111 protein-coding genes and 1 pseudogene (2 of these 112 cut by a window edge) are annotated in these 114175 nt (G+C 60.2%); 54 read left to right on the plus strand and 58 right to left on the minus strand.

What is annotated here, in order from left to right:
* Nucleotides 1–565, plus strand: partial view of a hypothetical protein gene (locus tag FHT92_RS13485; RefSeq protein WP_183741175.1) — the 3' portion only. It extends 146 nt beyond the left edge of the window; the window shows 565 of its 711 coding nt (coding positions 147–711); its start codon lies off the left edge, out of view; it ends in the stop codon at nt 563–565.
* Between the two features lie 113 nt (nt 566–678).
* Nucleotides 679–1431, plus strand: a complete 753-nt coding sequence (locus FHT92_RS13490) for a DUF2076 domain-containing protein (RefSeq protein WP_183741177.1) — start codon at nt 679–681, stop codon at nt 1429–1431.
* A 133-nt stretch (nt 1432–1564) separates the two neighbouring features.
* Here FHT92_RS13490 and queF read toward each other — a convergent pair whose 3' ends face one another.
* From queF to lepB, 3 genes are all read right to left on the minus strand, one after another.
* Nucleotides 1565–2029: a preQ(1) synthase gene (gene queF, locus FHT92_RS13495; protein ID WP_183825809.1), complete on the minus strand. Its 465-nt coding sequence runs from the start codon at nt 2027–2029 to the stop codon at nt 1565–1567.
* Complete coding sequence (gene emfA, locus FHT92_RS13500) at nt 2029–2943, minus strand: CDF family cation efflux transporter EmfA (protein ID WP_183741180.1); 915 nt, start codon at nt 2941–2943, stop codon at nt 2029–2031. The genes queF and emfA overlap by 1 nt, the downstream gene beginning before the upstream one ends.
* Before the next feature lie 145 nt (nt 2944–3088).
* Complete coding sequence (gene lepB, locus FHT92_RS13505) at nt 3089–3910, minus strand: signal peptidase I (RefSeq protein ID WP_183741181.1); 822 nt, start codon at nt 3908–3910, stop codon at nt 3089–3091.
* Between the two features lie 162 nt (nt 3911–4072).
* Between lepB and FHT92_RS13510 the strand changes: the two genes are divergently transcribed.
* The 4 genes from FHT92_RS13510 to FHT92_RS13525 all read left to right on the plus strand — a co-directional run bounded on the left by FHT92_RS13510 (nt 4073) and on the right by FHT92_RS13525 (nt 6135).
* On the plus strand, nt 4073–4567 hold the full coding sequence (locus FHT92_RS13510; protein WP_183741182.1) for a MarR family winged helix-turn-helix transcriptional regulator: 495 nt from the start codon (nt 4073–4075) through the stop codon (nt 4565–4567).
* The gene (locus FHT92_RS13515; protein WP_183825812.1) at nt 4564–5244 is read left to right on the plus strand and encodes a GNAT family N-acetyltransferase; all 681 of its coding nucleotides are present in this window, start codon (nt 4564–4566) and stop codon (nt 5242–5244) included. The genes FHT92_RS13510 and FHT92_RS13515 overlap by 4 nt, the downstream gene beginning before the upstream one ends.
* A 104-nt stretch (nt 5245–5348) precedes the next feature.
* On the plus strand, nt 5349–5870 hold the full coding sequence (locus FHT92_RS13520) for a hypothetical protein (RefSeq protein ID WP_183825815.1): 522 nt from the start codon (nt 5349–5351) through the stop codon (nt 5868–5870).
* 100 nt (nt 5871–5970) lie between these two features.
* On the plus strand, nt 5971–6135 hold the full coding sequence (locus FHT92_RS13525) for a DUF1328 domain-containing protein (RefSeq protein WP_007824505.1): 165 nt from the start codon (nt 5971–5973) through the stop codon (nt 6133–6135).
* 75 nt (nt 6136–6210) lie between these two features.
* On the opposite strand, the gene FHT92_RS13530 is transcribed toward FHT92_RS13525, so the two are convergent.
* Together FHT92_RS13530 and FHT92_RS13535 are read right to left on the minus strand one after the other, a co-directional pair.
* A complete protein-coding gene (locus FHT92_RS13530; RefSeq protein WP_183825818.1) occupies nt 6211–8400 on the minus strand; it encodes an anthranilate synthase in 2190 nt (729 codons plus the stop codon).
* A gap of 267 nt (nt 8401–8667) precedes the next feature.
* Complete coding sequence (locus FHT92_RS13535; protein WP_183825821.1) at nt 8668–10902, minus strand: TonB-dependent hemoglobin/transferrin/lactoferrin family receptor; 2235 nt, start codon at nt 10900–10902, stop codon at nt 8668–8670.
* 203 nt (nt 10903–11105) lie between these two features.
* Here FHT92_RS13535 and FHT92_RS13540 point away from each other — a divergent pair, with 203 nt between their 5' ends.
* Nucleotides 11106–12095 (plus strand): extensin family protein, encoded by a 990-nt coding sequence (locus FHT92_RS13540; RefSeq protein ID WP_409527154.1) that lies wholly within the window; start codon nt 11106–11108, stop codon nt 12093–12095.
* An 84-nt stretch (nt 12096–12179) separates the two neighbouring features.
* On the opposite strand, the gene FHT92_RS13545 is transcribed toward FHT92_RS13540, so the two are convergent.
* Nucleotides 12180–13859 (minus strand): formate--tetrahydrofolate ligase, encoded by a 1680-nt coding sequence (locus FHT92_RS13545; RefSeq protein WP_183741188.1) that lies wholly within the window; start codon nt 13857–13859, stop codon nt 12180–12182.
* Nucleotides 13860–14033: 174 nt separating this feature from the next.
* Between FHT92_RS13545 and FHT92_RS13550 the strand changes: the two genes are divergently transcribed.
* Complete coding sequence (locus tag FHT92_RS13550; protein ID WP_183741189.1) at nt 14034–14561, plus strand: TIGR00645 family protein; 528 nt, start codon at nt 14034–14036, stop codon at nt 14559–14561.
* 75 nt (nt 14562–14636) lie between these two features.
* On the opposite strand, the pseudogene FHT92_RS13555 reads toward FHT92_RS13550, so the two are convergent.
* Together FHT92_RS13555 and putA are read right to left on the minus strand one after the other, a co-directional pair.
* Nucleotides 14637–16319, minus strand: a pseudogene (locus FHT92_RS13555) (hypothetical protein).
* 96 nt (nt 16320–16415) lie between these two features.
* Nucleotides 16416–19532, minus strand: a complete 3117-nt coding sequence (gene putA, locus FHT92_RS13560; protein ID WP_183825824.1) for a bifunctional proline dehydrogenase/L-glutamate gamma-semialdehyde dehydrogenase PutA — start codon at nt 19530–19532, stop codon at nt 16416–16418.
* 112 nt (nt 19533–19644) lie between these two features.
* Here putA and FHT92_RS13565 point away from each other — a divergent pair, with 112 nt between their 5' ends.
* The 3 genes from FHT92_RS13565 to FHT92_RS13575 all read left to right on the plus strand — a co-directional run bounded on the left by FHT92_RS13565 (nt 19645) and on the right by FHT92_RS13575 (nt 21485).
* The gene (locus FHT92_RS13565; protein ID WP_113428410.1) at nt 19645–20106 is read left to right on the plus strand and encodes an Lrp/AsnC ligand binding domain-containing protein; all 462 of its coding nucleotides are present in this window, start codon (nt 19645–19647) and stop codon (nt 20104–20106) included.
* 145 nt (nt 20107–20251) lie between these two features.
* Complete coding sequence (locus FHT92_RS13570; protein ID WP_183741195.1) at nt 20252–20977, plus strand: helix-turn-helix transcriptional regulator; 726 nt, start codon at nt 20252–20254, stop codon at nt 20975–20977.
* Between the two features lie 46 nt (nt 20978–21023).
* Nucleotides 21024–21485: a PAS domain-containing protein gene (locus tag FHT92_RS13575; protein WP_183825827.1), complete on the plus strand. Its 462-nt coding sequence runs from the start codon at nt 21024–21026 to the stop codon at nt 21483–21485.
* A gap of 62 nt (nt 21486–21547) precedes the next feature.
* Here FHT92_RS13575 and FHT92_RS13580 read toward each other — a convergent pair whose 3' ends face one another.
* From FHT92_RS13580 to FHT92_RS13590, 3 genes are all read right to left on the minus strand, one after another.
* A complete protein-coding gene (locus FHT92_RS13580; RefSeq protein ID WP_183825830.1) occupies nt 21548–22669 on the minus strand; it encodes a DUF2333 family protein in 1122 nt (373 codons plus the stop codon).
* A gap of 152 nt (nt 22670–22821) precedes the next feature.
* Nucleotides 22822–23895, minus strand: a complete 1074-nt coding sequence (locus tag FHT92_RS13585) for a hypothetical protein (RefSeq protein WP_183825832.1) — start codon at nt 23893–23895, stop codon at nt 22822–22824.
* 67 nt (nt 23896–23962) lie between these two features.
* Nucleotides 23963–24565, minus strand: coding sequence for a thymidine kinase (locus FHT92_RS13590; protein WP_183741199.1), 603 nt, complete (start codon nt 24563–24565; stop codon nt 23963–23965).
* Between the two features lie 232 nt (nt 24566–24797).
* Between FHT92_RS13590 and FHT92_RS13595 the strand changes: the two genes are divergently transcribed.
* From FHT92_RS13595 to FHT92_RS13615, 5 genes are all read left to right on the plus strand, one after another.
* Nucleotides 24798–25754, plus strand: a complete 957-nt coding sequence (locus FHT92_RS13595) for a choline ABC transporter substrate-binding protein (protein WP_183741200.1) — start codon at nt 24798–24800, stop codon at nt 25752–25754.
* A gap of 78 nt (nt 25755–25832) precedes the next feature.
* On the plus strand, nt 25833–26678 hold the full coding sequence (choW, locus tag FHT92_RS13600; RefSeq protein WP_183825835.1) for a choline ABC transporter permease subunit: 846 nt from the start codon (nt 25833–25835) through the stop codon (nt 26676–26678).
* Nucleotides 26675–27721 (plus strand): choline ABC transporter ATP-binding protein, encoded by a 1047-nt coding sequence (gene choV, locus FHT92_RS13605; protein WP_183825838.1) that lies wholly within the window; start codon nt 26675–26677, stop codon nt 27719–27721. The genes choW and choV overlap by 4 nt, the downstream gene beginning before the upstream one ends.
* A gap of 138 nt (nt 27722–27859) precedes the next feature.
* On the plus strand, nt 27860–28609 hold the full coding sequence (locus FHT92_RS13610; protein ID WP_183825841.1) for a HugZ family protein: 750 nt from the start codon (nt 27860–27862) through the stop codon (nt 28607–28609).
* Between the two features lie 115 nt (nt 28610–28724).
* Nucleotides 28725–29042: an ArsR/SmtB family transcription factor gene (locus tag FHT92_RS13615; protein WP_183741204.1), complete on the plus strand. Its 318-nt coding sequence runs from the start codon at nt 28725–28727 to the stop codon at nt 29040–29042.
* Nucleotides 29043–29110: 68 nt separating this feature from the next.
* On the opposite strand, the gene FHT92_RS13620 is transcribed toward FHT92_RS13615, so the two are convergent.
* A complete protein-coding gene (locus tag FHT92_RS13620) occupies nt 29111–29473 on the minus strand; it encodes an alkaline phosphatase PhoX (protein WP_246735253.1) in 363 nt (120 codons plus the stop codon).
* A gap of 368 nt (nt 29474–29841) precedes the next feature.
* On the opposite strand from FHT92_RS13620, the gene FHT92_RS13625 reads away from it, so the two are divergent.
* Both FHT92_RS13625 and FHT92_RS13630 read left to right on the plus strand, forming a co-directional pair.
* Nucleotides 29842–31170, plus strand: coding sequence for an aspartate aminotransferase family protein (locus tag FHT92_RS13625; protein ID WP_183741206.1), 1329 nt, complete (start codon nt 29842–29844; stop codon nt 31168–31170).
* Nucleotides 31171–31306: 136 nt separating this feature from the next.
* Nucleotides 31307–32365, plus strand: coding sequence for an alpha/beta hydrolase family protein (locus FHT92_RS13630; protein ID WP_183825845.1), 1059 nt, complete (start codon nt 31307–31309; stop codon nt 32363–32365).
* 70 nt (nt 32366–32435) lie between these two features.
* On the opposite strand, the gene FHT92_RS13635 is transcribed toward FHT92_RS13630, so the two are convergent.
* On the minus strand, nt 32436–33347 hold the full coding sequence (locus FHT92_RS13635) for an HD-GYP domain-containing protein (protein ID WP_183741210.1): 912 nt from the start codon (nt 33345–33347) through the stop codon (nt 32436–32438).
* A gap of 470 nt (nt 33348–33817) precedes the next feature.
* Between FHT92_RS13635 and FHT92_RS13640 the strand changes: the two genes are divergently transcribed.
* Together FHT92_RS13640 and ade are read left to right on the plus strand one after the other, a co-directional pair.
* Nucleotides 33818–34921, plus strand: coding sequence for a branched-chain amino acid ABC transporter substrate-binding protein (locus FHT92_RS13640; protein WP_183825848.1), 1104 nt, complete (start codon nt 33818–33820; stop codon nt 34919–34921).
* 115 nt (nt 34922–35036) lie between these two features.
* The gene (gene ade, locus FHT92_RS13645) at nt 35037–36734 is read left to right on the plus strand and encodes an adenine deaminase (protein WP_183825851.1); all 1698 of its coding nucleotides are present in this window, start codon (nt 35037–35039) and stop codon (nt 36732–36734) included.
* Here ade and FHT92_RS13650 read toward each other — a convergent pair.
* The gene (locus FHT92_RS13650; RefSeq protein WP_183825854.1) at nt 36724–38376 is read right to left on the minus strand and encodes an alpha-glucosidase family protein; all 1653 of its coding nucleotides are present in this window, start codon (nt 38374–38376) and stop codon (nt 36724–36726) included. The genes ade and FHT92_RS13650 overlap by 11 nt on opposite strands.
* Nucleotides 38377–38652: 276 nt before the next feature.
* On the opposite strand from FHT92_RS13650, the gene FHT92_RS13655 reads away from it, so the two are divergent.
* From FHT92_RS13655 to FHT92_RS13680, 6 genes are all read left to right on the plus strand, one after another.
* Nucleotides 38653–40233 carry a peptide ABC transporter substrate-binding protein gene (locus FHT92_RS13655; RefSeq protein ID WP_183825857.1) on the plus strand — a complete coding sequence of 527 codons (1581 nt, stop codon included), beginning with the start codon at nt 38653–38655 and terminating at the stop codon, nt 40231–40233.
* Nucleotides 40234–40281: 48 nt separating this feature from the next.
* On the plus strand, nt 40282–41205 hold the full coding sequence (locus FHT92_RS13660) for an ABC transporter permease subunit (RefSeq protein ID WP_183741220.1): 924 nt from the start codon (nt 40282–40284) through the stop codon (nt 41203–41205).
* Nucleotides 41202–42119: an ABC transporter permease gene (locus FHT92_RS13665; protein WP_183825860.1), complete on the plus strand. Its 918-nt coding sequence runs from the start codon at nt 41202–41204 to the stop codon at nt 42117–42119. The genes FHT92_RS13660 and FHT92_RS13665 overlap by 4 nt, the downstream gene beginning before the upstream one ends.
* Nucleotide 42120: 1 nt before the next feature.
* Nucleotides 42121–43128, plus strand: a complete 1008-nt coding sequence (locus FHT92_RS13670) for an ABC transporter ATP-binding protein (RefSeq protein ID WP_183741224.1) — start codon at nt 42121–42123, stop codon at nt 43126–43128.
* The gene (locus tag FHT92_RS13675; RefSeq protein WP_183741226.1) at nt 43121–44107 is read left to right on the plus strand and encodes an ABC transporter ATP-binding protein; all 987 of its coding nucleotides are present in this window, start codon (nt 43121–43123) and stop codon (nt 44105–44107) included. The genes FHT92_RS13670 and FHT92_RS13675 overlap by 8 nt, the downstream gene beginning before the upstream one ends.
* A 112-nt stretch (nt 44108–44219) precedes the next feature.
* Complete coding sequence (locus FHT92_RS13680) at nt 44220–45131, plus strand: sugar kinase (RefSeq protein ID WP_183741228.1); 912 nt, start codon at nt 44220–44222, stop codon at nt 45129–45131.
* Nucleotides 45132–45223: 92 nt separating this feature from the next.
* On the opposite strand, the gene FHT92_RS13685 is transcribed toward FHT92_RS13680, so the two are convergent.
* Nucleotides 45224–45415 carry a DUF2735 domain-containing protein gene (locus FHT92_RS13685; RefSeq protein WP_183741230.1) on the minus strand — a complete coding sequence of 64 codons (192 nt, stop codon included), beginning with the start codon at nt 45413–45415 and terminating at the stop codon, nt 45224–45226.
* 427 nt (nt 45416–45842) lie between these two features.
* Here FHT92_RS13685 and FHT92_RS13690 point away from each other — a divergent pair, with 427 nt between their 5' ends.
* Both FHT92_RS13690 and FHT92_RS13695 read left to right on the plus strand, forming a co-directional pair.
* The gene (locus FHT92_RS13690; protein ID WP_183741232.1) at nt 45843–46883 is read left to right on the plus strand and encodes a glutamine synthetase beta-grasp domain-containing protein; all 1041 of its coding nucleotides are present in this window, start codon (nt 45843–45845) and stop codon (nt 46881–46883) included.
* A 244-nt stretch (nt 46884–47127) separates the two neighbouring features.
* Nucleotides 47128–48306, plus strand: coding sequence for a glycosyltransferase family 1 protein (locus FHT92_RS13695; protein ID WP_183825863.1), 1179 nt, complete (start codon nt 47128–47130; stop codon nt 48304–48306).
* A 3-nt stretch (nt 48307–48309) separates the two neighbouring features.
* Here the strand turns inward: FHT92_RS13695 and FHT92_RS13700 are convergent, their stop codons facing one another.
* On the minus strand, nt 48310–49323 hold the full coding sequence (locus FHT92_RS13700; protein ID WP_183825866.1) for an alpha/beta hydrolase: 1014 nt from the start codon (nt 49321–49323) through the stop codon (nt 48310–48312).
* Between the two features lie 164 nt (nt 49324–49487).
* Between FHT92_RS13700 and FHT92_RS13705 the strand changes: the two genes are divergently transcribed.
* Entirely contained in the window at nt 49488–49925 is a 438-nt protein-coding gene (locus tag FHT92_RS13705; RefSeq protein ID WP_183741238.1) for a MarR family winged helix-turn-helix transcriptional regulator, read from the plus strand.
* Nucleotides 49926–49989: 64 nt separating this feature from the next.
* On the opposite strand, the gene der is transcribed toward FHT92_RS13705, so the two are convergent.
* The 3 genes from der to FHT92_RS13720 form a co-directional block, all read right to left on the minus strand.
* Complete coding sequence (gene der, locus FHT92_RS13710; protein ID WP_183741240.1) at nt 49990–51414, minus strand: ribosome biogenesis GTPase Der; 1425 nt, start codon at nt 51412–51414, stop codon at nt 49990–49992.
* Nucleotides 51415–51429: 15 nt separating this feature from the next.
* On the minus strand, nt 51430–52113 hold the full coding sequence (locus tag FHT92_RS13715) for a tetratricopeptide repeat protein (RefSeq protein WP_183741242.1): 684 nt from the start codon (nt 52111–52113) through the stop codon (nt 51430–51432).
* A gap of 101 nt (nt 52114–52214) precedes the next feature.
* Nucleotides 52215–52811 (minus strand): NnrU family protein, encoded by a 597-nt coding sequence (locus FHT92_RS13720; RefSeq protein ID WP_183825869.1) that lies wholly within the window; start codon nt 52809–52811, stop codon nt 52215–52217.
* A 129-nt stretch (nt 52812–52940) separates the two neighbouring features.
* On the opposite strand from FHT92_RS13720, the gene FHT92_RS13725 reads away from it, so the two are divergent.
* Nucleotides 52941–53930, plus strand: a complete 990-nt coding sequence (locus FHT92_RS13725) for a polysaccharide deacetylase (protein WP_183826279.1) — start codon at nt 52941–52943, stop codon at nt 53928–53930.
* 66 nt (nt 53931–53996) lie between these two features.
* On the opposite strand, the gene sbmA is transcribed toward FHT92_RS13725, so the two are convergent.
* Entirely contained in the window at nt 53997–55262 is a 1266-nt protein-coding gene (sbmA, locus tag FHT92_RS13730) for a peptide antibiotic transporter SbmA (RefSeq protein ID WP_183825872.1), read from the minus strand.
* A gap of 123 nt (nt 55263–55385) precedes the next feature.
* Nucleotides 55386–56567: an MFS transporter gene (locus FHT92_RS13735; protein ID WP_183825874.1), complete on the minus strand. Its 1182-nt coding sequence runs from the start codon at nt 56565–56567 to the stop codon at nt 55386–55388.
* Nucleotides 56568–56729: 162 nt separating this feature from the next.
* Between FHT92_RS13735 and FHT92_RS13740 the strand changes: the two genes are divergently transcribed.
* Nucleotides 56730–57353 carry a PadR family transcriptional regulator gene (locus tag FHT92_RS13740; protein ID WP_183741250.1) on the plus strand — a complete coding sequence of 208 codons (624 nt, stop codon included), beginning with the start codon at nt 56730–56732 and terminating at the stop codon, nt 57351–57353.
* 35 nt (nt 57354–57388) lie between these two features.
* Here FHT92_RS13740 and FHT92_RS13745 read toward each other — a convergent pair whose 3' ends face one another.
* Nucleotides 57389–57985, minus strand: a complete 597-nt coding sequence (locus tag FHT92_RS13745) for a TetR/AcrR family transcriptional regulator (RefSeq protein ID WP_183741851.1) — start codon at nt 57983–57985, stop codon at nt 57389–57391.
* A 194-nt stretch (nt 57986–58179) separates the two neighbouring features.
* Between FHT92_RS13745 and FHT92_RS13750 the strand changes: the two genes are divergently transcribed.
* The gene (locus FHT92_RS13750) at nt 58180–58578 is read left to right on the plus strand and encodes a RidA family protein (RefSeq protein WP_183825877.1); all 399 of its coding nucleotides are present in this window, start codon (nt 58180–58182) and stop codon (nt 58576–58578) included.
* Between the two features lie 38 nt (nt 58579–58616).
* On the opposite strand, the gene greA is transcribed toward FHT92_RS13750, so the two are convergent.
* The 6 genes from greA to glpK form a co-directional block, all read right to left on the minus strand.
* Entirely contained in the window at nt 58617–59099 is a 483-nt protein-coding gene (gene greA / locus FHT92_RS13755) for a transcription elongation factor GreA (RefSeq protein WP_183741254.1), read from the minus strand.
* A gap of 31 nt (nt 59100–59130) precedes the next feature.
* Nucleotides 59131–59880, minus strand: a complete 750-nt coding sequence (gene map, locus FHT92_RS13760; protein WP_183825880.1) for a type I methionyl aminopeptidase — start codon at nt 59878–59880, stop codon at nt 59131–59133.
* Nucleotides 59881–59919: 39 nt separating this feature from the next.
* Nucleotides 59920–60981: an LLM class flavin-dependent oxidoreductase gene (locus tag FHT92_RS13765; RefSeq protein ID WP_183825882.1), complete on the minus strand. Its 1062-nt coding sequence runs from the start codon at nt 60979–60981 to the stop codon at nt 59920–59922.
* A gap of 184 nt (nt 60982–61165) precedes the next feature.
* Entirely contained in the window at nt 61166–62425 is a 1260-nt protein-coding gene (locus FHT92_RS13770; RefSeq protein WP_183825885.1) for an RNA polymerase sigma factor, read from the minus strand.
* The gene (locus FHT92_RS13775; RefSeq protein WP_183825888.1) at nt 62422–62796 is read right to left on the minus strand and encodes a YciI family protein; all 375 of its coding nucleotides are present in this window, start codon (nt 62794–62796) and stop codon (nt 62422–62424) included. The genes FHT92_RS13770 and FHT92_RS13775 overlap by 4 nt, the downstream gene beginning before the upstream one ends.
* Before the next feature lie 245 nt (nt 62797–63041).
* On the minus strand, nt 63042–64535 hold the full coding sequence (glpK, locus tag FHT92_RS13780; protein ID WP_183825891.1) for a glycerol kinase GlpK: 1494 nt from the start codon (nt 64533–64535) through the stop codon (nt 63042–63044).
* Nucleotides 64536–64709: 174 nt separating this feature from the next.
* Here glpK and FHT92_RS13785 point away from each other — a divergent pair, with 174 nt between their 5' ends.
* The 4 genes from FHT92_RS13785 (at nt 64710) to xdhC (ending at nt 70352) form a co-directional block, all read left to right on the plus strand.
* Nucleotides 64710–65486: a 3-hydroxybutyrate dehydrogenase gene (locus FHT92_RS13785; RefSeq protein ID WP_183825894.1), complete on the plus strand. Its 777-nt coding sequence runs from the start codon at nt 64710–64712 to the stop codon at nt 65484–65486.
* 27 nt (nt 65487–65513) lie between these two features.
* The gene (xdhA, locus tag FHT92_RS13790) at nt 65514–66980 is read left to right on the plus strand and encodes a xanthine dehydrogenase small subunit (RefSeq protein ID WP_183825897.1); all 1467 of its coding nucleotides are present in this window, start codon (nt 65514–65516) and stop codon (nt 66978–66980) included.
* A 181-nt stretch (nt 66981–67161) separates the two neighbouring features.
* On the plus strand, nt 67162–69498 hold the full coding sequence (xdhB, locus tag FHT92_RS13795; protein ID WP_183825899.1) for a xanthine dehydrogenase molybdopterin binding subunit: 2337 nt from the start codon (nt 67162–67164) through the stop codon (nt 69496–69498).
* 2 nt (nt 69499–69500) lie between these two features.
* Nucleotides 69501–70352, plus strand: coding sequence for a xanthine dehydrogenase accessory protein XdhC (gene xdhC, locus FHT92_RS13800; protein ID WP_183741272.1), 852 nt, complete (start codon nt 69501–69503; stop codon nt 70350–70352).
* Here xdhC and FHT92_RS13805 read toward each other — a convergent pair.
* Nucleotides 70328–70525: a hypothetical protein gene (locus FHT92_RS13805; protein ID WP_183741852.1), complete on the minus strand. Its 198-nt coding sequence runs from the start codon at nt 70523–70525 to the stop codon at nt 70328–70330. The genes xdhC and FHT92_RS13805 overlap by 25 nt on opposite strands.
* Before the next feature lie 100 nt (nt 70526–70625).
* On the opposite strand from FHT92_RS13805, the gene FHT92_RS13810 reads away from it, so the two are divergent.
* Complete coding sequence (locus tag FHT92_RS13810; protein WP_183741274.1) at nt 70626–71522, plus strand: LysR substrate-binding domain-containing protein; 897 nt, start codon at nt 70626–70628, stop codon at nt 71520–71522.
* Nucleotides 71523–71556: 34 nt separating this feature from the next.
* Here the strand turns inward: FHT92_RS13810 and FHT92_RS13815 are convergent, their stop codons facing one another.
* Together FHT92_RS13815 and FHT92_RS13820 are read right to left on the minus strand one after the other, a co-directional pair.
* Nucleotides 71557–71889, minus strand: a complete 333-nt coding sequence (locus FHT92_RS13815) for a hypothetical protein (RefSeq protein WP_183741276.1) — start codon at nt 71887–71889, stop codon at nt 71557–71559.
* Nucleotides 71890–72216: 327 nt separating this feature from the next.
* The gene (locus FHT92_RS13820; protein WP_183741278.1) at nt 72217–72408 is read right to left on the minus strand and encodes a hypothetical protein; all 192 of its coding nucleotides are present in this window, start codon (nt 72406–72408) and stop codon (nt 72217–72219) included.
* A gap of 167 nt (nt 72409–72575) precedes the next feature.
* On the opposite strand from FHT92_RS13820, the gene FHT92_RS13825 reads away from it, so the two are divergent.
* From FHT92_RS13825 to FHT92_RS13835, 3 genes are all read left to right on the plus strand, one after another.
* Nucleotides 72576–73814: a urate hydroxylase PuuD gene (locus FHT92_RS13825; protein ID WP_183825902.1), complete on the plus strand. Its 1239-nt coding sequence runs from the start codon at nt 72576–72578 to the stop codon at nt 73812–73814.
* Nucleotides 73811–75118, plus strand: a complete 1308-nt coding sequence (guaD, locus tag FHT92_RS13830) for a guanine deaminase (RefSeq protein WP_183825905.1) — start codon at nt 73811–73813, stop codon at nt 75116–75118. The genes FHT92_RS13825 and guaD overlap by 4 nt, the downstream gene beginning before the upstream one ends.
* A gap of 97 nt (nt 75119–75215) precedes the next feature.
* Nucleotides 75216–76358: an alpha-hydroxy acid oxidase gene (locus tag FHT92_RS13835; RefSeq protein ID WP_183741284.1), complete on the plus strand. Its 1143-nt coding sequence runs from the start codon at nt 75216–75218 to the stop codon at nt 76356–76358.
* 137 nt (nt 76359–76495) lie between these two features.
* Here FHT92_RS13835 and FHT92_RS13840 read toward each other — a convergent pair whose 3' ends face one another.
* From FHT92_RS13840 to FHT92_RS13850, 3 genes are all read right to left on the minus strand, one after another.
* The gene (locus FHT92_RS13840) at nt 76496–77050 is read right to left on the minus strand and encodes a cytochrome c (RefSeq protein ID WP_183825908.1); all 555 of its coding nucleotides are present in this window, start codon (nt 77048–77050) and stop codon (nt 76496–76498) included.
* Between the two features lie 87 nt (nt 77051–77137).
* Complete coding sequence (locus FHT92_RS13845; protein WP_183741288.1) at nt 77138–77470, minus strand: four-helix bundle copper-binding protein; 333 nt, start codon at nt 77468–77470, stop codon at nt 77138–77140.
* Between the two features lie 11 nt (nt 77471–77481).
* Nucleotides 77482–77916, minus strand: a complete 435-nt coding sequence (locus FHT92_RS13850) for a DUF305 domain-containing protein (protein ID WP_183741290.1) — start codon at nt 77914–77916, stop codon at nt 77482–77484.
* A 506-nt stretch (nt 77917–78422) separates the two neighbouring features.
* Here FHT92_RS13850 and FHT92_RS13855 point away from each other — a divergent pair.
* Nucleotides 78423–78941 (plus strand): cytochrome b, encoded by a 519-nt coding sequence (locus FHT92_RS13855; RefSeq protein WP_183741292.1) that lies wholly within the window; start codon nt 78423–78425, stop codon nt 78939–78941.
* Here the strand turns inward: FHT92_RS13855 and FHT92_RS13860 are convergent.
* On the minus strand, nt 78909–79349 hold the full coding sequence (locus FHT92_RS13860; protein WP_183741854.1) for a YqaA family protein: 441 nt from the start codon (nt 79347–79349) through the stop codon (nt 78909–78911). The two genes, FHT92_RS13855 and FHT92_RS13860, sit on opposite strands and share 33 nt — an antisense overlap.
* A 159-nt stretch (nt 79350–79508) precedes the next feature.
* On the opposite strand from FHT92_RS13860, the gene FHT92_RS13865 reads away from it, so the two are divergent.
* The 7 genes from FHT92_RS13865 (at nt 79509) to FHT92_RS13895 (ending at nt 85334) form a co-directional block, all read left to right on the plus strand.
* Nucleotides 79509–79907, plus strand: coding sequence for a hypothetical protein (locus FHT92_RS13865; RefSeq protein ID WP_246715086.1), 399 nt, complete (start codon nt 79509–79511; stop codon nt 79905–79907).
* 93 nt (nt 79908–80000) lie between these two features.
* The gene (locus FHT92_RS13870) at nt 80001–80228 is read left to right on the plus strand and encodes a hypothetical protein (protein ID WP_183741296.1); all 228 of its coding nucleotides are present in this window, start codon (nt 80001–80003) and stop codon (nt 80226–80228) included.
* Nucleotides 80225–81691 carry a TolC family protein gene (locus tag FHT92_RS13875; protein ID WP_183825910.1) on the plus strand — a complete coding sequence of 489 codons (1467 nt, stop codon included), beginning with the start codon at nt 80225–80227 and terminating at the stop codon, nt 81689–81691. The genes FHT92_RS13870 and FHT92_RS13875 overlap by 4 nt, the downstream gene beginning before the upstream one ends.
* Before the next feature lie 14 nt (nt 81692–81705).
* A complete protein-coding gene (locus tag FHT92_RS13880) occupies nt 81706–83052 on the plus strand; it encodes a multicopper oxidase family protein (RefSeq protein WP_183825913.1) in 1347 nt (448 codons plus the stop codon).
* Between the two features lie 33 nt (nt 83053–83085).
* A complete protein-coding gene (locus FHT92_RS13885) occupies nt 83086–83565 on the plus strand; it encodes a plastocyanin/azurin family copper-binding protein (protein ID WP_183825916.1) in 480 nt (159 codons plus the stop codon).
* A 22-nt stretch (nt 83566–83587) separates the two neighbouring features.
* Nucleotides 83588–83872: a copper-binding protein gene (locus FHT92_RS13890; RefSeq protein WP_183825919.1), complete on the plus strand. Its 285-nt coding sequence runs from the start codon at nt 83588–83590 to the stop codon at nt 83870–83872.
* 73 nt (nt 83873–83945) lie between these two features.
* Entirely contained in the window at nt 83946–85334 is a 1389-nt protein-coding gene (locus tag FHT92_RS13895; RefSeq protein WP_183825922.1) for an adenylate/guanylate cyclase domain-containing protein, read from the plus strand.
* A 37-nt stretch (nt 85335–85371) separates the two neighbouring features.
* Here FHT92_RS13895 and FHT92_RS13900 read toward each other — a convergent pair whose 3' ends face one another.
* The 21 genes from FHT92_RS13900 to FHT92_RS14000 form a co-directional block, all read right to left on the minus strand.
* Nucleotides 85372–85740, minus strand: a complete 369-nt coding sequence (locus FHT92_RS13900; RefSeq protein ID WP_183825925.1) for a hypothetical protein — start codon at nt 85738–85740, stop codon at nt 85372–85374.
* Between the two features lie 472 nt (nt 85741–86212).
* Nucleotides 86213–87322 carry a DUF882 domain-containing protein gene (locus FHT92_RS13905; RefSeq protein ID WP_246735254.1) on the minus strand — a complete coding sequence of 370 codons (1110 nt, stop codon included), beginning with the start codon at nt 87320–87322 and terminating at the stop codon, nt 86213–86215.
* Between the two features lie 96 nt (nt 87323–87418).
* Nucleotides 87419–89140: an ABC transporter ATP-binding protein/permease gene (locus FHT92_RS13910; RefSeq protein ID WP_183825928.1), complete on the minus strand. Its 1722-nt coding sequence runs from the start codon at nt 89138–89140 to the stop codon at nt 87419–87421.
* Nucleotides 89141–89246: 106 nt separating this feature from the next.
* The gene (locus FHT92_RS13915; protein WP_246735259.1) at nt 89247–90554 is read right to left on the minus strand and encodes an MFS transporter; all 1308 of its coding nucleotides are present in this window, start codon (nt 90552–90554) and stop codon (nt 89247–89249) included.
* A gap of 12 nt (nt 90555–90566) precedes the next feature.
* The gene (locus FHT92_RS13920) at nt 90567–90995 is read right to left on the minus strand and encodes an EF-hand domain-containing protein (RefSeq protein WP_183741309.1); all 429 of its coding nucleotides are present in this window, start codon (nt 90993–90995) and stop codon (nt 90567–90569) included.
* A gap of 96 nt (nt 90996–91091) precedes the next feature.
* Nucleotides 91092–93314 carry a copper-transporting P-type ATPase gene (locus FHT92_RS13925; protein WP_183825931.1) on the minus strand — a complete coding sequence of 741 codons (2223 nt, stop codon included), beginning with the start codon at nt 93312–93314 and terminating at the stop codon, nt 91092–91094.
* On the minus strand, nt 93307–93984 hold the full coding sequence (locus tag FHT92_RS13930; protein WP_183741312.1) for a methyltransferase family protein: 678 nt from the start codon (nt 93982–93984) through the stop codon (nt 93307–93309). Before FHT92_RS13930 ends, FHT92_RS13925 begins: the two co-directional genes overlap by 8 nt.
* Complete coding sequence (locus FHT92_RS13935; RefSeq protein WP_183741314.1) at nt 93977–94228, minus strand: DUF2933 domain-containing protein; 252 nt, start codon at nt 94226–94228, stop codon at nt 93977–93979. The genes FHT92_RS13930 and FHT92_RS13935 overlap by 8 nt, the downstream gene beginning before the upstream one ends.
* Before the next feature lie 55 nt (nt 94229–94283).
* On the minus strand, nt 94284–95771 hold the full coding sequence (locus FHT92_RS13940) for a multicopper oxidase family protein (RefSeq protein WP_183825934.1): 1488 nt from the start codon (nt 95769–95771) through the stop codon (nt 94284–94286).
* A gap of 104 nt (nt 95772–95875) precedes the next feature.
* A complete protein-coding gene (locus FHT92_RS13945; RefSeq protein ID WP_183825937.1) occupies nt 95876–96250 on the minus strand; it encodes a hypothetical protein in 375 nt (124 codons plus the stop codon).
* A 22-nt stretch (nt 96251–96272) separates the two neighbouring features.
* Nucleotides 96273–96578, minus strand: a complete 306-nt coding sequence (locus FHT92_RS13950) for a hypothetical protein (protein ID WP_183825940.1) — start codon at nt 96576–96578, stop codon at nt 96273–96275.
* Between the two features lie 238 nt (nt 96579–96816).
* Nucleotides 96817–97587 (minus strand): metallophosphoesterase family protein, encoded by a 771-nt coding sequence (locus FHT92_RS13955; RefSeq protein WP_183825943.1) that lies wholly within the window; start codon nt 97585–97587, stop codon nt 96817–96819.
* 1 nt (nt 97588) lies between these two features.
* A complete protein-coding gene (gene uraH / locus FHT92_RS13960) occupies nt 97589–97945 on the minus strand; it encodes a hydroxyisourate hydrolase (protein WP_183825946.1) in 357 nt (118 codons plus the stop codon).
* Nucleotides 97942–98478 (minus strand): ureidoglycolate lyase, encoded by a 537-nt coding sequence (locus FHT92_RS13965; protein WP_183826287.1) that lies wholly within the window; start codon nt 98476–98478, stop codon nt 97942–97944. Before FHT92_RS13965 ends, uraH begins: the two co-directional genes overlap by 4 nt.
* Nucleotides 98447–98809, minus strand: a complete 363-nt coding sequence (locus FHT92_RS13970; protein WP_183825949.1) for a DUF86 domain-containing protein — start codon at nt 98807–98809, stop codon at nt 98447–98449. Before FHT92_RS13970 ends, FHT92_RS13965 begins: the two co-directional genes overlap by 32 nt.
* A complete protein-coding gene (locus FHT92_RS13975; RefSeq protein ID WP_183825952.1) occupies nt 98806–99096 on the minus strand; it encodes a nucleotidyltransferase family protein in 291 nt (96 codons plus the stop codon). Before FHT92_RS13975 ends, FHT92_RS13970 begins: the two co-directional genes overlap by 4 nt.
* A gap of 57 nt (nt 99097–99153) precedes the next feature.
* A complete protein-coding gene (alc, locus tag FHT92_RS13980; protein ID WP_183825954.1) occupies nt 99154–100176 on the minus strand; it encodes an allantoicase in 1023 nt (340 codons plus the stop codon).
* Nucleotides 100177–100674, minus strand: a complete 498-nt coding sequence (gene uraD, locus FHT92_RS13985; RefSeq protein WP_183741333.1) for a 2-oxo-4-hydroxy-4-carboxy-5-ureidoimidazoline decarboxylase — start codon at nt 100672–100674, stop codon at nt 100177–100179.
* On the minus strand, nt 100661–101596 hold the full coding sequence (puuE, locus tag FHT92_RS13990; protein WP_183825957.1) for an allantoinase PuuE: 936 nt from the start codon (nt 101594–101596) through the stop codon (nt 100661–100663). The genes uraD and puuE overlap by 14 nt, the downstream gene beginning before the upstream one ends.
* 98 nt (nt 101597–101694) lie before the next feature.
* The gene (locus FHT92_RS13995) at nt 101695–102402 is read right to left on the minus strand and encodes a DUF1045 domain-containing protein (RefSeq protein ID WP_183825960.1); all 708 of its coding nucleotides are present in this window, start codon (nt 102400–102402) and stop codon (nt 101695–101697) included.
* 116 nt (nt 102403–102518) lie between these two features.
* The gene (locus FHT92_RS14000) at nt 102519–103697 is read right to left on the minus strand and encodes an FAD-binding oxidoreductase (protein ID WP_183825963.1); all 1179 of its coding nucleotides are present in this window, start codon (nt 103695–103697) and stop codon (nt 102519–102521) included.
* Here FHT92_RS14000 and mnmD point away from each other — a divergent pair.
* Nucleotides 103696–104418 carry a tRNA (5-methylaminomethyl-2-thiouridine)(34)-methyltransferase MnmD gene (mnmD, locus tag FHT92_RS14005; protein WP_183825965.1) on the plus strand — a complete coding sequence of 241 codons (723 nt, stop codon included), beginning with the start codon at nt 103696–103698 and terminating at the stop codon, nt 104416–104418. The two genes, FHT92_RS14000 and mnmD, sit on opposite strands and share 2 nt — an antisense overlap.
* Here mnmD and FHT92_RS14010 read toward each other — a convergent pair.
* Nucleotides 104412–107798 (minus strand): response regulator, encoded by a 3387-nt coding sequence (locus FHT92_RS14010; RefSeq protein ID WP_183825968.1) that lies wholly within the window; start codon nt 107796–107798, stop codon nt 104412–104414. The two genes, mnmD and FHT92_RS14010, sit on opposite strands and share 7 nt — an antisense overlap.
* 321 nt (nt 107799–108119) lie before the next feature.
* Between FHT92_RS14010 and FHT92_RS14015 the strand changes: the two genes are divergently transcribed.
* The 5 genes from FHT92_RS14015 (at nt 108120) to FHT92_RS14035 (ending at nt 113972) form a co-directional block, all read left to right on the plus strand.
* The gene (locus tag FHT92_RS14015) at nt 108120–108431 is read left to right on the plus strand and encodes a hypothetical protein (protein WP_183741345.1); all 312 of its coding nucleotides are present in this window, start codon (nt 108120–108122) and stop codon (nt 108429–108431) included.
* A gap of 331 nt (nt 108432–108762) precedes the next feature.
* Entirely contained in the window at nt 108763–110487 is a 1725-nt protein-coding gene (locus tag FHT92_RS14020) for a DEAD/DEAH box helicase (protein WP_183826290.1), read from the plus strand.
* A 297-nt stretch (nt 110488–110784) separates the two neighbouring features.
* Nucleotides 110785–112194, plus strand: coding sequence for a circularly permuted type 2 ATP-grasp protein (locus tag FHT92_RS14025; protein ID WP_183741349.1), 1410 nt, complete (start codon nt 110785–110787; stop codon nt 112192–112194).
* On the plus strand, nt 112194–113135 hold the full coding sequence (locus FHT92_RS14030; RefSeq protein WP_183825971.1) for an alpha-E domain-containing protein: 942 nt from the start codon (nt 112194–112196) through the stop codon (nt 113133–113135). The genes FHT92_RS14025 and FHT92_RS14030 overlap by 1 nt, the downstream gene beginning before the upstream one ends.
* A gap of 12 nt (nt 113136–113147) precedes the next feature.
* Nucleotides 113148–113972 (plus strand): transglutaminase family protein, encoded by an 825-nt coding sequence (locus FHT92_RS14035; protein WP_183741353.1) that lies wholly within the window; start codon nt 113148–113150, stop codon nt 113970–113972.
* A gap of 62 nt (nt 113973–114034) precedes the next feature.
* Here FHT92_RS14035 and FHT92_RS14040 read toward each other — a convergent pair whose 3' ends face one another.
* Nucleotides 114035–114175, minus strand: partial view of a hypothetical protein gene (locus FHT92_RS14040; protein WP_183825974.1) — the 3' portion only. The gene runs 99 nt beyond the window's last position; the window shows 141 of its 240 coding nt (coding positions 100–240); its start codon lies beyond the right edge, outside the window — the gene reads right to left on this strand; it ends in the stop codon at nt 114035–114037.

Raw genomic sequence — 114175 nt, forward strand, 5'->3', positions numbered from 1 at the left:
AACGCTGACGGAGGCTGACGGCGAGCAAACGGAGACGATCGAGACGCTGATCATCAGCGAAAAACGAGACTGGGCGATCAAGGACAGCTATGCGGCCCTCGATCTTGCGCCACTCGGCTTCAAGCTGCTCTTCGAAGCCGAATGGATCGGCATGCGCACGCCGGTCTCGACGCCATCTCCAATCACTTGGCAGCGCATGGAAAGCGCTGCCGATCTTGCGCAATGGGAGGTGGAATGGAGCAAGGCGAACGGTCCGGTAACGCAGAAGATATTTACCGAACCACTGCTGCACGATCCCGAAATCGCCTTTCTGCTCGGCTTCGAACACGGCAAGGCGGTCGGCGGTGGCATCCTCAACCACCACGCCGGCGTCGTCGGCCATTCGAACCTGTTTGCCGAGGCCCGGCACGATGAAACCATCCGCCGCGGCCTGATTGCTCGAGCCGCCGAACTCTATCCGGGAGAGCCGCTTGTCGGCTACGAACGCGGCGACGATCTGGACGAAGCGCTGCACGCGGGCTTCGAACTTCTGGGGCCGCTGCGCGTCTGGCTGAAGGAGGCCTGAGCTTACTGAAATGTAAGGTACCAAGGCTTTGAAATGCCCTAATCGCTTCCTAACTCAGCCTGAGCGGCTCATCCGCCGAATGTTAAAGCCGCAGAATTTAGAGGAGACAGGACATGTCACCGGAAGAACGCCAATTGTTGACCGCCCTCTTCGATCGCGTCCGTACCGCCGCCGCGACGCCGCGCGATCCGGAAGCCGAGACGCTGATATCGGAAGCGACACGTGCGCAGCCCTCCGCCACCTATTATCTGGCGCAGGCCGTCATCGTGCAGGAAAAGGGCCTGGAAGCCGCCGCCGACCACATCAAGGAGCTTGAAGAGCGCGTCCGCCAGCTCGAAGCCGGCGCCGGTGACCACCGCCAGGCTGAACAGGGCGGTTTCCTGAGTTCGATCTTCGGCAGCACCCAGACGCAGCAGCCGGCCCCCGCTCCCGGTCCCTGGGGTGGTGCGCCGAGGGACAGCTACGAACAGCCGCAGCGTGGCTATGACAATAGCCGCCAGATGCCACAGCAGCCGACCGGCCCCTGGAGCCAGCAGGCCTACGCACCCTCCGCCGGCGGCAGTTTCCTGCGCGGTGCTCTCGGCACGGCAGCCGGCGTTGCCGGCGGCATGCTGCTTGCCAATTCGCTCAGTGGCATTTTCGGCAACCACATGTCCTCGCTCGGCTGGGGTTCGCCTTTTAGCGGCGCCAATCCCTTCGGCAATGCCAGTGCGCCCACCGAGGAAACCGTTATCAACAACTACTACGGCGACAACAGTCAGGCGGATGATTCCAGAGCTGACAACAACGACAACATCCAGCAGGCCGATTACGACGGCAACGACGACTTCATGGATGATTCCGGCGACGACACGACGGACGTCTAGGATTTAGCTGTAAGAAAGAGCGGCAGTTGGTTTCAATTGCCGCACCGTTTCCCGGCCCTTCGCCTAAGCTCAGGGCGTTCGCCGTTGCAATCGATTCACTGGATCGATTGCTCGAGCTGCGCCCGACCACGGCTCACCCACGCCCACGATAGGTGGCGACGCCCTGATCCGGCAGCCATACGCCTTCCGGCGGCTTGCCGGTCTGCCAGAAGACGTCGATCGGAATGCCGCCGCGCGGATACCAGTAGGCGCCGATGCGCAGCCATTTCGGATCGAGAAGCTCAACGATCCGCTTGGCGATATAGATCGAGCAATCCTCGTGAAAGGCGCCGTGATTGCGGAAGGAATGCAGGAACAGCTTCAGCGACTTCGATTCCACCAGAAATTCGTTCGGAATGTAATCGATGACGATATGGGCGAAATCCGGCTGTCCGGTCATCGGGCAGAGCGAGGTGAATTCCGGCGCGGTGAAGCGCACGACATAGGCCGTACCTCCATGATTGGACGGCACCTTTTCCAGGACCGCCTCTTCCGGGTTCTTGGCGGTTTCCGTCTGCTGGCCCAGCATCGAAAGGCTGGAAACGTCTGTCTTAGGCATTACGCCTCCTTGATCACTTTGACGCGGATGCCATGGGCCTTCTCGCCCTCCGGCTCCACGTGAATGGCAATTGTCGAGCCCGAATGCGCTGCGCGAATGGCATCTTCAAGGCGATCGCAAATATCATGCGCTTCCCGCACAGTCATCTTGGCGGGCACGACGAGATGGAAATCGACAAAGGTCACGGACCCGGCGCGCCGCGTCTTCAGGTCATGCACGCCGATAGAGCCTGCCGCATGTGTGGCGATCGCCTGCTTGATCGCCTCTTCCTCCTGCGGTTTGACCGCCTGGTCCATCAGCCCACCGATCGACTGCGAGATCACCTTCCAGCCCTGATAGAGGATGTTGAGCGCAACGAGAATGGCAAGAATGGGGTCGAAGATCGCATAACCGGTCGCCAGCGCCAAAAGCAGGCCGACGAGGACGCCGACGGAAGTGACGACATCCGACATGATGTGCTGCCCGTCCGCCGCCAGTGCCGCTGAGCGATGCCTGCGGCCCGTGCGGATCAAAAGCCGCGCCCAGACCGCGTTGATGATACCAGCGGCAAAATTGATCGAAAGACCGAGCACCGGTGCCTCGAGCATACGCGGATCTGCGAGATGGTTCACGGCCTCCTGTACGATCAGCAGCGCGGCGACGACGATCATCACCCCTTCGGTGACGGCGGACAGATATTCCGCCTTGTGGTGGCCGAAGGGATGATCGTGGTCGGCAGGTTTCTGCGCGTAGCGGATGACGAAAAAGGCGATGAAGGCCGCCACCACATTGACGAAGGATTCCAGCCCGTCCGAGAGCAGCGCCACGGAGCCCGTCACCCACCAGGCGACCATCTTCAGCCCTAGAACGCCGAGCGACAAGGGAATGCCCCAGAACGCCAGTTTCCGAACCGTGAGATTGCCCTCGTCGTTCATATCGTCCCCCTGCGGATGCGAATGAATTGCAGCAGTTAAGCCATTGAAACGCAAAACCGCCCAGGCGGGAAGCGCGCGGGCGGTCAATGCGGGTGATATGGGCAAGCAGACCCAAAATGTCAAAGGTTTTGACAGGTGAACCCACCTATTCGAAGGTCGTCCCAATCCGTTCCGCATCGGGAGAGACAAGGATCAATACAGCCTGACCCGAAACATCCTTCGCAGGAACGAAGCCGTTTTCGCCCAACTGGTCCGGAAAGCGGCTGTCGACGGAATTGTGCCTGTTGTCTCCCAGCACGAAATAGTGGCCGACCGGGACCTCGAAGGGACCGGCATCGTCCTGCCCTTTAACCGGTCGATCATTCATTGCGATCGCATAATGCCGCCCCTCCGGCATTACTTCATCGAGAATTCTCGATTCATTGCCCATAATATCCATCATGGTGCGATCAGTGGATGAGGTCGCAAAGGCCTTGCCATCGACAAAGATGGTACCACCGCGCAGTTCCACCTTGTCACCCGGCAGGCCGATCAGACGCTTGACATAGAGCTCGGTATTTCCGGACAGCGCAGAGCGATTGTTGAAGACTAGAATGTCACCCCGTTTCGGTTCAGCGCCGGCATAAGGCCTTGCGACGAAAAGCTCTTGCTCCTTGATACTTGGTTCCATCGAGGTTGCCGGCATTGTCCATAGATGCATGCCGCAGAGATTGCGTCTGAAGCCGTCGCCGTCGCAATTCTGCGGCGCCACGACCGCAAGCCCTTTCGCTGCGGCGTCTGCCAGCGACTGCATTTTAGCAGGATCGATGCTCCACAGACCGGCCTTCGCCAGAAACAGCGGATAAGCCGGCCTGAGGAAATTGACGAAATCCTGTTCACGCCCGTCGTCTGCACATGCTTTACCTCCAGCGATAACGGCAACGAATGCCGCCAATACCAGAGCCCTGCCCGCCTTTCTCAACTGCATTCGCGCTCGTCTCCACACGTTGGACCTGAATGCCCGCCCGTGAGTTAGGGAAAGGCAAGCCCTCGCCCTGCGAGAAGGCCGCATCTAACAGGAATGCATGATTGCCCCAATTGCATAAACGTTTATATAACTTGTTATACAAATTAGATCGAGGAGCCTGTTTTGGTCGAGGATGTCGTAAAATCTATGGGTTTCCTCTGCCTCGGCAGCCGCTTCCGTCGCATCGGCGAGCGCTTGCAGGCTGACACGCAACAAGTAATCGAAGATCTGGGCGTCTCCATCCAAGCCGCGCAATATCCCTTCCTCGGCGCCATCGACAGGCTCGGCCCGCTGACCATCGGGGAATTAGCGCAAGCAGTAGGTATCACCCAACCTGGTGCCACACGCACGGTTTCCCAACTCATCGAAGCCGGCTTGCTCGATATGCAGCCCTCATCGGAAGACCAGCGACGCAGGGTCGTCTCGCTCACGACTGAGGGCCATGAACTCGTCGACTATTCGAAACAACATGTCTGGCCTCGCGTTGCGGCAGCCGTTGCCGATCTCTGCGGAGATCTCGACGGCCCACTGCTTGAACAGCTTGCTGCGATTGAGGATGGGCTCGCCGAAGCATCGCTCATTCGCCGTGCCAGCGTCGCACAGGAGAAAACACCATGAGCCATATTCTCGACCGGCCAATCTGGAATGCGCTCCAGACGACGCATGCCGATCTTGCCGAAGGCAGCGAACACGCGATGCGTTACCCGCCGTCGATCGTTCCCTTCGCCGCCGCTGCCGACCGCACACGTGAAAGCCTGGAAGCGCTCGAAAATCTGCCGGCTGCAGATGAAGTCATGGCAATCGTCGAAGCAGGCCCGGTTACTATTCCGGATGGCCTGACGGTTGTCACCGACGGCAGACTGGTGCAGATGGTCGCCGAGCGGCCCTATGAACGCATGTCCGACAGCAGGCTGCAGCGCCTGACCACCGACGATGCGGAGGAGATGCTGGCTTTGGCGACGCTGACCAAACCCGGTCCTTTCACCCTTCGTGCCCAAAGCCTCGGAACCTTCTGGGGCATCAAGATCGACGGCCGTCTCGTCGCCATGGCCGGACAGCGGCTGCGCCTGCCTGGATTTGGTGAGCTCAGCGGCCTTTGCACCCATCCTGATTTTCAGGGGCGAGGCCTCGGCACCTTGCTCTTCCGCTTCGTCGCCGGCGAAATTTCCGCCAGGGGCGACACCGTCTTCCTGCATGCCTACCGCACCAATACGCCAGCCATAACGCTCTACAAGGCACTCGGCTTCAAGCTGCGGTCGGAAATGAACCTGCGTGTCGTCAAGCGCCACGCATAGGTTACCAAAATGCCACAGCCTAACGCTTTTGCGATTTGCGCCATGATAGCGTCCCAATTGCGTGGTGTTGACGGCCTTGCAGTCAATTGGGGACCGCGTGAGACATGCATTGGATCAATCGTTACATCGACCAACCGTTGCTCGACGGTGCGGCAAGTTCCTTGCGCGCCTGGCACATCCGGACCGGCCTGTCGCCGGAACGTTTGGAGCCGCTCTGGAATATCGTCGTGACAGGCCTGCTGGTCTTCGCGGCCGGCCATTTCCTCGCTGGCCCAGCACTTCTTCTGTGCTACGGCGGCCTCGTTATGCTCGCCCTCCCCTCAGCCTGGACGCTGTTCACCGGCCGCAACGCGGACGACTATAACGCCGCCGCCTACAAGAGGCTCAGGACCAGGGCTTTCATGAAGCGAGAGGCGGAATGGGCCGTCCGGCTCTCCATCCTGTTCACCGCTGCCTGCCTTCCCTTCCTGACCCGCTCCGGCGATCCGTCCGCAGCCTATTTCATGATCGGCGCCAGCCTCTGGTTCGTGCTGACGGGACCGGCAAGATCATATCTGGCGGCGGCAGAACCGCCCATGCCGCGTGATGGCGACCCGTCCTTCAAGACGGATCTGCAGTTCGGCTGAGCAAAGTTAAATCAGCGCGCAATTCAATTGTCGCAGCGGCAATGGAACGAACGGCTCACGCTTCCGTTATCCTTGCCAGCAGCAGACAAAGGAGATCGTGATGCTGTACTATGCTCTGGTATTTCTCGTCGTAGCCCTGATTGCAGGCGTCCTTGGATTTGGCGGCATCGCAGGCGCATCCGCCTCGATAGCCCAGGTTCTGTTCTTCATCTTCCTGGTGCTGTTCGTCGTATCCATCGTCGCCCGGCTCATGCGGCGCGTATAGACTGCCAATTCAACGCACATAAAAAACCCGCTTCCGGCGGGTTTTTTATTGATTGTAGCTTTGCAGGATCGGCGTTCAGGCCGCCTTGGTCTTAGCCCTCCGGGCGAGATGCGCCACCACATTCTCGATCATCCGCATGCCGGCATCGCCGCCGAGCGTCATGATCGATTCCGGATGGAACTGTACCGCTGCGATCGGCTCCTTGGCATGCTCGATACCCATGATCGTGCCATCCTCGCTTTCGGCGGTGATGATGAAATCCCGCGGCAGCGTCGAAGGATCGGCAAAGATCGAGTGGTAACGGCCGACCGTGACTTCCTTGGCAAGCCCTGAGAAGACGATGCCCGGCTCCAGCACGCGAATGCGCGACGGCTTGCCATGCATCGGCAGAGCCAAATGACGAAGCTCGCCGCCATAGGCTTCCGCAAGCGCCTGCAGGCCGAGGCAGACGCCGAAGATCGGCAGGTTGCGTGCCCGCGCCTTCTTGATCGTCGCCTTGCAGTCGAAATCCTTCGGGTTGCCGGGGCCAGGCGATAGCACGACGAGATCCGGATTCAGCCGATCGAAGATTTCCTCAGACACCGGCGTGCGCACCGTCGAAACTGTGGCGCCTGTCTGACGGAAATAGTTCGCCAGCGTGTGCACGAAACTGTCTTCATGGTCGATCAGCAGGATGTTGATGCCCTTGCCGACGGAAGCGACGTCGCGCTGGGTCTTGCCGGAATTGCCTGTCTTGGCATCGCGGATTGCGGAAAGCATGGCAGAGGCCTTCAGTTCGGTTTCGGCTTCTTCTTCATCGGGAATTGAGTCGTTCAGCAGCGTCGCACCGGCTCGCACTTCGGCAATGCCATCCTTGATGCGCACGGTGCGCAGCGTCAGGCCGGTATTCATGTCGCCGTTGAAGCCGACCATGCCGATCGCCCCACCATACCACGCGCGCGGGCTTTTCTCATGGGATTCGATGAAACGCATAGCCCAGAGCTTCGGTGCGCCGGTGACGGTAACTGCCCATGCGTGGCTCAAGAAGCCGTCGAAGGCATCCATATCGTCCCGCAAGCGGCCTTCGATATGGTCGACCGTGTGGATAAGACGCGAATACATTTCGATCTGGCGGCGGCCGATGACCTTGACGGAGCCTGGCTCGCAGACGCGGCTCTTATCGTTGCGGTCGACGTCCGAGCACATGGTGAGCTCGGATTCGTCCTTCTTGGAATTCAGGAGCTTCAGGATCTGCTCGCTGTCGGCGATCGGATCGTCACCGCGCTTGATCGTGCCCGAGATCGGGCAAGTCTCGATGCGGCGGCCGGATACGCGCACGAACATTTCCGGCGAAGCTCCGACGAGATATTCCTGGTTTCCGAGATTGATGAAGAAGGAATAGGGCGATGGATTGATCGCCTTCAGCCGCTTGGAAATGTCCGAAGGCTTGCTTTCGCAACGCTCCATGAACTTCTGGCCGGGCACCACTTCGAACAGATCGCCCTTTCGAAAGCTCTCCTTCGCCTTGACGACGAGCTCGGCATACTCGCCCGGGCGGTGATCGCTTTTCGGCGGGATGGCATCCGTGCGGATAAACGGCTCAGCAGCAATATCGCCGGCCTTGCCTTCCGTCGTCTTGCCATCCTTGGCGAAGTCGTAACGGTCGACCCACGCCTTTGCGGCATAGTTGTCGACGACGAGAATTTCGTCCGGCAGGTAGAGTACCATGTCCCGCTGGTCGGAAGGGCGCTCAAGCTTCAGATTGATTGCGTCGAACTGAAAGGCGAGATCGTAGCCGAAGGCACCGTAGAAGCCGAGGCTGGCATCTGCCTGTGAGTGGAAGAGATCGGTGATGGCGCGAAGCACGGTGAACACCGTCGGCATCTTCGAGCGTTCTTCCTCGGTGAAGACGCGGTCAGGCATCTTCACCGTCAGGTCGAGCCTGCGCGCGGTCAATGCGCCAAGCTCAAGCTCGCGGACCGTCTTCAAGCGTTCGGCGACGAAACCGAGGATAACCTCGCCGCGCTCGTTATAGGCTTCGATCCAGACATTGCGGCCGAAGGAGGAAATGCCGAGCGGCGGATCGACAACCGCCGTATCCCAACGCGTGTAGCGCCCCGGATATTCGTAGTTCGAGGAGAAGACGGCACCACGACGCTCATCGAGCTTGTCGACATAGGACGAGACAGCATCGGCATAGGGAATGGCTCGCCTCTGCCTTGTGACCGTGATGCCGCCCTTGGTCTCGTAGATTTCCGCACCATCATCCCGCAGGATCGTTACCATAGTTCCACTCCGTTATCAGACCCGGACGAAAGGCGACCTTTGAAACAAAAAAGCCGCCTCGAAGTTTCGGGCGGCTCGTTCGTCGTCTTTGGACACGATTGGTCGAGGCCGCCTCAGCGAGCCCACCACCAAACTGCAATGTTCAAGGACTTCTTCATGGGCGAAATTGTTAGCCTGAGATGAAGCCAAGCGCAAGGGGCCATTCGCGCACGAAAAAGGGCGACCCGAAAGCCGCCCCTGCCCCAGCCTTGAAAGGCTGATTTGCAGTTAGAAAGTCTTGGTGACCGAGATCTTGAAGGTACGTCCCGGCTCCGTGTACCACTCCTTCGGCTGTGACGCCGTCGGTGAACTCAAATTAACGTCACGAACTGCCAGCGCGCTGTAATATTCCTGATCGAAGATGTTATAGACACCGCCCTGGATGCGCAGACCCTTGACCTGCTCAGGCGTCCACCATGCTGTCATATCGACGATGCCATAACCAGGTGCATCGAAAGACGTCTCCGCATTATCGTTGCCGGTCATCTGCGATGAGAGTGTCGAGGAAAGGTCGAAACCATATTCGTCGTTGCTCCAGCCACCGCCGATAATGGCCTTGAACGGTGCAACAGAGCGCAGCCGCTCCTGCGTATCGTCATTCCGACCATAGGTATAGGCAAGCGAGGTATGAAGATTGATGCCGTTGTCGAAGGTCTTGATCACATTCGCTTCGAGGCCCGAAATCGAGGCCGACGAGACGTTCACGTAATTGAATTCCGTGAAGTTGGCTACGGGATTGTAGTTCTGCTGCGTCTCAATGAAGTTCTGATAACGGGTGTGGAAAGCCGCCACTCTTCCCTGCAGACCGCCAGTGTCGAAATTGGCACCGATCTCGACGCCACGGCCGATTTCCGGCTCAAGATCCGGATTGCCAAGCTGCGCGTAGCGGCCGTTCGGATTGTAAAAGCGGCTATAGAGTTCGTCTACGGTCGGAGCTCGGAAGCCAACGGCAAACTGCGCATAAAGCTGGACGTCGGGCGTCAGATCGTAGGTCGCCAGCAGCTTCGGTGACATGGCAGCTTCCGTCCGATCACGAAGATCGCCGAAGCGCGAGAGGCCGGTGTTGGTTGCAAAACCGCCGCCGGTCGACGGATTGTAATTGAACCAGTCAAAACGGAAACCCGGCGTCAACGCGAAGCCGGTATTGCCGATCTCGATCTTGTCTTCGAAAGTCAGGGCAAGGTTCTGACTGTCGACATTGGGCACCTCCGCCTGATTGTTCAGCGATGGGCACGTGGTCGGTGTCGGGCAAAGGGCCGAGCTATACTGCGTCCACTGCGACACGCCGACGTCAAGACCGATACGAACGGAGTGGTTGAGACCAGAATATTCAAAATCCTTGGTCGCGGTGCCACTGAAGCCCCAGGTTTCGTTTTCGATCTCATTGTTACGGCCGTAGGCAACATTGGCGGCCGTTCGGCCCTGGCTGCCGGCCTCCTTCTTCAAATCAAGCCAATAGAGCGTCGCCCGAGCACTGCTGAAGAAGGCATCGGAAGACTGCGCTTCATAATCATAATCGAGCGAGACACGATCGCGGTCGCGCAATTCGCGGCCGTCGAAATTGTTGATCATGTATGTGCGGCCAAAGCCTTGCTGTTCCCGAAGATCGGTCTTCAGATCGCGCCGGAAACGCTCAGCCGTCAGGCCGATGCGATGGCCGCCTTCGAGGTCCTGGCGCAGCTTGAAGAGCAGATTGTTCTGATCGAAATCAGCCGGATCCGCCTCGGTGCGCAAGCGGCCATAGCTGTCGTTATCGCCCTTGTTGTCGCGCTCGTGGCCCTTGCGATAAGAACCCTGAAAAAGGATCGACGTGTTGCCGACCTTTTTAGCAGCGGCAGCGGAGCCGGAAATGCTGCGATCTTCGCTGTCATAGGTCGACTTGACGATCGCGCCCCAGTCGCGGTCTTCCGGAATAAGGTCTTCCGGTTCCAGCGTATTGAGAACGAAGGCACCACCCAGCATGCCCGAACCGCCCTTGCTCGAATCCGCGCCGCGCACGATGTCGAGCGAGGACAGCGAGTCGAAATCGAACGTATCGCCGCCGCCATTGGCGTTGCTGGTCGCAAAAGCGCCCTGACGAGAGCTATTGGAAACATACGGGATCGGGATGCCGTCGATTGTCGTCAAGATACGCGGGCCGGAAAGGCCGCGCAGGTTGAAGCCCGCGTCTGCACGCGAATAGTTCACGGTTGCATCGACGCTGCGGCCGATATCGTCGTAATTCGTGACTTGTTTCTTTTCCAGCTCCTTCTTGTCGATCTGGGTTGCGAGCGGCGTGTCGGCAACACTGCCGGGGGCGGCACGGTTTCCCTTGACGACGATTTTCTGAAGGACGGTTGCGCCTTCGGCATTCGTGGCGGGCGTAGTCGCCGGAGCGCTCTGAGCGAAAGACTGTGAAACGGGAAGAACAAGTGCGGCTGCTGTGCAGACCATTAGAACCGAGCGCCAATGCCGGACGATCATAACCTACCCTCAAATGAAAATTACCGGGCTGGCTGTCGTGGCGCGTCAGACGCTCGAGGGGCTGGCTAGGCTTGCGGACGACGGCGGAGATTTCCGCCTTCTTTTTGCCGCATAAAAAACATGAGTTTTATTGTCAATATATTTCGCCGACTTATCTTGAAGAATATCATCAAGTTTTAAGGATCTCGGGAAACGTGGCGCAATTGCAACGAATTCGCCGTTCTTGCGTTTCCCTCCGCTCGATCAACGGGAAACGACGTGTGAGAGAATTTCGGAAGATGTCGGTCATTCTGGCCGCACTCGCCCTGCTCCCCGGCGCAAGCCTGCCCCGAACCGGCCCCCTGCCTCAGGCAAAGCCGGAAGCAGTAACCGAAGCGCCTGCGGCCCCTCAGCCAGAAAAGAAACCGGAAATCGAAGAAGCCCCCGGGCCTCGGCCTGAGGCTGCGCCCAAGCAAAAGCCCGAAACGCCGCCGGCCTCAGAGGTTCCGACGCCGCAGCCCAAACCTGGCGAAGCCCCTGCCACCCAGCCCAGCGGAAAGGATGAATTACCCCCTACTCCGCCGGAAGATCAGGTGCCATCGAAACCGGAGGAACAGACACTTGAGGAACAGCATCTAGCCATCGAACCGGAAAGCGATGCGCACCATGCCGAATGTACCAAAGAGCTGCAGAGCCTCGGCGTCGTCTTCCGGGAAACGCCTCGCATCGACGATGGCAACGGATGCGGCATCGACAAACCGATCATCGTCTCCGAGGCCTTGCCAGGCATCAAACTGAAGCCTGAAGCAACACTCCGCTGCCCGGCGGCACTGGCGCTGGCACGATGGATGAAGGGAAGCGTCATTCCTGCAGCCTCGGCCGCCTTGCCGGAAAGCGGCGGCATCACCGCCATCAATCAGGCCTCCGCCTACATCTGCCGGCTACGGAACAGCGTTGAGGCCGGCAAGATTTCGGAACATGCACGCGGTAATGCCATCGATATCGCAAGTTTCAGCTTCGAGAAGGGCGAGGATATCGCCGTCCGCTCACGCCGCGAAGATTCGACGCTAACTGGGGCATTCCAGCGCACGGTGAGCGCCGCAGGCTGCCTCTATTTCACGACAGTGCTCGATCCCGAGAGCGATGCTGCCCACGAGACTCACTTTCATCTCGATGTCATCGAGAGAAAGGGCGGCTTTCGATATTGCCACTAAATTCGGCCGAAAGATCAAAAGCTTGGTCGCAAAACCGGTATCCAGTTGCGAAAGCCTTGAATCGGACTGTGAAGTGACCGCCGCCTAAAACAGCCCTTCGATATAACCCTGGTCATTGAGGTAAATCCGCTCTGCCGAGGGCGATTTCGGCAGACCGGGCATGGTCATGATCTCGCCGGTGATGACCACCACGAAACCGGCGCCGGCCGACAGGCGCACCTCGCGCACCGATACGATATGCCCTTCGGGCGCGCCGCGCAGGTTGGGGTCGGTGGAGAAGGAATATTGTGTCTTCGCCATGCAGACCGGGAGCTTGCCGTAGCCCTGCTCCTCCCAGGCCGCGAGCTGGTCGCGCACCGCCTTGTCAGCAGTCACCTCCCCGGCGTGGTAGATTTTCGAAGCGACGATCTCGATCTTTTCGATGAGCGGCAGGTCATCGCCATAGAGCGGCTCGAACTTCGCCTGTCCGGATTCGGCTAGCTCCACCACCTTATAGGCAAGATCCTCGATGCCTTCAGACCCTTCCGCCCAGTGACGGCAGAGGATGGCTTCCGCGCCGTGACGCGCGACGAAATCTTTGACGGCAGCGATTTCCGCATCTGTATCAGACGTGAAATGGTTGACCGCGACCACAACGGGCACGCCGAACCGGCGCACATTGGCAATGTGTCGGCCGAGATTGGAACAGCCGCGAACCAGCGCCTGAACATTCTCCGTGCCGAGATCGTCCTTCTTCACGCCGCCGTTCATCTTTAGCGCCCGGACGGTCGCGACGATCACCGCAGCACTCGGCTTCAACCCCGCCTTGCGGCACTTGATGTCGAAGAATTTCTCGGCCCCCAGATCTGCCCCGAAGCCCGCTTCCGTCACGACATATTCGCCGAGTTTCAGCGCCGTCTTCGTCGCAATCACCGAATTGCAGCCATGGGCGATATTGGCGAAAGGCCCTCCATGCACGAAGGCCGGATTGTTTTCCAGCGTCTGCACGAGGTTCGGCTGCATGGCATCCTTCAGGAGCACGGCCATGGCACCGTCCGCCTTGAGGTCGCGGGCATAGACCGGCGTCTTGTCGAAGCGGTAACCGATGATGATATCGCCAAGGCGACGCTCCAAATCCTTGAGATCGTTCGCGAGGCAAAGGATCGCCATGACTTCGGACGCGACGGTAATATCGAAGCCGTTCTGCCGCGGGAAACCATTGGAAACGCCGCCAAGCGAGGAAACCATGCTGCGCAGCGCCCTGTCGTTCATATCCATTACGCGCCGCCACGTAATGCGACGCAGGTCGATGTTCTCTTCGTTGCCCCAGTAGATGTGATTGTCGATCATCGCCGCGAGCAGATTATGCGCCGAGGTAATCGCGTGGAAATCGCCGGTGAAATGCAGGTTGATGTCTTCCATGGGCACGACCTGGGCATATCCGCCGCCTGCCGCCCCGCCCTTCACACCAAAGCAGGGACCGAGCGAAGCCTCGCGCACGCAGACGATCGCCTTCTTGCCGATGCGGTTCAGCCCGTCGCCAAGACCGACGGTGGTCGTCGTCTTGCCCTCGCCCGCCGGCGTCGGGTTGATCGCGGTAACAAGGATCAGCTTGCCGTCCTTCTTGCCCTCCTGGGCGGCGATGAACTCGGCGCTGATCTTCGCCTTGTCGTGACCGTAGGGAACGAGCTGCTCCGGCGGGATGCCGAGCTTGGCGCCGATCTCGAAAATCGGCTTCTTTGTTGCCTCACGCGCAATTTCGATATCGGATTTGATGGCAGCCATGGATCATGTTCCCGTTTTCTCTGCGCGCCCGATTTCTCTATGCGCGATGGACTCGGCGCTCATTTCAATCGGATAGCGAAATATGCCCAAACTGTGAATAGCGCCGCGCCTTGCCCTGCGGCTATTCCATTGTTTATTAGAGGTCAGCGATTCTAAGACTTACGGGAGTACACCGTGAAATCACTCGAACTTTTGGTCGAGCGCATCATCCTTTCCAGCCGTTGGCTGCTGGTGGTCTTCTATATCGGCCTTGTACTCGCCTTGGCCGTCTATGCCGTGTCCTTCGCTTTCAAGTTCCTGAAGGTCGCGGGAAGCGTGTTCGAACTCGGCGAGGCCGAAATGATCCTCGCCATGCTCGGTCTCATCGACGCGGCACTCGTCGCAAGCCTCATCGTCATGGTGATGATCTCCGGCTACGAGAATTTCGTCAGCCGCTTCGACGAGGCGGAGAAAGAAGGCGAAGTGTCCTTCCTCGGCAAGCTCGATTCCGGGAGCCTGAAGATCAAGGTCGCCTCGTCGATCGTCGCCATTTCCTCGATCCACCTGCTGCAGGTCTTCCTCAACGTCAATCAATATGACGACGGCAAGATCATGTGGCTGACCCTCATGCATCTCGCCTTCGTCGTCTCGGCGCTCATGCTCGGTTTCCTCGAGAAGCTGATGAGTGTGACCTCGAAGAACGACCTGAAGGATAAAGGGTAAAGCGGCAAGAGCCGGAAGCACTGGTGCGCAGCAGAAGGGCGTGTTGTTCCAGCCTCTCTTTTTCGAATCTCAACATCAATTTACCGATGCTGGAACGATCGCCGCCTCGGATTTCCTGGGGCATCGGACACTTTCCTTCGCATTCGGTCCGCAGAAATGAGAGCCAGGCTCTTCATCCTCAGGGATCGCACCATCGATAATATCGAGCGCGATCGCCTGCGGATAAAGGATATCCCCTCTCCCATCGGGCGGCGTGATCATCATTGTGTCAAATGCATCAGGGCTAACGCCCATTTCCTTGAAATAGCTCTAAAATTCTTCACGATCAGTGTCTGTAAGCTTGTTCATCGGCCGGCTGAGGCCAAGCGCCGAATTTCCCACAAGCCGCAACTCTCCGCCCATGAAAGCAACCGTGCAGCTCGAAAAACAGTACGCACCACCGGCAAAGACCTCCCCTTCGGTCGGCCCGTCTTTTGCCATGCTTGCCGTGCAGCGCGGATCCGTCATCGGACAATTCGGCAATCTCGTCCTGCCAATTGAGGTATCAAGACCCGCAGCACGGATCATGCGCCCCATCGCAAAAGCGGCATCCCTGTCGCCGCCATAGGACTGAAAGACGACGGGCAGCTTTTTTCCTCCGAGCGTCTTCAAGATCGCGTCCAACTGGGCCGGGGTATCCGGCATAATATAGCCATCCGCAGAAATCCACTGCGTACACTCGTCCCGGCAATGACCATGGTACATGACGAGAAAGTCCATAGGATGGGTTTTAATCTGACCGCCGGCTGCATAAACCGTCGCACTCTTCACCGGGGCCTCCGCCAAAGGTGCCGCCGCTACAGCCACGTCGGCCACAGGATGGCGATAGCAGACTGCGCTCGGCGCGGCGTCATTAGGACAGAGCGGCATACCGGGCCACTCACTAAATGTCAGCACATCAGTAAGAAGACCCATTCGAACTGCTTCTTCGGGCGCGATGACAGCAATGCTTGCGGGCGTGGTCGTCATCATCAAATCGACCAGCTCGCTGCTGACGCCCATTTCTTTCAAATAACCCGTAAGGGCAGCAGTGGCCTTCTTGCCCAACTTGGTGGAGCTGCGCTGCCCGGCTGCTTTTCGTCCAACCTCCTTGCGGGAAACCTCCGTCTTCTTGCCGTTCACGATCTTGTATTCGATCCGGTAAGAGATACGAAGCTTCTGATAGATGGTCGTGATCTGGTGGACGCCGATATAGGCCCATTGCGACGAGACACGCGACGTGCCGCCGGCCAGCACTAGTGGGCAGGCAGAATAGCAGAAAGCACCGTCCGAATAGGTATCCCCGACTGCAGTGCCATCCTTCGTGATTGCCGCGGCGCAGCGCCTATCGTCATCGGGGCAATCCTTGAGCTGCGTGCCCCCGACTGCCGTTTCAAGACCGGCCTTGCGGATCATCCGGCCCATCGCATAGGCGGCATCGACTTCGCCACCTTCCGAGCGGAGGACGACAGGCACTTTCCGGTCACCGATCTTTTTGAGAAATTTCCTCAAACGCGCGGGCGTATCGGGCGTTATACGCCCCTCCGCCGATATCCATTCAGGACAGTCTTCCAGACAGGAGAGACTGCGCACAAGAATGAAATCCATCGAAGGATGTCCCGCCTGTTTCTGCTTGGCAACCTCGGAGGCAGAAGCTCCGATCGGCAAGTTCAAAAGAAACAAAATAAGTAATGATCGGAAGGATAGGCACTTCACCAGAAAAGAAATTGCAAAGCGCACGATTAGATTGCCTCAGTTACATCCGATCATACGCTTAGCAATTGGTTTGAACGGCAGCAAGCGGGGTTCCCAAAGACTTGCTGCCGCTTCATTACTTTATTCGCCCATCGCAATCAGGCTGGCATTGCCGCCAGCCGCGGCGGTGTTTACGGAGATCACCTGTTCCAGCGCAAAACGCTGCAGATAGGCCGGGCCGCCAGCCTTGAAGCCGGTGCCCGAGAGCCCCGAGCCGCCGAAAGGTTGAGTGCCGACGACGGCGCCGATCATGTTGCGGTTGACATAGACATTGCCGGTATCGAGCGCGTCGGTGACGGTGCGGATCGTGGATTCGATGCGGCTATGAACGCCGAGCGTCAGGCCGTAGCCAGAAGCCTGGATATCTTGCAGCACTTTCGGCAGTTCCTTTGCCTTCCATTTGACGATGTGCAGCACAGGCCCGAAGACTTCCTTGGTCAGCGCCGCTGGATTGTCGAGCTCGATGATATGCGGCGCAAAGAAGCTGCCTCCATCAGGTGCCCTGCCGGCATACCGTACCTTCTGTGTCTTCTGCATGTCGGTGATATGGGCTTCCAGCATCGCCTTCTGCTTCTCATCGATGATCGGGCCGACATCGGTGGTTTCCAGCGCCGGATCGCCAAGCTGCAGTTCGCGCGCAGCGCCCTCGATCATATGCGTCATATGTTCGGCGATGTCTTCCTGCAGGAAAAGCAGGCGGAGCGCGGAGCAGCGTTGACCGGCCGAACGGAAGGCCGAGAGGACCACATCATCGGCCACCTGCTCGCCGAGCGCCGTCGCATCGACCACCATGGCGTTGAGGCCACCGGTTTCGGCGATCAGCGGCACGATCGGCCCATCCTTGGCGGCGAGCGCACGGTTGATCGCCCAGGCTGTCTTGGTCGACCCGGTGAAAGCCACACCGGCAAGGGCTGCATGTGCCGTGATAGCGGCACCGACATCCGGACCGCCGGGAACGAAAAGCAATGCATCTTCCGGCACGCCGGCTTTGTGGAACAGCTTGACCGCCTCATAGGCAATGAGAGGGGTCTGCGGTGCCGGCTTTGCGAGCACCGCATTGCCGGACACGAGAGCGGCCGAAACCTGCCCGAGGAAGATCGCCAGCGGGAAATTCCAGGGCGAGATGCAGGCAAAGACACCACGGCCGCGCCAGAGGTAACGATTGTCCTCACCTGTCGGCCCCGGCATCTTCGTGACAGTGCCAAACAGCCGGCGTGCCTCATCGGCATAGTAGCGGCAGAAATCCACGGCTTCGCGCACTTCAGCGACGCCATCATCCAGTGTCTTGCCGGCCTCTGCAGCGAGAAGCACTAGCAGCCGGTCACGGTTTTCCTCCATGAGGTCGGCCATGCGCTCCAACGCCGATGCGCGTTCCTCGACGGAGCGGCGCGACCATGTCTTGAAGCCCTTGGCGGCGATCGCAAAAGCCTTGTCGATATCGGCTACGGTGGCATTGCGCACCGAACCGACGGTCTTCGAATGATTGGATGGCGAGACGACAGGAACGTCGGCACCGCTGGCCGCAACGCCGGGGATCAGCGGCGTCGCTGAAATGGCGGAAATACCCTTGCCGATATTGCCCATCAGCCTCTCCAGCGTCGCACGATGGCCGAATTCCAGCCCGGCGCTGTTCTTACGCTTGCCGTAGAGCTGCGGCGGCAGAGGTATCTTGCTGTTACGCGCGCTGGCGCCGACATCGAATTCCAACTTGTCCGCGGGACGCTCCAGCAGCGCCTTGATCGGAACGTTCTTGTCACCCGCCATGGCGACGAAAGAAGAGTTGGCACCATTTTCCAGAAGACGGCGAACGAGATAGGCAAGCAGGTCACGATAACCGCCGACCGGCGCGTAGATGCGGCAGGCGATCCGATCGTTGGTATCCAGCAGATGATTGTAGAGGCTCTCGCCCATGCCATGCAGGCGCTGAAACTCGAAGCCGGAGCGGTCATTGCCGGCAAGCTCCAGAATAGTTGAAACCGTCAACGCATTGTGAGTGGCAAACTGAGGGAAGATACGCGCCCGCTTGGCAAGCATATGCTGCGCGCAGGCGAGATAGGAAAGGTCCGTCGCCTGCTTGCGTGTCCAGACCGGATAATCATCGAGCCCGCGTTCCTGCGCCCGCTTGACCTCCGTATCCCAATAGGCGCCCTTGACGAGTCGCACCATCATACGACGGCCAAGCTTTGCGCAGAGTTCGTCAATGTAGTCGATTACGGCAACGGCGCGCTTCTGATAGGCCTGGATCGCGAGACCGAAACCATCCCAGCCGGCAAGCGACGGATCGGAAAAGACGGCGGCGATCACATCAAGCGAAAGCTCCAGCCGGTCAGCCTCTTCGGCATCGATGGTGAAATTAAGCTGATGGGCTTTCGCCATCTGCGCGAGCTTCAGGAGACCAGGCACCAGCTCCTTCATCACCCGGTCGCGATGCGTGGCGAGGTAACGCGGATGCAGCGCCGAAAGCTTGACGGAAATGCCCATCCGGTCGGGCAGATCCTTGCCCTTGCCATTCTTCGCCATCCAGCTGCCGATCGCCTCGATCGCCATGGCATAGGATTGCCAATAACGCTTGGCATCCTCAGCCGTGCGGGCGCCCTCGCCCAGCATGTCGAAAGAATGGCGATAACCCTTCTCCTCGCTCTTGGCCGCACGGTTCAGCGCATCCTTGATCGTCTCACCGAGCACGAAATGATGGCCGAGAAAGCGCATGGCTTGCTTGGTGGCATTGCGCACGGTCGGCAGGCCCATGCGCTTGACGAGGCCTCGCACCACGCCTTCGGGCGTTTCGCCGGGACGGATGATGCGGGCGGAAAGGCCGAGCGCCCAGGCCGATGCCGAGACGAACCAGCTATCGGCCTTGCCCTCATGTTCGCTCCAGCCGCCTTCCTTCAGCTTGTCCTCGATCAGCTTATCCTGCGTCAGCGCGTCGGGCACGCGCAGCAGCGCTTCGGCAAGTACCATCAGCGCCAGGCCTTCCTTGGTGGAAAGCCCATACTCCCTGAGGAAGTCCTCCACGCCGCCGATCGATCCGGAATTGCTGCGGATCGCCTCGATCATCCCGCCGGCGCGCTTGTCAATCGCCGCATCCTGGGAGGCCGAAAAACGTAGGTCTTCGGCAAAACCCTGCAGCAGGCGGTCATCGTCACCGGCGAATGGAGCGTTGAACGGTGCAAAAGGCGTGAAAATCTGGGTCGGCATGAACTGTTCTCCGTGATTTCGGCAACATAGCTGTTCATTCGTGGTGTTTTTCACTAAACTGAGCCCTGCGAACATGATCTTCGCCTACCGACTCCCTGAAAGGCCGCGAAAAATGAAAGAGCTCGATCGTCTCGACCGCAAGATTCTCCGTGCGTTGCAGAAGGAGGGACGGCTCTCCAACATAGAGCTCGCCGAACGCGTCAACCTGTCTCCCACGGCGACCGCAGAGCGCGTCAAGCGGCTCACCCGAGACGGTTACATCACCGGCTACATGGCAATCCTTTCGCCGGAAAAGCTCGGCCGCAGTCTCCTCGTCTTCGTTCAGGTGAAGCTCGATCGTACCACACCTGACGTTTTCGACGCCTTTGCCGCGGCAGTAAAACGCAGCGACGACGTCATGGAATGCCACATGGTCGCAGGCGGCTTCGACTATCTTGTGAAGGCGCGCATGGCGGGGATGGAAGCTTATCGCCAGTTCCTCTCCGAGGTGATTCTTTCCCTCCCCGGCGTACGCGAAACACACACCTATGCGGTCATGGAGGAGGTAAAAGGCACTGCCCTTCTACCCGTATAGATCAAAAAACAACTTAAACGCGTTTTTCATCTGGTTAATTTTTCACAAAATGAATTAATCAGCGCGAGCTAAGTCAATTAGAGCTAGCGTGCAATCGGATTTATGTATTTCATATTCGTAACATGGGGACTTGCGGGGGCATATAATGTCTTACATGACTACCTCTGAAAGGCAGTCATTGTTGTCGAGCGAATTGGCAGGGGCACGTACGCGCGGCCTCTTCGTACAAACGCTCGCAAGGGTGGCCGCCGCATTCGGTTTTGAACATGCCACTCTGCTGAACGCGCCGACAATAGAAGATTTGCTGCTCAAGCCGCTGATCATCGAGAGTTCGCTTCCGGCTTCATACATCAGAGATTTCGACCGCGGGCATATGCTGCGTGTCTCACCCTTTGCCGCACGAATGAGGGAATCGGTAGTACCTCAGGTTTGGCATCTCAGCGACCCTGGTGACGCCCAGTCTTTCCCCGCCGGCGTCAGGAACTTGATGCTGCAGCACGGCATGACTGCCGGCTTTGCCATGCCGATCAACTCCGCCGATGGACAGCGCCTCGCCTTCTTGTTCGTCGGCGAACGCACGTCCCTCGGCCAGGCCGAAATCAATGAGCTTGCGATGGTCGTTCTTCACGCCCTCGACACCTACAACAGCGTAAAGCGCAATGAGGTGAGCGCCCATAGCGCGCTCTCGGCTCGTGAACTCGAGGTCGTGCGGTGGACGGCGCAGGGCAAGACCTCGATCGAGATCGGCCAGATCCTGGCGCTGTCGGATCATACGGTAAATGCCTATATGACCAACGCAATTAAAAAACTCGATTGCGTCAACCGCACCCAGTTGGTAGCAAAAGCCATCCGATTGAAGCTGATCAACTGAGGAATCAGAAGAGAATCAGCGCGTCATCCCGAATTAGGGGGAAACCGTGCCTCTTCGTTTCGAACAGCCAGCCGTCGAACATCGGCTGCAATCCCGCGCCCACATCGGCGTTACCGATGCCGAAGCGGTGACCATGTTCGCCGCCTACCGCCTCTTCGGCTTCTGGCGGATGGATCTTGAGACCGGACATTTCTTCGCCAGCGAAGACGTACACCAGATCTTCGATCTTCCCTACAGTGACGGTCCGGTCAACCTGACCGAACTCATGTCCCGCATCCACGAGGAAGACCGGTTGCTGATCGCCGAGACCTTCGAGCAGGCGAGCCTCTACCGGGTCGGCTTCCATTATGTCTATCGCGTCGACAACAGACACGGCGGCTACAAGATGGTGCGCTCGGTCGGGCAGTTCCGCGACGACGCCAGCGGCGGCGGCATCGTCGGCATCACATATGAGTTTGTCGAAAAGCTGCGTATCCTCGGCTTCGAGGACGGCGGCACTCCGGTTTAACGGGAAGCTTGGTTTCGAAGAGTTAGAGCGTCTTTTGTGCGCCCGAATGGCCGTGCGGCGCTCTAACGGTCCAGCACTGAGCGGATTTCAACGAGGTTCGATCGAACCCTCAATATATAGAAACCCATCGTGGCGAGGTGGCTCGGCATGATCCAGCCGTCCTCTCGTCCGTTGGAAATGATTGCCGGCTGAATGCGAAGTGCCGCCTGAAATTGCCGTGTCGTGCCGGCCCAGATCGCCCCGAGGTTTCGCTCCGACACAACCTGAGAGAAATCCGCCTGCGCCGCCGAGAGAATCGCGTAATAGGCGTAGAGCTGGCCATAGGCGAACCAGAACCGATCGTCGGCACGCGTGTCGAACCAGCCGCGATTGTGGTTTTCCGAGCGCTCGGCCAGCATGTCGGAGGTACTGCCGAGATCGTTGGCGATGCGGTCGATGAACTGCATCAGGTTGTCGGCACGGCCGTCGAAGACCGCATTGCAGCCGGCGAGATCGGTATTGAACTTGCGCAGGCTGTTGATCGCCGCACGATAATAGGCCGGCGTTGGCGTCTTTGGTCCAAAAGGACTGAGGCCGAAATACCAGCTAGATTCATCAAATTGCAGGTTGCCGCGCGCACTTTGCAGATCGTTGTTGACGCCTGATGTGCCGCGCACGCGCCCCAGCGTATCGACAAGCTCCGCCGATGTCCGGCGAACCGCTTGGTTGATGCCGCGCTGGAAGGAGGCCTTGTTGTCGAAGAAGGGTGTATGGTCCCAATCGATGCCGAAGAAGCCCATCTTGTAGAGCACCATCGACGATATCCAGGCGTTCTGGTTGACGTTGAAATCCGTCAGATCGGCCGCGACATCGACGATCGCCGAACGCTGGCAGGTCTTGGCGGCAGTCCCGTCCGCCGCTCGAATTTCCTGCCCTACTGGTACCTTGCGATCGGAAAGGCGGTACTGATCGACGAAATTGGTATTGAAATTCGACCAGACCTGCGTCTGCCAGACGAAATAACCGTAGAGGACGACGAGAAGTGTGAGAAACGCGATGATCGGCAGCCGGATCATCCAGGTCCGCCGTGCATACCATCCGTGCGCGGCCATGAATGGCCAGAAGGCCCAGGCCGCGAAAAGGCGAACCCAGCGGCTGATCGTCTTGCCGATCAGTCTGAAAAAACCGGTAATCCGGTCGAGCATCGTCGTCTCCTGTCAGGCGGCGAAAACAGGGATATCCTCTCCATCCACATATGCGCTTGATCAGCCAAGTACAACAACAGACAAGGATATTTCCGCCAAACGGTACGCGAACCAGACGTGACAGATCGGATGCGCCTTCCCTCACCACCCTGTCAGGAGCGCAGCGAACGGAAGAATCCGAGCCCGAACGTGGGAGATTTTCGCACCACATCGATCAGTGGCGCGTCCGAGCGCTCCTCGGCATAGATGGGAAATTTCCGCGCAAATTCCTGGTCTGCGCGGCTCTTTCGCTGGACCAGATCCTGAGGCACCAGCATGCCCTTTTCGAAAAGCGCGATTGATGCGGCGATATCAGGGAAAAGCTCCGGTTTGATCCTCACCCTCATGCCCGGACGGTCGGTATCGACTTGCGCCTGATAGATGATGAGGCGCTCCTCGGTATCGACCGAAAGCTTGCGGATGAGCACGTTGCAGCTGGCGATACCGCCGTTCAGCCTGTCGACGAAAGCCTGGAACATGTTGATGAAGCGTTCGCGCCGCTGGCTCTCGTCGCGCATCGCATGTTCTTCGACGGAAATGCGCTCGGCCTCCGCTTTTAGCGCCAGGCGCTCCGCCTCCATCTGCTCCCAGTGCGCCTTGTTGCCATAGACGCCAATGCGCCCCTGCGTGTTCAATGCCTTGGCGTTGAGCTCCTTCATCCGCATCCGTGCAATATCGATCTCGTCGACGAGCCGTCGCCGGTGCTCCACGATATCGACGAGACCAAGTTCGGCGCTCTTGTGACGCGCGGCAAAGGATCGCCTCTGGCCATCGAGCAGCGCCGCCAGAAGATCGGATTTCGTCAGAAGATCGAGCAGTTGCTCCACAACCGGCGCCTCCCGCACCCGCGCGCTATGCATGCGCCACATGCGCTGTCGGGAAAACCATCCGGCCATCTTTTCGCGCCGGGTCAGCCCGCGAAAACTGTCGAGATCGGCCGAAACCTTGGCCGTCAGCCGGTCGAGGGAAAAAACGAGCTCGGCAAGCAGCACATCGAGCGTGGTACTGTCATGCAAGAATGCCTGAAAACGCGCATTCTGCTCCAGGAAAATCTCGTCGGATGAGCGCGACCCATCGCCATCGAAACCTGTGATGCAGGCAGCACAATAATCAGCCTCGCCAGCCATCGCCTCGGCTAGCTCACGGGCGGCATCGTACTGGTTATCGAAAGGCGGGCTTTTGCGCACCGAGTACTCCCAAGGAATCTCCGTCTTCCAGACTATTCACTTGTTGCTTTAAAGAAAACAGGCGTATTCAGACCGGCTCGGCAACCCATTCGCCGTTCATTGCATCATCCCAATGGCGGCGACACAGCGAAACATATTTCTCGTTCCCGCCGACATCGATCTGCGCGCCCTCATGCAACACCTTGCCTTCGGTATCGAGCCGCACGACCATGGTCGCCTTGCGCCCGCAATGGCAGATGGTGCGCACTTCCCGCATCTCGTCGGCAATCGCCAGCAGTTCCTGCGAAGCCGGGAAGAGCTTGCCCTGGAAATCCGTCCTCAGGCCGTAGACCATCACGGGAATACCAAGCCGGTCGACCACGCGGGCAAGCTGCCAGACATGATCGCGCGTCATGAAATGCGCCTCGTCGACGAAGACGCAGGAGATCGCCTGTCCTTCGCTGCTGAGTTCGCGGACCAGCGCGTAGAGATCACTGTCACCCTCGAAAGGAATGGCCTCTGCTTCGAGCCCGATACGTGAACCGATGACGCCCCGGCCCACCCGATCGTCGAAGGCAGCGATCAAGAGAACCGTGCGCATGCCGCGCTCCTGATAGTTATAGGAGGCCTGCAGCAGCATGGTGGACTTGCCGGCATTCATCGTCGAGTAGTTGAAATAGAGCTTTGCCATCGGATTCTCCTTATCTGGCTTCTTGAAAGCTGGAGAACGCAAAGAAAAGCCCCAGCAAATCGATAGTCACAGGAAATCCGGCGATGGAATCGCCAAAAGCCTTGCAATTCAGGCTTTCCCAAAATGCGGCACGTCGCAATCACATAGTCCGGAACGCCGCAAACGCGCCGAGATCGCTTGTAAAACTGGTCTATTGATGGTTGGCTTGGGAACGTAAGACTGGGAGTCTAAAATGAAAACAACAAGCGCATTCAAACTCGTCACCGCAACTGCGATCGCTGCCCTCTCCGTCGCGACGGCTGCTTTCTCCGCAGATCCTGAAAGCTGCTCCACCGTCCATCTCTCGGACATCGGCTGGACGGACGTCACGTCCACCACTGCGACCGCTTCTCTGCTTCTCAAGAAGCTCGGTTATGAGACCGATATCAAGGTTCTCTCCCTGCCGGTCACCTACACCTCGATGAAGAATAAGGACATCGACGTCTTCCTCGGCAACTGGATGCAGTCACAGAAGGCAGATATCCAGCCCTATCTCGACGACAAGTCAGTCGAGTCCTACGGTCCGAACCTCGTCGGCGCCAAGTACACGCTGGCGACCAATGCAAAGGGCGCCGAACTCGGCATCAAGGACTTCAAGGATATCGCTGCTCACAAGGACGATCTCGAGGGCAAGATCTACGGCATCGAGCCCGGCAATGACGGCAACCGCCACGTCATCGACATGATCGACAAGAACACCTTCGGAATGAAGGAGATGGAACTGGTCGAATCCTCCGAGCAGGGCATGCTGGCGCAGGTTGCCCGCGCCGAGAAAGATGGCAAGCCCATCGTCTTCCTCGGTTGGGAACCGCATCCGATGAATACCAACTTCAAGATGACCTATCTGTCGGGTGGCGACGACACCTTCGGACCGAATTTCGGCGGCGCCGAAGTTTATACCAACGTGCGTGCCGGCTATCTCAGCGAGTGCCCGAACGTCGGGACATTGATCAAGAATCTCAAGTTCTCCCTGAAAATGGAGAACGAGATCATGAACAAGATCCTGAATGACGGCGAAGATCCGGAAAAGGCAGCGGGCGAATGGCTGAAGGCCAATCCGTCCACGGTCGAACCCTGGCTTGCCGGCGTCAAGACACGCGACGGCAGCGGCGATGGCCTGGCGGCTGTCAAGTCCGGCCTCGGCCTCTGATGAAATGACCGGGGCGGATCTGCCGCCCCGTTTTCGTTTTCATCCCGATCTTCGTTCTCAAAAAGACAGGCGCGCCTCGTGAATTGGATCACTGACGCTAAAATTCCCATTGGTCCTTGGGCCAAGTCCTTTGTCGATTGGCTGACATCGAACGGCGAATGGTTCTTCAACCAACTCTCCGCGCTGTTGTCGCACGTCATCAATGCCTTGCTTTTCGTGCTGCAGACACCCAATCCGCTGATTGCCATCCTTGCCATCAGCCTCCTCGCCTGGTGGCTGCGCCGGTCGATTACAGTGGCGGTCTTCACCTGTCTTGGACTGCTGCTCATCATGAACCAGGGCTACTGGAAGGAGACGACGGAAACACTGGCGCTCGTGCTCGCTGCGACCTTCGTCAGCATGGTGATCGGCATTCCGCTCGGCATTGCGGCTGCCCGCCGCGCCTGGATCTATGCCGCCATGCGGCCCGCTCTGGACCTCATGCAGACCATTCCTACTTTCGTTTATCTCATTCCAGCGCTTATCCTTTTCGGCCTCGGCATGGTGCCGGGCCTGATCGCAACCGTCATCTTCGCCATCCCGGCCCCCATCCGCCTCACCCGCCTCGGTATCATCTCGACGCCCCCCTCCCTCGTCGAAGCCGCCGTCGCCTTCGGCGCGACGCCGATCCAGGTTCTGCGCAAGGTCGAGCTGCCCTTTGCAACGCCGCAGATCATGGCTGGCCTGACACAGACCATCATGCTCTCCCTCTCGATGGTCGTCATCGCCGCCCTCGTTGGCGCTCCCGGTCTCGGCGTACCGGTCGTGCGTGCCTTGAACACCGTCAACATCGCCAAGGGTTTTGAGGCCGGTTTCTGTATCGTCATCCTGGCAATCATTCTGGACCGCATGTTCCGCACCGCAGGCGAAGGAGACGGCGCATGACCGCGGTCAGTTTCAGAGACGTCAACATCATCTTCGGCGATCGGCCGGAAATTGGGCTCGCCATGGTCGACCAGGGTCGCTCACGCGACGAGATCGGCGCCGAGACCGGCCTCGTTCTCGGCGTCGCCAATGCCTCGCTGACCATCGAGGAAGGCGAGATCCTCGTACTGATGGGCCTCTCGGGTTCCGGCAAGTCGACGCTCCTGCGTGCTGTCAACGGGCTTGCGCCCGTTGTGCGCGGCGACGTCGCCGTTTCGACGGCAACGGGACCGGTAAACCCTTACAAATGCAATGCCAAAGCGCTGCGCGACCTGCGCACGCATACGGTCTCCATGGTGTTCCAGCAGTTCGCCCTTCTGCCCTGGCGCACCGTTGCAGAGAATGTCGGCTTCGGCCTCGAGTTATCGGGTGTGCGGGAGGCCGAGCGCAAGAGCCGGGTCGGAGAACAGCTCGAACTCGTCAACCTGACGAAATGGGCGGACCGTAAGGTCAACGAGCTCTCCGGCGGCATGCAGCAGCGCGTCGGCCTTGCCCGCGCCTTTGCCACCGGCGCTCCGATCCTGCTGATGGACGAGCCGTTCTCCGCGCTCGATCCGCTGATCCGCACGCGACTGCAGGACGAGTTGCTGGAATTCCAGCGGCGGCTGAAGAAAACCATCCTCTTCGTCAGCCACGATCTCGACGAGGCTTTCCGCATCGGCAACCGCATCGCGATCATGGAGGGCGGGCGGATCATCCAGTGCGGAACGCCGCAGGAGATCGTCAAGAACCCAGCCGATCAATATGTCGCCGATTTCGTGCAGAACATGAACCCGATCAACATGCTAATGGCTTCCGACGTGATGCAGCCGGGGCTTGGCGATGCGGCAATCGGCATGTCGGTCAGCGCCACCGCACGCCCAACGACGCCGCTTGTCGACATTCTTGACTCCCTCTCCCGCCAGCCCGGCAGTATCGGCGTGGTCGACAACGGCCAGATCATCGGCACGATCTCGGCGCAGGATGTCGTCACCGGCCTCACACGGCACCGGCGGAAGGAATAAGCACGTCGCGCAAAGGTGCGCAGCGGTTTTGCGATAACAACATGCGAATATAAAACCCTAAAGTGGGGCAGGCGAATCTTGGAGATCGCGACACGCTTTAGACTTGATCCCTTCACTCCGCTTTGCCACAACGCGAGTATGAAAGAACCGTTCTCTACGCTCCGCGAAACCGACGATGAGGCCCGCAAGTTGGCGCGCACCCTCTTGCGCTCCGCCCGCTATGCGGCCCTCGCCGTTCTCGATCCTGAAACCGGCTTTCCCTTTGCAAGCCGGGTTCTGCTCGGCACCGACATAGACGGCGTGCCCGTTATCCTCGTTTCCGCGCTCTCGACCCACACGAAAGCGCTTGCCGCCGACGCCAGGGCTTCGCTCCTGACCGGTGAGCCCGGCAAAGGCGATCCGCTCGCCTATCCCCGCCTGACGACCCAATGCCGTGCGGAACAGGTGGAGCGGGATACGCCCCTCCACGCGCGCATCCGCACCCGTTTTCTCAGCCGTCATGCCAAAGCGGCACTCTATATCGATTTCTCGGATTTCCGTTTCTTCCGCCTCATCCCGCAATCGGCCAGTCTCAATGGCGGATTCGGCCGAGCTTACGTTTTGGACGGGAGCGATCTCGTGATTCACTCCCTGGCAAATGATGACATCGCCGAAAAAGCTGAGGCTGCAGTGCAAGATTTAGTAGTGCGCCATCCGGACCTGCTGTCAGCGCTGACATCGAGGCTGAAGGCCTCTGAAGCGGGCCCCTGGCGCATCTGTGGGGTCGATTCCGCGGGTTTCGATATGATTTCAGGTGACTTATTGATGCGTTGCGAGTTCGACACACCCGCAGAGGACATAGATCACATTTGTTCAAACATATCTAAAATAGCATACCTGATACCTTAAATTTAGGTATATACAATCTTCGAGCCCAATTGCTAGTTTTCGCCGTCAGTCAAAGAACCGTCTGACGGCCTGTGCCTGTACGGATGATGTACGTTTCGCATTAGGAAGAAAAAATATGGAAACCTCTGATTTGGCCGAGCACACCAATGTGGCGGCAGCTTTATTATCGGCCATGGCCAACCCCAAGCGTTTGCTGATCCTCACCAGCCTGGTAAAGGGAGAAGTGCCTGTCGGCATCCTCGCTACCCAGGTCGGCCTGAGCCAGTCGGCCCTCTCGCAGCATCTGTCGAAATTGCGCGCTCAGAAGCTGGTCAAGACCCGTCGTGATGCACAGACGATCTACTATTCCAGCAACTCCGAGCCTGTCATGAAGATCCTCGCAACGCTCGAGGATATCTACGTGACCGAGAACCGGAGTAGGTCTGCAGCCTGATGTTAGTGCTGACATGATGTCAGTCTGAGCAACGCTCCAAGGAGATGTTTCCGCGGACGCTGCTTACGTTATTTCAGCACGTGAAGACTTAGAGGCCGGCAATTCGCAAGAATTGCCGGCTTTGTTGCTTGGACGACCATCAGGCCGTGGTCCGAGCTCTTCTCCCCCCAGGGCAACGGCAGGAACTGCGTGAAGTCGTTGTTGTAGCCGAACTGGCGCTCGGCGGCCTTGCCGTTGAGTTTGGTGACATCGAATTCCGGGCTGTCGGCAAAGAGAGCGTCACCCCAACGAATGAGAATCTGGCGCTCGTAATCATCAGCCCAGTGGTCGGCAGTGTCACGCACACGCTTCAGCTCCGTGAAAGCGAGCGTCGACTCGGCAGCTTCAGCCCTCGTTGCTTCGAGCGCCGGCGCAAAAGCGGCGGCGCCCATGGCTGCGATAAAGCTCTTCAGATCGGTACGGCGACGAACGCCTTCTTCGAGAATGGTGCCGTAGCTCGGCGCAAATGCACGTCGCGGATTGGGACGCGGCTGGTTTTCTGGCGGTCTGTCATGACTACCTCCGGTAAAAACGGTTGAATTTCAAGGAAATGAACGAACGCCCTCGGCCATTGCGGCCATCGATTTTTGTAGCAATGCCCGGCAAAGGATTGATGACGTCCGAAGTGTCCGGGAGCTGCAGACAGCTGTGCTTCTTCGGCTTGACGCCTTGCCGAGCGCTGATAATTTGACCGGGCAGTAAATATAAACAGCGCCAAGCCTAAAACGGGAATGGCCTCCCCAACGGCCAGGAGAACAGCATGTCCAACCGCCTGAATGCAACGCCAAACGACCTTCGCGCCTTTTGGATGCCCTTTACCGCGAACCGCCAGTTCAAGAAGGAACCGCGCCTCTTCGTGAGCGCGAAGGATATGTACTACCAGACCCATGACGGCCGTCAGGTTCTGGACGGTACGGCTGGCCTCTGGTGCGTGAATGCCGGACACTGCCGCCCGAAGATCACCGAGGCGATCCGCGAACAGGCCGGCGAACTCGATTATGCTCCGGCCTTCCAGCTCGGCCATCCCAAGGCTTTCGAACTCGCCAACCGCCTGGTCGACATCGCCCCCGAGGGCATGGATCACGTCCTCTACACCAATTCCGGTTCTGAATCGGTGGAAACGGCGCTCAAGGTGGCGCTCGCCTATCACCGCGTGAAGGGCAATGGCTCACGCTTCCGCCTGATCGGTCGCGAGCGTGGCTATCATGGCGTGAATTTCGGCGGCATCTCCGTTGGCGGCATCGTCACCAACCGCAAGATGTTCGGCACGCTGCTGACCGGCGTCGACCACATGCCGCACACCCATCTGCCAGGCAAGAACAACTTCACCCGCGGCGAACCCGAAATTGGCGGCGATATCGCGACCGAACTCGAGCGCATCGTCACCCTGCATGACGCTTCCACGGTCGCCGCCGTCATCGTCGAGCCGGTCGCCGGCTCCACCGGCGTCCTCATTCCGCCAAAAGGCTATCTGCAGAAGCTGCGTGAGATCTGCACCAAGCACGGTATCCTGCTGATCTTCGACGAAGTCATCACCGGCTTCGGCCGCCTCGGCGCTCCGTTCGCCGCCCAATATTACGACGTAAAGCCCGATATCATCACCACCGCCAAGGGCCTGACCAACGGCGTCATCCCGATGGGCGCCGTCTTCGTGACCTCGGAAATCCATGATGCCTTCATGAACGGCCCCGAGCATATGATCGAGTTCTTCCACGGCTATACCTATTCCGGCAACCCGATCGCTTCGGCCGCAGCACTTGCAACGCTCGACACCTACAAGGAAGAGGGCCTGCTGACGCGCGCAGCCGAACTCTCCGACTACTGGGCTGATGCCCTGCATTCGCTGAAGGATTGCCCCAATGTCATCGACATCAGAAACACAGGCCTGATCGGCGCCATCGAGCTCGACCCGATCGCCGGCGAGCCGACTAAGCGCGCCTTCACGGCCTTCCTCAAAGCTTACGAAAGCGGTCTGCTGATCCGCACAACAGGCGATATCATCGCTCTCTCGCCGCCGCTGATCATCGAGAAGAAGCATATCGACGAACTCTTCGGCAAACTGCGTACGATCCTGCAGAACAACATCTGAGTTCAATCCCAAGTGAATTCGAGGGCGAGGCTCCGGCTTCGCCCTTTCTTTTGATATCGGAGACCTCGAACGCGTTATCGGTCTCCAACCTCAGGGATTTCCTCCAGACAGGGCAAATCAACCCAATGGAGATCCCATGCCGAGACTTGCCTTTATCCTCCCCCTGCTTCTCCTGCTTGTATCAGCAGCACATGCGGGAACCGGCTTCCGCGAAACCACCCTGTCCGGCAAAAGCGTCGATCGCCCGATGCATGTCAGCATCTGGTATCCGACAGCGTCTGACGCCACACCGGTCCTTCTCGGCGAAACACCCGCCTTCATCGGCCAACCTGTAATCAAAAACGCCGAACCCGTAGCCGGCTCGCATTCGCTGGTCGTCCTTTCTCACGGTTATGGCGGCAGCTGGCGCAACCTCGCCTGGCTCGCCGCCGATCTCGTAGACGCGGGTTATGTCGTCGCCGCACCCGATCATCCCGGTACGACCACATTCGACATGCGAAAACCCGACGCCGTTGAACTGTGGAAGCGCCCCGGCGATCTCAGCCGCGTGATCGATGCGCTGCTGGACAATCCTGATCTGTCGGGCGGCGTAGCATCCGATCGGATTGCCGCCATCGGCCATTCGCTCGGCGGCTGGACGGTCGTCGAATTGGCGGGCGGCCGTTTCGATGCGGCCAAGGTGGCGAAGAATTGCCTGGCTGAATTCAGCCCGATCTATTGCAAAATATTCGAGGCGCTCGGCATCGGGCGCGATGCGGCCTCCAATGCGGCGATGGCCGCCAATCTCGGTGATGCAAGAATTCGTGCGGTCGTGACACTTGATCTCGGCCCCGGCCGCGGACTAACACCAGCAAGCCTTGCGGCAATCCATGTCCCCATCATGGTGCTAGGTGCTGCTGCGGATGTCGACGCGGATACGGCAACCAAGGCGGACATAGCCGCTACCAACATGGATTCCGGCTACGTAGCCCGCTATCTGCCGTCAGCAACCACCACCTACAGCCTTGTCCCCGGATCGCTGCATTTCAGCTTCATGCAGCCCTGCAAACCTGGCGCCGCCCAGCTTATCGAGAAGGAAGCGCCAGGCGAGAGCATCGTCTGTCGGGACGGTACGGGCGCGGACCGAGAAGTTATTCATAGGCAGGTTGCCAGCATGGTCACCGACTTCCTGGGAAAGGCACTCCCTCGACAATAGCGCAGGTCCTCATCTCCGGAGCTTCGGCGGACCAGATCCCCGCAGACTCTGTCATGAAAACAGGATTGCCTCAGGAAACGGAGGCGACCGAAAGGCAGAGGGCGAATTTTTTGACGAGCCGGCGGTCGAAATGCCCTTCATTGGCTAGCATCCAGGTCAGCGCCTCCTTCGGGCTCCACGGCGTCTTGTAGGGGCGCGCCGAAGTAACGGCGTCATAGACATCACAAATCGCGGCAAGACGTGCGTGAAGGCTGATATCACCGCGTGACAGTTTGCGTGGATAACCCTTGCCGTCGATCCGTTCGTGATGATTGAGGCAGACGTCGAGAACGATTTCCGACATGCCCTCCTGGCGCGACAGGATCGCATGCCCTTTTTCCGGATGGTCACGGATCAACTGGATCTCGTCTTCGCTCAGGCGCCCTTCCTTGTTGAGCACTTCGAGCGGAATTTCGAGCTTGCCGACGTCGTGCAATAGACCTGCCGTGCCGAGCGTCTGCACCACGTCCTCATCCAGTCCGAGGTGGCGGCTGAAAAGGACCATCAAGGCACTGACCGAAAGGGAATGCAGAAATGTCACTTCGTCCTTCGACTTCAGCCGGGTAACGCTGATGAACACGGCGGGGTAGTCATCCATCGATTTGGAAACGGAGGAAATTACCGGCTCGACCTCATCAACGGTAATCGCATCTCCACCCTGCAGCCGCCCGAAGACATTTTCCAGCACCTCGACGGATTTCTGAATGGTCTCGCGCGCTGCCCTGACGTCGATCTCGATCTTACGCGAGGTGTTCCTGACATCGAGACCCTTGGTGGTGTTGATCACGACACCTGCGTCCGCACACTCGTTAAGCTTCAGCGTATCGCTCTCGCGCCGCAGTAAGAACCGCCGGCGACATAGAAGAGGATCGTGCCAGATACCCTCGACCATCTCGATAAACATTCCGGTCCGCACCTGCCTGGCTTCAATACGCTTGAGCATCCGGATATCTGTTCCCGCTATATGCCTTTATCGACAAATCGGATATTGCACCGCAACAATATACTAGGGAATGGTAGTTATACTGGGATTCTCAGAATCAATTGTTAACTTGCTAAAACAGCAAAACACAGTTGCAGACTGAGATTGCCCCGACACGGCGCTGGGCCGGCGGGACAGCTTGGGCAGGACAGACCGAAAATTGCGGGAAATGGACTGAAAAATCAAAAAATCGGGCGCAATCTTTCCAGATTTGGCGAAAGCGAGCCCGATCTTGTTATCATCTTGCGAAATCTCACCGAAATTCCTAGAAATCTTGCCATGTGCAGAGCGAGCCAAATATGGCCGCGAGGCTCATTGATCGCGCAGCTTTTCCTCGTCCTTGGCACGTTCCCAAAGGGATCGCTGACGAAGAACGGCCCGCGCGGCAAACAACCGGTGGTCGAAGACGACCCTACCCAAGGAGACAGAACATGGCCTTGAAGACTCTGACAGCGACGCTCGTTGCCTCACTGGCATTTGCGCCGCTTGCACATGCGGATATCACCATCGGCCTCATCGCGCCGCTGACCGGCCCGGTGGCAGCCTATGGCGACCAGGTAAAGAACGGCGCGCAGACCGCCGTCGATGAAATCAACAAAAGCGGCGGCATTCTCGGTGAGAAGGTCGTGCTCGAACTCGCTGACGACGCCGGCGAACCGAAGCAGGGCGTTTCCGCCGCAAACAAGGTTGTCGGCGAAGGCATCCGCTTCGTCGTCGGCCCGGTCACGTCCGGCGTCGCCATCCCGGTGTCCGACGTTCTGGCCGAAAACGGCGTGCTGATGGTCACGCCGACTGCAACGGCGCCTGACCTTACCAAGCGTGGTCTGACCAACGTTCTGCGCACCTGCGGCCGCGACGACCAGCAGGCCGAAGTCGCCGCCAAATACGTTCTCGAACACTTCAAGGACAAGCGCGTCGCCATCATTAACGATAAGGGCGCTTACGGTAAGGGTCTCGCAGACTCCTTCAAGGCAACGCTGAATGCCGGCGGCGTTACCGAAATCATCAACGACTCCATCACGCCCGGCGACAAGGACTTCTCAGCGCTGACGACCCGCATCAAGGCCGAGAAGGTCGATCTCATCTATTTCGGCGGCTATCACCCGGAAGGCGGCCTGCTTGCCCGTCAGCTGCATGACCTTTCGGTTAACGCCCAGATCATCGGCGGCGACGGTCTCTCCAACACCGAATTCTGGACGATCGGCACGGATGCGGCAGCCGGCACCCTGTTCACCAACGCCTCCGACGCAACCAAGAGCCCGGACTCCAAGGCTGCTGCCGATGCGCTCGCCGCCAAGAAGATCCCCGCTGAAGCCTTCACGCTCAACGCCTATGCTGCGGTTGAAGTGCTGAAAGCCGGCATCGAGAAGGCCGGCAGCGCCGAGGACGCGGAAGCCGTCGCGGCTGCCCTGAAGGGCGGCGAGCAGATCCCGACCGTCATCGGCAAGCTCACCTACGGCGAGACGGGCGATCTCACCTCCCAGAGCTTCTCGCTCTACAAGTGGGAAGGCGGCAAGATCGTCGCTGCCGAGTAATAGAACGAACGAGACACCGGATCGGGCGCCATTGGCGCCCGGTTTCGTTTGCGGGCATCCAATCCGCAGACAGATGCGCTATAACTCGCGGAATCGATTGTATCGCGAGGATAGTATGACCGCCAAGCTCGAACGTCTCATCGATCAGGGTGTGGGCCGCGTACCTGCCGATATCGTCCTGAAAGGCGGACGCTTCTTCGATCTCGTGACGGGTGAGCTCGTCCAGTCGGACGTTGCCATCGGCGGCGAGCGTATTGTCGGTACCTGCGGCAGCTATAGCGGTGAAACCGAGATCGATATTTCCGGCAGGATCGTCGTTCCCGGCTTCATCGATACGCATCTGCACATCGAATCCTCGCTCGTCACACCGCATGAATTCGACCGCTGTGTCCTGCCTTACGGCGTGACGACAGTGATCTGCGACCCCCATGAGATCGCCAATGTGCTTGGAAAGGAGGGCATCGAATTCTTCCTCGCTTCGGCGCTGGAAACGATCATGGATATCCGCGTCCAGCTTTCCTCCTGCGTGCCGGCCACGCATCTGGAAACATCGGGCGCCGACCTTCCGGTCGAAAGCCTCCTGCCCTATCGCGATCATCCCAAGGTCATCGGCCTCGCCGAATTCATGAATTTCCCCGGCGTGATCCACAAGGATCCCGTCTGCATGGCAAAGCTCGATGCCTTCCAGGGCGGCTATATTGACGGGCATGCGCCGCTGCTCTCAGGCAATGATCTGAACGGTTATCTCTCCGCCGGCATCCGCACCGAGCATGAATGCACGAGCGCGGCCGAAGCGCTGGAGAAAATTCGCAAAGGCGTGCATATCCTTGTGCGCGAGGGCTCCGTCTCCAAGGACCTGCACGCCCTGATGCCCATCATCACCGAACGCCTCTCGCCATACCTCGCGCTCTGCACCGATGACCGCAATCCGCTCGATATCGCCGAGCAGGGCCATCTCGACTACATGATCCGCACGGCAATTGCAGAGGGCGTCGAGCCGCTGGCGATCTACCGGGCCGCCTCGATCTCGGCTGCCCGTGCTTTCGGCCTGCGCGACCGCGGGCTTGTGGCCCCCGGCTGGCGAGCCGATCTTGTCGTCATCGACAGTCTGGAAAATTGCCAGGCGGACATGGTTTTTTCCGCCGGCCGCCATGTCACCGATGCGCTCTTTTCCACCCGCAAGCCGGTTGAGCCCGTTGGTCTCGACAGCGTCAAGGCTCGCCCCGTCAACGCAGCCCATTTCGGCGTGCCTGTTTCGGAGGGAGAAACGCCCGTCATTGGCGTCATGCCCGGCAAGATCATCACCGAGCATCGCCGTTACCGCCTGCCGGCCAGAGGCAATCAGACGACCATCGATCTCGGCAACGACATCATCAAGGTCGCCGTCATCGAGCGTCACGGCAAGAACGGCAATCACGCCAACGGTTTCGTACAGGGATTCGGATTGAAAAAGGGCGCCATCGCCTCGACAGTCGGCCATGACAGCCACAATATCTGCGTCGTCGGCGTCAGCGAGGATGATATGGCGCTTGCGGCCAACCGCCTTGGCGAGATCAAGGGCGGCTTCGTCGTTGTCGAAGACGGCAAGATCACCGGCGAGATCGCGCTGCCCGTCGCCGGCCTGATGAGCCTGGAATCCTACGAGACGGTGCGCGACACGCTGCATCATCTGCGCAAGGCTGCTTATGCGCTGGGCACGACCCTGGAGGAACCCTTCCTGCAGGTCGCCTTCCTGCCCCTGCCCGTGATCCCGCATCTGAAGATCTCGGACAAGGGGATGGTGGACGTCGATCGCTTCGCGCTTATCGGCTGATCCGAGCACAGAAGGCGTCAAGCGCGTCGAGCTGCACTGTCTTGGCACTGGCGGCGGCTTTGAACCCGGGCATGGGCAATGGAGCGCCCAGCACCATGCCGGCAGGAAGCTGAAACTCCGCAGACTCTCGCGTCAGGTTGAAGACGAAGAGCAGTTTCTCGTCTCCCTTTTCGCGCACGAAGGCGAGCAGGTCCTGATTGCTGCCAACAAATTCCAGGCTGCCGTCGATCAGCACCGGATAGGCCTTCCGGAATTCCAGCGTACGCCGGTAATGATGCAGCACGGAACTGTCATCGTTTTCCTGCGTATCCACGGAAAGCGCCGCCTGTTCATAGGGCACCGGCAGCCAACTCTTCTCGGCGCTGGTGAAACCGGCATGCGCCTTGCCGGCCTCCCATGGCATCGGCGTGCGGCATCCATCACGGCCCTTGAAGGCCGGCCAGAAGCGGATACCATAGGGATCGCGCAGGTCTTCGAAGGCAAGTTCCGCCTCCGGCAGGCCGAGTTCCTCGCCCTGATAGAGGCAGATCGAACCGCGAAGCGATGCCAGCACGGAAATCGCCAGCTTGGCGATGACGGGTCGCTCCTCTTCCGTCAGCGCGAAACGGCTGACGTGGCGGTTGACGTCGTGATTGGAGAAGGCCCAGCAGACCCAGCCATCCTTCACCATGCGTTGGAAAGTCTCGACGCAGGTGCGGATATGGGCGGCGGTGAAATCCGGACCAAGCAGATCGAAGGTGTAGCACATGTGTAGCTTGTCACCGCCGGTCGTATAGGCCGCAACAGTCTTCAGCGAGCGTGCGCCGTCACCGACTTCACCGACCGTCGTACGCCCCTCGTATTGATCGAGCAGAGCCCGGAAACGCTTGAGGAATTCGAGGTTCTCCGGTTGTGTCTTGTCGTAAAGATGGTTCTGCATGCCATAGGGATTGGTATCGGGCGCGTCGAGACCGGGCTGATCCGGGTCCGGCTCATGCGGCGGATTGTCCCGGAGCAGCTTGTCGCAAAAATAATAGTTCACCGTGTCGAGACGAAAACCGTCGACGCCGCGGTCGAGCCAGAACTCCACCGTCTTCAGCAGCGCATCCTGAACCGGCTTGCTGTGAAAATTCAGGTCCGGCTGCGAGGTCAGGAAGTTATGCTGGTAATATTGCCGGCGCACGCCATCCCATTCCCATCCCGGCCCGCCAAAGATCGACAGCCAGTTGTTCGGCGCTGTCCCGTCGGGCTTCGGGTCGGCCCAGACATACCAGTCCGCCTTGTCGTTCGTGCGGCTGGAGCGGCTTTCCACGAACCATGGATGCCGGTCGGACGTATGGGAAATCACCTGATCGATGATGACCTTTATGCCGAGCCTGTGGGCTTCTGCCATCATCACGTCGAAGTCCTCGAGCGTGCCGAAAATCGGGTCGACGTCGCAATAGTCGGAGACGTCATAGCCCATATCGGCCATCGGCGACTTGAAGAAGGGAGAGAGCCAGATCGCATCGACGCCGAGGCTGGCGATATAGGGAAGACGCCGGGTTATTCCCTTGAGATCACCAAGCCCGTCCCCGTTCGTATCCTGAAACGAACGCGGGTAGACCTGATAGATCACCGCGCCGCGCCACCAATCCGCATTCCCGCCTGTCAGCAATGCCATAATCCGCCGTCTCCTGCTTCATTTCGAACGCAAGACTAATGGCGGCGAAGCAAAAAACAACAGCCCAATGGCTTTGCTCTTGAGCGAAGATCGGGCAGTCGTGATCCGACAAAAGGGAGACGCTTATAAGCTTGTCCACACCCGAATGCTACCCACCGGTTTAGGGGTTGCAACGCCAAACCTTTGCGTTAAGGTGCCGTTGACCTGCACGTAACAGGTCAAATCGGGAACAAATGACCAAAGAAAAGGCGAAAAGCCTAGAAAGGTGGACACAATATGTCCTTTTTCACGAAAAAATTTCTCGCGTCTGCAATGGTTGGCTCATTGCTCGCATTTTCGGCCCACGCGGCCACGCTGAATATCCATAATGGTGGCGACCCCACCTCGCTGGATCCGCAAAAACTTTCCGGCGACTGGGAAAACCGTATTGCCGGCGACATCTTCGAAGGCCTCGTCACCGAAGATGCCAAGGACAACCCCGTTCCCGGCCAGGCAGAAAGCTGGACCATTTCCCCTGATGGCAAGGTCTACACTTTCAAGCTGCGTGACGGCATCAAGTGGTCTGATGGCCAGCCGGTAACGGCCGGCGATTTCGTCTTCGCCTTCCAGCGCCTCGTCGATCCTAAGAACGCCGCCGACTACGCCTATCTGCAGTTCACCGTCAAAAACGCAGAAAAGATCAACAAGGGCGAGATCACCGATCTGAACGAGCTCGGCATCAAGGCGATCGACGACAAGACGCTCGAGATCACCCTTGAGAACCCGACCCCCTATTTCATCAACGCCCTGATGCACTACACGGCCTATCCGCTGCCGAAGCATGTCGTCGAGGCCAAGGGTCAGGACTGGGTCAAGATCGGCAACATCGTCACCAACGGTCCGTACAAGCCGGTCGAGTGGGTTCCCGGTTCGCACGTCACGACCGTCAAGAACGATCAGTACTATGGCGTCAAGGACCTGAAGATCGACGGCGCGAAGTTTTTCGTGCTTGAAGACCAGGAAGCTGCGCTGAAGCGCTATCGCGCTGGCGAATTCGACATCCTCACCGACTTCCCGACCGACCAGTACGAGTGGATGAAGAAGAACCTGCCGGGCCAGGCGCATGTCGCCCCCTTCTCCGGCCTCTACTACTACGTCATCAACTCGACCAAGCCGCCCTTCAACGACAAGCGCGTCCGCCAGGCTCTCTCCATGGCGATCAACCGCGAAGTCATCGGACCGCAGATCCTCGGCACCGGCGAACTGCCGGCTTACTCCTGGGTTCCGCCGGGCACGGCAAACTACGGTGAGCCCTCTTATGTTTCCTGGAAGGACCTTCCTTACAAGGACAAGGTCGAAGAAGCCAAGAAGCTGCTGAAGGAAGCCGGCTTCGGCCCGGATCATCCGCTGACCACCGAGCTCAAATACAATACCAACGACAACCACAAGCGCATTGCCGTGGCGATCGCCTCCATGTGGAAGCCGCTCGGCGTCAATGTCGAGCTCGTCAACGCCGAAACCAAGGTCCACTACGATCAGCTGCAGCGTGGTGAAGTACAGATCGGCCGTGCCGGCTGGCTCGCCGACTACAACGATCCGGACAACTTCTTGAACCTGCTCGTGACGGGCGTTCAGATGAACTACGGCCGCTGGTCGAATGCCGACTATGACAAGCTGATCAAGGACGGCAACGCTCAGACCGATCTGACGAAGCGCGCCGAAATCTTCAAGAAGGCCGAACAGCTCGCGCTGGATGATTCCGCAGCACTTCCGATCTACTACTACGTCTCCAAGAACGTCGTCTCGCCCAAGATCGAAGGCTTCGTCGACAACGTTCAGGACATCCACCGCACACGCTGGCTGTCCATCAAGGAATAAGGATGAAAGGCTCTTCCCGTAAGTTACGGGAAGAGCCGCTCCACGACCATGATCAAATACGCTCTCCGTCGATTGCTGTCGACGATCCCCGTCCTGTGGATCGCCGTCACAGCCTGCTTTTTCGTTTTGCGCCTTGCCCCTGGCGGCCCCTTCGATGGCGAAAGGCCATTGCCGCCGGTGATCCTGAAAAATCTCGCGATCCACTACAATCTCGATAAGCCGCTCGTTCAGCAGTACCTGATCTATGTCGGCGACCTGCTGAAAGGCGACCTCGGCCCCTCCTTCGCGAGCGAGGACTTCACTGTCGCCCAGCAGATCATGATCGGTCTGCCCTACACCTTCACTATCGGAACGGCTGCCTTCCTGATTGCCATCATTGTCGGCGTGGCCGTCGGCTGTCTTGGGGCGCTCTACCAGAACAAAGCACCGGACTATATTCTGAGTGCCCTCATTCTGGTGGGCGTTGTGCTCCCGAACTTCCTGATTGCGCCGATCATGCAGCTCGTCTTCGGCATCCACCTCGCCTGGTTTCCAGTCGGCGGCTGGGGTGACGGCTCGATCAAATTCCTCGTCCTGCCGATTGTGGTTCTTGCGCTGCCGCATGCCGGCCGCATCTCGCGCATCACCCGCGGCTCGATGATCGAAGTGATGAACCAGAACTTCATCCGTACCGCCAAGGCCAAAGGGATCGGCCCGCGCCTTACGGTCATGCGCCACGCGCTGAAGCCCGCCATGATGCCCGTTGTCTCCTATCTGGGTCCGGCGGCAAGCTACCTTCTCACCGGCTCGCTGGTTGTCGAAAGCATCTTCGGATTGCCCGGCATCGGCCGCTATTTCGTCAACGCAGCGCTGAACCGCGACTACGGCATGGTTCTTGGTACGGTCATCTTCTACATGGTGCTGATCGTGTTTCTGAACCTTCTGGTCGATATCGCCTATGCCTGGCTGGACCCGAAAGTGAGAAACAGATGATCCTCAATCCCGCCAAAAGAGAGCTGCTTGCAGCCGAACTGCTGGAGGCCGAAGGTCTTTCTCCTGAAGGCCGCTCGCTGACCAAGGATGCCTTGCGCCGCCTCTCGCGCAACAAGGCGGCAGTCATATCGATCGGCGTACTCGTATTGCTGATCCTTGCCGCCTTCCTTGGCCCCAGCTTCATCCCCTTCAACTATGAAGATCCGGATTGGGCCGCCTTCCGCGCGCCCCCGTCCTTCGAAAGCGGCCATTATTTCGGCACCGACCCGAACGGCCGCGACCTGCTTGCCCGTGTCCTCTATGGCACGCGCGTCTCGCTTGCGGTGGCGCTGACGGCAACCATCGTCTCCGTCGTCATCGGCGTGCTCTATGGTGCGATCTCAGGCTATATCGGCGGCAGGCTGGACTCGATCATGATGCGTTTCGTCGACATCATGTATGCGCTTCCCTACATCCTCTTCGTCATCCTGCTGATGGTGATCTTCGGCCGCAACGTCTATCTGCTCTTTGCAGCGATCGGCGCGCTCGAATGGCTGACCATGGCCCGCATCGTGCGCGGCCAGACCCTGTCGCTCAAGCACCGCGAATTCGTAGAAGCCGCCCGCGCCTCCGGCCAAAAGCCCTTCAAGATCATCACCAAGCACATCATTCCGAACCTCGTCGGCCCCGTCGTGATCTTCGCGGCGCTGACCGTGCCTGAGATCATCGCGACCGAGAGCTTCCTTTCCTATCTCGGCTTTGGCGTACAGGAACCGCTGACCTCGCTCGGCACCCTGATTGCCGAGGGTACCGACGCCATGGAAAGCATGCCCTGGCTGCTGATTTTCCCTGCGAGCTTCCTCGTCGCCCTACTTCTCAGCCTGCTCTTCATAGGCGACGGGCTGCGTGACGCGTTCGACCCGAAGGATCGATAGGATGTCTCAAGAAAAACAAAAAGATACGCTTCTCGAACTGAGGGACTACTCGATCACCTTTGAGACCCCCGAGGGGCAGGTGAAGGCAGTCTCCAACATGAACCTGACGGTTCGCCGGGGCGAGCGCATTGCCATCGTCGGTGAATCCGGTTCCGGCAAGAGCCAGACCTTCCTCGGCATTATGGGCCTGCTTGCCAAGAACGGAAAAACAACCGGCCAGGCCCTGTTGGAAGGCAAGGACGTGCTGGCCCTGAAGCCAGGTGAACTCGACCGCGTCCGTGGCAAGGACATGGCCATGGTCTTCCAGGATCCCATGACGGCGCTCAACCCGTCTCTGAGGATTTCCCGGCAACTGACGGAACAACTCGAGATCCATCGCGGCTTTACCGCCAGGGCCGCATCCGCCGAGGCGCTAGACATGCTGAAACGCGTCGGCATTCCTGATCCGAGCCGGCGCTTCAATCTTTACCCCCATGAGCTTTCGGGCGGCATGCGCCAGCGCATTGTCATTGCCATGGCGCTGCTGACCAAGCCGAAGCTCCTGATCGCCGACGAGCCGACGACAGCGCTCGACGTGACCATCCAGGCGCAGATCCTCGATCTCTTCAATGATCTGACGGCGGAAATGAACACGGCGCTGATCATGATCACCCACGACCTCGGCGTCGTAGCTGGCCTCGCCGACAAGGTCGCTGTCATGTATGCCGGCCGCATCGTCGAGGAAGCGCCGGTCGACGAACTCTTCGAAAACCCGGCTCACCCCTATACCGCAGCGCTGCACGCCTCCATCCCACGCCCGGATCAGGATGTCGACGATCTCGTCGTCATCCCCGGCCGTCCGCCAAACCTGCAGCACCTGCCGAAGGGCTGCAATTTCTCGCCGCGCTGTTCGCAGGTTCAGGACGATTGCATCGACCGGCCGCCGCAGCTCGAACCACTGGGGGCAAATCATTGTGCCGCCTGCTTCCACCCCTTCCCACGTCGCGAGGAGTTGCTGAGCCATGGCTGAACGCTCGCTTTTGAGGGTCGAGAACCTGACGACCCAGTTCGAGATTCCCTCCAAGTCCTTCTTCAAACCGCCGCTAATGCTGACGGCCGTCAACAATGTCAGCTTCGATCTCGCCGAGGGCCGCACGCTCGGCATCGTCGGCGAATCCGGCTGCGGCAAGTCGACGCTTGGCCGCTCGATCCTGCGACTTCTGAAGTCGCAGAAGGGCCGCATCCTCTGGCAGGGCCGCAACCTGCTCGATCTGACGGATGAGGAAATGCGTGCCGCACGCCGCGACATGCAGATCATCTTCCAGGATCCGATCGCCTCGCTCGATCCGCGCATGACGGTCGGCGACATCATCGCCGAGCCGCTCACTGTCTTTGAGCCGAAGCTGACGAAAGCTCAGCGTCTCGAGCGCGTGCGAGAAATCATGGCAGCCGTCGGTCTAGTGCCTGAGATGATCAACCGCTATCCGCACGAATTCTCCGGCGGCCAGGCGCAGCGCATCGGCATTGCCCGTGCCGTCGTCACCCGGCCGAAGCTCATCATCTGCGACGAGCCGGTCTCGGCCCTCGACGTGTCGATCCAGGGTCAGGTCATCACCCTGCTTCGCAAGCTGCGCAAGGAGTTCGGGCTGACGCTGATATTCATCAGCCACGACCTCTCGGTCGTGCGCTTGATCTCGGATGACGTGCTGGTGCTCTATCTCGGCAAGGTCGTGGAGGCCGGCGACTGCGCGACGGTGTTCGAACATCCGGCACACCCCTACACGCAGGCGCTCTTCTCTGCGGCTCCGATCCCGGATCCGAAACTCGCGCGGCAGCGCACGCGCATCCGCCTGCAGGGAGACCCGCCCTCGCCGCTCAACCCGCCGAAGGGCTGCGTCTTCTCGCCGCGCTGCTGGAAGGCGACGGACATCTGCCGCACCGAGATGCCGCCGACGGAACTGGTGCGTCCCGGCCAGACGGCTGCCTGCTATCATATGGACAGGCCATGATCTGAATTCGCCATCGCCCCGACATAGGGGCGATGGACTTTCGGCTCTCCTCGACTTGTCTCACTCCGCCTCTTCGCGTATCCGCAAGAGCAGTCAAACCCGGGAGGATGGCTTGAGCGGACGGTTTCTGTCGATCGGCGAATGCATGGTGGAACTCTCGCAGGCGGGTGAAGGCCTCCTGCGGAAAGGTTTCGCCGGCGATACCTTCAACACCGCATGGTATGCTCGCGCCTGCCTGCCCTCCGCCTGGTCGGTCGATTACTTCACCGCGCTCGGCGATGATCCAATGTCCGACGAAATGGTCGCCTTCATGAGCAAGGCCAAAATCGGCACGGATCTCATCCGCCGCATCAAGGGGAAGACGCCCGGCCTCTACATGATCAATCTGAGGAACGGCGAACGATCCTTCAGCTACTGGCGCGACAGCTCCGCCGCCCGAAGTCTCGCCGCCGATCCTGACCGGCTGCGTGAAGCCGTGGAAAGTGCTGACGTTGTCTATTTCTCCGGCATCACGCTTGCCATCCTCTCGCATGACGACGCAGACACGCTGCTCGCCGAAATCCGCCGCGCCAAGGCTGTCGGCAAGTTCGTGGTCTTCGATCCGAATATCCGCCCCCGCCTCTGGTCGAGCTACGACATAATGCACACGACGATCAGCGAAGGCGGCCGTGCCTCCTCGCTTGTCATGCCGAGCTTCGACGACGAGGTTGCCCATTTCGGAGACGCCTCCATCGAAGCAACCATTGAGCGCTATCTTGCGCTCGGCGCCTCACATGTCGTTGTCAAGAACGGTGCGGAAGGTGCAACACTGAGCTTCGCCAATGAGAAAGCTTACGTGCCGGCGGAAAAGGTCAAAAAGGTCGTCGACACGACGAGCGCCGGCGACAGTTTCAACGGCGCATTCCTTGCTCATTATCTGGAGAACCGGGATGCTCCGGCAGCAGCTCGCTTCGGAGCCAAAATCGCTGCCCGCGTGGTCAGCGAGCATGGCGCACTCGTGCCGAAGGAAAAGCTCGGCCTCTGATATCGTAATTGAAGCCTGCGCATGTCGCTTTGTCGCGCGGCCACGCGCAGGCTCGCCCCCGCCTAAGCGGTCAGTCGTCTTCGATCCTCAGATCAGGAATTGGGCTTCTTGTCGTCGCTGCGAACGGCTTCATCGTGATACCAGCAGCTGTCGAGCGCAGCGTCACACACATCAGCGGCCTCCCGCTCCATCATGCGAAAGCGCTCGAAACGGCTCTGCGCCTGAACGGCCTTAATGGGAAACTGATAGATTGTCGCAGATTCACGATGGAAACCGATTGCCATGAGATAGCCTTTCTTTGCTCGGCCTATCAACATTCACGGTCGAAACGATAGCACAATGCACATAGTTTATGCAAATTGCATAAGATATAGGCAAAGTCGCTATTATGGTCGCTCCAGGCGGCATTTCCTGCTTAAGCTTCCGCTGATTTGTTTAAAACTTCATCCATCAGGTTCAACGCCGGAATTTTCATCTGGTTCCAACGCGGAAAATGCTCATCTCAAAGCGGGATAGCTACATACCGGCAGTATTCAGCCGCCTGCCGCTTCCACTTCGAAATGGCGTTGGCAGGATGATTCGTAAATTTTTTATGTCGACCGCCCGATCTGGCACGCTACGTGCTTTAGAAGAGACATCCCCTGGCGGGAAGGCGCACCCTTGCGTCTACTGCCTCAGGATTTGCTCAAGTTCGCAGCAGAGAGAGTCGCGATGACAAAGTATAAGCTCGAGTACATTTGGCTCGATGGGTACACCCCGGTACCGAACCTGCGTGGCAAGACGCAGATCAAGGAATTCGATAATTTCCCGACGCTCGAACAGCTCCCGCTCTGGGGCTTCGATGGTTCGTCGACGATGCAGGCCGAAGGCCGCAGCTCTGACTGCGTGCTGAAGCCGGTTGCCATCTATCCGGATCCGGCCCGCACCAACGGCGTGCTCGTCATGTGCGAAGTCATGATGCCGGATGGCGTCACGCCGCACCCGAGCAACGCCCGTGCAACCATTCTCGATGACGAGGATGCCTGGTTCGGCTTCGAACAGGAATATTTCTTCTTCGAAAACGGCCGCCCGCTTGGCTTCCCCGAGTCCGGCTACCCGGCTCCGCAGGGCCCGTACTACACCGGCGTCGGCTATTCGAACGTTGGCTCGGTTGCCCGCGAAATCGTCGAAGAGCATCTCGACCTCTGCCTCGCAGCCGGCATCAACCACGAAGGCATCAACGCCGAAGTGGCCAAGGGCCAGTGGGAATTCCAGATTTTCGGCAAGGGCTCCAAGAAAGCCGCCGACCAGATCTGGATGGCGCGCTACCTCCTGCAGCGCCTGACCGAAAAGTACGGCATCGACATCGAGTATCATTGCAAGCCGCTCGGCGACACTGACTGGAACGGTTCGGGCATGCATTGCAACTTCTCGACCAAGTACATGCGCGAAGTTGGCGGCAAGGCCTATTTCGAGGCGCTGATGGCGCAGTTCGAAAAGAACCTGATGGACCACATCAATGTCTACGGCCCCGACAACGACAAGCGCCTGACCGGCAAGCACGAGACGGCTCCGTGGAACAAATTCTCCTACGGCGTTGCCGACCGTGGTGCTTCGATCCGCGTTCCGCACTCGTTCATCAAGAACGATTACAAGGGTTACCTCGAAGATCGCCGCCCGAACTCCCAAGGCGACCCCTACCAGATCGCTTCGCAGGTTCTGAAGACGATCTCGGAAGTTCCGACCTCCGGCTTCGCTTCGGCTGCAGCCTAAGTTTTACTGGGCGCCGACCTCCCCGTCGGCGCCGTTCCTTTTTTTGCGCAAACGCCTTGCGGCCATTCATCGCCGACATAATCGCTGGCCTCTCGCGCCATAAAGTCCTGTAATCCCTCACACAGGGCTGTAATATTTTCATCATGCACTTCCGCCAAAATAACAGAGCGGGAATCGCCATTCCGGAAACCCCGCCAGGGGCTGTGCGTTGCCAGAATTAAGCGACGCTGATGGAAATGGAAGCATGCTGCAACGTCCGTCAAATTCGTATAGCGGCGAAAGCTGGGCTAGTGCCGCCGGAGCCGTGCCCGAGCGGCTGGTGATCGTCACCGATGCTTGGCATCCGCAAGTCAATGGCGTTGTCCGCTCGATCGAAAACACCAACCGAGAACTTGCCAAAATGGGCGTCGAAGTGTCGATGGTGACGCCAGAGCGTTTCGCCAGCATTCCCTGCCCGACCTATCCGGAGATCCGCCTGTCGATCGCCTGGTACCGCCGCGTCGCCCGCGAGATCGAAAAGCACAATCCTTCCTACATCCACATCGCGACGGAAGGGCCGCTCGGCCTGTCGGCGCGGCGCTGGTGCATCCGCAAGCGCATGCCCTTTTCCACCAGCTACCACACCCGCTTTCCCGAATATGTGTCCGCTCGCCTGCCGATCCCCGAGAGCTGGCTCTACGCCTTCGTGCGCTGGTTTCATAATGGCGGCGCGGGCTGCATGGTGGCCACCCCCAGCCTTGCCCGCGAACTGTCCGCCAAGGGCATTAAGAACTTGATGCCCTGGAGCCGCGGCATTGACGCGACGCAATTCCATCCGATGCCGCTTGAGGAAAAGCCCTTCGGCCTTGCCCGCCCGATCTTCATGACGGTCGGCCGCGTTGCGCTGGAAAAGAACCTGCCGGCCTTCCTGGATCTCGATTTGCCCGGTTCGAAAGTCGTGGTCGGCGACGGCCCCGCACGCGCCGAACTCGAAGAACGCTATCCGGATGTGCATTTCACCGGCGTGAAATTCGGCGAGGAACTCACAAAGGCCTATGCGCAGGCCGATGTCTTCGTCTTCCCGTCGCTGACGGATACATTCGGCAACACCATTCTGGAAGCGCTTGCCTCGGGCGTTCCCGTTGCCGCCTATCCCGTCACCGGCCCGCTGGATATTATCGGCGAGGACAGCGACGTCGGTGCGCTGAACGGGGATCTGCGGGCGGCCTGCCTTGCGGCGCTTTTCGGCTCGCGGGAAAAGGCGCGCGAGCTTGCCATGCAATATTCCTGGGAAGCGGCGACGCTGCAGTTCATCAACAATATCCGCGCCGCCAACGGCGTCATCACGCCGAAATGGAAGAAAGCGTGGCAATACGCCACCAAATCCCTTCCAAGAAGCAAAAAACCCGGCGATCCCGCCGGGCCTCTTCCTTCCGCTGACTGACCGTTACTTCTGAAGGGCAGCCCGCAGCGTATCGTTGGCGACAGAAATGGCGCTGCGAACAGCCGGTGTTTCGGCAATCGCGTTGAGCAGTACGAAGTCGTGGATCGTGCCGTTGTAGCGGATCGACGTGACCTTTACGCCTGCTTGCGATAGCTTGCGGGCATAGGCTTCTCCCTCGTCGCGCAGCACGTCGTTTTCATCGACGATGACGAGTGCTGGCGGCAGACCATTCAGTTGCTCGAGGGAAGCCTGCAGCGGCGAAGCGGTGGGCTCCTTACGCTTGGCTTCGTCAGGCAGATAAGCATTCCAGAACCACTTCATGGCTTCCTTGGTCAGCCACGGGCCATTGGCAAACTGATTGTAGGAACCGGTGTCGAAATTGGCGTCGGTGACAGGGTAGAAGAGCACCTGCTGGTCGATGGCAGGACCGCCGCGCTCCTTGGCAAGCAGCGTCACGGCGGCAGTCATATTGCCACCGACGCTATCGCCGGCAACGGCGAGCCGGCTGGCATCCACGTGGAATTCCTTGGCATGCTCGGCGACGTATTTCGTGGCAGCGTAGGCCTGCTCGATAGCGATCGGGTAACGGGCTTCCGGCGAGCGGTCATAATCGACGAAGACGACGGCAGCCTTGGCGCCATTGGCGATTTCGCGAACCAGCCGGTCATGTGTGTCGGCATCTCCCAGCACCCAGCCCCCGCCGTGGAAATACATGACGACAGGCAGCGTGCCCTTGGCGCCCTCAGGGCGAACGATGCGCAGCTTGACGCTGCCGGTCGGGCCGACCTTGATGACCTTATCTTCTTCCTGAGCGGCGAGCTTCTTCACGTCGCCCTTCTGGGCGCCAGAGAGAATGTTGCGGGCATCGGCAGGCGAGAACGTGTAGATTGGCTTGGAGCCGGCCAGGCTATCGATGAATTTCTGCGTTGTCGGTTCCAGTACCGGATCGGCAAACGCTCCGGCAGTGGAAGCTGCCAGGATTGCTGCTGCGGAAACTGCGGTCTTGATCGTCGACATTGTCGTGTCCTCTTCGGGTTTGTTGCGTTCGTCCTGAACACGATTTTATATCGCACACGACCAATTATCGTACGATAGAAATTATTGCATGGCTGCCGTGCATTAAAAACGTCTACGATTATTTATTGCACGATATAATATCTCGCGGTTTTGGAGATCGTGCCATGTCGAACCAACTGAAACTCGACAGTTTCATCTGCTTTGCCGTCTATACCGCAAGCCACGCCTTCAACCGCGTCTACAAACCTCTGCTCGACGAACTCGGCCTCACCTACCCGCAATATCTGGCGATGGTCTGCCTCTGGGAAGAAGACGGCCAGACCGTCGGCGGTCTCGGCGAAAAGCTGTTCCTGGAATCGAGCACACTGACCCCTCTCCTCAAACGCCTGGAAACAGCAGGCTACATCCGCCGCGAACGCAGCAGGCAGGACGAGCGTGTCGTCGTGCTGCACTTGACGGAAGAGGGCAAGCGGCTGAAGAAAAAGGCTGAGACCGTACCGGGCTGTATCATCGACGCAAGCGGCCGCGACGCGGATCAGCTTGTCCGGCTGCAGGCGGAAATTGTCGCGCTGCGCGAAGCTTTGAATAAGAGCGCGTCTTGAGGGCTATCGACGCGTCCGGCAAACCCACTCCGGCCCAAGCGGCAAGGCGACAACAAGAAGCGGGTTAGGTCCGCCTCTTCTTGCCCTCAAACGGATTGTCCGGCGACCGGTAATGGATCCGGATTGGTACGCTCGGCATATCGAAATCCGCACGCAGCCCGTTAATCAGATAGCGCGTATAGGATTCCGGCAGGGCGTCGGAGCGGGTGCAGGACACCATAAAGGCCGGCGGGCGGGCCTTTACCTGCGTCATATATTTGAGCTTGATGCGGCGGCCGGACACAGCCGGTGGCGGATGCTGGACCTGCTGTTGCTCCAGCCAGCGATTGAGCTTGGCGGTGGAGATGCGCTTGTTCCAGACACGGTCCGTATCGATGATCGACTGCATGAGCTTGTCGAGCCCCCAGCCGGTCTGGCCGGAGATCGGCACGGCGCGGATGCCGCGCGCCTGCGGCAGCAGCCGGTCGGTCTTTTCGCGCAGGTCGGCAAGTACCGCCTGACGATCCTCGATCATGTCCCACTTGTTGAAAGCGAGAACGGCCGCGCGGCCTTCGCGCAGCACGAGGTCAACGATATGCAGATCCTGCTTCTCGAAGGGGATCGTCGCATCGAAGACGATAACGACGGTTTCGGCAAAGCGGATCGCACGTAAAGCATCAGCGACGGAAAGCCTTTCCAGCTTCTCGATTACCTTGGCCTTGCGGCGCATGCCGGCCGTATCGAACATTTTGATGGTGCGACCGCGCCAATCCCATTCCACGGAGATGGAATCGCGTGTAATGCCGGCTTCCGGCCCCGTCAGTAGCCGGTCTTCGCCGAGGAAGCGGTTGATCAGCGTCGACTTGCCGGCATTCGGACGACCGACAATTGCCACGCGTAGCGGCTTGGTGTCGTCATAGGCGGGCTCTTCGTCTTCCTCGCCCTCTTCACCGGCCAACTGCGGCAGATCGACGTCAGTGACGGCAACATCGTCCTTCGACGGATAAGCGACATCCTCGCCGAGCGCAGCAACGATGGCGTCGCGCAGATCGAGCATACCCTGCCCATGTTCGGCCGAAATCGGCACGGGTTCGCCGAGCCCCAGCGAATAGGCATCATAGAAACCGCTGTCGGAACCGCGCGCCTCGGACTTGTTGGCTACGAGCACGACCGGCTTGCCGCGACGGCGCAGCATCTCGCCGAGTGCCGTATCGACCGGCGTCAGCCCGGTTTTGGCATCGACGACGAAGAGCGATAGATCGGCCTCGTCGATTGCCGTTTCCGTCTGCTGGCGCATGCGGCCCTGCAGGCTCTCATCCGTCATCTCTTCGAGGCCGGCCGTATCGACAATTGTGAAACGCAGGTCGATAAGCCGCGCTTCACCCGGACGGCGGTCGCGGGTTACGCCGGGCGTGTCATCGACAAGCGCAAGCTTCTTCCCGACCAGCCGGTTGAAAAGCGTCGACTTGCCGACATTCGGGCGTCCGACGATGGCGACCGTAAAACTCATTATTTTCCCTTAAGCTCAGCCCTGCGCGGCGGGCGCCTTGCCGGATGCGGTGATGAGATCAAGCATCATATGGGCACGATTGGCAACACCGCGCGGGCTGTCCACATCGTCGACGATCGACTGGAACCACTGACGCGCCTGTGCCATGTTGCCGGCCTTGTAGGCGGCAAGCCCAAGCGCCTCGCGTGCCGAATGGCGGAAGGCATTGCCCGGCACGGCCATTTCCTCGACGGCAGCAGAAACCTGCTCATAGGTGCCGTTCTCGATCAGCAGCCAGCCGGCGCGCATCTTTGCGGCATCCTGCACGGCAGCCGGAACGGACTTATCCTTCGCGATGGTCTGGAAGGACGCGATCGCGCCAGCATTGTCGCCCTTCTGCGATTGAACGGTCGCGGCACGCATGCGCGCCAGAACCGGGTAAGCGCCGTGGCCTTCCTTCTCCAGCTTGTCGAGAGCGGCGAGCGCCTCGTCGGTCTTGTTCTCGTCGGCAAGCTTCATCGCCGCCAGGAACTGGTCGCCAGCGCCAGAGGACGCGTTGCTGTCCCAATATTCATAGGCGACCTTGCCGATGGTTCCGAGGACGATAAGAACGGCAACGGCAATGATATAGCGGCCGAACCGGCGCCATGCGCCCTTCATCTGGTCGGAACGCAGTTCCTCATTGACTTCACGAATGAAGCTGTCGTCGTTGAATGCCATTCTCGTCTCCGGCCGCGGATGCCCATGCATAATGCAAAACGCACATTGTCGGGCCTTCTACTCCATTTTGCGGCCGTTGTAAGGGGGATATCGCAGAATCGTCAGGAAGCGAGCATCGGCAGCGGCGCGACACCGATCAGCCATTCGTGAACGCGCCAGATCATCAGCGCCCAGACGACCACACCGATGATGACGGCGTAGATGTCATATTTGGCCGAAACGAAAACCTGCGGCGTGATCTCGCCGCGGCGCTCGCGCCGCTTCAGCGAAATGCGCACCACCACGCCCCAGGCAAGGAATGCAGCAAAGAGCAGCACCGAATAGGCCTCGCCATTCGACAGAAGATGGGCCAGCGCCCAGATCTTCACCGACAGTACGATCGGGTGTTTCGTCTTCGTCTTGATATAGCCGGCCGGCAGGAAACCGGAAACCAGACAGATCACTGCTACCAGCATCAGGGTGACGGTCAGATGCGCCATGCCCATCGGCGGATTGTAGAGCAAGCCGATCGGCTCGCTGCGGGCGGCGCCAAAGGCGTAGATGACGAAGATCAGCGTCAGGATGCTGGCAATCGAGTGGAAGGCGATCCAGGCGGACTTGCCCACTCTGTCAATCATCGCCTGCCGGAAGCCCGGAACGATGACGCGGATGAGATGCAGGCCGAGGAAGAGAATGAGGCTGAGGACGAGCAGAGCCATGATGATCTGATTTTCCTATTTTGACGGTCGACAATGAATTACCGGCAGACGGCGATAATTGAAAGCAAGACCGCAGCTTCGCCGCAATTCTGTAACAGGAAAACCGCAATGCAAATTGTCGCGGTGCCCATGTTTCGTTCTGTTTTTTCTGCCTCTATCGCCTTATCGCTCATTTCTCCCGCCGTTGCGGGTGCAGCAGACAGGCCGAAACAGCTCGTCATCGTCTCCTTCGACGGCGCCCACGACAATCCGCTCTGGCAGAAGAGCCGCGAGATGGCGGCGAAGAACAGCGCCCATTTCACTTATTTCCTCTCCTGCACTTTCCTGATGAATCAGGAGGCGAAAAAAGCCTACCAAGCCCCTCATCAGAAACGCGGAAAATCCAATGTCGGCTTCGCACAAAGCGACGACGAGATCCGCGAACGTCTCGGCAATATCTGGCACGCTCACCTCGAGGGCCACGATATATCCAGCCATGCCTGCGGCCATTTCGACGGCCGACAGTGGAGTGAGGCGGACTGGTTAGCCGAATACGCGACTTTCAAGGCAACCCTGAAGAGCGCCTGGAAGGGCGTCGGGCTGGAAGAGCCTGCCGGCTGGCAGGATCTTGTCGACCATGGCATCAAGGGTTTTCGCGCACCTTACCTATCCACCGGCGGCGGTGCCGACATGATCGCGGCCGAGAAGAAGGCCGGCTTCACCTATGATGCAAGCCTCGTCACCAGGGGACCGGCCATGCCGATCGAGGAAAACGGCATCATCCGCTTCGGCCTGCCGCTCATCCCCGAAGGTCCGAGCGAAAAGCCTGTTATCGGCATGGATTACAATCTCTTCGTCCGCCACTCCAAGGGCGAAGAGGATTCCGCCGACAGCGCCGCCTTTGAGGACCGCGCCTATACCGCCTTCAGGGAAGCCTTCGACAAGCAATATGCTGGCAGCCGCATTCCCCTGCAGTTGGGCTTCCACTTCGTGGAAATGAACGGCGGCGCTTATTGGCGCGCGCTCGATAGGCTGGTCAGCGACGTTTGCCGCCGAGCGGATGTTGCCTGCGTCAGCTATTCCGAAGCGATCCCGATGATCGAGGCACGCGGGAAACTGCAGGAGACGTCGGGTCTCTGACCGGGCATTTGATAACGGCGACGAGGTGCCGTGCGGGCGGCACCCCATCCGACCAAGCCTAATCCATCAACCATCAGCACGCAAAACGCCCGCCTCACGCTCCAGATAATCCTGGTCGATAGCAGGCAACGGCTCGTCGTCAATGGCCGCCTCGAAGGCCTTGAGACGCTTGTGGATGGAGAGCAGTTCGATGATCGTCGACCAGGAGTTGACGAGATATTGGAAGGAATTGCTGACCTGGCCGAAAGCGGTCGCGATCTGTTGGAAGATACCGTAAGTGATGGCCCCGGCGACGAGAGTCGGTGCCATAAAGAAATAGACGAAGAGGTTGTCTGCCTGCAGGTAAAACGAGCGAGCGACATTGAAATACATATAGTGAAAGTACAGCGTGAAATAGTTTCTCCGCACTCTCGAGAACAGTTCCTGGACTGTCGGCGGCTGTGCGCGGTCGGCATGATCCTCGCCGTAGACCAGCTCCTTGCGGTAAGCCGCCTCCACACGCTGGTTCTTGAAATTCAACCCAGGCAATTTGATACCCGCGACAGCGAGCAGGACCGTGCCAAAAGCCGACCAGAAGATAGCCAGCCAGAAGAGAGAGTTCGGCACTTCGCCCAACACCGGCAGGCTCGTTACGTAATGCGATAGCGCCAGCATGATCGGCAGGAAGACGACCAGCGTCATCACCGAATTGATTAGATTAATGCCGAGACCTTCCAGAGTGCTGGAAAAGCGCATCGTATCTTCCTGTACACGCTGGGAGGCGCCTTCGATATGGCGAAGCTTTTCCCAATTCGCCATATAAAAATTGTTCATCGCCGTCCGCCAGCGGAAGATATAATGGCTTGTGAAGAAATCGGTCATGATCGATACGAACATGGCGAGGAAGGCGATCTGCGCGAAAACCAGAAATAGATCGTAGAAGTTCTCGACGGTAATACCCGGCTTCTTCGCCAGCGCGTTCTGCAGCAAGTCGCCAAATGGCCGACGCCAATTGTTAATCACGACGGAGATCTGCACGCTGAAATAGGTCACGAAGATGATCAGCGCCGATCCCCAGATCGACCATATCTTCCAGGGGTGGCTCATCGCCTTGAGATGCCAGGCGCCGCAAAAGATCAAAGCACTTGCCAGGAAATATCCGTAAAACCAAAGGTTTTCCGGCAGCAGAAAGAACGAGAGATCGATCGGCTGCTGTTCTTCGGGAACCGGCGTGAATCCAAGGGAAGCACCAAGATCGGCGGCGAAGAAATACCAGCCTAGAATCGCAGCCAGCGTCCAGATTGTGAGCGAAGTAAAGAACGCTTTTGGCTGGGGAAAGAAGGAATGAAACACGGGGGGATTTGCTTTCCTGAACTGGAACCTCGAAAGAGTGGCGAACCACTGAATGCCCGGAAATTAAGGCAGTTCGAAGAAAGCAGCAATGGGCTCAACCCATTGTTACGCACTTGTAACCACTTAAGGGATTTTCTTCATCACCGGCATGACCAGAGCCGCGCAGAAAACCAGCACGATTGCGGCGATAATGGTCGGCAGCACGAAATTTCCCGTTATTTGCGCGATCCAGCCGGCAAGGATGGGCCCGATGATCTGGCCGACGCCGAAGGCGGCCGTCATCAGCGCCAGGATGCGGCGCGGGCTTTCCGGTGAAAGCCGGCGGCCGATCTGCAATCCATAGGCGGTGATGGCAAGGAACGTTGCGCCGAACAGCGCGCCGCCGATCAATGGCGCCACCGAATGCGGCAATTCCACCGTCGCAAGCACACCGACCGCCTCGATGATCAGCGCTGCGACATAGACGCCGCCAAGTCCGAGCCGGCGCACGAAGGGTTTCCAGATAAACAGTGCAATCGTCGCCGTCAGCCCCGCAATGAACCAGCAGAGAAATTCGACGGTCGGTCCCGACGCGCTCATGCGGGCGATGGCGACGAGGAAGGTTGCGGTGATGACATAGCCGAAACCGAACAACCCGTAGGACAAGGTGAATAATATCATCGGCCGGCTCCAGACCAGAGGCGGCTCCTTCGCCTGCCCGTTGCGGACCGGCGCCTTCGGCAGCAAGGCCCAGACGAGGACGAGGCTGACGAGGCAGAAGAGCGCGCCGCCGATCCAGTCCGCCCGCCAGCCGCCGGCTGCATCGTCAAAGACATAACCGAGCGCGAACACCATGACCGAGGAAATCGCGATCCCCGCCCCCGGGCCGCCGAAATGTGCCGCCTGAACGTGGTCATTGCCGGCAGCTGCCCCGTGGCTCAATACGATCGCGGACGCGAAAACCAGCGTGAAGGCACTCGCGACGCCGGCTAGAAAGCGAATGACAGCAAAAAGCATCACCGAATTCACTGCCGCCATAGCGGCCAGCAGAATTGCCGTGGCAAACAGGGAAAGCAGCGCCACCAGCCGCTCGCGCCCCGCCGCCCAGCCGTAAGCAGCCAGAACCGCGCCAACGAGATACCCGACGAAATTGGCAGAAGCGATGAAACCAGCATCGGCTGCCGAAAGCGGCACGCCGACCATCATGCCGGGCAAGATCGGCGTGAAGGAAAAGCGCCCGAAACCCATGGCCGCCGCCATGGCGACGGCACCTGCGAGCGCTGTGGTGATAAGATTGACCGGGCGGTCGTCATTGGGAGCCAACATGCCGCTGTTTATCGCGCTGCACCATGGCCGTCACAAGTGACTAATTCTGATGGGTTCTTCAATTTCACGAACAGATTTTTCGCAGCCGCCCCTTGAATGACATATCTTACGATATATGTTTGCGACATAGTGAGCGATACATCTGGCACAGAGGAGTTCGTCATGAGAGGTTTTCGAGGTGGCTTCGTCGGCGAGGCGATGCGTATGGGAATGGGCCGCCGGTTTTCCGCCGGCGAATTGCAGACGATCCTGCTGGCGCTGCTCAAGGAGCGTCCCAGCCACGGTTATGAACTGATCAAGACGCTGGAGGAGCGCTCCGGGGGCTTTTACGTCCCAAGCCCGGGCGTCATCTATCCGGCGCTGACCTATCTGGAAGAGACCGGACTGGCGGAAGTGGAAAACGACGGGGCAAAGAAGCTCTACAAGATCACCGAGGCTGGCCGTCAGAAGGTGGAAGAAAACCGCGACATGATAGACCAGACGCTTGCCAAGCTGGAGCGCATTGCCGAGGGCATGGCCTTCGTTAACCGCATGTTCGATCCCGACCAGCCCCAAGGCGGTAGCGGTGGGGGCCGCGATGGCCGCGGCCATCGGCGTCGTGATCACGAGGACGATGAATTCGGCCGCGACCACAGCAACGTCCATGCCGCACGCCAGCTGTTGCGTTCCGCCCTGCGCATGCGCCATCCCTGGTCAACAAGCGAGGCTGCCAGGATTTCCGGGATTCTGGAGCGTGCAGCCATGGAGATTCTGCAGGGCGGCAAGACCGACCCGCAGCAGGACTAACGTCGCTTGGGGTGGCGGCCTAAGTCGCCGCCCTATCAGTCCCCGGCCTTCAGGAGACCGCTTGCCAAGGATCGGAATGCTTCGACGACCCTTGCCAGAACGGCATGAGGATCATCCGCTGCAGCGATCCAGAGTGCCGCGCTGAGCGACGCTCCGTTGAGCAGGCGGGCCGCGGCCTCCGCATCGACGGATCTGACCGTCCCTTCATCAATCAGCGCCTGCATGGTCTGGGTCGTCGTGCGAAGGCAGGCATTCTGGCTCGGCCATTGCGAGGGATCACCCAGCACAGCCGGTCCGTCGAGCAGCATGATGCGCTGGATTTCCGGCTCCAGCGCCATTTCGATATAGGCGGTGTATTCCGCGAGAAGGCCAAGCCAGGCCGTCTCCGCCCGGTCGCGCTCGGTGCGCAGCCGCTCCCCCATCTCTGCGTCGATCTGATCGATCACGGCCTGCAGCAAGCCCTTCTTGTCGCCAAAATTATGATAAAGCGCGCCACGCGTCAGACCGACATCGGCGGTCAGGTCATCCATGGATGCCGCCGCATAGCCCTTAACCGCGAAGGCTTTCCGGGCGGCCTGGATGAGCTTCGCCCGCGTCTGCTCCATCATCTGTATCCGGGTTCTTGCGGTCATCATGATCTCCAAAATTCACATACGCATCGTATGCGTATTGACATACGCCGCGTATCTCCTGATATATACACATACGGAGCGTATATCAATTGCGGCTCCGCATGACGGGCGAGACCCGTATCCACGAATGCTTCCCCTCTCACGACGAACGCGTGTTCGGCGATGGGTACCTTTTTGTCTACAGGAGAAAAACAATGACCAAGCGTGACGCGATTTTCCCAGCCGGCCGGCAGGCGCTCTATGAAATCAACCGCTATTCCGCGGCGATCCGTTCCGGCGACCTGCTCTTCGTCTCCGGCCAGGTCGGCAGCCGTGAGGACGGATCGCCCGAGCCCGATTTCGCAAAGCAGGTGCAGCTTGCCTTCGACAATCTGAAAGCCGTGCTGGCGGCTGCCAGTGCCACATTCGACGACGTCGTCGATGTCACGAGTTTCCATACCGATCCGGAAGCGCAGTGGCAGATCATCTCGGATATCAGAATGAAGGAAATCGGCGAGGCGCCCTATCCGAACTGGACGGCTGTCGGCGTAAACTGGCTGGCAGGCTTCGATTTCGAGATCAAGGTCATCGCCCGCCTGCCGCAGTCGGCCTGAAGCAAAACATGAGCGCCGCGCAAAGCGCATGCGGCGCTCTATGAAATCCTGATCACCTCAAGTTCCTGATCGCCGACAGCGACGATATCTCCAACGGCCTTACCCATGAGGAGCCGAGCGACCGGCGCGACATAGGAAATCGATCCGGCTTTCGGATCGGCCTCGTCCTCTCCGACGATGCGATATGTCTGGACACGTCCATCGTCGCGGCTGAAGGTAACAGTGCTACCGAAGGCAACGATTTCAGCCGAAGCCGGAGCAGGAACGAGCTGAGCCGTGCGGACGCGTTCGACGAAATAGCGCAGGTCGCGCAGAGGGTTTGCCTGCTGCCGCCGCCGTTCGTTGACGTCTTCGATCGCGCTCGCAGCCTCATAGGCGTTACGCGCTTCCCGCACCTGCAGTTCGAGCGCCTTCAGTCCGGCTTCCGTGACGAGATTTGGATGAGGCGAAATCGCGCGATCCGGCAGCAGTGTTTCGGATGCGGTTTCGGCACTTTCTTCCTTGGTGAAGGCAACAGCCATCTCGACCTCCAACAGTGAAGGGCGTTGCCCCTCAAGCCGCCAATGTCAGAATAATCGGCCCGTTGCGGGTCGCAATGACAGTGTGTTCATACTGCACCGTCGGAGCCTTGGGATCGCCATAGAGCGTCCAGGCGTCATCGCCGCCCTCCGCCCATGTGGCGCCGAGAGAGAGGAACGGCTCGACGGTAAAGACGAGGCCTTCGGTCATCATGCGCCGTTCGGACGGGTCAGGCCAGGTTGAAAGCTCGGCCGGCTCCTCGTGCAGCGAACGGCCGACGCCGTGGCTCGCGAGATTGGTGACGAGCGTATAGCGGTTCTTCTGGGCAAAGGCGCCGACGGCGTTGCCGATCTTGGCCAGCGGCTCGCCGGCCTTCACCTGGTTGAGACCGACCCAGAGCGCCCGCTTGCCGTCCCGGCAGAGCTTCTCGATCCGGGATTTGACTGGCGGCACGGCGAAGGAAGCGCCGGTATCGGCAAAGAAGCCGTCCTTTTCCGCCGAAACGTCGATATTGACGAGATCGCCGGGGCGGATGACGCGCGGGCCGGGAATGCCATGGGCAATTTCCTCGTTGACACTGATGCAGGTGGCGCCGGGAAACTGGTAGCAGAATTCCGGTGCTGAGCGCGCGCCTGCATCTTCCAGGACCTTGCGGCCGATCTGGTCGAGTTCCAGCGTCGTCATGCCGGGCTCCATGGCCGCCGCCATCACCTGTATGGCATTGGCGCAGATGCGTCCGATATCCTTGAGTTTGGTAAGTTCCTCGTCGTTCTCGACAACCATAGACCCGTTCCGCTTCACCCGAGAGCGACAGGCTCTTCGTCAAGCGGTGGCTTTCGCGCCTTCGGAAGCCTCAGTCAATGCCTTTCTGACGATCGGCGCCACTTTTGTCCCGTAGAGCTCGATGCCGCGCATGACCTGATCATGCGGCATCAGGCCGATTGCCATCTGCAGCAGGAAACGGTCGTTGCGGAAAACCTTGTGGGCGGCAATGATTTTCTCGGCCACGAGTTCCGGATCGCCGAGGAAAAGATTGCCGGTCGGGCCGCGGGAGATGTCGAAGTGCGCTCGGTTCGTCGGTCCCCAGCCGCGCTCGCGGCCGATACGGTTCATCACCTCGGCCTGCGGGCCGTAAAACTGATCCGCGGCCACATCCGTCGTATCGGCAATGAAACCGTGCACATTGATGCTGGTCTTCAGCTTCGCTGCATCCTGCCCTGCCCGGCGGGCAGCTTCCCGATAGAGATCCAACAGTGGCGCAAAGCGGGGATATTCGCCGCCGATGATGGCAAGCGCCACCGGCAAGCCGAGCGCACCAGCGCGCGCCACGGACTGCGGCGTGCCGCCGACCGCGATCCACAAAGGCAGCGGATCCTGCAACGGCCGGGGATAGACGCCGCGCCCGCTGATCGGTGCGCGCAGCTCGCCCTGCCAGTTGATCATCTCGCCATCGCGCAGAGCCAGAAGAAGATCGAGCTTCTCTTCGAAGAGCTGGTCGTAATCTTCGAGATTGTAGCCGAAGAGCGGGAAGGATTCGATGAAGGAGCCGCGCCCCGCCATGATTTCGGCACGGCCGTTGGAGATCAGATCGAGCGTCGCAAACTGCTGAAACACCCGCACCGGATCGTCGGAGGAAAGAACCGTAACGGCGCTGCTGAGGCGAATGTTCTTCGTCTTCGCCGCAGCGGCGGCGAGTGCTACCGCCGGCGCCGAAGCCACATAGTCAGGCCGATGATGTTCGCCAAGCCCGAAGACATCAAGGCCAACCTGATCGGCAAGCTCGATTTCTTCGATCAGATGCTTGATCCGCTCGGCCCCCTCCACTCCCTTGCTGCGGGACGGGTTGGGGTTGACGTCTGCGAATGTATAAAGGCCCAGTTCCATGGTCGGCATCCTGTTTAACTTGCCCCTGAGATAAGGACCGGCAAGGTTCGGAGCAAATGGAAATTCTGGAACGGATCGTTCGATAAAGTTGATGGCCGCGTCAGGCCGGCGACTCTCACGGATCGATGATCTCGATGCCCATTCATTGAGAATTGCAAGACGCGGTATCCCATGGACACACGGCCTATTTTACCACCGACCGCCCCGCCTCTTCCTGCATCTTGTCGATCTGCCGGCGGATATGGGCCGCTTCCGCAGCCGAATGGGCAAGGGCAATCGCGCGATCGAAGGCGATCCGTGCCTGGGCGATGCGGCCGAGCTGCTTCAAGAGATTGCCGTGCAGGCCGTGATAATAGAAGTAACCGTCGAGCTTTTCGCCAAGCGGCTCCATGAGGTCGAGCGCCGCCTGCGGGCCACGAAGCTTGGAAATCACGACAGCGCGGTTCAGCGTCACGACAGGTGAAGGCTGGACGCGTTCGAGCGCACGGTAGAGCAGATCGATTTCCACCCAGTCTGTATCCTTGGCGCGTTTGGCGCGGGAATGAACGGCAGCAATTGCCGCCTGCAACTGATAGGGGCCGGGCTTGCGATGACGCAGCGCCTTGTCGAGCAGCGCCAGCGCTTCGTTGATCAAAGGCTGGTTCCAGAGCGAACGGTCCTGATCCTCGAGCAAAACGATCTCATCTTCGGCGCTGAAGCGTGCCTGCCGGCGGGAAATCTGCAAGAGCATCAGGGAAAGCAGCCCCATGAGTTCCGGTTCGGCGGGGAAGATATGCAGCATCAGCCGCGCCAGCCGGATCGCCTCGTCGCTGAAAGCCGCTGCCTCTTGTTCCGGATCCGCCTGGCTGTAGCCCTCGTTGAAGATCAGATAGATCATCGTACTGACGATGATCAGCCGCTCGGCCCTCTCCTGCGGGCTCGGCGTCTCGAACGGCACGCCAGCCTTTGCCACCCGCGCCTTGGCCCGCGTGATGCGCTGCTCCATGGCGCTTTCGGAGACGAGGAAGGCACGCGCGATCTGCGTCACCGACAGGCCGGAAACGATGCGCAGCGCCAGCGCGATCTGCTGGGTGGCCGGCAGGTCCGGATGACAGCAGATGAAGAGCAGCCGCAGGATATCGTCGCGATAATGGGAATCGTCCAGCCGATCGGCAATATCGCTTTCGGCGTCCTCCTTGTCTGAAATCTGATCCTCGTCCGGCAGGGCCTGAATCTTCGCCCGCTTGCGCACCGCATCGATGCCGCTGTTGCGGCCGACGAAGATCAGCCAGGCCGTCGGGTCGCGCGGCGGCCCTTTTTCCGGCCAGGTCCGGATCGCCCTCAGGCACGCCTCCTGAAACGCCTCTTCCGCGGTATCGAGATTGCGGAAATAGCGCAGCAGCGCGCCGAGCGCCTTCGGCCGGGCCGAGGCAAGCGCGAGGTCGATCCAGGCAATGTCTGTCATGATGCGATCTCTCCCGGCCTGAAGGTGTAGAACGGCCGAATTTCGTAAGAGGTGGAACCCGGATTGACCGCCGAAAGCTCTTTGGAAAAGGCGATCGCCTCATCCAGCGTTTCGAAATCAACCGTATAGAAGCCGAGAAGCGCCTCTTTCGTTTCCGCAAACGGACCGTCGACAACGAAGGCCTCGTCCCTGCCCTTGCGCACGGTCGCTGCGGTCGTCGTCGGCATCAGCCGGCCGGTCGGGCCGAGCTTGCCGGCAGCGGCAAGCGGCTCGATCACGGCATGGAGATTTCCCATGACGGCTGCCTCTTCCTCCTGGGTCCAGGTGAAGACGGTTTCCTCATTGGCGTAGCAAAGGATTGCATAAAGCATCGGTAGCTCCTCTTTCCGAATGACGAATGAGTAACCGTTTGACCGACAGGCCGCATCAAAAAATTGTAGATGGGAAAACTGATAGATCCGATGGAAGCATTCGATTAACTCGGCACACCGGCGCGGCCATTACCGCCATTGAGTTGTTCGATTTGGCGGCCCCGAAAGCTATCGGTGCTTTCCATCACGACGACAACCTCTTGACGAGGATACAGGTCACAGCTGCGCCCCGGTAAGCTTAAAGCCTACCCTTCGCTCAGCGTCCGCTTCACCGCATTCTTCCAGCCACGAAGCTTCGCGGCACGTGTCTTCTCGTCCATCGAGGGCTCGAAGCGTCGGTCACGCTTCCAGGCCGTCGAAAACTTCTTCCTATCCGGCCACACCCCGGCTCTGCTGCCGGCAAGCCAGGCAGCACCGAGCGCCGTCGTTTCCAGGATGACGGGACGATCGACGGGAGCCTCCAGCAGATCGGCAAGGCGCTGCATCGTCCAGTCCGAAGCGACCATACCGCCGTCGACGCGCAGCACCGTATCCTCAGTTCCGTTCTTCCAGTCCTTCTGCATCGCTTCCAAGAGGTCGCGCGTCTGGTAGCAGACGGCCTCCAGCGCCGCGCGGGAAAGCTCCGCCGGCCCGCTGTTGCGGGTCAGGCCATAGATCGCGCCGCGTGCCTTGGCATCCCAATGCGGGGCGCCGAGACCGGTAAAGGCCGGCACGAGATAGACGTCCTGTGTCGGATCGGCCTCCTCCGCGAGATCATTCGTATCGGACGCCCTGTCGATGATGCCGAGGCCATCGCGCAGCCACTGAACCGCCGCCCCGGCAATGAAGATCGAGCCCTCCAGCGCATAGGTCGTCGCACCATCGAGGCGATAGGCGATGGTCGTCAGCAGCCGGTTCTTCGATCGCACCATATCGCTACCTGTGTTGAGAAGCGCGAAGCAACCGGTGCCATAGGTCGATTTCAGCATGCCCGGCTCGAAGCAGGCCTGGCCGATCGTCGCCGCCTGCTGGTCGCCGGCAACACCGAGGATCGGGATGGCTGCACCAAACAGCTCCGGATCGACGGTGCCGAAATCGTCGGCGCAATCCTTCACCTCGGGCAGCATGGCGGCCGGCACACGCAGGATATCGAGCAGATCCTCGTCCCACTCATTGGTCGCGATATTGAACATCAGCGTGCGCGATGCATTGGTCGCATCGGTGACAAAACTCTTGCCACCGGTCAGCCGCCAGATAAGGAAGGTATCGATCGTGCCGAAGCAGAGGTCGCCGCGCGCGGCCCTTGCGCGCGCACCCTTCACATTGGCGAGCATCCAGGAAAGCTTCGTTCCGGAGAAATAGGGATCGAGGATGAGGCCTGTCTTTTTCGTAAAGGTGCGCTCCAGATCCTGCCTCTTGAGATTGTCGCAGTAGCTTGCGGTGCGCCGGTCCTGCCAGACGATGGCATTCTGAATCGGCTTGCCGGTCTCGCGCTCCCAGACGACAGCGGTCTCGCGCTGGTTGGTGATGCCAAGTGCGGCAATGTCCTTTGCCGTAACCTTGGCTTCGCGCAGCGCCATGTGGATGGTGGAAACGACCGAATCCCAGATTTCCTCGGGATCGTGCTCCACCCAGCCGGAGCGCGGATAGAATTGCGTGAATTCCTTCTGGCCCATGCCGGCGATCTTCATGTCGCCGTCGAAGACGATCGCCCGTGTCGAGGTCGTTCCCTGATCGACCGCCAGAACATATCCGCCCATGCGATTCCTCCCGCTGCATGCTGTTGTCGTGGCAAATCAATAGGGCAGGTCCGCCTGGCTTGGAAGGGCGTAAGTGGCAGCGGCGCCCCACTTCCCGATTGCCAGCCCGACGCCTTTGGGCATAACCTCGCCCTACGCTGCAATGCAGCATCTCATAGCCAGGGAGGAAGAAGCATGAGCAGATCAGTCGTCGTCACCGGATCCACCAGCGGCATCGGGCTTGCGATTGCCACTGCCTTTGCCGCCAGGGGCGACAACGTCGTCATCAACGGTTTCGGAAAAGAAGACGAAATCAAAGCGATAGTCGAGCACCTTGAATCATCGTCGAAAGCCAAGGCCCTTTATCACCCGGCCGATATGACGAAGCCGTCAGAGATTGCCGATCTGATCGATACTGCCGCCAGGACCTTCGGGACGGTCGATGTGCTCGTCAACAATGCCGGCATCCAGCATGTCGAAAAGATCGAGGATTTTCCGATCGAAAAATGGGACCAGATCATCGCTATCAATCTGTCCAGCTCCTTCCATACGATGCGGGCTGCGATCCCGCTGATGAAGGCGAAAAAGTTCGGCCGCATCATCAATATCGCCTCGGCACACGGCCTGGTCGCGTCGCCCTTCAAATCTGCCTATGTCGCGGCAAAGCATGGTATATTAGGTCTGACGAAAACGGCAGCGCTCGAGCTTGCCGAATTCGGCGTGACGGTGAACGCCATCTGCCCCGGCTATGTGCTGACCCCGCTGGTCGAAAAGCAGATCCCCGACACCGCCAAGGCGCGCGGCATGACGGAGGAGCAGGTCAAGACCGAGGTCATCCTGAAAGCTCAGCCGACGCACGAATTCGTCAAGGCTGAGGAGATCGGCGCGCTGGCGCTCTACCTCGCGAGCGACGAAGCCCGGCAGATTACCGGCACGCATATCTCGATTGACGGAGGCTGGACGGCGGCATAACCATTTTAGAAAACAACCGGGAATACCATGAACGACAGCATCCGCTTCATCCTGAATGGCGAGGACGTTACCTTGGGCAACGTCCGGCCGACGGAGACTCTTCTCGATTTTCTCCGGCTGAAGCGGCGGCTGACGGGCACCAAGGAAGGCTGCGCCGAAGGCGATTGCGGTGCCTGCACGGTGCTGGTCGGCCGGCTGATCGACGGCAAACTCTTCTATGAATCCGTCAACGCCTGCATCCGCTTCATCGGCTCCCTGCACGCGACCCATGTGGTGACGATCGAGCATCTGGCGGCGAAAGACGGCGCACTGCATCCGGTGCAGCAGGCCATGGTAGACTGCCACGGTTCGCAATGCGGCTTCTGCACGCCCGGCTTTGTCATGTCCCTCTACGGCCTCTGGCTCTCCAACGAGAAACCGGATCGTGCCGAGATCGAACAGGCACTGCAGGGCAATCTCTGTCGCTGCACAGGCTATGAACCGATCGTCAAGGCTGCCGAACAGGTGAGCCTGCAGCGCCCGAGCACGCTCTTCGATCCACTTCAAAAGACCCGCGCCGAAATCATCTCTCGCCTCTGGGCCATGCAGGCATCCGATACGATCTCGATTGTATCAGAAGAAGGCCGCCTCATCGTGCCGCGCTCCGTCGATGCACTTGCGCGGGTGCTGGCGGCCGAGCCGACGGCAACCGTCATTGCCGGCTCCACCGATGTCGGCCTCTGGGTCACCAAGCAGATGCAGCACCTGAACCCAGTGGTCTTCATCACTCATCTGACGGAGCTTCAGACGATCACTGCAGGTGAATATGGCATCGCGATCGGCGCTGGCGTCACCTACACCCGCGCGTTTGACACCATTGCCCGGAAGATACCCGCATTTGCCCGCCTTATTACCCGCATCGGCGGTGAGCAGGTGCGCAACATGGGCACGATCGGCGGCAACATCGCCAACGGCTCGCCGATCGGTGATAGCCCGCCGCCGCTGATTGCGCTCGGGGCACAACTGACGCTGCGCTCGGCCGAAGGCGCCCGCACGATACCGCTCGAGGATTATTTCGTCGCCTATGGCAAACAGGACCGGAAGCCGGGCGAATTCGTCGAAAGCGTCTTCGTGCCCTATCCCGTCGCAGACGCCAAATTCGCCGTCTATAAGATCAGCAAGCGCCGCGACGAGGATATCACCGCCGTGCTCGGCGCCTTCTATCTCGTGCTTGACGAGGCCGAGCGTGTCACTGAGATCCGCATCGCCTTCGGCGGCATGGCGGCGATACCAAAGCGTGCCCGCAGCGTCGAGGCCGAATTGATCGGCAAAATCTGGAATGAAGCGACAATCGAGGCGGCCCGCCCCGCTTTCGACGCCGATTTCCAACCGCTGACGGACTGGCGCGCGAGCGCTGACTATCGCCAGCTTGCGGCCAAGAACCTGCTGACGCGCTTCTATCTCGAAACGGTCGGTGCGCCTGCCGAACTCAAGCGGTTCGAGGAGGTGGCGTGATGAAGATGGTATATGTCGGCACGAGCCGCCCCCTCATCCGCCCTTCGGGCACCTTCTCCCCGCTAGGGAGAAGGGGGAAACGAGACGGCGCGGGATCCCCTTCTCCCCAGCGGGGAGAAGGTGGCGGCAGCCGGATGAGGGGGCCGCACGGAACGACATCTCCTCGCGAAGGAGCCATCTGATGGACAAGTCCGCCTTCGAGGATCGCAAGCTCATTAACGGCCAAATGCACGTGTCCTTGCGCCATGATTCAGCGCATAAGCATGTCACCGGAAGTGCCGATTATATCGACGATATTCCAGAACCCGCCGATCTCCTGCACGGCGCACTCGGCCTGTCCGACCGCGCCCATGCCGAGATCATCTCGATGGACTTGTCGGAAGTCGCGACTTATCCCGGTGTTGTCTGGGTCTTCACGGGCAAGGACATTCCCGGCGTCAACGACACCAGCTCGAACGGCAGCCATGACGAACCGTTGCTTGCCGAAACAAAGGTCGAATTCCACGGGCAGCCGATCTTTGCCGTCATCGCCGAAACCCGCGAAGTTGCCCGCCGTGCGGCCCGCAAGGCGAAGATCGAATATCGCGATCTGCCGCACTGGAGCGATATCGACGGCGCGATTGCAAATGGCAGCCCGCTCGTCGTCTCCCCGATGACGCTGCAGCGCGGTGAAGCGAAAACCGAAATGGCTAATGCCCCGCGCCGGCTGAAGGGCCAGATGCGCATCGGCGGACAGGAGCATTTCTACCTTGAAGGCCACATCGCCATGGCGATCCCCGGCGAGGACGACGAGGTCTCCGTCTGGTCTTCAACCCAGCATCCGAGCGAAATCCAGCATATCGTCGGCCATGCGCTGAATATTCCTTCGAACGCCGTCACGGTGAATGTGCGCCGCATGGGCGGCGGCTTTGGCGGCAAGGAAACGCAGGGCAATCAATTCGCAGCGCTTGCCGCAGTTGCGGCCAAGAAGCTGAAGCGCGCCATCAAGTTCCGTCCGGATCGCGACGAGGATATGAGCGCCACCGGCAAGCGCCACGACTTCCGCGTCGATTATGAACTCGGCTTCGATGACGAAGGCCGCATCCATGCCGTCGACGCCACTTATTCGGCGCGCTGCGGCTTCTCGTCGGACCTGTCAGGACCGGTGACCGACCGTGCGCTCTTCCATGCCGATTCCAGCTATTTTTATCCGCATGTGCGTTTGACCTCGCAGCCGCTGAAGACGCATACCGTCTCCAACACCGCCTTCCGCGGTTTCGGCGGCCCGCAAGGCATGCTCGGCGCCGAGCGCTTCATCGAAGAGATCGCCTATGCCGTCGGCAAGGATCCGCTCGATATCCGCAAGCTGAATTTCTACGGCCAGCCTGGTTCCGGGCGCACGACGACGCCCTATCATCAGGAGGTCGAGGACAATATCATTGCCCGCGTGGTCGACGAGTTGGAGGAGAGCGCCGACTACCGCGCCCGGCGCAATGCCATCGTCGCCTTCAACCGCGACAACCGCTATATCCGCAAGGGCATTGCGCTCACACCGGTGAAATTCGGCATCTCCTTCACCATGACCGCCTTCAACCAGGCCGGCGCCTTGGTCCATATCTATCAGGACGGCTCGATCCACCTGAACCATGGCGGCACCGAAATGGGCCAGGGCCTCTATACCAAGGTGGCGCAGGTTCTGGCCGACAGGTTCCAGGTCGATATCGACCGCGTAAAGATCACGGCAACGACGACGGGCAAGGTGCCGAACACTTCGGCCACCGCCGCCTCGTCGGGCTCTGACCTGAACGGCATGGCCGCATACGATGCGGCACGCCAGTTGAAAGAGCGCCTCGTCGCCTTCGCCGCAGAGAAGTGGGATGTTCCGGCCTCCGAAGTCATCTTCCTGCCGAACCGGGTGCGGATCCGCGAGATCGAAATCCCCTTCCCCGATTTCATCAAGCAGGCCTATTTCGCCCGCGTACAGCTTTCCGCCGCCGGCTTCTACAAGACGCCGAAGATCCACTGGGACCGCAAGGCCGGCCGCGGCACGCCCTTCTACTATTTCGCCTATGGCGCCGCCTGCACGGAAGTGTCGATCGATACCCTGACCGGCGAATATCTCATCGACCGCACCGACATCCTCCACGATGTCGGCCGTTCGCTGAACCCGGCAATCGATATCGGCCAGGTCGAAGGCGCTTTCGTCCAGGGCATGGGCTGGCTAACCACCGAGGAACTGTGGTGGGATGACGAGGGTCGCTTGCGCACGCACGCACCCTCCACCTATAAGATCCCGCTCGCCTCCGACCGGCCGAAGATCTTCAACGTGCGCCTCGCCGAATGGTCCGAGAATGCGGAAGCCACGATCGGCCGTTCCAAGGCCGTCGGCGAACCGCCCTTCATGCTGGCCATATCGGTGCTGGAAGCACTCTCCATGGCCATTGCCAGTGTGGCGAACTACCGCGTCTGCCCTCGTCTCGATGCGCCCGCAACGCCTGAACGCGTGCTGATGGCGATCGAGAGGATGAAGAGGGTGTAACCATGACACGGCGCGAAATCCTTCCCGGTTTTGTGTCCGGCAGCGATTTCCGCGCCTTTCTGGCCCTCCAGCCCGAAGCGATCCTGATCGAAATATCAGGCACCCAGGGCTCGACACCGCGCGAGACAGGCACCTTCATGCTGGTTTCGGCGGCAAGCCTCTGGGGCACAATCGGCGGCGGCCAATTCGAATTCATCGCCATCGGCAATGCCCGCGAATTGATCGCCGGCACCGGCGGCAGAGATGTGATGGACATTCCGCTGGGGCCGGAAATCGGCCAGTGCTGCGGCGGCCGCACGCAACTGCGCTTCCGGCCTGTGACGGATGCAGTCAGGGATGAACTGGAGAGAAGGCAGGAGAGTGAAGCCGGACGCCGGCCGGAAGTCTATGTCTTCGGAGCAGGCCATGTCGGCCGTGCGCTCGCCGCGGCACTCGCGCCTTTGCCCCTCTCCGTCACCGTCATCGAGACACGGCAGGGCGAGCTTGCCAATCTCCCGGTTTCGACGAAATGCCGCCTCGTACCGATGCCGGAGGCGTTGGTGAAGGAGATGTCCGCAGGCGCGGCGCTCGTCATCCTCACGCACGATCATGCGCTGGATTTCCTGATCGCCCGCGAAGCGCTCGTTCGCACCGACCTTGCCTATATCGGCATGATCGGCTCGGCTACCAAACGGGCGACATTTGCAAGCTGGCTTTCACGCGAGGCAGGCGGCGAGCGCTCCTGGCTGGAGCGCCTCACCTTGCCGATCGGCGGATCGGCTGTGAAGGACAAGCGCCCCGAAGTGATCGCCGCGATGACCGCAGCCGAAATCCTGACCGCACTGGCGGCTTACCGCGACCGATCATCCTCATAACGCGGATCGCGTCCGTCCAGGAAACCGAGATCTCGCTTGATGCGATCGGGCGTGACCTCAATATCCAGCCGCGGCACCCGGCTGCCGATCCCACGGGCCAGCCGGCGAATAACGGTGGTGATCAATGCCTCTCTTGCGGGAGAATGGTTCGCTTCGATAGCTTGGCAATCCATGATATCACCTTGATGGTTTGATGAGACGATTGCAGTTTGCCGGGAAAAATGCTGCAATTCCAATCGAACAACCGTCTGCATCCATAAAGAGAACTTATCCATGAAACTGTCGAAGCAGTTCCCGCTGAATGCGCTTCGCGTGTTCGAAGCCGTGGCCCGGCTCGGCAGTTTCACCAGGGCCGGCCACGAGCTCGGCATGACGCAGACGGCCGTCAGCTACCAGATCAAGCTTCTGGAGGAGAATATCGGCGCGCCGCTCTTCCTGCGCATGCCGCGTCAGATTGAGCTGACGGAAGCGGGCGAACATCTCGCGCCCAGGGTCTCGGAGGCCTTCGCCATCCTCGTCGAAGCCATGGCTTCGATGCGCAAGACAACAGAAGAAACCCTGACGATTCATTCGACGGCGACTTTTGCCCAGCAATGGCTCTCGCGCTATCTGGGCTCGTTCCAGCTAGAATTTCCTCATATTGCCGTGAGGCTCGTTACCTCGGGCCATATCGTGGACTTCCAGAAAGAGGCCGCCGATGTCGCCATCCGCTGGGGCCGCGGCGATTGGCCAGGCCTCATCAGTCATCGCATCATGAAACTCGACTTCGCCCCCATGCTGAGCCCGAAGCTCGCAGCCGAGATCGGCGGCGTCCACGAGCCGGAAGATCTTTTGAAACTAGCCCTGATCAGCGCCGGCGATCCTTGGTGGGCGCAATGGTTTGCTGCCGCTGGCGTCAAGGACCCCGATCTCTCCCGCTATCCGAAAAGCGAATTCGGCACCCAGATCCTCGATGCCAGCATCGCCATCGCGGGTGGCGGTGTCGCCATGCTCAATCCCGGCCACTTCCAGGACGATGTCGCCGCCGGCAGGCTTTACCAGCCCTTCGAACTGACGGGCAGCGACGGCCGCGATTACTGGCTTGCCTATCCCGAAAACAGGCGGAACGTGCCGAAAATCAGAAATTTCCGGAAATGGCTGCTGGAGAAATTCGATGTGCAGCAGGCCTGATCGTGCCGTGAAAATGGAAGAGAGTGCGTGTGGCTCAGTAACCCATGTCCGGTGCATAAAAACATCGCGGCGTATCCTCGTTCGGGAAGAGGCAGATGTGATAATCGCTGTCGCCCGAATGCATTGCCTTGGTCATCGGCAGCAGAAAGACGTGATAGCGTGTCACAAGCCGGTGATCGCCAGGCTTCAGCGTCACGCGATAGCCATCCGGGGTAATGGCAACGGTCTTGGACGGGATCATCTGGCAATCGCCGTTATGAGCATCTCCGTTGCAACAGTAGGGGTCGTAACTCCATCCTGTGGGTGCGTCGTGGGCTGTCGCGAACGACGCATAAGCAATCATCACACATGTCAGAATGCTGCGCATGGGCATCTTCTCCGTTGATGAATGCGCCGCGGTTTCGTGCGGTTTCCACCTCATTCCGGCGGCTTGTGTTTTAAAACTGTAATCCCATCTTCACATTTCAGGAAATCGTTTGCTCCACATCGGAGCATACGCGGCGGATAAGATGTCGCAGAAATTAGTGGTTTTTTAAGGATGCGAACGCGACGCCGGCCCCGCAGCGCTGCATACGGCCGGCTCGCCACCTCAAACTGCGATGAACAGATATTCAAATGGAAGAGCAGCGATAGACCCGGAGCCGGGTTGAAACCGGAAACCGGACTGTCGGATGGAGGCGGAGGATTGCCGCTCTTAGTGCTTCTTCTGCTGCTCGGAGGCCGCGACGCGGTTCAGCATCGCGACCATTTTCGTCTTGATCGAACCATAGGTGCCGAGCTCGAAATTGCAGCTGAAGCAGGTGATGATGTCGCTGTCGATCGGCTGCGGGCGCGGAAACTTCATGCGCGTGTTGCGGCACTTCGGGCAAGGGACTTCGATCTGCATGTTTCAGCGGCTCCTTAATAGCATGGTTGCCGATGCCTTAGCACAAATGCCGCACCCGGCAAGCTCTTCCTGCAATCTCCACTGCGGCAAGAAACCCCACGTGCCCCCTTTCCTCACGCCGGAATTTCTCGCAATCTCACGAGTCGGAAGAAGAACAGGGGAACTGAATGTATGAATATGCAATAGCCTGGGAGTGGCTGGCCTTTGCGGCGCGCTGGTTCCACGTCGTTACCGCGATCGCCTGGATCGGGTCGTCCTTCTATTTCATCGCGCTCGACCTCGGCCTGGTGAAGCGCCCGCATCTGCCCGTTGGTGTTCACGGCGAGGAATGGCAGGTCCACGGCGGCGGCTTCTACCACATTCAGAAATACCTAGTGGCGCCGGCCGAGATGCCGGAACACCTGACCTGGTTCAAGTATGAGAGCTATTTCACCTGGCTCTCGGGCTTCCTGATGCTCTGCATCGTCTATTACGGCGGCGCCGATCTCTTTCTTATCGACCGCCATGTGCTGGATATTTCCAAGCCGGTGGCAATCCTGATCTCGCTCGCATCGCTCGGCTTCGGCTGGATTGTCTACGACCTGCTCTGCAAGTCACCGCTCGGAAAGAACACCTGGGGCCTGATGGCGGTGCTCTATGTTGTGCTGGTTTTTATGGCCTGGGGCTATACGCAGGTCTTCACCGGCCGCGCCGCCTTCCTGCATCTTGGCGCATTCACGGCGACGATCATGTCGGCCAATGTCTTCATGATCATCATTCCCAACCAGAAGATCGTCGTCGCCGACCTGATCGCCGGCCGCACGCCAGATGCCAAATATGGCTATATGGCGAAACAGCGCTCGCTGCATAACAACTACCTGACGCTGCCCGTCATCTTCTTCATGCTGTCGAACCATTATCCGCTGGCCTTCGGCACCGCCTTCAACTGGGTGATCGCCGCACTGGTCTTCCTGATGGGCGTCACGATCCGCCACTGGTTCAACACCACCCATGCTCGGAAAGGCAGGCCGACCTGGACCTGGATCGTCACCGTCGTGCTCTTCATCCTCATCATGTGGCTATCGACGGCACCGAAGATTCTGACCGGTGAGGATCAGAGCGCATCCGTCGCCCCCGCATTCCAGCAATTTGCCGGCGATCCGCATTTTCCCGCCGTCAAACAGCTGATCGGCACACGCTGTTCCATGTGCCATGCGGCAGAGCCGGTCTATGAGGGTATCGCCCGCCCACCGAAGGGCGTAATCTTGGAAAATGACGCAGAAATCGCTGCGCACGCCCGGGAAATCTATATACAGGCGGGCCGCAGCCATGCCATGCCGCCGGGGAATGTGACCGACATCACACCGGATGAGCGCAAGCTGCTCGTCGCCTGGTTCGAAAGCGCAGTCGAAGGCAAACAAGAATGACCATGACACTCGTGCGCGGGCGCCTACTCTCCTTCCGCCGCGCTCCGCTCAGCCTCGCCGATAGCGAGAGCTATTTCTACGAGACAGACGGTGGTCTGTTGATCGAGAACGGCATCATCGCAGCTGTCGGCACCTATACCGACGTCAAGGCCAAGGCACCTGCCGAGGTCGCCGAAATCGATCACCGCCCGCATCTGATCATGCCCGGCCTCATCGACATGCATCTGCATTTCCCGCAGATGCAGGTGATCGCTTCCTATGCCGCAAACCTTCTGGAATGGCTGAATACCTACACGTTCCCGGAGGAGTGTCGCTTCGTCGAAAGCGCCCATGCCGAGAAGATTGCCAAGCATTTCTACGACGAGTTGATCCGCCACGGCACGACGACGGCCGTCGCCTATTGCTCGGTTCACAAGACCTCGGCCGATGCCTATTTCGCGGAAGCCATGCGCCGCAACATGCGCATGGTCGGCGGCAAGGTGATGATGGACCGCAATGCGCCGCAAGGCCTGCTCGATACGCCTGAGATGGGTTACGACGAGACCCGGCAGGTGATCGCCGACTGGCACGGTAAGGGCCGCAACCATGTCGCCATCACGCCGCGCTTCGCGATCACTTCCACGCCGGCCCAGATGGAGGCAACGGCAGCCCTCGCACGCGAATTCCCCGATCTGCACATTCAGACGCATCTGTCGGAAAACCACGACGAGATCAAATTCACCTGCCAACTCTATCCTGAGGCGGCCGACTACACCGATATCTATGCACGCTATGGCCTGCTTGGGCCGAAAAGCCTCTTCGGCCATGCCATCCACCTTTCAGACCGCGAAGCCGATGCCATGAGCGAGAGCGGCGCAGTCGCCGTCCATTGCCCGACCTCGAACCTCTTCCTCGGTTCCGGCCTCTTCCCGCTGAAGGCGCTCGCCCGCCGCGAAAAGCCGGTTCGTATCGGTGTCGCCACCGATATCGGCGGGGGCTCCAGCTATTCCATGCTGCGGACGATGGACGAAGCCTACAAGATCCAGCAATTGCTCGGTGAGCGCCTGAACCCGCTCGATAGCTATTACCACATGACGCTCGCCAATGCCGAGGCGCTGTCACTCGCCGACAGGATCGGCACGCTGGAACCAGGCACCGAGGCAGACCTCGTCGTTCTCAATGCCACCGCAACACCGGCCATGGCCCTGAAAATGGAGGTCGTAAAGACGCTTTCGGAGGAACTGTTCCTGCTGCAGACCATGGGTGACGACCGCGCCGTTGCGGAAACTTATGTGGCGGGCGTCGCGATGAAAAGCGGGCTTTAGCAGGGCGGTGGCCTCACGGCAAACTCCTCTGAAATCAAATACCAAAGGCTGAAAAAGCGTGGTATTCGACCACGTCATCAGATGTGAAAGTTTGCTAATGACCAAGCCGCTGACCATCGCCGATCTCAAGAATATGGCTCAGCGCCGCGTCCCGAAGATGTTCTTCGACTACGCGGATTCCGGCGCCTGGACGGAATCGACCTACGCCGCCAACGAAGCCGATTTCCGCGACATCAAGCTGCGCCAGCGCGTGCTGGTCGATATGAGCAACCGCACGCTCGAAACCACGATGATCGGCCAAAAGGTGTCGATGCCGGTGGCCCTTGCCCCGACGGGCATGACCGGCATGCAGCACGCCGATGGCGAGATGCTGGCGGCGCGCGCGGCGGAAGAATTCGGCGTGCCCTTCACGCTCTCGACCATGAGCATCTGCTCGATCGAAGATGTCGCCTCCGTCACGACGAAGCCCTTCTGGTTTCAGCTCTATGTCATGCGCGACCGAGGCTTCGTGCTCGATCTCATCAACCGCGCCAAGGCCGCCAAATGCTCTGCACTGGTGCTGACCGCCGACCTGCAGATTATCGGCCAGCGCCACAAGGACCTGCGCAACGGCCTCTCGGCACCGCCGAAACTCACGCCGAAGCATATCTGGCAGATGGCGACGCGCCCTTTCTGGTGCATGGAGATGATGAAGACGAAGCGCCGCAGCTTCGGCAACATCGTCGGCCACGCCAAAGGCCTCGCCGATCTTCCCTCGATCACGACTTTCGCGAATGAACAATTCGACCCGCAGCTATCGTGGAGAGATGTCGCCTGGATCAAGGAACAATGGGGCGGCCCGCTGATCATCAAGGGCATCCTCGATGTCGAGGATGCCAGGCACGCAGCCGAAACCGGCGCCGATGCCATCATCGTCTCCAATCACGGCGGCCGCCAGCTCGATGGCGCCCCTTCATCGATCAGCATGCTCCCCAGGATCGTCGATGCTGTCGCCGACCGCATCGAGGTGCATCTCGACGGCGGCATCCGTTCCGGGCAGGACGTGTTGAAAGCCGTAGCGCTCGGTGCCCGCGGCACCTATATCGGCCGGCCCTTCCTTTATGGACTTGGCGCCATGGGCAAGGACGGTGTCGCGCTGGCACTCGAGATCATCCGCAAGGAGATGGACATCACCATGGCATTGTGCGGCAAGCGCGATATCAAGGATGTCGACTCCTCGATCATCGCCGGACGGCAGTGAGGGGCAGAATGCTGCAGAAGACGCGGTAATGCCGACGATCAACGCGAAGTTCAAGGCCCAAGATCAAGGGCCGGCCAAGACGCGCCCGCTGAAACGAGCCCGTTTTGGTCCTGACTTTCAGCGATGTTTGCCGTGGTTTACTCCATCCTGAACCGGGCATGGCAGGTCGTGCAGGTCTGCAGCAACAGGTGGAAGACATGTTCAGCCGGCATCGCCGAGAGCTCCCGCTCATTGCGGACTTGGGTGCCGAGCGGACCGCCGCCCATGGCCTCTCCAGGCTTCATGCGCATCCCGGCCGGCATCGGTCCGGGGTTTTTCTCCGCGGCTGCGTCCAGCGCGGCAGCATAATCGCGCAGGTCATTCGCGATGCGGTCGAACCGGTCGCGCTCCTCGATGATGTTCGGCTTGGCCTTCGATTGCGGGCTGGCCGCCTCGGATGCGAAGTGTCCGGAGAGAACACTTCCCGATCTGTCGCGGATGGTGTCGGCGGCCCATCTGAACTCGGCGGCCTTGTAGCTCCCCGGATCCTTGAACATGCCGGAGATCGTCTTCGCCGCCGCGGCCATGGCTTTCATGTCCGCCTGCCGAAGGGCTACGACATCCTCCGCCGCCGGCGACGGGATCGCCGTCAGCAGGACCGCTCCGACGACCGGGAGCAGTCCCCATCTCTTCACGTAAACCGTCTGTTTCATGAGCGCTTCGTCCGAATCCGTCGCCTGCCACTTGCGACGGATATCCATTCTCATCTGGGCAGGAAGAGGGCGGCGATGCGCGCTCGGTCACGCTGCCATCTTGCGGCAGCTCTCTGCACAGCGGCGGCACACGTCGACGCAGCTCTGCATGTCGCCGATCCGTTCGCAGTCGTCGGCGCACTGGGCGCAGATTTCAGCGCATTCCCGGCAGACATGCTTATGGTGCTCCGAGCCGATCAGCATAAAATGCGCAGAGGTCCGGCAGATCTCCGCGCAGGCCATCATCAGCTTGAAGTGCGCAGGCTTCGTGTGCTCGCCGCCCAGTTCCAGGCAATGGCCCATGGCCATCGACAGGCATTCGCCGTAGCAGGCCAGGCAGTTGTCGATGCAGGCCTTCATCTCAGTTGACATATGATGCATGGCGCAATCTCCTATTTGACTTCCTTGTCGACCCACTTGGACATCTCCTCGATCTCCTTTTTCTGGGCTTCGATGACCTTCTGGGCCATCTGCTTGGCCTCGTCGTTGTCGCCATATTTGAGTTCAACCTCCGACATGCTGATCGCTCCCATGTGGTGGGCGATCATGCCGCAGACGAAGGAGACGTCAGCGTCCTTCTTCATCATTCCCTGCATCATATTCATGCCCATGGTCTTCATGCCTTCCATCGACGCCTTCTGATAGTCGGTCATTTCGCCCATGTGCATGTCCGCCGAGGACATGTCCGTCTTCGCTATGTCCATGCCCTGGGACTTGCATTTCTCCGGATAGGCCATTGTCGACTGGGCGGAGGCGCCCGACGGGAGGATTACGAAGGAGGCCGCGGCGGCCGCCATGGACAGGGCAAGGTTGGTGAACGTCTTCATGTTTCGATCTCCGAAATCTGGTTGAGGGATGGTCGGTCTCAGTCTTGCGGAGATCGGGGCGGCGGATCGATCGCGCGGATCAGCAGCAGCGCCCGAGGGGCGGACGGTATGTCTTCATGCGGACCCGGCTCGAAACGCGGAGCCGCGAGCACCGCGGGTTCCGGAAGGATCGGACAGCAGTGCACTGTCGAGCAGCACGCAATCTGCTGCGCGCATGCTGCTTCGGCGGAGCGATGATGTTCCGCGGCGACAACACAGTGCCGACTTCGAGGGGCGGCCGGGTCGGCGGTCACAACGAGTGGATTCGCCATCACCAGTAGCGCGACTGCGACGATCTGAGCGTAGCGAAGTATTCGACCAAGTTTCATTCGGCTGGTTTTCCCTTCCGTCATAGAACCGAAGGGCAGTAGAAATGTTCCAAGGACCGATGATCTGGGCCGATCCCAGCCGAGGAGAAAGCGTTAACCGCCTTCGGCTAGTCTGCGTTTTTCACGTGGGAGGGATGGATGAAAGGCGGCTATTCGCTCGCCCAGATAGGACTTCACTGGCTGATCGCCCTCCTGGTGCCGCTGCAGTACCTGACGGGCGGCAGCATCGAAAGAACCCACCATGCCGTCCACATGGGCATGGAGCCGTCGTACTGGGACACAGTTCAGCACCACCTCCACAACTACGCTGGAATGGCGATCGGCCTGCTTATGGGCGTGCGTCTGGTTCTTCGTATCATGCAGCCGCCCCAGACAAGCGCGCCCGGCACGTGGACGGGGTGGGCAGCAACAGTGCTTCATCACGCCTTCTATGCTGCGATCATCGCGCAGGCCTGCATGGGATTCGTCGCCAGCTACTTCTGGTTCGGGATTGCGCCGTATCATGTCGCGGGGTCGAGGATCATCCTGGCGATGGTCGCACTGCACCTCGCCGCGGCTGCCTGGCACACGCTCATCGCCCGTGACGCGACAGTCGATCGCATGGTCTTCCCCCGCAGGAAGCCGTCAGCCCACGAACTGCAAAGTGGCCAGCGTTAGAACGACATAGCGGCCCGTCTTGGCGACGAACACGAGGATGGTGAACGGAAGCAGCGGCTCCCGGAGCACTCCAGCGACAACCGTGAGAGCGTCTCCAAAGACCGGCATCCAGGAAAGCAGCAGCGTCCACTTCCCGTATTTCCTGTACCAGCGGGACGAACGTTCCAGCGCCTCCTCCCCGACCGGAAACCATCGCCGATCCCGGAACCTTTCGAGGCCCCGGCCGAGGAACCAGTTGAGGATGCTTCCAAGCGTGTTTCCGACGCTGGCCACGGCGAGCAGAACCGGGACGGAGAACTTGCCTGTGAGAAGAAGGCCGACGAGCACGGGCTCCGACTGCATCGGCATTATCGTCGCCGCGCCAAGAGCGGCAGTGAAAAGGCCTGCATAGGACGCAAGATCGATCATCATCAAAAAAGAACAGCCCGTATTGACCTTGCCAGTGTTGGAAGCCCTAGCTTTGCACAACGTGATGTTCGCGCCACATAAAGGACTCGAACGTCGACGAGACATAGCTCCTAATTGAAATCGCGCGGCTTTGCATGTAGCTCGTTGGGAATGGACAGAATGTACCGAATCACAGTGAGCAGGCTGCTCGTGATGATGCGGCTGGTGATCATCGTATCACTGGCCGGGTACTCGCTGTCGAACGCCAACGCCGCGATGCACGGATCCTCGTTCCCCGATCTGAAAGCCGTCGTCTCGGACGTGACACCGTCCCATGAAGACCACGACATGGCTGAGGCGGCCGATTACGGCCACTCGCATGGGGATGTATCTGATGACGGCGATGATGCTTCGAAGCTCGTCAAGCAGGAATGCTGCAAGGACTTCTGCGGCGGATTGGGGATAATTTGTGAAGGCCCCGACGTCGGCGGACCCGTCGTGACCTCGATCCGGCAGTTCGCCGACGACCGTACGACCCTCGGCGAACTGCCGGATCTCCACCGTCCCCCGAATATCTGATTAGAGACGCACCCGCTTGACCGGGTCCAGTCGGTCGCCTGCCTTCATCCTGGCGGGCGCCTCCGTAGGCTATCTCTTTCTCGGAAATTCACAATGAAACCCTCGCTTTTCGTGGTGGGGCTGCCGCTTCTTGTCGGCGGCTGCGCATCCACGCTTCCTCCCGACGTGGTGGCGTCCTCCGCCGCGATCGAACAGCCTTCCGCGCGCCCGGTCGGATTCCGGTCGCCGATCTCGGGCTACGTCGCCAGGCAGCCCGTCGATCCCAAGCCGTGGCGTAGACAGAACGATCTGCAGTCTCCCGCGAAAGGAGACGCCTCATGATCGGCCTTAAGAAACTGACAACGGTGCTGGCATTCCCGCTGGTACTGAGCGGCTGCGTCACAGGCACCGAGTACTCCGGCAAGGAGGCAGGCTTCACCACCGTTTCCAACAAGACCGCCATTGCTACGGCGAAGCAGACCGTCTGGATCCAGAACCAGAGCCAGGCCAGGTCGGCGTCGGCGCAGGTCAAAAGCCTGCTCGCTCAAAAGAAGTCCCTCGACGTGGAGACGGCGGTCCAGATCGCCCTCCTGAACAACAAGGGACTCCAGGCCGCCTACGCCGATCTCGGCGATAGCGCGGCGGATGCCTGGCAGTCGACGATGTTCATTAACCCGACCGTCTCCATCGGAACGACGGGCATGGGCACCCCGGAACTGGAGGCGTTCAAGACCATCGAGGGGATGATCACGACCAACATCCTGGCGCTCGCGACCAAAAACAGGGACATCGCGATCGCCGACACCCGCTTCCGCCAGGCGCAGTTGGCCGCGGCCGTGAGAACGCTCCAGGTCGCCGCCGACACGCGGCGTGCCTGGATCGGCGCGGTGGCGGCCTGGGAGAACGTCGGACAGCTCCAGCGCGCCCAGGCGACGGCGGACGCAGCCTCGGAACTCGCTGAAAAGCTGGGCGAGACAGGCGCGATGACCAAGGGTGCCCAGGCCCGCGAGCATGTGTTCGTCGCCGAACTCGCCGGAGAGACGGCGAAGGCCCGACTGGCTGCGCGGCTCGCCAAGGAGGAGCTGACCCGGCTCATGGGCCTTTGGGGCTCAGACCTTGATTACCAGGTTCCAAATAGCCTGCCACCGCTGCCCAAGTCCGTCGTCAAACGGGACACCATCGAGGCCGAGGCTCTGAGGAACCGGATCGACCTTCAGGTCGCGAAACTCGAACTCGAAGCCACCGCCAAGTCCTACGGGCTCACCGAAGCGACCCGCTACGTGACCGACCTCGAAATCCTGACCGGTTTCGAAACGGAACGGGAAATCGAGGACGACGAGAAGAAGACCAGGACGACCGCCCAGGTGGAACTGGAGTTCGCGATCCCGATCTTCGACACCGGCAAGGCGCGGATGCGCAAGGCCGAGGTGGCATACATGCGGGCGGCGAACCTGCTGGCGGAGAAGGCCGTCAACGTCCGGTCGCAAGCCCGGTCCGCCTACGAGGCCTACCGCTCGAACTACGACATCGCGCGGCACTACCGCAATGACGTCGTGCCACTTCGCACCAAGGTCGAGGAGGAATCCCTGCTGACCTACAATGGCATGATCTCGAACACCTTCGAGCTGCTGACCGACACGCGCGACAAGATCAATTCCATCCTGCTCTCCGTCAACGCCAAGCGCGATTTCTGGCTCGCCGAAGCCAATCTCGCCCCTGCGATTTACGGCGGCGGCGCGACTAACGCGTCGGCAGAGACCGAGGTCGCCGCTGCTTCCGAAAGCAGTGGTGGCAGCGGCCATTGAGAAAGGAACCCACCATGTTCAACAGACGACAATTATTCGGTGCGAGCGCCGCCCTGCTGGCGGCGGGTGCCTGGACAAAAACATCGGCGATGGGCCTCCCCGACGCTCCGACAATGGAATCGGCGGACATGCAGCCGCCGCTCCATCCGACCTCGGGTCCGGACTACCAGCCGGTCGTCACCCTTAACGGCTGGACCCTGCCCCACCGGATGAACAACGGCGTGAAGGAATTCCACCTCGTCGCCGAGCCGGTCGAACGCGAGATGGCCGACGGCATGACCGCATACCTCTGGGGCTATAACGGCCAGTCGCCCGGTCCGACGATCGAGGCGGTCGAAGGCGACCGCGTGCGCATCTTTGTGACCAACAAGCTACCGGAGCACACGACGATCCACTGGCACGGCATGATCCTGCCGTCGGGCATGGATGGCGTCGGCGGATTGACGCAGCCGCACATTCCGGTCGGCAAGACCTATGTCTACGAGTTCGATCTCGTGAAGTCGGGCACCTTCATGTACCACCCGCATTCTGACGAGATGGTGCAGATGGCGATGGGCATGATGGGCTTCTTCGTCGTCCATCCGAAAGATCCGAAGTTCATGCGCGTCGACCGCGACTTCGTCTTCCTGCTCAATGCCTACGATATCGATCCCGGCTCTTACGTGCCGCGGATCATGGAGATGACCGACTTCAACATGTGGTGCTGGAACAGCCGGGTGTTCCCGGACATCAGCCCTCTCGTGGTGTCGAAGAACGACAGGGTGCGGGTGCGGGTGGGCAACCTGACCATGACGAACCATCCGATCCACATGCACGGCTATGACTTCGAGGTGACATGCACGGATGGCGGCTGGGTCCGGCCCGAGGCCCGCTGGCCGGAGGTCAGCATCGACATCCCCGTCGGCGCTATGCGCGCCTACGAGTTCGACGCCAAGTACCTCGGCGACTGGGCGATCCACTGCCACAAGTCGCACCACACGATGAACGCGATGGGGCACGACATTCCGACCTTCATTGGAGCTGACAAGTCGAAGCTCGCCGAGAAGATCAGAAAGCTTCAACCGGAATACATGCCCATGGGCACCAAGGGCATGGCCGACATGGGCGAAATGGAAATGCCCATACCCGAGAACACCGTTCCTATGATGACCGGCTGGGGGCCGCACGGCCCAATCGAGATGGGCGGCATGTTCTCGGTCGTGAAGGTCCGCGAGGGCATCTCGGCGGACGATTACTCCGATCCGGGTTGGTACGAGAACCCGCCCGGGACGCAGGCCTGGGAGTGGACCGGCGAACTGCCGGACGCGACCAAGGCCAGAGACGCGAAGACGCAGATCACGCCGAAGCCGACGAACGGCTGAGGCTCGATATCTAACACTCAAAAGGATCTATGCATGAAGAATTATCTATTGGCACTGGCTCTCGCAGCGCTCGCAACTCCCGCCCTTGCCTCCGGCAACCATGCCGGCGGTCACGACGAAAAGATGGCTGTCGGGGAACCCGGCGATAAGACCAAGGTGACACAGACGGTGCGCGTCACCATGAAGGAAACCGACGACGGCAAGATGTTGTTCACGCCGGCGGTCTTCAACGTCCGCAAGGGGCAGACCATCAAGATCGCGATCAAGAATGCCGGAACTGTCGACCACGAATTCGTGCTCGATCAGGAAGATAAAATCCTGGAGCACAAGAAGGTCATGGAGAAGTTTCCCGAAATGGAACATGCCGACGCCAACTCCATCCGCCTTCCGGCAGGCCAGTCCGGCGAGATCGTCTGGAAGTTCACGACCGACGGCGCATTCAAATTCGCTTGCCTGATCCCCGGCCACTACGAAGCCGGCATGCACGGCGACGTTACCGTCGCTGGGAAGTAACCGAAACCAAGGAGACAAAGAGATGAAGATCGCTATGAGACTCGGCCTTGCCGTTCTGCTTTCGGCCAGCGCGGCCTTCGGCGCGTTCGCCCAGGAATTCACCAAGGGTGCAGTCACCAAGGTCGACGCCAAGTCGAAGAAGGTTACCATCAAGCATGAAGACCTGAAGAACCTCGACATGCCCGCGATGACGATGGTCTTCCGCGTCGAGGACCCGGCTCTGCTCGAGAAGCTGAAGGAAGGATCGAACGTCGAGTTCGTCGCCGAACGCGTGAACGGCAAACTCACCGTCACCCAGGTGAAATAATCCTGATGGGTGGCCGGGCTCCAGGGTCCGGCCTACCTGCTCCTGACCAATCCGACACCTCAAAATCGGTTCCATGGATCATAAGACACCCTTTGGAGAGGGAGATGCTGCCCGCGAGATTCGTTCTACTTCGCTACGGTTTGTCGTCCTTCTGATCCTCTTCGCCAATCTGGTCTTCGGCGACAGCCAGTCCAGCTTCGCAACCCACGTGAGCGTAGCCCTCGTCTATCTAGGCATCAGCGTCGCGTCGATCGTGACCGCCACACGTTTCCCAGCACGAGAAAATCTGAAGGCAGGCTTTGTCGCGCTCGATGCGGTGCTGGTGGTCGTCGTTCTCTATGAACACATCCTCGCCAGCCCGATCACCGACAACCACACTCTCACGACATCCAGCCTGGTCGTCGCATTTATTCTCCTCAATCACATCGCACTCAAGCTCGACCACCGTCTGATCGTGCTGTTCTCGAGCATCGTGGTGGCGTGCTGGCTCACGATGCTGGCGATCATGGCCTACCGACACCATGCAAATGCGGCCGGTTCGCTGCTGGGTAATTTCTTCAGCCAGGACCTGGTTCTGACCAGCAGCTTCGGATTCACGGCGCTGGCAGTTTATCTTGTCTCGCTGGACCACGACCGCACGCGCAGGCATGCGCTGAAGATCGAGGAGCGGCGCATGAACCTGTCGAGGTTCTTCTCACCAACCGTCGTTTCAGATCTTCAGGATGCAAGCGCAGTTCTCGATCTTGAACGTCGAGACGCGGCGATCATGTTCGTCGACATCAGGGACTTCACCAGCTATTCCGAAATCGCCGATCCCCGCGAGTTTGCGCGTGTCCTGGCGGAGTATCGTCGGGTCGTCGCGGGCACCGTATTTGCCTATCGCGGCACGGTCGACAAGTTCATCGGCGATGGCGTGATGGCGGTGTTCGGGCAACCGAAGCCGCAGCCCGACGATGCCTCCCGGGCCTTGGCATGCGCAGTGGAACTGACCGCAGCACTCGACGGCTGGCGCCTTTCCAATTCCAAACGCGGCAGTCCGGCGTTGGCGACAGGTGTAGGCCTTCACTACGGCACGGTCATCGGGGGCGTCCTCGAAAGCGGCTTCCACGACGAGTTCACCGTCATCGGCGACGCAGTGAACGTCGCTCAACGGCTTGAGGCGCTGGCGAAGTTCCTGGCAGTCCCTCTGGTTGTCTCCGTCGATCTGTTGCGCAGGATTCCCGGCGAATTGAACGCCCGCCGCTGGCACCGACAGCAGGCAGTCAAGCTCACGGGACGCCGCGAGCCAATCGACATTGCCTATATTCGAGCGAACTCCACTTCGACGGCGCAAACGCAGGATATCTATGAAACCGGCGGCATGCAGAGCGACTTCCAGGTTCTCTTACCAACTATGCCCTGCCTCCGCCCATCGGAGAGGGAACCCTTGCCGTCGACGACACCCGGGCGGGCTGACACTTGACCCGCCTTTGATCAATTGAACTATTTCGCACCGCCACTCAGGAAACCGGAGCGTTGCATAGCGCTGCCCAGAGATCGTGCTTCCAGTCACCGCCGGACGGGATGGAAACATCTACCGGATAGTCAACGGCGCTGATCCTCACCATCGCGGGGGCAGCGCAGCGGACGCTTACTTGATGGCGTCCCCCATCGCGATAGAGAACGGCTCCCCCATGGTCGGCTTCGGAAAGCGTGATGATGGCGTCGAAATCGAAGGCGGAATAGCGGGAAGGTCTTCCCTCAGCGATACTGAGGCTCACGGATCCGCCATCGCCGAACGAGGCGGTGTGAAACACAGCGTGGCCGGAGGCGGAAGATATTGACGTCGGCACGACGCACAGGATCAGAGTGAAAAGAATTCGGCGCACTTCCGCCTCCCACGGTCAATGCAGCGCAATGATCCTAGCACATCCGCGCGCGCACCGCGATCACCGCAATGCCGGGATCACCTGGGTACATGGGATGAAGAATCCTCGAACAGGCTCCTGCTGGTTGTGCTGGATACAGCGAGGACGAACGCCTTCAACAGTTCGCTCCTGTGGCTTCAGCGTCTGATTTCTCAGTTCAGCATGGTTCAGTTAGTGTCTTCGATGATTTCGCTGCCGTCATGGGTGGGCAGGGATCGATACCTCGCCGCTCGTGATTGAGCGTCGCGGTCGCTCTGAAGTTTGCTGTCTCGAAGCCCTTGCATTGTAGCTCACGGCGAAGGTTGTCCTCGGTACGTGATCTGTCGCACTTAGAAGCATCAAGGCACCGCTCTCGGGAATCGACGGAACTTCCGACAAGGCCGCAATCGCATCCGGCAGCGGAGCAATCGAAGCCGTGACGATCTCGTCTGTCTCATTGGGAATTGCCTCGCGCTGCGCGAACGTCGGCAGCGGGATTTTCTCGTCGGCGGACGCTGTAACGTCCCCCGTACACAGTAGCGGTGTCGGAAATGAGGTCGTTCAGCGCCTGGGACCCCGGCGGCATTTTGGAGGGCACCAGACTTGTCAGCAGAATGCTTTCAGGAGGACGCGCGGAAGGGACTGGCGCTTTGATCAGGGCAAGCGAGCTATCAGGACCTGCCACAAGAGCCGTCGCCTCTTTCGCGGCAGGCGCAGGCAATGCTTCGGTCGCCTGCGACCTGGCATCACCTTGTTCCTTTGCATCCCGATCCCCGAACAGGTTGCTCAACATGCTGCCTCTCGACCGCTTCGCGTCCTGGGCGGCACTGGCAATCTCAACTGACGCGACTGAGCCTCGACGCTTGTATTCGGCTACTGCGAACGCATATCCAGGAAGAGTTCTGCCATCGCTCGCGATATGAAGTGTCTTGCCGTCAGGGAACAGTCTGGCCAGCTCCTGATAGCTCATTCGGGGCCAAGCTCGAATTCGACCAACATCGACATGGACGAATGGGGAGCCGGAGGTCGGATAATACCCTACGCCCCCGCCCTGCGTCTGCATCGCAAGGCCGCGAAGTGTGGCAAGCTTCACCCCAGGGATGAAGAAATCGATTGCCTTGCCCTGTGTATGCTGACTTTCTTTGGCGACGCCCGAAGACCGGGTGCGGAGCATGGCATTGGTACCAGGCGACCGATATCCGGAAACGACGTTGATGTAGTCCGTAGCCCCACTTCGCCTGTACATTTCCCATACGATGTCGAACAGGCGCGGGTCCATGTTGATGGTTTTGTTCTGGCGCCAATCACGCAAGAAACCATTGAGCTGTTTCAGGCCATAGGGATCAAAGACGCCATTTCGCTTGAACGTAATAATCGCCCGTTCGCCTGTATGGCCGAAGTAGAGCTTTAATGAACGCTCTTCGGCAGCAACGCCTGCTGCGGAAAGGCTCCATACAGCGCTGGCACACCCGAGAGCCGCACAAGTTCTTATTGTCATGCGTCTCACAAGATCGAACGTCGTGCCCGGCACCCGATCTGCGTTTCGCCACGTAACACTGAACAAGGTGCGCTCCTCCAGTCCGCAGCGCAAAGTCAATGCTCGCGGCTAAACTCGATAAATCATGGCCTCCTATTGTTAACGAGCATGGTCAAAAAATGGTTAATTCCAGGCCGTGCTCCCGTTTGGCTCCCCACGCGGGCGCGCACACAGATGAAGCGTCCTTGAATAGAACCCGTACTGCGCCTCGTTGCTCGATATGCTGAGGACGGACGTCTTCGACAGTTCGCTGTCGAAGAGCGAGAACAGCATCTTCCGGTCATCCTCATTGAGGTGACACAGGGCTTCGTCGCTGACGACCCATTGGGGTCTGTGAACGAGAAGCCGGGCGAAGGCAAGATGCTGCTGCTCGTCGACCGTCAGATCCTTGTCCCATCGAGCAACGCGGTCGAGGGAAGAGACAAGATGGTCGAGGTTCGTTCGTCTCAGTGCACGAGCGAATTCCTTCTCCTCAAAGGCGGAAGGTTCGGAGGGGTACGCCAGAACCTCCCTCAAGGATCCGGGCGGCACGTATGATCTCTGCGGAAGGAAGATGGTGGTCGTCTTTGCAGGCCGGCGGAGTAGGCCGGTGCCCCACGGCCAGAGCCCGGCGAGCGCACGGAACAACGTGCTCTTTCCTGCACCCGGCCTGCCGATAATAAGGACGCGCTCTCCCGGCTGGAGCGCCACCTTCGATTCCTCAAGGAAAATCGCGCGGTCAGCCATGTCGATGACAATATCCTCGATAACAAGCGTCGGTTCGTTTTCCAGCACGGCGATGCGGTTCTGCGACGGAGCGGCCTGGTCCAGTGCGAGGAGCGCCTGGCGCAGGTCCATAACGCGCTGAAGCGTGGCCAGCCAGTCTGCTATGTTGCCGATATTGTCGACGTACCACCGCAGAGCCTGCTGAACCTGATTGAAGGCTCCGACGACCATCATCAGCTCCCCGAAGGTGAGCTGGCCGCCGAAATATCCTGGCGCGGCGACGACAATCGGGGCCACGGCCGCGAACCATCCGTATCCTGCCGTAACGCCTGTCAGCCGTGTCGTCACGTTGGCGAGCCGCCGCGTGACGCCGATCACGCCCTCGAATTCGCGTTCAAGCCGTTTCCGTTCGCCTTCTTCGCCGCCGGAGAGCGCGATGCCGTCCCTGGATTCGCTCGCCTGCATAAGTCCGAATCGGAATTCCGCCTCACTGGCATAGCGGGTTGCATTGAGACCTGTCAGCGGACGACCAAGGCGCCAGCTCAGCCACGACCCCGACGCCGCATAGATCAGGGCCGCCCAGACCATAAAACCTGGAATCTGGAAGCTGCGTCCGCCGACTTCGAACATGAAGCCGCGGGAGAGCAGCCACAGTACGCCGACGAAGCTCAACAGCAGCAGCGTGGACTGGAAGATGCCGACGGCAAGGGCCACTGTGAGCTCAGTGAGGCGTCTGGCATCCTCTTGAACTCTTTGGTCGGGATTGCTGCCGACCGGGCCTGCGCCTTCAAGAAGCACGGCCCTTCGGGGTAAGAACCACTGAGCCAGCAGATCGCGGGTGAGGCAGTCACGCAAGGCGATCTTCGTCCCCTGATCGAACCATGTCTGCGCGATGTTCAGGGAAATGAGAACCCCGGCGACGACGACAAAGACGACGAGCTGGTGACCGAACGAGGCAAGATCCCTGTTTCTGAGCGCGTCGAAAAAGGGCTCGTTCCAGGCGTTCAGCCGAAGCTGGCCGATTGTGGTCGCACCGACGATGAAAGCCAAACCGAGGGCGAGCAGAAGAAGTTTGTAGCGCCCCGGCGAGCTACGGACAGCGTCGCTGTAAGCCCGGAACTGTCGCGCTGCTCTGGGCATACTGGCGGTGGATGGGAGTAAAGACTGGTCCTGAGACATGGTGCTTAGATCTGGATGGCCTGGATCCGGTTGATGAAGAGGACGTGTGCGGCTTCGGAGGCGCCGGTCACGACCGATCTCCGCTTGCCGACTTCGTTGTGGATGGCACGGCAGTAGAAGAGACTGATGACTGTTGGTCATTCGAGACCAGCAGCCGAGGAATACCAACGCTTGCGACGAGTCCTCCAAGAACGGCCACCGCCGTCAGCGTGAAGGATGCATTCGGCACGAGCGTCAGGTTGAAGAGAACACCTCCGGCTGCCGACCCGGCGGCCTGACCGAGACTGGCGGACGCGGTCTGCCAACCGAGCTCGACGCCCTGCCGTTCTCCGGCACTCATCGAAATCCAGTAGGTGACAACTGGAGAAAGAACGCCGGCGCTGGCCGCGATCACGGCCACCACGACGGTCATGCTGATTTCTGACAATGCGAAGGGAACAGCAGCAACGCCTGCAGCAAGTATCGCCAGCGCCGGCGTCAGGAGCCAGCGCGTAGCCTCCGGCCTGACGAGCGGTGAAAAGACGACCGACTGCGCAACCAGCATCACAAAGCTGCATTCGGTAAACATCAGCCCTAGCCGATAGGTGCTCATACCAAGGCTCTGAATGCCGCGCAGAGACAGGCCCACCTCAAACGCCCCTACAGCCAAGGCGGTCACAAAGGAGACCGCCAGCAGCCGAGGCAGTGCGGCCCGGCCTCCCATCCCTCTCGCATCCTGCCTTCGAACCGAGCCACGCGCCACCTTGCCGGGCACGAATGACAGGATGAGGAAGGCCACCACAACCGCGAAAGCCGAAGTAGCGAAAAATGGTGAACGGGAAACCGCCGCCTCGCCGAGGCCCGGCAAAGCGATGCGGACGCCGGAGACGATGAACCCTCCCATCATCGGCCCGACAAGGAAGCCACTGGCTCCCGCGATGTTCAAAAGCGCGAACCGATGGGCTCGCCATTCCTTCGTCGGAGCACGGTCTCCGACCGCGTAGGCGGCCGGCGCGATCGCGGAGGCGAACGCGCCATTGAGGAACCGACCGAGATAAAGCGTCGGTAGCGTTTCCGCCATGGCGAACAGCGCCAGGGTGGAGGCAAAGCCCGCCAGTCCGGCGACGATCATTGGACGTCGCCCGTACTTATCCGCCAGCCGTCCCCACAACGGAGCGAATAGGAATAGCGCAAGAGTGTAGATTCCCGTGAGCACGCCGGTATGCCGCGACAGGACGGCCGTGTCCGATGAGTCCACAATCCTGGCGATCGTGGACGGGAGGATCGGCAGCAGGAATCCATAGCCGAGGGCGATCGCGAACATCGCCAGCAGCAACGCCGCCATTGATCGCGTCCGCAACGGCCGAAAGGCAAACTCGTCGATCCTCTTGGTCATGGTCAGGGACACCTATTGCCCCCAAAACACCTGCATTTCCTCCGGCGTGACCTTGCCATCCTTGTTGGCGTCCACACTGTCGAAGATCCGCTTGTGGATGGCCGTCACCTCCTCGAAGGACAGCGCGCCATCTCCGTCGGTATCGGCGACCGCGAACATGATCTTCATCATCTGTCCGCGCATCCCCATCGGCGGCATGCCGCCCATCATGCCGGGCTGCATCATGCCACGCCCCATCATCCCGCCCGGCATCATGTCGGGGCCGGGCATGGCCCCCTGGCTCCGTCCGGTCATCCCCTCTGTTCCCGGCTCCGGCGTCGCCTGCGTCGAATTCGCGGGATGATGGAGATCTCCCTCGCTCGTCTGCGCGAGGGCGAGCCCTGAACTGCCGACGGCGATCGCTGCGGCCAGCAGGACCGCGCTCGGAATTCTTGTTCTCATGTCGCTTCTCCTTGGTTTGGTCTCTATTCGTACCTTGCCCCGTAAGCGGGACCGGCGGTTTCGAAGTCGTGTTCGGCGGTGGCGCCGCCGAACAGCCTAGTCGATCGCCGCGTTGCGCAGCCTCAGCGAGTTGCCGATGACGCTGACCGATGACAGCGCCATGGCCGCTGCCGCGATAATCGGCGAAAGCAACAGCCCGAAGGCCGGATAGAGCAAGCCCGCAGCGATCGGCACGCCCGCGGCGTTGTAGATGAAGGCGAAGAACAGGTTCTGGCGGATGTTGCTCATGGTCGCGTGGCTGAGCTTGCGCGCCCTGGCGATCCCCTGCAGGTCGCCCTTCAACAGCGTGACCCCGGCGCTCTCGATCGCGACGTCTGTTCCCGTGCCCATGGCGATGCCGACGTCGGCGGCGGCAAGCGCCGGAGCGTCGTTGACCCCGTCTCCCGCCATGGCGACGACGCGACCTTCGCTTCGAAGCCGCGCCACCACCTTGCCCTTGTCCTCCGGCAGGATCTCCGCCTCGATCTCGTCTATGCCGAGCTTGCGTGCCACTGCCTGGGCCGTCGTCCTGTTGTCGCCGGTCAGCATGACGACGCGAATCTTCTCCTCCTGCAGCGAGCGCAGAGCGGCAGGCGTCGTCTCCTTGACGGGGTCGGCGATGGCGATGAGACCACCCACTTTGCCGTCGATCGCGACATAGACCACCGTCGCTCCCTCGCCGCGCAGCGTCTCGGCGTCGGCCATGAGGGCCGACAGATCGACGCCCGCCTCAGCCATGATCCGGTGGCTGCCGATCACCAGTCTCCTGCCGTCGACGATGCCGGTGACGCCCTTGCCGACGGGGCTGTCGAAATCCCGGACCTCGCCGAGGACGATGCCCTTGCCCTGAGCTGCGGCGACGATGGCGGCGGCAAGTGGATGCTCGCTGGCGCGTTCGAGCGTCGAGGCCATCCGTAGGAGTTCGGTTTCATCCATTCCGGCGACTGTCTTCATTGCCGTAACCTTCGGCCGGCCTTCGGTCAGCGTGCCGGTCTTGTCGACCACCAGCGTGTCGATCTTCTCGAAGCGCTCCAGCGCCTCGGCGTTCTTGATGAGCACGCCCATCCGGGCGCCGCGGCCGACACCCACCATGATAGACATCGGCGTTGCAAGACCGAGGGCGCAGGGACAGGCGATGATCAGCACGGCGACGGCGGCGACGAGGCCGTGGGCGAAGCGCGGTTCCGGCCCCCAGATGCCCCAGACGACGAAGGCGACGATCGCGATGAGGATCACGGCCGGGACGAACCAGCCCGACACCTGATCGGCGAGCCGCTGGATCGGCGCGCGGGAACGTTGCGCGTCGGCGACCATGCGCACGATCTGCGCCAGCATCGTGTCGCGCCCGACCTTGCCTGCCCTCATGACGAAGCCGCCGCTCTGGTTGAGCGTGCCGCCGATCAGCTTGGCACCGACGTCCTTGGTGACCGGCATTGATTCGCCCGTGATCATGGATTCGTCGACGGAACTACGCCCCTCGACCAGCTCGCCGTCGACCGGCACTTTCTCGCCGGGCCGCACGCGCAGTCGGTCCCCCACCACGACGACGTCGAGCCCGACATCCTCGTCCGAGCCGTCGTCCCTGACGCGGCGGGCCGTTTTCGGCGCGAGATCAAGCAGCGCCCGGATGGCGCCGCCGGTCTGCTCTCGCGCCCTGAGCTCAAGGACTTGCCCCAATAGCACGAGGACGGTGATGACGGACGCCGCCTCGAAGTAGATCGCGACGGAGCCATCGACTGCCCGGAAGGTGTCCGGAAAGATGCCGGGTGCAACCGTGGCGACGACGCTGTAGACCCATGCGACGCCCGTGCCCATCGCGATCAACGTGAACATGTTGAGGCTGCGGTTGACGAGAGAGGCCCAACCCCGCTTGAAGAATGGCCACCCCGCCCAGAGAACGACCGGCGTCGCCAGCAGGAGCTGGATCCAGTTCGCAAGCTGCGCGCCGAGCAGCATGTGGAGATTGGTGAGATGGCCGCCCATCTCCAGGGCGAGGACGGGCAGCGTCATCACGAGACCGATCCAGAATCGCCGTTTCATGTCGACAAGCTCGGGGCTCGGCCCCGTCTCGGCAGTCGCCACTTCCGGCTCAAGCGTCATGCCGCAGATCGGACATGTGCCCGGGCTGGGCCGCCTGATTTGCGGATGCATCGGGCAGGTGTAGATCACGCCTTCCCGAGGCCCCGGTCTGATGCCAGCCTGCATGGCGGGCTTCTTCTCTCCGTGATGATGATCGCCAGGAGAGTGCGCATGGCCCTCGTGCGTGTGATGATCAGTCATGGACGGCTCCTCCCTGATGGGTGCCGGCTGTATTCGTTCCGCGGCCGAACTTTGGAACGAACCGGGGAACTACCCTCGCATAGGCGTCCCACGCGGTTCCGAATTCGGCCCGCGAAGCCTCTTCCTCCCTCTTCGCCAGGCGCACATAGATCCAGACGAGAACCGGGAACATGGCGAGCGTCACCAGGGTCGGCCATTGCAGCAGGAACCCGATCATGATTATCACGAAGGCGTCGTATTGCGGGTGCCGGACACGGGCGTATGGCCCCGTGATCGCCAGGCGGTGCTCGCGCTGCGCGGCGTAGAGCACATGCCAGCTCGAGGCGAGCAGCCAGAAACCGGCGATGATCAGCACGTTGCTTGCGAGATGGAACGGCCCGAAATGCGGGTTGACCCGCCAGCCGAACATCATCTCCGGCAGGTGGCCGGCGTCGTGCGAGAAGAAGTCGACGCCCGGAAACTGCTGCCCGAGCCAGCCGGACAGCAGGTATATGGTCAGCGGGAAGCCGTACATCTCCGTGAAGAGCGCGATGATGAAAGCGGAAAAGGCGCCGAGCGAACGCCAGTCGCGTTTCGCTTCGACCTTCGTGAAGCTCGCGGCAAAAACGATGAACACTACGGAATTGATGATCACCAGGCTCCAGAGCCCGTAGGCGGGGGTCTCAGACATGGTCGACCTCCTCAGTCTTATGTTGGTTCGTGCCGGTCCCATGACCGGCATGGTCGTGACCGCCGTGGCCGTGATGCATGAACAGATGCATCAGCGGGCAGGCCAGGATCAGGAGCCAGGGCAGGATGCCGAGGACATGCACGCGGTGCTCGTAGGCGATGAGCGCCAGAGCGATCGCGGCAAAGGCGAAGAAGACGGTCCGGCTATAGCTACTCCAGGCCGATGGAGGATGATTGTCGTTCATGAGGATGCCTCGTTCGATTGAGTTCGGGAAAGGCTTCGCGGTCATTGAAACCGCGTCAGCCGATGCCGTCATATGTCACGTAGGCCATCATGCCCGACGCCATATGGTAGAGGTGGTGGCAGTGCAGCGGCCAGCGGCCGGGATTGTCGGCGTCGAAGGCCAGGACGACGTTTGCCATCGGCGGTACCAACACGGTGTCCCGCACGGCGCCCGCGACCGGCGTCCCGTTGATGCCGATCACCTGGAAATGATGCCCGTGCAGGTGCATCGGATGCGCCATCATCGATGCGTTGGTGATCGCCACCTCGATCCGCTCGTCGCGCTTGACGACGAGACCGTCCACGCCTTCGATGCCCCAGGTGTACGCAGCCATATCGCCCGTCAGCGAAAGCTCGAAGCGGCGGTCTGCCGCGCGCGCCGCCGCCGGGTTGACCGGACGCAGCCGCTGTTCGAGATCGAGTCCGAGGACTGGCCCTTTCGCATGGCCCTCGGCCGCAAGCTTGCGGACGGCTGCGCCCAAAGTGGCAAGGACGATGCCGGTCCGCTCCGATGCTCCCTCCCGAAGGGCAAGGATCGGAAACGCACCACCTTCCCTCGGCAGGCTCAGGCGGATGTCGAGGCGCTGGCCCATGGAGACAGGGAAGGACGCCCCCGCGACCGGTTGCACGCCCCGCCCGTCGACGGCGACCAGTTCTCCCGAAAGGCTGCCCGTGTCGATCGTGAAGGCAGACGCCGTGGCGCCGTTGATGATCCGCAGGCGGACGCGGCCGCCCTTCTCGACGGTGACGACCTCGGGGTCATCGAGCGTACGATCGTTGGCGAGATAGGCGTCGTAGTCGATGTCGTTGAGGTCCATGGCCGCTATTCCCGGCATCGCCATGCCGGACATGTCACCGCCGGACATCGTATGCTGCATGCCGGCCATGCCCTGCATCGCGCCGTGGCCCATCGGCATGCCGGCAGACGCGGCGCTCCCATTCCCCTTCAGCTTCGCCAGGAGCTCTTCCGCAGATAAAAATGAGAAGTCGTGCAACAGGACGACGACCTCCTGCTCGTCCCGCTCCAGATCCTCCGCAGTCCGCACGATGAGAGGAGCGGCGAGCAGGTTCTGCTCCTGCAGCGTATGGGCGTGCATCCAGTGCGTGCCGCCCGTGCCGACCGGAAATGTATAGCGGCGGGTCTCCGCCGGCTTCAGAAGAGCGGCCGGATTGTCGGGCACGCCGTCGGCCGCCCATGGTGGCGTCAAACCGTGCCAGTGGATCAAGGTCGGTTCGTCGATGGCGCTCGACAGCGCGACGTCGAATTCGGTTCCGGCGTTCAGCGTCAGCCCCGGCCTTCCGTCTGGCTGGGCGAGGCCGAAGACGCGAGCGGACCTGCCCCTGACCTCGATGCTCCTGTAACCGATGGAGAGGATGCGAGGCGCACTCTGCATAGATGAAAATTTGGCGTCTTCAGCGAAGGCGCTGATGGGACGGATGGCGGCCGATGTGCCGAGCGCTGCTGCGCCGACCATCAGGCCGTTGAGAAAGTCACGACGGTTCATCGTGTTGATCCTTGCTTCAGGGTCGGGTTACCGACCATTGGTCTTGAGGATCCGGGAAGAGGTCCCGGAACGAGCGGATGCCGCGGCAGGCGGCTCCGCAATCATCAGACCGGAAGACGAGGAGGACCGAGCATCGGCGCAAGCGCCAGACCGCTGCCGGTCTGGTCGGCCCACGCGAAGTGGAGAGAGGAATCCATGGCTCCCGGAGCTTCCGCCCGATCTACGCCGAGCAAGACAAGACAGAAACCGCACGGGACGGCGCAGCAGCTCTTGTGGCCGGGAGTGTGAAGGCCGCCCTGCGGAGAGGCGTGGACGTCCTGCTGGACGGAGGTGTGTTCGATACCGGCATGCTCATGAAGCGGGCGGTCATGGCACTGCATCGCCTCCACGCCTGCGGCCGGCATGAAGAGAAGCGCAAGCGCGACCAGGACAGTCAGCATTGCGTTCAACCATGCGAACCTGCGGTGGTCGGCGACCATGTGAGCGGCTCCGTTCCCCTGATCAGCCGAAGCGTCGACTGATGACGTTGAAGATAGCTCCGATCGATGCTCCCGCATAGGCACCGAAGACGACGCTTTGGAGAACTCCCAGCGCCAGGCTTCGCAGATCGAAGCCGGTCAGCCCCAGATAGAACTGCAGCCACGGCCGGTGCAGACCCCATTCAGGGGCAATGAAGCCGAGCAGCATGCAAAGCAGGAACGAAATGGTCGCAAAGGCGGCGAGCGTCGTGCCAAGCACCGGAACGGAGACATGCGCCGGAATTGCCGGAGATCCCTCGGAATGGGCATGCAGGGTTAAGTTCGCCATTGAACAATCCTCCGCGAGCTGCACGGGCAGCCACATTGACAAACAAACATTGAACCTGCCGGTCGCGTGTTTCTTTGATTTGAATCAAAAATGCGGAACATCGCTCGTTCTGCATGAAGAATGGCACTCGGCGCCGTTTGTTGCCGGCCTGGCATCCGGCCGAAATGGCGACGGCGCGCGGCTCTTCCCATGTCCCTCGGTGGCTGGCTTTCAGGAGAGGCTTTTCAATCGATAATATTCAAACCGTATCTTTTTCGGGCGGGATGCTCCAGGGCATCCGGCCCGTTGCAAGCGCGGCAGCCCATTCCGGCCGGCCATTGGCTTCTGCGAGCGCCGACATGGCCATGTTGTCGTATCGGACATTGCGGAATTGCGACGTCCATCCGCCGGCCGATTTTTCCAGCACCGCATAGCTCGCCATCGCGTGGCCAGTTTCGACCCTGTGGGGATAAGGCTTGTCGTCGTCATAGGCCGGGGCGCCGACACTGCCGGGATTGACGACAAGACGACCGCCTGAAAGTGCTGCCATGCGCGGAATATGCGTGTGGCCACACAGGATCAACGGGCTTTTGATGCCTTCCGCCAGCGCCTCGATCTCCGCCTGCGGCCGCAGCACCACGCTGCCATCGGCAACGGCCATATCCAGCCAGTAGAGATTGTCGTCCTCGGGTGTCGCGTGACAGAGATAGACCTCGTCCCGGTAGATCAGGTCGACCGGCAGCGATCGCAGCCAGTCGAGATGCTCCGCGCCAAGCTGCGCATAGGCGGCGGCGTCCGATATATGCATTTCCTCCAGAGGTCCTTCGATCAGATAGCGGTCGTGATTGCCGCGCACGGTCGGAATAGAGAGCGATAGAAGCCGGTCCGCCACCCTGCCCGCCTCCAGCGGACCGCTGAAACAATCGCCGAGATTGACGATATCTGTAATTCCTTGGGCAGCGATGTCTGCCAGCACGGCGTCCAGTGCGGGGTAGTTTCCATGGATATCGGCGATCGCGGCAAAACGCATGTCAGCTGCCGCGATAGGTGGAATAGCCGTAGGGCGAGATCAGCAGCGGCACGTGATAATGCGCCGACGTATCTGCAATGCCGAAGCGGATCGGCACGAGATCGAGGAAGGCAGGATGCGGCAGCGGCGTGCCGTTTGCCCTCAGATAGTCGCCGGCGTGAAAAAGCAGTTCATAGGTACCGACGCGAAAGCTCTCGCCGGTCAGGATCGGCCCGCCATCGACGCGGCCATCGGCATTGGTCTCGATGGTCTTGATATGGTGGCGAAGCTCACCCTCGATATGAAGGAGGTCGATCCGCAGTCCCTGTGCCGGCTTGCCGAGAGCAGTATCGAGAACATGAGTGGTCAGTCCGGTCATAGGCCTGGCTCTTTGATAATGAAGGGTCCGTCGAAGAAGAATTCTTCCAGATTGTTGCCTGGCCCGTCGCGGTCGACAACGAGAAAATCGCTCGGCTCGCCAAGTGCCATCAGCGGATGATGCCAGACATTGCGCCGATAATTCACGCCCTGGTCGCCGCGCGCGAGAAAGACCTGCGGACGCCCCGGACGGCCACCTTCATCCTCGGAAACGACGACGAGGAAGGGGCGGCCCGATATCGGCGAGAAGCTCTGGCTACCGAACGGGTGCCGCTCCATCATGCCGACCTCGTAAGGAAAGCTGCGCGGCTGGCCGCGGAAGAGATTGATGATGACGCGCGCACCCTCGCCCGCAGCCTCGGGCGCTGCAAGCGCATGGAAACGCTCGGTATTGCCGCCGTTGATATAGCGCATGCTCGCAGGATCGGCTTCGATCACGTCGCCGAAGGGCGCGAAGGCGGATTTTGTTAGAGACTGTATTTCGAGATATTTGGACACGGAATTACTCGCCCTGAACGCGCCAGTGGCGAACATTTTCAAGTTGGGAAACCAGAGCCGGAAGGTCGGTCCTCACCGTCTGCCAGATGACGGGCAATTCTGGCCGATAATAATCGTGAACGATCAGGTCTCGCATGCCCTTTATCCGGGTCCACGGAATATCCTGATGATCCTGAATAAAGCCGGGGTCGCCAGCCGCAATTCGCGCCGCTGCTTCGCCGACGAGGACCAGCGACATCGCTACTGCCAACTGCGTACGAATATCATGGAGAAACTGCTCCTGGCTCATGCCCTCGGTCAGGTCGAAGGCCTGCTGCGCGGCCTCCTGCATGCGATCCACATGTTCAAGAAGGCGCTCGCGGCTCATATGGCGGAGGCTTCCGACAGAACACGGTGTCTGATGCGTTCCGGCAATCCACCCGCAGTAACCAGATCCACCTTAACCCCCAGAATATCCTGCAATTCTTCCAGCAGCCCGCCAAGATCGAACAGCGTTGTCCCTGGCAGCGCATCCACCAGAATGTCCAGTTCGCTGTCCGGCCGATCCTCACCGCGGGCAACCGAGCCGAACACACGCGATTTTGCCGCGTTGAAGCGCTTGGTCGCTTCGCGGATCGACTGCCTGTTCTTCTCCAGCACTTCCGACGGCCTCATCGCGGCATCACTCCTGATGCCGCGAATATAAGGGACGGGACAGAAAGAGGAAAGAACTCAAGCCTTCACCCCGAAGAGCCTGAGGCGCATCGTGCCGCCATCCGGATGCATGGCATAACGCACATGCGTGATAGGCCCGATATCGGCAATGGTGTCACTGCCATATTCGTGGATGTGATCCATCTGCAGCTTGCTGCGCGGCAGGATCGGCTTCCAGTTTTCCGAAGCCGCAATATCGGCCTCAGACAGCGTATCGCCGAGATCGGGCAGATAGGCACCGAAGAGTTCGCATGTGTCCGGGAAATTGCCCTTGTAGAAGGCGGTATCGACGATCACGCGCTTGATCGTGCCGGCATGGCCGAGACGGATGATCGCCCAATCATGACCCGGTCCGCGACGGCGCTTGGTTTCCCAGCCGTCGCCCATGTTGAGGCCGCGGCCGGGGCCGAGCAGTTTGTCGGGATGGCCGTAATGCGCATCCGACCAGGCAAGCGATTTGGCGCCGTTGAAGATATAGGCAAGATCGACTTCCTCACTAGGCCCGACCTTCGACCAGTCGAAATAGGCAGAGCCATAGACGCGAAGACGCGCCACGCCACCATCCGGATAGATATGCAGGCGCAGATGCGTCCAGATCTTCTCCTTGTCGGCATTTTCGAAGAAATGATGGGCGCTGGAGCCAAGCGGCGATTTCGCCAGGATTTCCGTCCACGACGTTGCATCATCAGGATCGCCGCTTTCGAGAAAGGCAGCCTCGATCGAGCAATGCGGCGGATAATTGCCGGTAAAATAGCTGGTATCGACATCGAAGCCGAAGATGCGGCCCGGCATGGCAAGCTTCACGATCGCCCAGTCATGGCCGGGCACGCGCTTGCGGCGGCTTTCCCAGCCGTCCATGTACTTGCCGTTATCGTCGTAGAGATCCGGATCGAAGCTTGCCGGCACGTCCTGCAGCATGCGCTCCAGCGGCGCGAAGAATTCGTCCGTGGCGTAGAGACCCTTGGCGCCGAGACGGGCCGAGGCAAGATTGATGGCGCCCGTGGCGAAAGCTGGCAGGCTGGTATCGGTCATAACGGTCATTCAGGTCTCCGGAAGCATGGATGTCAGGCGCAGCAGCGCGATCTTCTCGACCTCAGCTGCGGCAGTCACGAATTCTTCGTCGCTATCATTGTCGATCCGCTTTTCGAAAGCGGCAAGGATATCGTCCTTGTTCAGCCCCTTCACCGCGATGATGAAGGGAAAACCGAATTTCTGCGTATAGGCGGTATTAAGCTCGGTAAAACGCGCGTGTTCTTCCGGGCTCAACCGGTCGAGCCCGGCACCGGCCTGCTCTTTCCGGCTGTCTTCCGTCAGCTCACCCGATATCGCCAGCCGCCCGGCAAGATCGGGATGAGCGCGCAACACACCGAGGCGCTCTTCCCTGCTCGCCGCGCGGAAAATGGCGACGAGCTCCGTATGCACGCGATCCACCGTCAGCTTCTCGCCGACAAAGCCGTCGTCATAGGCCCGCTCTGCGATGAAGGACGAATGCTCGAACACCCCGCCGAAGCGGGAGACAAATTCATCACGCGAAATCATCAGATCGTTCCGGCTTATGGTTCTGATGCCAGTGCTGCGCGATCTCGAGACGGCGCGGGATCCACACCTTGTCGTGCTTCAGCACATATTCCATGAACCGCTTGAGCGACGCTGCGCGTCCGGGCCGGCCGACGAGACGGCAATGCAGGCCGACGGACATCATCTTGGGGCTGCCTTCCTTGCCTTCCTCATAGAGCGTGTCGAAGGCGTCCTTGAGATAGGTGAAGAACTGATCGCCGGAATTGAAGCCCTGCGGCGTGGCAAAGCGCATGTCGTTGGTTTCGAGCGTATAGGGGATGATCAGGAAGGGACTTTCGTCGACGCTCTTGACCCAATAGGGCAGATCGTCGGCATAGGAGTCCGACGAATACAAGAAACCGCCCTCCTCCTGCACCAGCCGCAGCGTATTGTCGGAAGGCTTGCCCTGGTACATGCCATAGGGCCGCTCCCCCGTCAGCTCGGTATGCAGGCGCACAGCTTCGAGAATATGCTTGCGCTCAAGAGCTTCGGAAAAATCCTTGTATTCCAGCCAGCGATAGCCGTGACTGGCGATCTCCCAGCCGGCTTCCTTCATGGCGGCGACTGCTTCCGGATTGCGGGCCATGGCAAGCGTCACCCCATAGACGGTCGCCTGAACCTTGAGGTCGGTGAAAAGACGCCAGAGCCGCCAGAAGCCGGCACGGGAGCCGTATTCGTAGATCGACTCCATGTTGAGATTGCGCTGGTTCGGCCAGGGCTGCGCGCCGACGATTTCCGACAGCAGGTTTTCCGAAGCCGGATCGCCATCGAGGATCGAGCTTTCGCCGCCTTCCTCGTAATTGATGACGAACTGCACTGCAACGCGTGCCTCGCCGGGCCATTTCGGGTCGGGTGTCTTGCGCCCATAACCGATGAGATTGCGCGGATAGGTCTCGGATACCATCAAATCACCTTTTGAAAAGACAGGTGAAACGGTAGCATCCGTGCGCGGAAAGTCGAGGCGTAAAAGTGCGTATCTGACCTTCGGCCGAGATGCGAGTCTCAGGCGATCTTGCGCGCGCTCACCCTACCCATTGGATGCAGCGAGTGCACCCGGAACGGGCCGCCGGCACCTTCCTCGATCATCAGCGCGACATTCGAAACCGTTACCGGCTCGGCAAGCACCGGATCGAATATCGATCGCAGCGCCTGTTCGACGCGCGGCATATCGACGGCATTGACCGGCCCGGTGACCGGCATATGGAAGCGGAATTCGTCCATCACATAAGGATTGCCCCAGCGATGCAAATTCGCAAACTGCGCCGCCGAAAGTCCGTCAGGATCGCTGCGCTCTATATCCGCCTCGCTGAGGGGCGCGCGGAAACGGTCGAACTCCTGGACGATTGCGCAAGAGAGGTGATGAAGCTGATCGCAGGGGCGGATCGGCGACAGGCTGTAGAAAGTGCCGAGACGCGCAACTTCAAGACGCGGAATCCGGAATGGCGAAAGCGTCCCGCAGAACCGCATGAGATCGCGCAGGAGTTGCGGTTCGGACACGTTGGACGAGAGATGGAAAGGGGCCTTCAGCACACCGTGGAATCCGTAGCGGCGGGGCACTGCCGTATGAAAGGCGATCTCGTGGATGCCGAGACCGCGGATTGCCGGCGGCTCGACCATTTCGCCCGAAAATACGTTGCGGCCAAGCCAATTGGCCGCCACATGCGAGAGCGGATCGCTCGCTGATGGCGTGAAGCAAATGGCATAGCGCATGCAATTTTCCTCCATCTGATTGAAGTGGGCGCGGATCGCTCCCGCGCCGCCGATGCGCAAGCAGATAGGTGATTTGCATGACAGAATAACGAAGCGGAGCGTCTTCTAATTCACGTTTAACGTGAAGAGACTGCGATGTGGCTTGAAATTGCAAAGCTTTCCGGCAACAAAAATTCTGTATTTGCATCGCTTGCAATGCATATCGCCGCTTCCGCAAGCCGGTGCGCGAGCCCGAAGCTGACCTTGAAACCGCCGGTCAGGGCAATGAGATTGTGATTCTCGGGATGGGCGCCGACCATCGGATCGCGGTCGATCGCCTTGGGGCGCAATCCGGCCCAGCGCTCGATGACAGGCGCGTCACGCAGCGCGGGAACCATCTCGCGGGCGGCCTCGATCAGCGCGTCGAGCTGCTCATCGGTGGAAAAGGGATCGGCAAAGCTATTCTCGCTCGTGCTGCCGACAGCCACATGCCGGCCCTCATGCGCGACCAGATAGAGGCCATCGCGAAAGATCGTTGGCAGGCTGGGATCGATATCGGCCGCAAGCAGCGCCGCCTGCCCTTTCACAGCTTGCCCGAGAGGTTTCTGCAACCGTGGCGTCAGCTTCTCCAGAAAGGGAAACGAGCGATATCCCGCGGCAAGGATGCAGCGGCTGAAAGCGATCACTCCGCCCTCGATCGCCGCCGTCCCCCGCGCCGGATGGAGTTCCGTTACCTCCGTATTCTCCAGCACCCGGACATGCCGCGCCTTGCGCAGAAAGGCTGCCAGCGCAGCGATAAGCAGACGAGGAGCGACACGGGCGGCAAGCGTATCATGCACAAAACCGCTTTCGCCGGCTGCCGCATCGATCCAGCCTTGACCTGGTGGCCGATCCAGCACATGCCAATGAAAACGCCGCTCTCCCGCTCTCCAGTGCAGCTCTGCATCTTCGGAATGGCCCGACGCGATCTTGCGCAGATGCGGCTTCGGCAACGGAATGAGCCGGCCGGAGCGTCTGTAGCCCGCCGAAAGCCCGGTCGCGTCCTCGATGGCGGCAATCTCAGCTTCCAGAGAAACCAGCGCATCGAACTGAAACTGCTTCTTTTCCGACCAGCGATCCGGCATGTGCGGCATCAGCGCGCCGAGAAGCCCGCCACTTGCTCCGCTGCCGAGTCGGCCTGTATCGACAAGCAGGGTGTTGAGGCCGCGGCGCTCGGCATGAACGGCCGCCCACAGGCCCATGATGCCGCCGCCGACGATGAGGAGATCGATCGACGATTGACCCGGGGCCGGGGCGGGATTATCGGCTTTTTCCATGACAGACATCAATCCCGATCAGATCGGCGCGGGCAAGCCGCAGCCCCTCGAATGGCGCGACGGCGATATGCCCTATTCAACCGCCTTTGGCGACCACTTTTATTGCCAGACCGACGGACGGCTGGAATGCGGCCACGTCTTCCTCGCCGGAAACGGCCTGCCAGAACGGTGGAATGGCTGCACGAGCTTTCGCATCGGCGAACTCGGCTTCGGCACCGGGCTGAATTTCTCCGAGACATGGCGGCGGTGGAAACTCTGCCGCCGGCCGGGCCAGCATCTGCATTTCATGTCCTTCGAGCTTTACCCGATGCGCCGGGAGGAGATCGACCGTGCGCTTGCCCATTGGCCGGAAATCGACGCCGAACGCCAGGCACTCGCTGCCCTCTGGCCGGATGGCCCTGACGGCATCGTCTCCCTCGACCTCGACGAACAGACGAGGCTCAGCGTCGTCTGCGGCCGCGCGCTCGAAGGCGTCACTGCGGCGGCTTCCGGTTTCGATGCCTGGTATCTCGACGGCTTCGCCCCATCGCGCAACAGCGACATGTGGTCGGAAGAACTGATGCGCCTCGTCTGCGAAAAGACCGCTCCCGGCGGAAGCTTCGCGACCTATGCCGCGGCAGGCTTCGTGCGCCGCAACCTCGCGGCGGCCGGCTTCATTGTCGAGCGGCGCAAGGGGTTTGCGGGCAAGCGGGAAATGCTCTGCGGTGTGAAAAATCAGTAGCCCGAGCGGCCCGGCTGCAATTCACTACGGCGAAGCCACTGGCGGATCTTATCCTCCAGAAGTTCGGGGCTGATTGGCTTGGACATATAATCGTCCATCCCTGCATCGAGGCAAAGCTCGCGGTCGCTTTCCAGCGCATGTGCCGTCACACCGATGACAGGCACGCGATGGCCCTGCCCCTGTTCCTTCTCGCGGATCAGTTTGGTCGCCTGATGACCGTTCATGACAGGCATGGAAACGTCCATCATGATCAGCCGCGGCGTATGCCGCTCCCAGGCCTCCACCGCCTCTTGACCGTTATTGACGACGAGGAAGGAAAGCCCCGTTCCCTGCAGGATCTGCGTGAAGACGATCTGGTTGACCTCATTGTCTTCGGCCACGAGAACATCGACGAAGTCGGCCGCCCGCTTTTGCGGGATCGGCGCAGGCGCAGGCGGTGCCTCGACCTCCTTTTGCAGCCTTGCAATTTCGGCCTCAGAAGCCCGTTTGACACGGCTTGCCCGCACCAGTTCGACGACCGTATTGCGCAGCAAATTGGCGCGCGCCGGTTTCATCAGATGCGCGTGGCCGTTCAACGCCGCAAATTCCTTCTCCGTGCCGGAAATGTCCATCGAGGTCAGAAAGATGATCGGCAGATCCACGAAGCGGCTGTCGGCGCGCAGACGGCGGGCTACTTCTGCGCCGTTCATGTCCGGCATATGATAATCGAGCACGACGGCATCGACCTTGATACCGAGATCGGCGGCAGCGTTCAGAATGGCAAAACCGGTTGCCCCACCTTCTGCGGCGACCCCGTCGAAGCCCCAGAGGCTAAGCTGTTCGGTCAGGATACGACGATTGACCTCGTTATCGTCGACAACAAGGATGCGGGCACCCTGCACATTGATCGGCAGCGGTTTCGGTTCGATGCGCGCGGCAGCGACTGCGAAAGGCAGCTTGACGGTAAAGACAGAACCCTTGCCCCATTCGCTTTCGACATTGACGTAGCCGCCGAAGAGATCGACGAGACCGGCTGTGATCGCAAGGCCGAGGCCGGTCCCCTCATGCCGCCGGGTCGATGAGGCATCAACCTGCGAGAATTTGTCGAAGACCGTTTCCACCTTCTCGGGCGGAATGCCGATGCCGGTATCCTCGACGCGGATGCTGATCATGATCTCGCCGCCAGTGGATTGCTCGGAACCGATATCGACGAAAACATGGCCGCGCTCGGTGAATTTGACAGCATTGCCGACGAGATTGGTGACGATCTGGCGGAAGCGCCCGGCATCGCCGATGACGGCGGCGGGCAGATCAGGCGCGGCGCGCACCAGAAGCTCGATGTCCTTTTCTGCCGCCGGCGAAGATAAGAGCGTCGCCACATCCTCGACGGCCTCAACCAGATCGAAGGCGGCCTTGCGCAGCTTCATCTGCCCGGCGTCGATCTTCGAGAAATCGAGGATGTCGTTGATGATCGTCAAGAGCGCATTGCCCGATTTGACGATAATGTCGACAAAGGTCTTCTGGCGGGTGTCGAGATTAGTCTTGGCCAACAATTCCGCCATGCCGAGCACACCGTTCATCGGCGTGCGGATCTCATGGCTCATATTGGCGAGGAATTCCGACTTGGCGCGGTCTGCGGCCTCTGCGCGCGACAGAAGCTCGGTCAGCTCCTCTTCGCGCTGCTTGAGTTCGGTCACATCGGTAAACAGAGCCACCCAATGCTGCCGCTCGCTGATGGTGGCTTCCATATTAACCCAGCGCTCGCCGCCGACGTGGAAGACGGTGGAGATCGGCTGGCGCGCGGCGATGTTGGCACGCCATTCCTCCAGCGTTTCGACTGCCTTGTCGTGGAAATCGCCGCGATTGGCGCAGAACTGGAAGAGATCGATCCATTCCCGCCCAACGTCCGTCAGCTCGGCCGGAATGCGCAGCACTTCGGCAAGCCCGTCATTGGAAAGTTTGATCAGGCCATCCCGGACGATCGCTAGCCCCTGCGACATGGCATGCGTCGCATCCCGCATCATCTCGCCGAGGCTTTCCAGTGCGGCGCGCGCCTCATGGATTTCCTGCTCGCGCTCACGCACGGCGGAAATATCGGAGTAAGTCAGCAGGATGCGGTTGGAGGAAATACGCCTGGAATCGAAGATGACTGACTTCCCGGCCGCCCAATCGAGCTGGATCGGCTCCGGGTTTTCATCTTCGAAAAGCCCTTTGCGGAACGCATAAATTTCTTCCGGCGTCTGCGTGTCGCCGTAGCGGCCGAGCTCGTAATTTCGCTTGACGACATCGATGAACGGCCGCCCGTCGAAACGGTCGTCGAGCGGCAGGTCCCAGATGCTGTAGAACTCGTCGTTGACATAGAGAATAGTGTGATCGTTATTGAGGATCAGCACGCCGACCGGCAGCGAGCGCAGGATGCTCTCGATTTCCTGATGCAGCACTTCTTCCTGTTGGCGCGCCTCGATCAATTCCTTCTCGCGTGCCTTCAGCGGCGTGATGTCGGAGAAGGAACCGACGACATAGCGCTTGCCGTCGGGCGTGACCACCCTGTTGACGCGGGAAATCACCTGGAAGATTTCGCCGTCTGTATTCGGCAGGGCGCTTTCGACCTCGGTCAGCACGCCGTTTTGCAGCGCCTCCAGGTTTTCCTGATAGATCGCCTCGCCGGCCTCCTGCCCGAACATCTCATGCTCGGTCATACCAAGCGCTTTGGAACGGGCGTGGCCGGTGAAGGTCTCGTAATATTGGTTGGCATAGACCAGCCGATGCTCCTCGTCACGCACGAAGGCGGCGACCGGAAGATCCTCCATGATGGTCCGCAACAGGTCGCGTTCGCGCACGCTTTCATGCCAGGCAGCCTCACCCGCCTGCGCAGAATTGCTGTCGTCAGGCGCAGACTTGCTGCCATTGCGATAGGCGGCGTTGACGACCAGCGGCCGGCCGTCCTCGGCGAAGATGCCGATCGGATGGCCGAGGTTTTCGAGCGCCGCGCGGATGCGGCCGAGATCGGCCGCCATCGTATCGGCAACCTCCGGAATGGCGCGGCGCGGCTCGCGTGCTTCGAAAATGCCGAGCACATAGGCGCGGTCCTGCGAGGGCGAAAAGCTCTCGATCAGCACCCGCTCATGGCTGAGACCGGCCGCATCGAAGGAAATGGCGCTCTCTTCCGTGCCGAACACCAGCGCGCGGCGTTCGCGGTCCTCGCGCTCCTCTTCTTCTGGACGGTCGAAGAGTTCGCGGCTGCGCCGGCCGATGAAGTCGGAAATCTCGCGGCCGAAGAAGCGGGCATAGGCCTCGTTGACGGCGACATAGCGAAGCTCGCTGTTTTTGACATAGGCCGGGGTATCCAGATCAGCGATCCGGCTGCAGGCCAGCTCTAGGAGTTCCCCGGTAGAATTCAAAAATCATCACTCCCGCAATGAATGAAATATCTCTGAGAACAACTATAAGACCAAGGCCTTTAACAAGCTGTTAACCATAAACTCCACAGGCGACGAGTCCGAGCCAGCTTATGAATTTGAGGAACAAAGTGGCGACAAAGGCTTGCACGAAGCTGAAATGGTCAGAAGCTCACGAGGGAAACGCCGCCAGGCACTTCGGGTAGGCAAGAAATATGGAGAAAATTTAATCCCGCCGCGCCTTGCGCGACCATTAACGCGCCGTGATCGCAGCGGATTTTGGCGATGGCTTCAATGACGAGCCTACCACGAAAGGAATTCGACATGTCCGTTCTTCATAAGACAATGGCGGCGGGCCTGATTGCACTGACATTTGCCGGCGCCTCACTGGCAACGGCCGGGACCGCGAACGCCCGTTCCGGCGATGCTTTCTGGGGCGGCCTTGCCGGTGGCGTCGTCGGCGGCGTTGTGGGTGGGGCGATCGCCTCGCGTCCCGCGTATCCGGCTTATCCCGCCTACCCTGTTTATCGCCCATATCCCGTCTACCGGACCTATTACCGTCCGTCCTATTGCCATATCGAATGGCGGCACGATGATTGGGGCAACCCCTACCGCGTCAAAGTCTGCCCTGACTGAAAAACGCATCCGGCGCCGATCGACCTCCCGGCGGCGCCGGTCCAATGCGGTGACGAGTTTCGGTACCGGAACGTTTCGTCGTTTCCATACCTGCCGAGGTCATCGTCGGCCCATCCTCTTGACTTTCGGCGTGAAATAGACCACATGGCACTCAGCTTTCACCTTCCGGCCGCCGCGTGAGCGTGCCACTGCAACAGATGCTGAAGAAGGACAGAGCGCATTCCGATAATGCCGCGACCCAAGAGCGGCAAGACGCGCTGGAAAGCTTTTTCCAACTTACAAGTTCCCATTTCACGCGGGGTTCTTGACGCCAGATTGACACCGGACCGCAATATCGCGATCCGGCGTTTATGTTTGGCGCGCCCTAAAAGGTTATGACTTGACCAATTTTGAATCGCTCGGTGTCTCCAAACCGGTCGTCGCCACCCTATTCCAGCTCGGCATCGAAACGCCGACGCCCATTCAGGAACAGGCTATCCCCCTTCTCATCCAGGGCCGCGACCTGATCGGCCTTGCCCAGACCGGCACCGGCAAGACGGCTGCCTTCGGCCTGCCGCTCATCGAGCGCCTGCTCAAGGAAGAAAAGCGTCCGGACAACCGCTCCGTCCGCACGCTGATCCTGGCCCCGACCCGCGAGCTGGTAAACCAGATCGCCGACAACCTCCGGAAATTCATCCGCAAGTCGCCGCTGCGCATCAATGTCGTCGTCGGCGGCGTCTCCATCAACAAGCAGCAGCTGCAGCTCGAAAAGGGTACCGACATCCTCGTCGCCACGCCCGGCCGCCTGCTCGACCTCTGCAACCGCAACGCCATCACGCTGACCGCCGTGCGCTACCTCGTGCTCGACGAAGCCGACCAGATGCTCGACCTCGGCTTCGTGCATGACCTGCGCAAGATCGCCAAGATGGTGCCGAAGCGCCGCCAGACCATGCTCTTCTCGGCCACCATGCCGAAGGCGATTGCCGATCTCGCCGGCGATTACCTGACCGATCCGGTCAAGGTCGAAGTGACGCCTCCGGGCAAGGCTGCCGACAAGGTCGAGCAGTACGTGCACTTCGTCCCCGGCAAGAACGACAAGACGGTTCTGCTCAAGAAGTCGCTGACCGAAAACCCCGATGGCCGCGCCATCGTCTTCCTGCGCACCAAGCACGGCGCCGAAAAGCTCGCCAAGCATCTGGAGCAGGTCGGCTATTCCGTCGCCTCCATCCACGGCAACAAGAGCCAGGGCCAGCGTGAGCGTGCGCTGAAGGGCTTCCGCGACGGCGCCATCAAGACGCTGATCGCGACCGACGTCGCCGCCCGTGGCATCGATATCCCTGCCGTCAGCCATGTCTTCAACTACGACCTGCCGGAAGTGCCTGATGCCTACGTCCACCGCATCGGTCGCACGGCCCGCGCCGGCCGCGACGGCATCGCGATTGCCTTCTGCGCACCGGACGAAGCGCGCCTGCTGCGCGATATCGAAAAGCTGATGGGCATCAGCATCGCGGTGGCGAGCGGCGAACCGCCGGTTGACCTGCGCGCCTCTGCACCCCGCAGCAACAATCGCGGCCGCGGCCAGAACCAGCAGCGCGGCCAGGGTGGCCGTGGTGAAGGTGGCGAGCGTCGCGAAGGTGGCCACCGAGGCGGCGAACGTCGTGAAGGCGGACGCAGCGAAACCCGCAATGGCGGCCGTCCCGGCCATGGGGACCGCCGTCCGCGTCACGATGGCGACGTCACTGAAGTACGCGCCGGTGAAGAGCGCCGCGCCCGCCCTCAGCACAACAATCGCAATCAGGATTTCCGCGGCCAGCGCCGCAACGAGCAGGCTCCGGATCTCGGCCCGGACAATGATCTGGCCTCGACCTCGGATTTCCGCCCGGCCCGCAATCAGCATCAGCGCCCGGCCCAGACGGAAGCGACCGGCCATCACCGCGGCAACAAGCAGCACGTCCATGGCCGCCCGCCGCGCAACCACGGCGACCAGCAGCCGCAGGGCGAACAGCGCCGCGAGGGCAATGGCGGTCTGCGCCGCAAGGGCCGCAATGGCGGTGGCCCGCGTCGCGAACGCGCTTAAGCCACTGATCTGGAAGGGCCGGAGCGATCCGGCCCTTTTCTTTTGGCTGTCCTTCGGTCGCCGGCGCGGACAGAGTTTGATCCGTCGGCCGAGCAGGAAATAATCACCTGCTCATCTTTTGTGCGCCGACAGCGAATTGACGCAGGGCGGCCTCCCGCCCCATCCCGATAAATGCCCAGTTTTTGACCCGTCTTTTGCATTGCAGAAGATTTTATGAATCTTCCATGCGAACTGTGCATGGTTCTTGCATTGCCTTTTGCGTTGTATTCAAATGAACAAAAAAGGGGAGCCACACCTTTGGCATTTGATGAAATGATCACCGGAGACGAAAGTCCCCGAGCGCCATATGAAAAATACTTTGAGTGGTACAACAGCCAAGACCGGGCGCACCTGATTTCAAAGTCCCGCGACGCTGAAAACATCTTCCGCAAAACCGGCATCACCTTCGCGGTTTACGGCCACGCCGACAGTTCCGAAAAACTCATCCCCTTCGATATCATCCCACGCATCATCTCCGCCCGCGAATGGCGCAAGCTTGCCCAGGGCATCGAGCAGCGGGTGATCGCGCTGAATGCCTTCCTCGACGATATCTACCACAAGCAGGAAATTATCCGCGCCGGCCGCATCCCGCGCGAACTGATCGAGAAGAATGTTGCCTTCCTGCCCGAGATGATCGGCTTCCGGCCGCCCGGCGGCGTCTACACGCATATCGTCGGCACCGATATCGTACGAACCGGCGAAGACCAGTTCTATGTGCTGGAGGATAATGCCCGCACACCCTCCGGCGTCAGCTACATGCTGGAAAACCGGGAAACCATGATGCAGATGTTCCCGGAACTCTTCCACGAGAACAAGGTGCAGCGCGTCGAGGACTATCCCTATCTCCTGCGCCAGAGCCTCGCCTCGCTCGCCCCTCCCGGCTGCAAGGGCAAGCCGCGCGTCGCCGTTTTGACCCCCGGCATTTACAATTCCGCCTATTACGAACATTCCTTCCTCGCCGACACGATGGGCGTCGAGCTGGTCGAAGGCTCGGATCTGCGCGTCATCGACGGCAAGGTGAAGATGCGCACGACGCGCGGTTACGAGGCGATTGACGTGCTCTACCGCCGCGTCGACGACGACTTCCTCGATCCCCTCACCTTCCGCCCGGAATCGGCCCTCGGCATTCCCGGCATCATGGATGTCTACCGCTCCGGCAATATCACCATCGCCAATGCGCCCGGCACCGGCATTTCCGATGACAAGGCGATCTATTCCTATATGCCCGAGATCGTCGAGTTCTATACCGGCCGCAAGCCGATCCTCGAGAACGTGCCGACCTGGCGCTGCTCGGAAGCCGGCAGCCTGAAATATGTGCTTGAGCACCTGGAAGAACTGGTCGTCAAGGAGGTGCATGGCTCCGGCGGCTACGGCATGCTCGTCGGCCCGACCGCGTCCAAGAAGGAACGCGCCGATTTCGCCGACAAGCTGAAAGCCAAGCCCAGCAACTACATTGCTCAGCCGACGCTGTCGCTCTCCACCGTTCCGATCCTCGTCAACAAGGGCATCGCCCCCCGCCATGTCGATCTGCGCCCTTACGTGCTGGTCTCCGACAAGGTGCAGATCATTCCGGGCGGGCTCACCCGCGTGGCGCTGAAGCAAGGCTCGCTGGTCGTCAATTCCAGCCAGGGCGGTGGCACCAAAGACACCTGGGTATTGGAGGACTGATGCTCGGAAGAACTGCAAACGGGCTCTACTGGATGTTCCGGTATATCGAGCGCGCCGAAAATATCGCACGTCTTGTCGATGCCGGCCTGCGCATGTCACTGACGCGCAGCGACGCCGGTGATGACAATTGGGATGGCGTTCTGCAGAGCGCCGGCGTGCGCGAACTTTACGACGAGAGCCATTCGAAGCTGACCGGCCCTGATGTCATCGACTACATGCTACGCGATCGTTCCAATGCGTCGAGCGTCATGTCCTGCATCGATTTCGGCCGCAACAACGCCCGCATGGTGCGCACCGCGCTGACGCGTGAGACCTGGGAAGCGACCAACGAATGCTGGATCGATCTCAAGGAGCTGCTGTCGAAAAAGCTGAAGGCGGCGGAACTGCCTGAAGTCATCGATGTCATCAAGCATCGCGCCGGCCTCATCCGCGGCGCCTTCCATGGTTCGATGCTGCGCAACGAACTTTATAATTTCGCCCGCATCGGCACCTTCATCGAGCGCGCCGACAATACGAGCCGCATCCTCGACGTGAAATATTACGTGCTGCTGCCATCGATCTCGCAGGTCGGTTCATCGGTCGACAACGTTCAGTGGGAGTCGATCCTGCGTTCGGTTTCTGCCCACCGCTCCTATAGCTGGGCTTATGACGGCGAATACCGCGCCATGAACATCGCCGACTTCCTGATCCTGAACGGGCAGATGCCGCGCTCACTTGCCTATTCCTACGAGAAGATCGTCAGCAATCTTGGCTATATCGCCAAGGACTATGGCGAGCGGCTGCCGGCGCACGATACGGCGGATGCCATCCGCACCACACTGCAGACCCTGAAGATCAAGGATGTCATGGATCAGGGCCTCCATGAGTTCCTCGAGGATTTCGTCGCGCACAACAACAAGCTCGGCAATGAGATCTCCGATGGCTACCGGTTCTATGCTTAAGCGGGTCAGATCATGAGACTGAAGATCAGCCACCTCACCGAATACCGCTACGACGAACCGGCGCAGTTTTCCCTGCAGCGGCTGCGCCTGACGCCGCCGACGACCGTTGGCCAGAGCGTGATCAACTGGTCGCTGCACGTCGAAGGCGCCAAGCCCGAAGTCGAATACGACGACCAGTTCGGCAATCATGTGAACCTCGTCTCGCTGGAAGGCGAGCAGCAGGTGACCCGCATCGTCGCCGAAGGCGAAGTCGAAACGGAAGACCGCAACGGCGTGACCGGTCCCCATACCGGGTTCTGCCCGCTCTGGCTCTTCCTGCGCGAGACGCCGCTGACCAAGAGCGGCAAGCTGGTCAAGGAGCTGATCAAGGGCGTGACCGGCGAGAACGAACTCGCCCGCATGCATGCTCTGATGGCGGCAATCCACGAGGCGGTGGAGTATAAGCCCGGCACCAGCAGCACAGAGACATCGGCCGAACAGGCGCTGGAGAAGAAGACCGGCGTCTGTCAGGACCATGCCCATATTTTCGTTGCAGCCGCACGTGCCCTGGATGTTCCGGCGCGCTATGTCTCCGGCTACCTGATGATGGAAGAAAAGGTCGAGCAGGCTGCCACACATGCCTGGGCCGAGGCGCATATTCCAAGCCTCGGCTGGGTCGGCTTCGATCCCGCTAACAAGATCTGCCCCGATGACCGCTATGTCCGCACGGCCTCCGGCCTCTGCTACCGTGACGCTGCGCCCGTTTCAGGCATGCGCATCGGCACGCCCGGCGAAAAGCTCTCGGTCACCGTCAAGGTCGAAAACGGCGGCCAGATTCAGAGCCAAAGCCAGAGCTGAAGCGGACGGGTTTGCCGGTCGATGAGGCGCACGGGCTCGCAGCTCCTAAGCACGGCGTTCCTTTACCGTGACAAGGTGTATCTCGGCTTTTCGAAGGCGAACTCGGATGACGCGACTGTGTCATGCGCCGAAGGTAGAACATCCGAGACGCCGTAGGCCGACGGTATGTAGACGCGGTTTCCACGTGGCTTAGGCAATAGCGC

The sequence above is a fragment of the Rhizobium sp. BK377 genome, from assembly GCF_014193935.1.
Taxonomy (GTDB): Bacteria; Pseudomonadota; Alphaproteobacteria; order Rhizobiales; family Rhizobiaceae; genus Rhizobium.

Bases quoted from the DNA above. Each gene is read 5' to 3' on its own strand.
- FHT92_RS13490 (WP_183741177.1), top strand. From the start codon at position 679: ATGTCACCGGAAGAACGCCAATTGTTGACCGCCCTCTTCGATCGCGTC.
- queF (WP_183825809.1), bottom strand. From the start codon at position 2,029: ATGCCTAAGACAGACGTTTCCAGCCTTTCGATGCTGGGCCAGCAGACG.
- emfA (WP_183741180.1), bottom strand. From the start codon at position 2,943: ATGAACGACGAGGGCAATCTCACGGTTCGGAAACTGGCGTTCTGGGGC.
- lepB (WP_183741181.1), bottom strand. From the start codon at position 3,910: ATGCAGTTGAGAAAGGCGGGCAGGGCTCTGGTATTGGCGGCATTCGTT.
- FHT92_RS13515 (WP_183825812.1), top strand. From the start codon at position 4,564: ATGAGCCATATTCTCGACCGGCCAATCTGGAATGCGCTCCAGACGACG.
- FHT92_RS13520 (WP_183825815.1), top strand. From the start codon at position 5,349: ATGCATTGGATCAATCGTTACATCGACCAACCGTTGCTCGACGGTGCG.
- FHT92_RS13525 (WP_007824505.1), top strand. From the start codon at position 5,971: ATGCTGTACTATGCTCTGGTATTTCTCGTCGTAGCCCTGATTGCAGGC.
- FHT92_RS13530 (WP_183825818.1), bottom strand. From the start codon at position 8,400: ATGGTAACGATCCTGCGGGATGATGGTGCGGAAATCTACGAGACCAAG.
- FHT92_RS13535 (WP_183825821.1), bottom strand. From the start codon at position 10,902: ATGATCGTCCGGCATTGGCGCTCGGTTCTAATGGTCTGCACAGCAGCC.
- FHT92_RS13545 (WP_183741188.1), bottom strand. From the start codon at position 13,859: ATGGCTGCCATCAAATCCGATATCGAAATTGCGCGTGAGGCAACAAAG.
- putA (WP_183825824.1), bottom strand. From the start codon at position 19,532: ATGCCGACCCAGATTTTCACGCCTTTTGCACCGTTCAACGCTCCATTC.
- FHT92_RS13565 (WP_113428410.1), top strand. From the start codon at position 19,645: ATGAAAGAGCTCGATCGTCTCGACCGCAAGATTCTCCGTGCGTTGCAG.
- FHT92_RS13570 (WP_183741195.1), top strand. From the start codon at position 20,252: ATGTCTTACATGACTACCTCTGAAAGGCAGTCATTGTTGTCGAGCGAA.
- FHT92_RS13580 (WP_183825830.1), bottom strand. From the start codon at position 22,669: ATGCTCGACCGGATTACCGGTTTTTTCAGACTGATCGGCAAGACGATC.
- FHT92_RS13590 (WP_183741199.1), bottom strand. From the start codon at position 24,565: ATGGCAAAGCTCTATTTCAACTACTCGACGATGAATGCCGGCAAGTCC.
- FHT92_RS13595 (WP_183741200.1), top strand. From the start codon at position 24,798: ATGAAAACAACAAGCGCATTCAAACTCGTCACCGCAACTGCGATCGCT.
- choV (WP_183825838.1), top strand. From the start codon at position 26,675: ATGACCGCGGTCAGTTTCAGAGACGTCAACATCATCTTCGGCGATCGG.
- FHT92_RS13610 (WP_183825841.1), top strand. From the start codon at position 27,860: ATGAAAGAACCGTTCTCTACGCTCCGCGAAACCGACGATGAGGCCCGC.
- FHT92_RS13615 (WP_183741204.1), top strand. From the start codon at position 28,725: ATGGAAACCTCTGATTTGGCCGAGCACACCAATGTGGCGGCAGCTTTA.
- FHT92_RS13620 (WP_246735253.1), bottom strand. From the start codon at position 29,473: ATGGGCGCCGCCGCTTTTGCGCCGGCGCTCGAAGCAACGAGGGCTGAA.
- FHT92_RS13625 (WP_183741206.1), top strand. From the start codon at position 29,842: ATGTCCAACCGCCTGAATGCAACGCCAAACGACCTTCGCGCCTTTTGG.
- FHT92_RS13630 (WP_183825845.1), top strand. From the start codon at position 31,307: ATGCCGAGACTTGCCTTTATCCTCCCCCTGCTTCTCCTGCTTGTATCA.
- FHT92_RS13635 (WP_183741210.1), bottom strand. From the start codon at position 33,347: ATGCTCAAGCGTATTGAAGCCAGGCAGGTGCGGACCGGAATGTTTATC.
- FHT92_RS13640 (WP_183825848.1), top strand. From the start codon at position 33,818: ATGGCCTTGAAGACTCTGACAGCGACGCTCGTTGCCTCACTGGCATTT.
- ade (WP_183825851.1), top strand. From the start codon at position 35,037: ATGACCGCCAAGCTCGAACGTCTCATCGATCAGGGTGTGGGCCGCGTA.
- FHT92_RS13650 (WP_183825854.1), bottom strand. From the start codon at position 38,376: ATGGCATTGCTGACAGGCGGGAATGCGGATTGGTGGCGCGGCGCGGTG.
- FHT92_RS13655 (WP_183825857.1), top strand. From the start codon at position 38,653: ATGTCCTTTTTCACGAAAAAATTTCTCGCGTCTGCAATGGTTGGCTCA.
- FHT92_RS13660 (WP_183741220.1), top strand. From the start codon at position 40,282: ATGATCAAATACGCTCTCCGTCGATTGCTGTCGACGATCCCCGTCCTG.
- FHT92_RS13665 (WP_183825860.1), top strand. From the start codon at position 41,202: ATGATCCTCAATCCCGCCAAAAGAGAGCTGCTTGCAGCCGAACTGCTG.
- FHT92_RS13670 (WP_183741224.1), top strand. From the start codon at position 42,121: ATGTCTCAAGAAAAACAAAAAGATACGCTTCTCGAACTGAGGGACTAC.
- FHT92_RS13675 (WP_183741226.1), top strand. From the start codon at position 43,121: ATGGCTGAACGCTCGCTTTTGAGGGTCGAGAACCTGACGACCCAGTTC.
- FHT92_RS13685 (WP_183741230.1), bottom strand. From the start codon at position 45,415: ATGGCAATCGGTTTCCATCGTGAATCTGCGACAATCTATCAGTTTCCC.
- FHT92_RS13690 (WP_183741232.1), top strand. From the start codon at position 45,843: ATGACAAAGTATAAGCTCGAGTACATTTGGCTCGATGGGTACACCCCG.
- FHT92_RS13695 (WP_183825863.1), top strand. From the start codon at position 47,128: ATGCTGCAACGTCCGTCAAATTCGTATAGCGGCGAAAGCTGGGCTAGT.
- FHT92_RS13700 (WP_183825866.1), bottom strand. From the start codon at position 49,323: ATGTCGACGATCAAGACCGCAGTTTCCGCAGCAGCAATCCTGGCAGCT.
- FHT92_RS13705 (WP_183741238.1), top strand. From the start codon at position 49,488: ATGTCGAACCAACTGAAACTCGACAGTTTCATCTGCTTTGCCGTCTAT.
- der (WP_183741240.1), bottom strand. From the start codon at position 51,414: ATGAGTTTTACGGTCGCCATCGTCGGACGCCCGAATGTCGGCAAGTCG.
- FHT92_RS13715 (WP_183741242.1), bottom strand. From the start codon at position 52,113: ATGGCATTCAACGACGACAGCTTCATTCGTGAAGTCAATGAGGAACTG.
- FHT92_RS13720 (WP_183825869.1), bottom strand. From the start codon at position 52,811: ATGGCTCTGCTCGTCCTCAGCCTCATTCTCTTCCTCGGCCTGCATCTC.
- FHT92_RS13725 (WP_183826279.1), top strand. From the start codon at position 52,941: ATGTTTCGTTCTGTTTTTTCTGCCTCTATCGCCTTATCGCTCATTTCT.
- FHT92_RS13735 (WP_183825874.1), bottom strand. From the start codon at position 56,567: ATGTTGGCTCCCAATGACGACCGCCCGGTCAATCTTATCACCACAGCG.
- FHT92_RS13740 (WP_183741250.1), top strand. From the start codon at position 56,730: ATGAGAGGTTTTCGAGGTGGCTTCGTCGGCGAGGCGATGCGTATGGGA.
- FHT92_RS13745 (WP_183741851.1), bottom strand. From the start codon at position 57,985: ATGACCGCAAGAACCCGGATACAGATGATGGAGCAGACGCGGGCGAAG.
- FHT92_RS13750 (WP_183825877.1), top strand. From the start codon at position 58,180: ATGACCAAGCGTGACGCGATTTTCCCAGCCGGCCGGCAGGCGCTCTAT.
- greA (WP_183741254.1), bottom strand. From the start codon at position 59,099: ATGGCTGTTGCCTTCACCAAGGAAGAAAGTGCCGAAACCGCATCCGAA.
- map (WP_183825880.1), bottom strand. From the start codon at position 59,880: ATGGTTGTCGAGAACGACGAGGAACTTACCAAACTCAAGGATATCGGA.
- FHT92_RS13765 (WP_183825882.1), bottom strand. From the start codon at position 60,981: ATGGAACTGGGCCTTTATACATTCGCAGACGTCAACCCCAACCCGTCC.
- FHT92_RS13770 (WP_183825885.1), bottom strand. From the start codon at position 62,425: ATGACAGACATTGCCTGGATCGACCTCGCGCTTGCCTCGGCCCGGCCG.
- FHT92_RS13775 (WP_183825888.1), bottom strand. From the start codon at position 62,796: ATGCTTTATGCAATCCTTTGCTACGCCAATGAGGAAACCGTCTTCACC.
- glpK (WP_183825891.1), bottom strand. From the start codon at position 64,535: ATGGGCGGATATGTTCTGGCGGTCGATCAGGGAACGACCTCGACACGG.
- FHT92_RS13785 (WP_183825894.1), top strand. From the start codon at position 64,710: ATGAGCAGATCAGTCGTCGTCACCGGATCCACCAGCGGCATCGGGCTT.
- xdhA (WP_183825897.1), top strand. From the start codon at position 65,514: ATGAACGACAGCATCCGCTTCATCCTGAATGGCGAGGACGTTACCTTG.
- xdhB (WP_183825899.1), top strand. From the start codon at position 67,162: ATGGACAAGTCCGCCTTCGAGGATCGCAAGCTCATTAACGGCCAAATG.
- xdhC (WP_183741272.1), top strand. From the start codon at position 69,501: ATGACACGGCGCGAAATCCTTCCCGGTTTTGTGTCCGGCAGCGATTTC.
- FHT92_RS13805 (WP_183741852.1), bottom strand. From the start codon at position 70,525: ATGGATTGCCAAGCTATCGAAGCGAACCATTCTCCCGCAAGAGAGGCA.
- FHT92_RS13810 (WP_183741274.1), top strand. From the start codon at position 70,626: ATGAAACTGTCGAAGCAGTTCCCGCTGAATGCGCTTCGCGTGTTCGAA.
- FHT92_RS13815 (WP_183741276.1), bottom strand. From the start codon at position 71,889: ATGCGCAGCATTCTGACATGTGTGATGATTGCTTATGCGTCGTTCGCG.
- FHT92_RS13820 (WP_183741278.1), bottom strand. From the start codon at position 72,408: ATGCAGATCGAAGTCCCTTGCCCGAAGTGCCGCAACACGCGCATGAAG.
- FHT92_RS13825 (WP_183825902.1), top strand. From the start codon at position 72,576: ATGTATGAATATGCAATAGCCTGGGAGTGGCTGGCCTTTGCGGCGCGC.
- guaD (WP_183825905.1), top strand. From the start codon at position 73,811: ATGACCATGACACTCGTGCGCGGGCGCCTACTCTCCTTCCGCCGCGCT.
- FHT92_RS13835 (WP_183741284.1), top strand. From the start codon at position 75,216: ATGACCAAGCCGCTGACCATCGCCGATCTCAAGAATATGGCTCAGCGC.
- FHT92_RS13840 (WP_183825908.1), bottom strand. From the start codon at position 77,050: ATGAAACAGACGGTTTACGTGAAGAGATGGGGACTGCTCCCGGTCGTC.
- FHT92_RS13845 (WP_183741288.1), bottom strand. From the start codon at position 77,470: ATGCATCATATGTCAACTGAGATGAAGGCCTGCATCGACAACTGCCTG.
- FHT92_RS13850 (WP_183741290.1), bottom strand. From the start codon at position 77,916: ATGAAGACGTTCACCAACCTTGCCCTGTCCATGGCGGCCGCCGCGGCC.
- FHT92_RS13855 (WP_183741292.1), top strand. From the start codon at position 78,423: ATGAAAGGCGGCTATTCGCTCGCCCAGATAGGACTTCACTGGCTGATC.
- FHT92_RS13860 (WP_183741854.1), bottom strand. From the start codon at position 79,349: ATGATCGATCTTGCGTCCTATGCAGGCCTTTTCACTGCCGCTCTTGGC.
- FHT92_RS13865 (WP_246715086.1), top strand. From the start codon at position 79,509: ATGTACCGAATCACAGTGAGCAGGCTGCTCGTGATGATGCGGCTGGTG.
- FHT92_RS13870 (WP_183741296.1), top strand. From the start codon at position 80,001: ATGAAACCCTCGCTTTTCGTGGTGGGGCTGCCGCTTCTTGTCGGCGGC.
- FHT92_RS13875 (WP_183825910.1), top strand. From the start codon at position 80,225: ATGATCGGCCTTAAGAAACTGACAACGGTGCTGGCATTCCCGCTGGTA.
- FHT92_RS13880 (WP_183825913.1), top strand. From the start codon at position 81,706: ATGTTCAACAGACGACAATTATTCGGTGCGAGCGCCGCCCTGCTGGCG.
- FHT92_RS13885 (WP_183825916.1), top strand. From the start codon at position 83,086: ATGAAGAATTATCTATTGGCACTGGCTCTCGCAGCGCTCGCAACTCCC.
- FHT92_RS13890 (WP_183825919.1), top strand. From the start codon at position 83,588: ATGAAGATCGCTATGAGACTCGGCCTTGCCGTTCTGCTTTCGGCCAGC.
- FHT92_RS13895 (WP_183825922.1), top strand. From the start codon at position 83,946: ATGGATCATAAGACACCCTTTGGAGAGGGAGATGCTGCCCGCGAGATT.
- FHT92_RS13910 (WP_183825928.1), bottom strand. From the start codon at position 89,140: ATGCCCAGAGCAGCGCGACAGTTCCGGGCTTACAGCGACGCTGTCCGT.
- FHT92_RS13915 (WP_246735259.1), bottom strand. From the start codon at position 90,554: ATGACCAAGAGGATCGACGAGTTTGCCTTTCGGCCGTTGCGGACGCGA.
- FHT92_RS13920 (WP_183741309.1), bottom strand. From the start codon at position 90,995: ATGAGAACAAGAATTCCGAGCGCGGTCCTGCTGGCCGCAGCGATCGCC.
- FHT92_RS13925 (WP_183825931.1), bottom strand. From the start codon at position 93,314: ATGACTGATCATCACACGCACGAGGGCCATGCGCACTCTCCTGGCGAT.
- FHT92_RS13930 (WP_183741312.1), bottom strand. From the start codon at position 93,984: ATGTCTGAGACCCCCGCCTACGGGCTCTGGAGCCTGGTGATCATCAAT.
- FHT92_RS13935 (WP_183741314.1), bottom strand. From the start codon at position 94,228: ATGAACGACAATCATCCTCCATCGGCCTGGAGTAGCTATAGCCGGACC.
- FHT92_RS13940 (WP_183825934.1), bottom strand. From the start codon at position 95,771: ATGAACCGTCGTGACTTTCTCAACGGCCTGATGGTCGGCGCAGCAGCG.
- FHT92_RS13945 (WP_183825937.1), bottom strand. From the start codon at position 96,250: ATGGTCGCCGACCACCGCAGGTTCGCATGGTTGAACGCAATGCTGACT.
- FHT92_RS13950 (WP_183825940.1), bottom strand. From the start codon at position 96,578: ATGGCGAACTTAACCCTGCATGCCCATTCCGAGGGATCTCCGGCAATT.
- FHT92_RS13955 (WP_183825943.1), bottom strand. From the start codon at position 97,587: ATGCGTTTTGCCGCGATCGCCGATATCCATGGAAACTACCCCGCACTG.
- uraH (WP_183825946.1), bottom strand. From the start codon at position 97,945: ATGACCGGACTGACCACTCATGTTCTCGATACTGCTCTCGGCAAGCCG.
- FHT92_RS13965 (WP_183826287.1), bottom strand. From the start codon at position 98,478: ATGTTCGCCACTGGCGCGTTCAGGGCGAGTAATTCCGTGTCCAAATAT.
- FHT92_RS13970 (WP_183825949.1), bottom strand. From the start codon at position 98,809: ATGAGCCGCGAGCGCCTTCTTGAACATGTGGATCGCATGCAGGAGGCC.
- FHT92_RS13975 (WP_183825952.1), bottom strand. From the start codon at position 99,096: ATGAGGCCGTCGGAAGTGCTGGAGAAGAACAGGCAGTCGATCCGCGAA.
- alc (WP_183825954.1), bottom strand. From the start codon at position 100,176: ATGACCGTTATGACCGATACCAGCCTGCCAGCTTTCGCCACGGGCGCC.
- uraD (WP_183741333.1), bottom strand. From the start codon at position 100,674: ATGATTTCGCGTGATGAATTTGTCTCCCGCTTCGGCGGGGTGTTCGAG.
- puuE (WP_183825957.1), bottom strand. From the start codon at position 101,596: ATGGTATCCGAGACCTATCCGCGCAATCTCATCGGTTATGGGCGCAAG.
- FHT92_RS13995 (WP_183825960.1), bottom strand. From the start codon at position 102,402: ATGCGCTATGCCATTTGCTTCACGCCATCAGCGAGCGATCCGCTCTCG.
- mnmD (WP_183825965.1), top strand. From the start codon at position 103,696: ATGACAGACATCAATCCCGATCAGATCGGCGCGGGCAAGCCGCAGCCC.
- FHT92_RS14000 (WP_183825963.1), bottom strand. From the start codon at position 103,697: ATGGAAAAAGCCGATAATCCCGCCCCGGCCCCGGGTCAATCGTCGATC.
- FHT92_RS14015 (WP_183741345.1), top strand. From the start codon at position 108,120: ATGTCCGTTCTTCATAAGACAATGGCGGCGGGCCTGATTGCACTGACA.
- FHT92_RS14030 (WP_183825971.1), top strand. From the start codon at position 112,194: ATGCTCGGAAGAACTGCAAACGGGCTCTACTGGATGTTCCGGTATATC.
- FHT92_RS14035 (WP_183741353.1), top strand. From the start codon at position 113,148: ATGAGACTGAAGATCAGCCACCTCACCGAATACCGCTACGACGAACCG.